Source organism: Geodermatophilus sabuli (genome assembly GCF_900215145.1).
Classification (GTDB): domain Bacteria; phylum Actinomycetota; class Actinomycetes; order Mycobacteriales; family Geodermatophilaceae; genus Geodermatophilus; species Geodermatophilus sabuli.
On record NZ_OBDO01000002.1, the window covers coordinates 1 to 111,917 of the forward strand.

The following is a 111,917-nucleotide window of genomic DNA, read 5'->3' on the forward strand; positions in this document are numbered from 1 at the left end:
CGACCACCACGCTGCTGCCCGAGGCCGGACACCAAAGTGCCCGGTCCGCTCACGCCCGCCCGCACGAGACCCTTGACCTCAAGGGCGAAAGCTAGAGCTCGCTGCGCAGCAGCCGCGCCGCCTCGGCCAGGGCCCGCATCTTGCCCTCGGCCGAGGCACGCGGCAGGTACTTGAGGCCGCAGTCGCTGGTGAGCACGAGCCGTGCCACGTCCACGTCGTCCAGCGCGCGGCGGACCCGGTCGGCGACGACCCCGGGGGTCTCCACCTCCGGGGTCGACAGGTCCAGGACACCGAGGGCGATGCCCTTGCCGCGTAGCGGCCGCAGCTGGGCCGGGTCGAGGTGGGACTGGGCGGTCTCCACCGACACGGTGTCGACCGGGGTGTCGGCCAGCTCGGGCAGGAAGGAGTAGCCCTCCGGGCGCTCGGACACCATCGCGGCGTAGCCGAAGCACAGGTGCAGGTGCACGGGGCCGGCTGCGCCCTCCACGGCCCGGGTGACCGCCTCCGCGCCGTACCGCCGCGCGACGTCGGGGCGGGCCTGCAGCCACGGCTCGTCGATCTGCACGATGTCGGCGCCCGCGGCGAACAGGTCGGCGATCTCCTCGCGGACGACGTCGGCGTAGGCCAGCGCGAGCGAGCGGTCGTCGCCGTAGTGGTCGTCCTGGGCCTGCTGGGCCATGGTGAACGGCCCCGGCAGCGTGATCTTCACGGTCCGGTCGGTGGCCGCGCGCAGGAACCGCACGTCACGGGCCTGGATGGGCTCGCGGCGGGTGATGTCGCCGACCACGCGGGGGACGGGGATCGGCTGACCGGAGCGGTTCAGCACGGTGCCCGGGTCGTCGACGTCCACGCCGTCCAGCGCGGTGGCGAAGTGGTTGGAGTAGGACTCCCGGCGCTGCTCGCCGTCGGTGAGGACGTCGAGCCCGGCGGCCTCCTGCGCCCGGACGGCGAGCAGGGTCGCGTCGTCCTGGGCCTCCTCGAGCTGGTCCGGCGCCACCCGCCACAGCTCCTTGGCGCGCACCCGCGGCGGGAACTGGTGGGCGAGCTTGTCGTGGTCGATGAGCCAGCCGGGCTGCGGGAGACTCCCCACGATCGAGGTGGGCAGCGGCGGCAGCGGTCCGGGCATGCCCCTGATCCTGCCGTGCGCGCGACCGGTGCGCGCGCGGCCCTCCTGTGCTCTGCTGGGCGTCGTGGCGGAGAACTACATCGCGGAACTGGACTTCGGCGGCCCCAAGATCGACGAGGACGCCTTCGTCGCGCCGACGGCGGTGGTCGTCGGCGCCGTGACCATGGGCCCCCGGTCGAGCATCTGGTACGGCGCGGTCGCCCGGGCCGACCACGAGGTCATCGAGATCGGTGAGGGATCCAACGTGCAGGACGGCTGCACGCTGCACTCCGACCCCGGCTTCCCGCTGGTCATCGGCCGCGGGGTCACCGTCGGCCACCGGGTGGTCCTGCACGGGGCCCGCGTGGACGACGACGTCCTGGTCGGCATGGGCAGCGTGGTGATGAACGGCGCCCACATCGGGTCGGGCTCCATCGTGGCCGCCGGTGCGGTCGTCACCCAGGGCACCCAGGTGCCGCCGGGCTCGCTGGTCGCCGGCATCCCCGCCAAGGTGATCCGCCAGGCGTCCGACGAGGACCTGGCGCACATCCGGGGCAACGCGGCCAGTTACACCGACCGCCTGACCTCGGCGCGCCGGGTCCGTCCGGTGGTGCGCGGCAAGCTCCCGCCCGCGGGCCTGGTGCCCGGCGACGACATGAGCTGAAGCGCCGGGGGTCAGGCGCCGAGCAGTTCCCGGACCAGGGCGCCCACGGCCTCGATCTCGATGAGGAACCCGTCGTGCCCGTACGGCGACGGGATCACCTGCAGGGGCACGCCGAGGCCGTCGGCCACCTGCTGCTGCAGGGCCAGGGGGTAGAGCCGGTCGGTGTCGACGCCGGCGACGACCGTCCGCGCGGTGACCCGCGACAGCGCGGCCTGGACCCCGCCGCGGCCGCGGCCGACGTCCCAGTGGTTCATGCTCTCGGTGAGCACCACGTAGCTGCCGGGGTCGAACCGGCGGGCCAGCTTGCTCGCGTGGTGGTCGAGGTAGGAGGCGACGGCGTACCGGCCGTCGTCCTGCACGGTCGTGCCGAACCGCTCGTCGAGCTCCAGCGCGCTGCGGTAGGTCAGGTGCGCGATCCGCCGGGCGACACCGAGCCCGGCGACCGGCCCGGGGTCGGGCAGGTAGTCGCCGCCGGCCCAGGCGGGGTCGGCGCGGACCGCGGCCTGCTGGGTGGTCTGCGTGCCGATCTGGTCGGCGGTCGCGGCGGCGCCGGAGGCCAGGAACAGCAGCGCGGCCACCCGCTCGGGGAAGGCGACGGCCCACTCCAGCGCCCGCATGCCGCCCATCGAGCCGCCGAGCACCGCCGCCCACCGGCCGATGCCCAGCGTGTCGGCGAGCGCCGCCTCGACCCGCACCTGGTCGTGCACGGTGACGGTGGGGAATCGGGACCCGTGGGGGACGCCGTCCGGGGCGGTCGACGACGGCCCCGTCGTCCCCTGGCAGCCGCCGAGCACGTTGGCGCAGACGACGAACAACCGGTCGGTGTCCAGCGGCGCACCGGGGCCGACCAGGCCCTCCCACCAGCCCGGCGTCGGGTGCCCGGGGCCGGCCGGGCCGACCACGTGGCTGTCGCCGGTCAGCGCGTGCTCGACGAGGACGGCGTTGCCGCCGTCGGGCGCCAGGGTGCCCCACGTCTCGTAGGCGACCCGGACCGCGGGCAGCGAGCTGCCGCGCTCCAGCTCCAGCGGACCGGTCAGGTCGAGGAAGCGCCGGCTGCCCACCGGGTCGCCCTCGCGCCAGCCGCCGGGGTGCGGCGGGGCCCAGGGGGCAGCGACCTGCCCGACCCGGACCCCGCCCACCATCAGGACGCCCCTCTCACTCGGCAGACTTCGCCGCGCGGAAGCCGGCCTCCAGGTCGGCCAGGATGTCGTCGATGCCCTCGAGCCCGACGGCCAGGCGCACCAGGCCCGGGGTGACGCCGGTGGTCAGCTGCTCCTCGGCGGTCAGCTGCGAGTGCGTCGTCGACGCGGGGTGGATGACCAGGCTGCGGACGTCGCCGATGTTGGCCACGTGGCTGTGCAGCTCCAGGGCGTCGACGAACCGCTTGCCGGCCTCGACGCCGCCGTGCAGCTCGAAGGTCAGGACGGCGCCGGCGCCGCGCGGCGCGTACTTCTCCTGGGCGGCGTGCCACGGGGACGACGCCAGGCCGGGGTAGTTGACCCGGTCGACGGCGTCGTGGCCCTCCAGGAACTCCGCGACCCGCTGGGCGTTGGCCACGTGCCGCTCCATGCGCAGCGACAGCGTCTCGATGCCCTGGACGACGAGGAACGCGTTGAACGGCGAGATCGCCGGGCCGAGGTCGCGCAGCAGCTGCACCCTGGCCTTGAGCGCGAAGGCCGGCGCACCGAGGTCGGCGTACACCACACCGTGGTAGGTCGGGTCGGGCGCGGTGAAGCCGGGGAACTTCCCGCCGGTCCAGTCGAAGTTGCCCGAGTCGACGATCAGGCCGGCGATCGCCGTGCCGTGACCGCCGAGGTACTTCGTGGCCGAGTGGACGACGATGTCGGCGCCGAACTCGATCGGGCGGATCAGGTACGGCGTGGCGATCGTGTTGTCGACGATCAGCGGGACGCCGTTGCGGTGTGCCACCTCCGACACCGCGCTGATGTCGAGGATGTCGCCCTTCGGGTTTCCGATGCTCTCGGCGTAGAACGCCTTGGTGTTCTCCCGCACCAGCGACTGCCAGTTCTCCGGGTCGTCGGGGTCCTCGACGAAGGAGACGGTGATGCCCAGCTTGGGCAGCGAGTGGTGCAGCAGGTTGTAGGTGCCGCCGTACAGCGACGCCGAGGCGACGACGTGGCTGCCGGACTCGGCGATGTTGAGGATGGCGAGGGTCTCCGCCGCCTGTCCGCTGGCGACGGCGAGCGCCGCGACGCCGCCCTCCAGCGAGGCCACGCGCTGCTCGAGCGCGTCCTGCGTCGGGTTCATGATCCGCGTGTAGATGTTGCCCATCTCGGCCAGCGCGAACAGGTCGGCGGCGTGCTGGGCGTCGCGGAACTGGTAGCTGGTGGTGGCGTAGATCGGCAGCGCGCGGGCGCCGGTCGTGGGGTCGGGGCTCGTGCCGGCGTGGATCTGCCGGGTCTCGAAGCTCCAGCTCTGGGGGTCGGTCATGCGCCGGTCTCCTCTCGTCGGGAGACCCCGCGGCGCACGGGGACCTCCGTCCTTGCCGGACGGCGGACGCCGCCCGGCCGGCTCTTCCCCTGGAGCACCTCGGACGGAGTCGAGGTTGCCGGGCAGCCAGCCAGGTGCTTTCCACTGCCTCTCGTGAGCCAGCCGCGATCTTAGGCACCGCGTCGTCCCAGGTGGAACAGGGGTCCCACGCCGTGGGCCGCGACACGCGGTCTCAGAGGTGGAGGTGCAGCCGCAGGGCGTCGTCCAGTGCGGTCATCAGCTCTGCGGGCAGCCGGCCCAGGGCCGGGCCGATGCGTTCGACCGCCACGGAGCGCACCTGCTCGGCCTGGGCCTTGGAGTCCACGCGCAACCCGGTCGACCCGGCCGGCAGCAGGGTCTGGAAGGGGAAGACCCGGGCCGTGTTGCTGCTGACGGGGACGACGGTCACGACCCCTCGCCCCGACCGTGCGGCAGCGGCGTTGGCGCGGTCGTTGCTCACGATGACGGCGGGCCGCCGCTCGTCCGCCTCGCTGCCGCGGACCGGTTCCAGATCGGTCAGGCGGATCTCACCGCGCAGCATCGCCGAGCCCGTCGGCGACGGTCGGCTCCCATGCAGCCCGGTCGCCGGAGTCCTCCCACTCCTCCCATGCGGCGGCGTAGTCCTGCTCCAGGTGCGGGTGGCGCAGGAGACGGATGGTCAGAGCACCTTGGACAGGAACGCCCGGGTGCGGACGTGCTGCGGGTCGCCGAGCACCTGCCGCGGGTCGCCGACCTCGACGACCACGCCGTCGTCCATGAAGACCAGCTTGTCCCCGACCTCGCGGGCGAAGCCCATCTCGTGGGTGACGACGACCATCGTCATGCCCGACTGGGCCAGCCCACGCATCACGTCGAGGACCTCCCCGACCAGCTCCGGGTCCAGGGCGGAGGTCGGCTCGTCGAAGAGCATGAGACTGGGCTCCATCGCCAGCGCCCGGGCGATCGCCACCCGCTGCTGCTGGCCGCCGGAGAGCTGGTTGGGGTAGTTGTGCACGCGCTCGGCGAGGCCCACCCGTTCCAGCAGCTCGATCCCCCGACGGCGGGCGTCCGCCTTGCGCACGCCCTTCACCTGGACCGGCGCCTCCATGACGTTCTCCAACGCCGTCATGTGCGGGAACAGGTTGAACCGCTGGAAGACCATGCCGATGTCCCGGCGCTGCGCGGAGACCTCCTTGTCGCGCAGCTCGTACAGCTTGCCGCCGCGCTCGCGGTAGCCGACGAGGTGGCCGTTCACCCACAACCGGCCGGCGGTGACCTGCTCCAGGTGGTTGATGCAGCGCAGGAAGGTCGACTTCCCCGACCCCGACGGGCCGATGACGCACACGACCTCACCCGACTGCACGTCCAGGTCGATGCCCTTGAGCACCTCGACCTGGCCGAAGGACTTGCGGACCCCCTCGGCCCGCACCATCGGCTGCGCCCCGTCGCTCACTTCGTGTTCCCGATCTCCCGGGCCTGGCGCGCGGCCCGCTGCGCCTTGGTCTCCCGCGTGCCGAAGCCGCGGCTGAACCGCCGTTCCAGGAAGTGCTGGCCGACCATCAGCAGGCTCGACAGTGCGAGGTACCAGAGGATCGAGGCGACGGCCATCGGGATGATCTGGAAGGTGCGGCTGCCGATCGCCCGCAGCTGGAAGTTGAGCTCCGTGGTCACCGGGACGGCGATGAGCAGCGAGGTGTCCTTGAGCATCGCGATCGTCTCGTTGCCGGTCGGCGGGATGATCACCCGCATCGCCTGCGGCAGCACGATCCGCCGCATCGCCTTCCCGCGGCTCATGCCCAGCGCGTTCGCCGCCTCGACCTGGCCGGGGTCGACCGACTGGATGCCGGCCCGCACGATCTCGGCCATGTAGGCGCCCTCGGACAGCACCAGGCCCAGCAGGCCCGCGGTGAAGCCGGCGAAGATCTGGTTGCCGTCGAGGCCGAGGAACCGCAAGTCGCCGGAGAGCCCGAGCCAGCCCATGAGCTGCTGGTCGAACGGGATGCCGAGCTCGTAGGTGCCGTACATCGCGCCCAGGTTGGCGCAGAAGAACAGCAGGACGATGCGCGGGATGGCCCGGAAGAACCAGATGTAGGTCCACGCGGTGCCGGAGACGACCGGGTTGGGCGAGAGCCGCATGACCGCCAGGACGATGCCGAGCACCACGCCCAGCACCATGGCGAGGACGGTCATGATCAACGTCGTCTGCGCGCCGCGGAGGACCGCGGGCGTGAACATGTTGTCGAGCATGAAGTCCCACTGGAACACCGGGTTGGTGACCAGCATGTGGACGAACATCGCCGCCAGCACGGCGATGACGGCGGTGGCGATCCACCGCCCCGGGTGCCGGACCGGCACCGCCTCGATGGGCTCGGGCGGTGCCGGCCGGGTCGTGTCAGGGGCCTCGGCGGCCATGGCGGGACGCTCCGGTCAGCCGACGGTGGGGTTCACCGTCGGGTCGTCGATGGCGCCGTCCTCGACGCCCCACCGCTCGAGCACCTCGGTGTACGTGCCGTCCTCGATCAGGGCACGGACGGCGTCGGCGAGGGCCTGGGCGAACTCCGCCTGGTCCTGCGGGACGACGTAGCCGTAGGGCGCCGAGTCGTAGATGTCGCCCAGCAGCTCCAGCTGGCCGTTGGTCTGCTGGACGGCGTAGGCCATGATCGGGGAGTCGGCCAGGCCGGCGACGGCGGCGCCGGACACGACCGCGGCGGTGGCCTGGTCCTGTCCGTCGTACTGGTTGATCGTGATCGGCTCCTCGCCGGCGGCCTCGCAGGCCTCCGACCGGGCGGTGATGTCCTCCACCTGGACGGTGGCCTTCTGCACGGCGATGGTCAGCCCGCAGGCGTTGTCGGGGTCGACACCCTCGGGGTTGCCGGCCTTGGTGGCCCACTGGGTGCCCGCCGAGTAGTAGCTGACCATGTTGGCCTGCTGGAGCCGCTCGGGGTTGATCGTGAACGAGGACACGCCCACCTCGTACCGGCCCGAGCCGACGCCGGCGATGATCGAGTCGAACGGGGCGGTCTGGAACTGCGCCTCCAGCCCCAGCTTCTGCGCCACCAGCGTGAACAGGTCGACGTCGAAGCCGACGATCGTCTCGCCGTCCTCGGCGACGAACTCGTTGGGCGCGTAGGTCGTGTCGCTGCCGACGGTGAGCGCGCCGTCCTCGGCGACGTCCGCGGGCACGAGCGCGGCGAGCGCGTCGTCGGCCTCGACGCTCGGCAACGGCTCGCTGCTCGCCGCGGCATCGCCGCCCCCACCACCGCTGCCCGCGTCGCCGCCGGAGTCGTCCCCGCATCCGGCGAGCACGAGGGTCAGGCCGGCGGCGGCCGCGACGGCGACCCGTCCACGCCGGGTCAGGGATCGGATGGCCACGGGGTGTCTCCCTCCACGGGCGCCTCGTCCGCCGAGGCGCGGGGTGCTGATCCTGCCCTGCGGGCCACGCTCGCGGCGCGGCGAGGTGCCTGGTGGTCGCCGTGCGGGGCGGACGTCACGGCTCCGCGGAGGTGGTGGCCGGTGCCTCCGACGCGGGCGCCCGGGTGGTGGTGGGCTCGCCGGGGCCGGTCTCCGCCGTCTCCTCCTCCTCGGTGGTCTCCTCCGGCGTCGTCTCCTCGGTCTGCGGTGGTGTCGTCGTCGGCTCGGTGCTGCGCGAGGTGGTGGTCGGCTCGGTGGTCTCCGCGGTCTCGGTCGGCTCCGTCGGGACGGCGGTCTCCGTCGGCTCGGTGGGCTCCTCGGGCACCTCCGCCGGCTGGGTGCTCCCGGCGGGCTCCTGGACCGTCCCCACCCCCGTCACCGGGGGGCGGACGTTGAGGTACAGCGTGCCGACGGCGAGGAAGAGGATCGTGAGGACGACGGTGGAGGTGCGGGCGCGGCCGAGGTGGTGCGGCACGGCCGCCCACAACAGGCGTGCCCGTGACGGCGGGGTGCTGCGCACCGACGGCCGCCCCGTGGGGATCTCCCGGGTCGGGTCGTCGTCGCCGTGTCGCGGGCTCATCGGGCGCCGTCCCCGGAGGCGGTGAGGTCGTCGGCGGCCACGTGCGAGGTGGGTGGCGGCAGGTTCAGCCCCGCCCGGCTGAACGTCTGGACGACGCGGGCGCGCAGGTAGCGGCCGACCTCGAACTGCTTGCCGGGCAGCGTCCGGGCCACCATGCGCACGTTGACCTGCTCCAGGTCCAGCGTCTCGACCCCCATGACGCTGGGCTCGTCGAGCAGGAGCGGGCGCATCGCCGGGTCGGCGAAGGCCTCCTTGCCCACCGTGTGCAGCAGGTCGTTGACCCGGCTGACGTCGACGGTGGTCGGGACCGGGATGTCGACCACGGCGCGGGCCCAGTCGCGGGACAGGTTGACGACCTTGACGATCTGCCCGTTGGGGAGCGTGACCACCTCGCCGTCGGGGGAGCGCAGCCGGGTGATCCGCAGCGTGACGTCCTCGACGGTGCCGGTCGCGGGATCGCCGCCGCCCACGACCTGGATGGAGACGACGTCGCCGAAGCCGTACTGCCGCTCGGTGATGATGAAGAACCCGGCGAGCACGTCACCGACGATCCGCTGGGCGCCGAAGCCCAGGCCGACGCCGAGCACGGTCGCCGGTGCCACCAGCCCGCCGATCGGGATGCCCGCGCGGTCGAGGACGAAGAAGGCGGCGATCGCGTAGATCAGCACCACGAGGGTCCAGGTGATCACCTGGGTCAGGGAGTGCCGGTGCTTGGCCGCCTCGGACCGCACCAGCACGTCGCCGCCGGTGGAGCGGGCGTCGATGCTGTCGGTGATCTTCGTGCCGACCCACGCGACCAGCCGGGCCAGCAGCACCGACCCCAGGATGATGAGGACGATCTCCAGCCCGCGGCCGGACAGCCAGTTCAGCACTGCGTCGAGTGGTTCCATCGCGACCCAGCCTCCCCCGGTCCTCCGCTGCCGTGTCAACCGACCCCTCGGGTCCGCCGGCGGGGCAACCCGTTTCCCGCAGGGACGGCGCGCGGGAGGCTGTGGGCATGGCCGTGGGGGTCGAGCCCGCGAGGGCGGCCTTCCGCGCAGGGCGCTGGCGGGAGGCCGGTGCCGCCCTGCTCGCCGCCGGCCTGGACGACCTCGGCGTGGACGACCTCGAGCGGCTCGCCGTCTGTGCGCACCTCACCGGTGCGGCCGGGACGAGCCTGGTGGCGTGGCGCCGTGCGCACGCCGAGTGCACGCGGCTCGGCGCCCACGCCCGCGCGGCGCGCTCGGCGTTCTGGCTGGCCTTCGCCCTGCTCAACCGGCGCGACCTGGCGCGGGGCGGCGGCTGGGTGGACCGGGGGCAGCGGCAGCTGGACGAGGCCGAGGAGGACTGCGTCGAGCGTGGCCACCTGTGCTACGCCGCCGGCCTGCGGGCGGTCTTCAGCGGGGACGTGCCGGCGGCGTACGACGCCTTCGACCGGGCCGGCGCGGTCGCCGAGCGCTTCGCCGACCCGGAGCTGGCCGCCCTCGCCCGCATCGGCCGAGGTCGGTGCCTGATCTACCTCGACCGGATCCGGGAGGGGGTGGCGCTGCTGGACGAGGCGATGGTGTCGGTGACGGGCGAGGAGGTCTCCGCCGTCGCCGTCGGGGACAGCTACTGCACGGTGATCGACGCCTGCCAGGAGCTGCGCGACGTGCACCGGGTCGACGTGTGGTCGGCGGACTTCAGCGAGTGGTGCGAGCGCAACCCCGACGTCCTGCTCTACCGCGGCCAGTGCCTGCTGCACCGGGCCGAGGTCCTGGAGTTCCACGGCGCCTGGCGCGAGGCGGCGGCCGAGGTGGAGCGGGCGCGGACGCACCTGGTCGACCCGATGGGGCGGCTCGTGCTCGGGGCGGCGAGCTACCTGCACGCCGAGCTGCTCCGGCTGACCGGGCGGCAGGGGCCTGCGGAGGCCGCCTACCGCGAGGCCGGCCGGTCCGGGCGCGACCCGCTGCCCGGGCTCGCCCTGCTGCGCGCCGACCAGGGCCGGTCGCCCGCGGGGCTCGCCGCCCTCCGCCGGTCGCTGGAGGAGACCGGCGACCCGCTGCAGCGCTCCCGCCTGCTGCCGGCCCTGGTCGAGCTGGCCCTGGCCGGAGGCGACCTCGGCGCGGCGCGGGCCGCCGCGGAGGAGCTCACCGGGACGGCGGCCCGCCTCGGCACCCCCGTGCTCGCGGCGGAGGCGGACACCGCGACGGGCTCCGTCCTGCTTGCCGACGGGGACCCCCGCCTCGCCCTGGCCAGCCTGCGGCGATCGGCCGTCCGGTGGCAGGACCTGGACGCCCCGCACCGGGAGGCCCGGACCCGGCTCCTGGTCGGCGCGGCCTGCCGGGCCCTCGGCGACGAGGAGGGGGCGGCGCTGGAGTTCGACGCCGCCCGGGCGGTGTTCACCGATCTCGGCGCGGTGCCCGACCTCGACCGGCTGGCCGCCGCCGCCGCGGAGCGGCGCACCGGGGGATGGGGGCTGACCGCGCGCGAGCGCGAGGTGCTCACCCTGGTCGCCCGAGGCCGTAGCAACCGGGCCATCGCGGCCGAACTCGTCATCAGCGAGCGCACCGCGGCGACCCACGTCGGCAGCATCCTCGCCAAGCTCGGCGTCCCCTCCCGGGCTGCGGCCACGGCGTGGGCCTACGAGCACGGCTGCGTCCGGCCCTGAGGTCCGCGCCCCTGCGTAGAACTGCTGATCCCACGCGCGCAGGTCCGGTGGTCGTGCCGATGTGCGGGCCGCCGCCCCTCCTTAGCGTCGGTCGCGTCGCCGACGCACGGCGCGGAAGGGGACGGACATGTGGTGGCACGCGGCGTACCGGTTCGGTTTCCACCCCTGGGAGGACGCCGAGCAGTGCCCGGAGTTCATCCGGGTGCTCGGGGAGCTGGTGACCAAGGAGGAGGCGGGGCGGGAGCCGCCCTTCGGCCGGGCGCTGGACATCGGCACCGGCAGCGGGATCTGGGCGCTGTTCCTGGCCGACCGGGGCTGGGAGGTCACCGGGGTCGACCTGGTGGACAGCCCCCTGCGACGGGCCCGTGCCCGCGCGGCCCGGGAGGGCGTCGAGGTGCGCTTCCTCCGCGGGGACGTCACCCGGCTGTCGCCCGCGGAGGTCGGGGACGGGTTCCGGCTGGTCGTGGACACCGGCACCTTCCACGACCTCGAGCCGGCGCAGCAGCGCGCCATGGGCCGCGGGATCGCCGCGGTCACCGCCCCGGACGCCGCGGTCGTCCTCACCGTGTGGCCGCGTCGCCGGCGCCCGCTGATCCGCGGCGCGCGCCGGGACGAGATCACCGCGGCCTTCCCCGGCTGGCGCGTCACCGACGTGCTGCCGAGCGGCTACCGGCCGCCCCGGGCCCTGGAGGTCTTCCTCCGGTCCGACGAGCACCTGTACCGGCTGCAGCGCGAGCCGTGAGCGTCGCTCAGCGCGGCTCGACGAACAGCGACTGCGCGGAGCGGCCGACGCGGCCGGTGGCGTCGTAGAGGTCGGCGAAGCACTGGCCGGCGCCGGACGGGCCGATGGTGGTGGCCGCGTCCACGCCCAGCCACTCGCCGGCGGGCGGGCGCACCAGGGACAGGCCGAGGTCGACGTTGGCGAACGTGGCCGTCGTCCAGTCGAGGACGGCGGAGATGCCGCTGGCCGCGTCGGTCATGACCAGCAGGTGCTGCAGCGGGGTCATCGGCTCGCCGTCCACCAGGGCGCACAGCGGGCGGGTCCAGGCGGCGGCGGGGCCGGGCGCGTTGAAGGAGCCCGAGGCGAACCGCCACTCCAGCGCCCGGTGGTAGGCCACCTCGGTGGTGAAGAAGTCCGCCGTCTCCGGCCGGCTCCGCTCCGGTCCGGGCAGCGGGACGGCCGGCTCGGGTGTGCCCTCGGAGTTCCGGGAACGCACCCGCCACGCGGTCAGCCGCATGAGCGGCCGGTCGTCGCCGGCCGTGAGCCGGGCCTCGACCAGCTCGACCCGGCGGCCCGGGCGCAGCACCCGCGCCGAGACCGCGACCGGGCCCACCGGCACCGGCCCGAGGATGTCGTAGGCCAGCCGGACGGTCTGCCCGTCGGCGATCCCGCTCACCGACTCCGCCTCGCGGGCCAGCAAGGCAGCGGGTGGCCCCGCGTGCTGCAGCCGCGGGTCCCAGGGGCCGATGGTCAGGGCGGTGGCGAGGTGACCCCCGTCGACCGGTTCGTACAGGGCGGTGGGTAGGTCCATGCCCGCAGTCTCTCCGCGGGCCCCTTGCCACCTCACCGCAGGGCCGCCTCCCGTGGCGGTCAGCCGCCGTGTCCCCGGGGCGGCTTCCGCGCCCCGGTCCGCTCCTCGCTCGCCGGCGCTCGCTGCGATGCTCCCGTGGCTGTCAGCCGCCGTGTCCCCGGGGCGGCTTCCGCGCCCCGGTCCGCTCCTCGCTCGCTGGCGCTCGCTGCGATGCTCCCGTGGCTGTCAGCCGCCGGAGCGCCTGGTCGCCCACACCGCGAACGCCGTCCATCCCGCCGCCACGACGGCCGCCACGACCCACAGCCAGCGCAGCGACCCGGCGGGGTTCGAGAGCACGAGCAGCACCGCCACGACGAGGACCGCCCCGGCCAGGGGTGGCGTGCGCAGCAGCTGGCCCAGGGTGTCCGGTCCCGGGTAGGTGACGAACACCACGACGGCGACCACCAGCAGGAAGCCGCTGAGGGCGGCGAGGAACAGCGCCGTGATGCCGTACCGCGCCGGCAGCACGAACGAGCCGAGGACGCCCACGGCCACCCCCACCGCCAGCCCGACCAGCAGTTTCCGGCGACGCGGGGACCAGGTCGGCCGCGACTCGGGCGGAGGGGACCACGGCGCCACGTGGCAGGTGTGCCCGCGTCGTCCCGGGGGCACACAGGCACCGGCGGTGCGTCGCGCCGTTGTCTCGCCCAGATCACGGCGGGCTTGCATCCGACCGGTCCGCTCCGGACGGTGGGGGAGTGGTACCGCTCCCGCGCACCCGGGAGAGGTGACGCACCCGACGTCGACCGAGAGGGAGGAGCGCCGGTCCGCCCGGCGCCGCACGCAGCCGTGACGAAGACACCCGAAGTCCACGATGCATCCACCGGTTCCGGGGCGCACCCGGCCGTCGCCCCGCCGCCACCCCTGCCGGCCGACCGGGGTGGCTCCCTCGACCGGGTGGTCTTCGGCGTCGCGGCCGTCGTCGCGCTGGCCTTCGTCGTGTGGGGGTTCGCCTCCCCCGAGGGGCTGGGGTCCGCGAGCGGCTCGGCGCTCGGGTGGGTCATGCACAACCTCGGCTGGCTGTTCGTGCTGCTCGCCTCGGCGTTCGTCCTGTTCGTCCTGTGGTTGGCCGCCAGCAGGTACGGGCGGATCCCGCTGGGCCGCGACGACGAGGCGCCGGAGTTCCGGACGGTCTCCTGGATCGCGATGATGTTCAGCGCCGGGATGGGCATCGGGCTGATGTTCTTCGGCGTCGGCGAGCCGTTGAGCCACTACGTCTCCCCGCCGCCGCGCAGCGTGACCGCCGAGACGCCCGAGGCCGTGGAGACGGCGATGGCGACCACGCTGTTCCACTGGTCGCTGCACCCGTGGGCCATCTACGCCGTCGTCGGCCTGGCCATCGCGTACGGCACCTTCCGTCGTGGCCGGCCGCAGCTGATCAGCGCCGCCTTCGCCCCGCTGTTCGGGAAGCGGCGCACCGAGGGCCCGGCCGGCAAGGTCATCGACGTCCTGGCGATCTTCGCGACGCTGTTCGGATCGGCCGCCTCGCTGGGGCTGGGCGCGCTGCAGATCGGCAGCGGGATGGAGATCCTCGGCTGGGCCGGGGACGTGGGCAACGGCCTGCTCGTCGGCATCATCGCCGTCCTGACCGCGGCGTTCGTCGCCTCCGCGGTGTCCGGCATCGCCAAGGGCATCCAGTGGCTGGCCAACATCAACATGGTGCTCGCGCTGGTCCTGGCCCTGTTCGTCTTCGTCGTCGGCCCGACGGTCTTCATCCTCGACCTCATCCCGACGACGGTCGGCAACTACTTCGCCGACCTCGGTGACATGGCCGCGCGCACCGAGGCCAGTGGTGGCGACGCGATGGCCGCCTGGCTGTCCGGCTGGACGGTCTTCTACTGGGCCTGGTGGATCAGCTGGACGCCGTTCGTCGGGCTGTTCATCGCCCGCATCAGCCGGGGCCGCACCATCCGGCAGTTCGTCAGCGGCGTCCTGCTGGTGCCGAGCGTGGTCAGCTTGATCTGGTTCGCGGTCTTCGGCGGGGCCGGCATCGTCACCCAGCGCGAGGGCGCCGACGTCGCCGGGCAGGGGACGCCGGAGGGGCAGCTGTTCGGCGTCCTCGAGACCTTCCCGCTGGCCACCGTGATGACCGTGCTGGTCATGGTGTTGGTGGCGATCTTCTTCGTCTCCGGCGCCGACGCCGCGTCGATCGTCATGGGGTCGCTGTCGGAGCGCGGCACGATCGAGCCCAGCCGGTCCACGGTGGTCTTCTGGGGCGTGGTCATGGGTGCGGTCGCCGCGATCATGCTGCTGGTCGGCGGCGACGAGGCCCTGACCGGCCTGCAGAACCTGACCATCATCGCCGCGCTCCCGTTCGCGCTGGTGATGGTCGGCCTGGCGGTGGCGCTGGCCAGGGACGTGCGCACCGACCCGATGATGCTGCGCCGCACGGTCGCCGCCGAGGCGGTCGAGCAGGCCGTCGTCGAGGGCATCACCCGGCACGGGGAGGACTTCGTGCTGGTCGTCGAGTCCGGCTCGAGCAGCGGCGGCACCTCCCCCGTGGCAGCTGCCCGGAAGCGGCAGCAGGACGGCACCAAGCAGGTGCGCGACGTCGGCTCGCCGGTGCCGGACCGCGACGACCGATGAGTCCGGCCGGTCGGCCCCGTCGTAGCTGCGACGGGGCCGACCGGGCCCCCGGACGACGGGATGGACGACGTGCGCATGATCTTCGTGAACCTGCCGGTGCGGGACCTGGCCGCCGCCAAGGCGTTCTACGGCGGCCTCGGGTTCTCCTTCAACGAGCAGTTCTCCGACGAGCGGACCGCCTCGGTGGTGGTCGACGAGAACATCGTCGTCATGCTGCTGACCCGCGACCGCTTCGCCGACTTCGTCACCGGCGAGGTCGGGGACCCGGCGCAGTCGACCACGGTGCTCAACGGCCTGTCGGCGAGCAGCCGCGAGGAGGTCGACGAGCTCGTGTCCCGGGCGCTGGCACACGGCGGGAAGCCGTGGCTGCCGGCCCAGGACCACGGGTTCATGTACGGCGCCAGCTTCACCGACCCCGACGGCCACGTCTGGGAGGTCATCTGGATGGACCCCGCGAACGTGCAGTGACCCCCGCCGACGCCCTGGCCGGGGTGTTCACTGCAGCCGCGCCCCGGCCGGAGCTGGCCGGCCGGCTGGCGGTCTTCGCGCCGCTGGTCGGCAGCTGGGACCTCCGCGTGACCGACGTCGCGGCCGACGGCACCGAGACGGAGCGGGACGGCGAGTGGCACTTCGGCTGGGCGCTGGACGGGCGGGCGCTGGCCGACGTCTGGATCAGCCCCTCCCGGGCCGCGCGGGCCGCCGGCGCCCCCGACGGCGAGTGGGGACTGAGCCTGCGGTTCTGGGACGAGGCACTCGGCCGCTACCGGTCCACCTGGCACGGCCCGGCCCGCGGTTGGGTCATCCCCTTCACCGCGACGCCGTCCCCGGACGGCCTGGTCCTCGCCGGCGAGCGGGACGGGACCGGGCTGCGCTGGGTCTTCTCGGAGGTGACGGCGGAGGCGTTCCGCTGGCGGGCGGAGGAGGACGACGGCACCGGCTTCCGGGTGCGGCAGCGTTTCGTCGCCGCGCGGCGCGCCTGACGGGCCGGCCCCCGAGCCCGTAGGTGGCACGGGGCGTTACGGGGACTACCTTGCTCGCCATGCCCCGTCCCGCCCTCGGATACGCCACCACCGTCGTCGCCGCGGGGTTCTTCGCCGTCAACGGCACCGTCTCCACGCTGGCGCTGCAGGCCGGCATCCCGGCCACCCGGCTGACCGCGCTGCGGTGCGCCGGTGCGGCCGTGGCGCTGCTCGTCGTCCTGGCGCTCGTCTCGCCCGGGCGGCTGCGGACCAGCCGGCGGGAGTTGCCCCTCCTCACCGTGCTCGGCGTGGTGGGGGTCGCCCTGACGCAGTTCCTCTACTACGTGGCGATCGGCCGCCTGCCGGTCGGGATCGCGCTGGTCTTCGAGATGACCGCGCCGGTCCTCATCGCCCTCTACGTCTGGCTGGTCCGCCGCGAGCGGGTGCGCAGCCGGCTGTGGGGGGCGCTGCTGCTGTCGCTGTCCGGCCTGGTCTTCGTGGCGGAGGTCTGGCAGGGCGGTGGCTCGCTGGACCCGCTCGGTGTGGCCGCCGCGCTGGCCGCCGCGGTGTGCCTGGCCACCTACTACCTCCTGGGCGAGCGGGGCGCGGCCACCCGCGACCCGGTCGGGCTGACGTGCTGGAGCTTCGTGGCCGCCGCGCTGTTCTGGTCGGTGGCCGCGCCGTGGTGGGAGTTCGACGCCGGGGTGCTCGGCGAGCGGGTGCCGGTGTCGATCGGCTCGCTGGAGCTGCCGCTGTGGGTGCTGGTGGCCTGGATCGTCGTCCTCGGGGCGGTGGTGCCGTTCTGGCTGTCCATCTCGGCGCTGCGGCACCTGCCGCCGACGACCGCCGGTCTCGTCGCGACCGTCGAGCCGGTGCTCGCCTCGGTGGTGGCCTGGCTCTGGGTGGAGCAGGTGCTGTCGGGCTGGCAGGTGCTGGGCGGGTTCGTCGTCCTCGTGGGGATCGTGCTGGCGCAGACGGCCCGGGCAGAGGCGCCGGCGCCCCTGCCCGAGACGCCGGCGCACGTCTGACCGTGGCCCTCCTGCAGGGGACCGTCGCGATCCTGCGCGCGGCGGGGACCAGGAGGGTCCTCGCTCAGGTGGCCCTGCGGTCTCAGGTGACCTCCCGGGCCTCGGTCAGGTAGCCGGCCAGCTCCTCCATGTAGGCGGCCTGGGCGACGTGGTCCATCCCGATGTACTTCCACGGGTACAGCTGCCCGGCCCGGACGGCGGGCAGCAGCGCGGCGGTGGGCTGGGCCGCGATCTCCTCCGGCGTCATGCTGAACCGCAGCGAGTAGAGGATGACGTCACTCGGGTGGTTCGGGACCTCCTCCCAGCCGACCGACTCCCAGAAGTAGCCGTCGCCGCCCGGGTCGACGAACTGCACGCCGAGCTCCTGGTAGAGCCGCAGCTGCGGGTCGTCGGGGGCCTTGTTCATCCACCAGCCGTCGGCGACCGTGGCGTACACCGGCAGCACGGTCACCCCGCCCCGGGCGGCCTCGGACAGGGTCTGCGAGGCGGCCTCGAAGTCCGCGCGGGCGGCGTCGACCACCTCGCTGTCGGCACCGAGGGACTCGGCGAGCTCGACGGTCCGCTCGATGACGTCGGCGGCCGAGCCGCGGTAGGCGATCGCGATGATCGGCGCGATCTCGGCGACCTGCTCCTGCTGCTCGACCGACTCGAAGCCGTAGAGCGGCTGGGTCTCGTCCAGCGTGCCCTCGGAGTCGGTCGGGTAGACGGAGGTGACGATGACGTCGGGATCGGCCGCGGCCAGCTGCTCGAGGTCGATCTGCCCGTAGCTCTCGCCGAGGATCGCCAGGTCGCCGAGGTCCTTGCCGTCGAAGGCGACGTCGTCCTCGGCCGAGGTCTGGCCGAAGGTGGCGACCGGCTCGATGCCGTAGTTCCACAGCGAGGCGACGACGTCGTTGAGGCCGGCGATCCGGGTCGGGACCTCGCCGAGCGCGACGGTGTTGCCCATGTCGTCGGTGAACTCCCAGCCGCTCTCCCCCGAGGCGGTGGCGCCGGCCGCGCCGGCGGGGTCGTCGTCGGAGCAGCCGGCGGCCGCGAGCAGCGCGGCGACGGTGAGGGAGGCGCCGATCAGGCGGCGCGGAATGCGGTGCAACGGGTCTCCTCGCAGGTCACCTCGGAGTGTTCCCCCGAGAGGCGGCTTAGGTTAGCCTCACCTGCGCTGCCGTCCGCAAGGGTCGGGGCACCGGGAGAGCGGAGACGTCGCATGACCCTCACCGTCGAGACAGCGGTCCAGACCGCGCCCGAGTGGGCCTTCTTCGACGTGGAGGTCGCCGCCGTCCGCCGGCTGGGGCCGAGCTTCGTGCGCCTCACCTTCACCGGCCCCGACCTGGCCGGCTTCGGCGTCGCCGGTGACGACCAGCGGATCAAGCTGGTGCTCGCCCAGGACCCGGCCGGGCTGCGCCGGCTGATGGACCGCGGGTCGGACTGGTACCCCGAGTACTGCGCGATGCCCGAGGAGCAGCGGCCGTGGATCCGCACCTACACGGTGCGCGCCGCTCGCCCCGAGCTCGCCGAGGTCGACGTCGACGTGGTCCTGCACGGCGTGGACGACGGGCACGCCGGCCCCGCCGCCCGCTGGGCCGCCTCGGCGGTGCCCGGCGACCGCATCGTGCTGCTCGGCCCCGACCGGCCCGGGCGCGGGCGGATGTGGGGCGTGGAGTGGGCGCCGCCCGCCGCCGCCACGACGCTGCTGCTCGCCGGCGACGAGACCGCCGTCCCCGCGGTGTGCTCGATCCTGGAGTCGTCCCTCGGTGAGGCGCGCCGCGTGATGGCCCTCCTGGAGGTGCCGGCCGCGGGGGACGCGATGAACCTCGCCCTGCCGGCCGGGGTGACCGTGCGCTGGCTGCCGCGGTCCGGCGCCGCCCGCGGGTCGCTGCTGGTACCGGCGGTGCACGCCGCGCTGTGCGAGCTGGGCGTGGCCGCGACACCGGCGGAGGCCCCGGAGGACGTCGACGTCGACTCCCAGCCGCTGTGGGAGGTGCCCGAGGGTGGGCGGGGCGACGACGGGGCCGCCTCGAGCTGCTACGCCTGGCTGGCCGGCGAGGCCGGGGTGGTCAAGCAGCTGCGCCGGCACCTGGTCGGCGACCTCGGCGTCCCGCGCGGCTCGGTGGCGTTCATGGGCTACTGGCGGCAGGGCATCGCCGGCTGATGGCCTCCCTGCAGGGTCCCGCCGCGAGCCTGCGAGTGGTGGGGGCAGGGAGGTCCTCTCTCAGCGCAGGCGGCGGACCGGTACGACCATCGGGGTCCCGGCGACCGGGTCGGGCACGATCCGCGCCTCCAGGTCGAAGACGTCGGCCAGCAGCTGCTCGGTGAGCACCTCGGCGGGCGTCCCCGAGGCGAGGAGGACGCCGTCCTTCATGGCTACCAGCCGCTGGGCGTACCGCGCGGCGAGGTTCAGGTCGTGCAGGACGACGACGACGGTGCGGCCCCGCTCGGTGTGCAGCCGGCCCACCAGCTCCAGGACGTCGATCTGGTGCGACAGGTCCAGGTACGTCGTCGGCTCGTCGAGCAGCAGCAGGTCGGTGCCCTGGGCCAGTGCCATCGAGATCCAGGCCCGCTGCCGCTGCCCGCCGGACAGCGCGTCGACGGGCCGCTCGGCCAGGTCGGACATGTCGGTCCAGGCCAGCGCCTCCGCGACGGCGGCCTCGTCGCCGCGCGACCACTGCTGCAGCCAGGACTGGTGCGGGTGACGGCCGCGGGCGACCAGGTCGGCCACGGTGAGCCCCTCCGGCGCGACCGGGGTCTGCGGCAACAACCCGAGCACCTTGGCGACCTCGCGGGTCGGCGTCCTGGCGATGGCGTGGCCGTCGAGCAGCACCTGCCCCTGGCGGGGCCGCAGCAGCCGGCCCAGCGCCCGGAGCAGGGTGGACTTGCCGCAGCCGTTCGGGCCCACGATCGCGGTGAACGAGCCGTCGGTGAGCTGCAGGTCCAGGTCGCGGACGACCACGCGGTCGTCGTAGCCAAGGCTGAGCGACTCGGCGGCGAGGCGGACCGGCCGGGCCTCGGTGCCTGTCGTGACCGGGTGGTGCGCGGTGGTCGTCACAGCGTGGATCGCCGCCTTCCGCGAACGAGGAGCCAGAGCAGGTAGGGGGCGCCGACCGCGGCGGTGAGGATCCCGACCGGCAGGGCCTGGGGCAGGACGGTGCGGGTCAGCAGGTCCGCGCCGATGACGAGCACGGCACCGAGCAGGCCGGAGGCGACCAGCGGCGGCCGGGAGCCACCGCTGAGGCGGACGGCGATCTGCGGGACCACCAGGGCGACGTAGGAGATCGGGCCGGCGGCGGCCACGGCGGCGGCGGTGAGCGCGACGGCGACGAGGACGACCACGGCCTGGGCCAGGGGGAGGCGCACGCCCAGCCCGCGGGCGGTGTCGTCGCCGAACTGCAGGACGCCCAGGGCGCGGCTGGCGGCCAGCGCGAGCGGGACCAGCACGGCGAGGGCGATCGCCAGCGGGACGGCCTGGTCCCAGGTCCGGGCGTTGAGCGAGCCGGTGATCCAGACGTAGGCCGACGCGGCGTCGAAGATCTCCGCGCGGGTGAGCAGCCAGTCGGTGAGGGCGGAGGCGACGGCCCACAGCGCGATGCCGACCAGGACCAGCCGGTACCCGTCGACGCCGCGGCGCCAGGCGAGCACGAAGAGCAGCACGCCGGTGAGCAGCGCGCCGAGGAGCGCGGCCAGGGGGACGCCGAGGCCGCCGAGGAGCGCCCCGCCGCCGGACGTCCCGCTCAGCACGATCGCCGCCACCGCCCCCACCGAGGCGCCCTGGGTGATGCCGAGGATGTCGGGGGAGGCGAGCGGGTTGCGCGCGAAGGTCTGGAACAGCGCCCCGGCGACGCCGAACGCCAGCCCGACCAGCGCGCCGACGACGATCCGCGGCGCCCGCAGCTCGAGCACGATGAACTCCTGGGTGTCCTCGCCGAGGCCGACGAGGGTCTTCAGGACCTCGCCCACGCTGATCGGGAAGTCGCCGCGGCCCAGGCTCAGCGCGCCCAGCAGGACGGCGGCGACGGCGCAGACCACCGGCACGAGCAGCTGGCGCCAGCGGACCCGGCCGGAGACCGGGCCGGCGCGGACGACCGTCTCGCGCGCCACGGCGACACGCTCCGGAGCCGTGGCGGTCACGCGTCCTCCTCGCCGGCGCTCGTCGGCCGCGTGCCCGGCGGTGCTGTGTCCCTGCGTGACCTCGCGAGCTCGGTCACGGGCCGGCCAACCGGCGGCGGCGGATGAGCGCGATGAAGAACGGCGCGCCGACCAGGGCGAGCACGATGCCGACCTGCAGCTCGCCGGGGCGCGCGAGGACCCGGCCGAGGACGTCGGCCAGCAGCAGGAACGCCGCCCCCAGCAGGCCGGACAGCGGGACGAGCCAGCGGTGCGCGGGACCGGTGAGCGCCCGGACGACGTGCGGGACGATCAGCCCCACGAAGGCGATCGGACCGCAGGCGGCGGTGGCCGCGCCGCAGAGCAGGGTGACCGCCCCCAGGCCGACCAGCCGGGCCAGCCAGACGCGCTGGCCGAGACCGCGGGCGACGTCCTCACCGAGGCCGAGCAGGTCCAGCGCCGGGGCGTTGAGCAGCGCGAGGACCAGCCCGGCGGCGATGAACGGCGCGACCTGCCACGCGATGTCCGTGCCACGGCCGGCCAGGGCGCCGACCACCCAGAACCGGTAGCTGTCGAGGCTGTTGGAGTCGCTGACCAGGATGGCGCGGACCAGCGCGTAGAGCAGCGCCGACAGCGCCGCGCCGGCCAGCGCGAGCGTCACGGGGGTGGCGCCACCGCGCCCGACCGAGCCGAGGGAGAAGACGAGGACGGTGCCCACCAGCGCGCCGGCGAAGCCGAACCAGATGTAGCCGGCCGGGGTGCTCAGGCCCAGCAGCCAGATGGCGAGGACGACGCCGAACGACGCGCCGGCGGTGACCCCGAGCAGCCCCGGGTCGCCCAGCGGGTTGCGGGTGTGGCCCTGGGTGAGCGCGCCGGCGACGCCGAGGGCGAGGCCGACCATGAGGCCGAGGACGGTGCGGGGGAGTCGCAGTTCCCGCACGATCACCGCCTCCTCGGCGCCCAGGGAGGAGTCGGTCAGGGCCTGCCACACCGTGCCGAGGCCGATGCTGCGGGTGCCCACCGCGATGCTGAGCGCCGTGGCGACGACCACCAGCGCCAGCAGCGCCAGGGCGCCGAGGAACCGGGGGCCGCGACCGCGCAGGAGGCCGCGGGTCCGGGGCGGCGCCACCGTCCCGGTCGCCCGGGGCGCGGCGTCGGTCGAGGACACGAGCGGCTCCAGGGACGAGGGGATCGGGGCGTCGGCCTGCTGCACAGGTCAGCCACGGGAACGGGTCAGCCAGTGCAGGTTAGCCTCACCTCAGCGACTCCGGCACCCGCGGTCACCGGCGCTGGCGGCGGCTGCCCCCGTGCCAGTCCTCCTGCACGCCCACCTCGCCCGGCCGGACGCCGAACGCCGGCAGCTGCGGCCGCTCCCGCAGGCTGCGCTTGAGCTCGGCGAACCCGGGGAAGGCGGCGAGCGCCACCACGTGGTCCCACAGCGCGACGGCCTCCTCGGGGCTGGGCACCCGGCTGATCACCGGGCCGAAGAAGGCGGCGCCGTCCGGGGGCCGGAAGTGCAGGACCGGCGTCCCGACGTCCGCACCGGCCAGGCGCAGGGCCTCGTCGGTCTCGGCCTGGATCCCGGCGTCCCACGACTCGTCGTCCAGGGCGTCGGCCAGCTCGACCGGCAGGCCGGCGGCGGTGAGGATCGGCTCGACGAACTCCGTCCGGCCCCGGTGCTCCCGGTCGGGGACCTGGTCGGCCTGGAAGATCCGCTCCCCCATGGCCGCGTAGAGGGGGTCGAGCACGTCGGCGCCGAGTTCGGCGCGGGCGCGGGCGGCGACCCGCAGCAGCCGCAGCCCCGCGGTGTGGCCCGCCTCGTACTCGGGCGGGAACCGGGCGTCGTAGTCGACGTGCCGGTTGAGCAGCCGCAGCGAGATCAGCCGCCACTCGACGGTGTACTCCCGCTGGGCGGCCACGGTCCGCACCCACTGGCTGGTCAGCCAGGCGAAGGGACAGACCGGGTCGAACCAGAAGTGCAGGTCGGCGTCCCGGGTCACCGGGGCAGGGCCTGCTCGATGGCGTGCCGGACCTCGGGTGAGTCGGGCTGGGTCTGCGGCCGGAAGCGGGCGAGGACCTCCCCGTCGGCCCCGACGAGCCACTTCTCGAAGTTCCACGCCACCTCGCCGGCCTGGCCGGTGGCGTCGGGGGCCTCGGTCAGCCGCTGGAAGAGCGGGTGCGCGCCCGGGCCGTTGACCTCCAGCTTCTCGGTCAGCGGGAAGGTGACGCCGTAGGTGGTGGAGCAGAAGCTCTCGATCTCCTCCGCGGTGCCCGGCTCCTGCCCCATGAACTGGTTGCAGGGGGCGCCGATCACGGTGAGGCCGCGTGCGCCGTAGTCCTGCTGCAGCGCCTCCAGCTGGCTGTACTGGGGGGTGAGGCCGCAGCGGCTGGCGACGTTGACGACGAGCGCCGCGCCACCACCGGCCAGCGCGCCCAGGGTGGTGGCCTCGCCCTGCAGGGTGGTCACCGGCAGGTCCAGCAGGTCGGTCATGTGCGCTCCTCGTCGAGGTGTCCAGCCGCGGTGGCCCCCGTGCGGGGGTCCTTCCATGGTGCGGGCAAGGGGGTCCTCCTTCAGTCCAGGCCGCTGAGGTCGTCGGGGACGTCGACGGCGTAGCGGCGCAGCACCTCGAGCGGGACGACCTCGAGGGCGCGGGCGTGGGTGGCGGCCAGGACGACGCCGGCCGCCGCGCCCGCCTCGTGGGCCTGCAGCCAGCGGGCGGCGACGACGCACCAGCGGTCGCCGGGGCGCAGCCCGGGGAAGCCGTACTCGGGCCGCGGCGTGCTGAGGTCGTTGCCCAGCTCCCGCTGCAGCGCGAGGAAGGGGGCCGACACCACGGTGCAGACGGTGTGGCTGCCGACGTCCTCCGGGCCGCTGCTGCAGACGCCGGTGCGGTAGAAGCCGGTCATCGGCTCGGTGCCGCACGGCTCGAGGGGCCCACCGAGGACGTTGCGTTCCTCGCTGCCGGGCTCGGGTCCGCTCATCGACGTCATCTTGGTGGGTGGACCCCGTCGGCGCAGCGCCCGGGGGATGGCAGGGTGCCGGTGTGACTGGGAACACCACGAGCGAGCCGACCGTCCTCTGGCGCCCGACCCCGGAGTCGATGCGCGCCACCCGGATCGCGGAGTTCGCCGGCTGGGTCGCGCGGAAGCGGGGCCTGGACCTCGGCGACCCGCCCGACTACGACGCGATCTGGCGCTGGTCGGTCGAGCACCTCGACCAGTTCTGGGCCGACGTGGCGGGCTGGACCGGCGTGCTGCCCGACGTCCCCGACGACCGGGTGCTCACCCGCCGCGCGATGCCCGGCGCGCAGTGGTTCCCCGACGCCACGCTCAACTACGCCGAGCAGGCGCTGCGCGCCGTCGCCGAGGGCGCCGTCCCCGCCGACTCCCCGGCGCTCATCGCCGTCGCCGAGGACCGCGAGCCGGAGGAGACCAGCTGGGCGCAGCTGCGCGCCCGCGTCGGCGCCTTCGCCGCCACGCTGCGCCGGCTCGGCGTCCAGCGCGGTGACCGGGTCGCCGGCTACCTGCCCAACGTCCCCGAGGCGGTCGTCGCCTTCCTCGGGACGGCGGCCATCGGCGCGGTCTGGTCCTCCTGCGCCCCCGACTTCGGCACCCGCGCGGTCCTCGACCGCTTCACGCAGATCGAGCCGACCGTGCTGGTCGCCGTCGACGGGTACCGGTTCAACGGCCGCGAGTACGACCGGCGTGACGTCGTCACCGAGCTGCGCGGCGCGCTGCCCAGCGTGCGGACGACGATCGCCGTCCCCCGGCTGTTCCCCGACGCGGTGCCGGCCGACGCGCTGCCCTGGACCGAGGCGGTGGCCGAGGAGCAGGAGCCCCGGTTCGAGCCGCTCCCGTTCGACCACCCGCTGTGGATCGTCTACTCGTCGGGCACCACCGGCCTGCCCAAGGGGATCGTGCACGGCCACGGCGGGGTGACCCTCGAGGAGCACAAGCAGCTGGCGCTGCACGGCGACGTCGGCCCCGGCGACCGCTTCTACTGGTACGCCTCCACCGCCTGGATCATGTGGAACATCGCCGCCTCGGCGCTGCTGTGCGGCGCGACCGTGGTGGTCCACGACGGTGCCCCCGCGTACCCGTCGGTCGACGCCCAGTTCGCCATCGCCGCGCAGACCCGGCTGACCTACCTGGGCACCAGCGCCGGGTACCTGACCGCGTGCGAGAAGGCCGGCATCCGGCCGGGGGACAGCCACGACCTGTCGGCGCTGCGGTTCCTCGGCTCCACCGGGTCCCCCCTGCCGGCGTCGACCTTCGAGTGGGTCTACGACGCGGTGGGGCCCGACGTCTTCCTCGGCTCGCTGTCCGGCGGCACCGACGTCGCGACGGGGTTCGTCGGCAGCGCGCCGCTGCTGCCGGTGGTCGCCGGCGAGCTGCAGCGGCCGATGCTCGGCGTCGCCGCCGCCTCCTGGGACGAGCAGGGGCAGCCGGTGGTCGGGGAGCTCGGCGAACTGGTGATCACCGAGCCGATGCCGTCGATGCCGCTGTACTTCTGGAACGACCCCGACGGCGCCCGCTACCGCGAGTCCTACTTCGAGCCGTGGCCGGGCGTCTGGCGGCACGGCGACTGGATGGAGGTCACCGAGCGCGGCACCTGCCTGATCACCGGCCGGTCGGACTCCACCCTCAACCGCGGCGGCGTCCGCATGGGGACGGCCGACATCTACGCCGCCGTGGAGTCCGTGCCGGAGGTGCTCGACTGCGTCGTCCTCGGTGTCGAGCAGCGGGACGGCGGCTACTGGATGCCGCTGTTCGTGAAGCTGGCCGAGGGTGCGGAGCTCACCGACGAGCTCACCACCCGGATCCGCGACGCCATCCGCCGCCAGGCCAGCCCGCGGCACGTCCCGGACGAGGTCATCGCCGTGCCCGCGGTGCCGCACACCCGCACCGGCAAGCGGCTGGAGGTGCCGCTCAAGCGGCTGTTCCAGGGGGTGGACCCGGCCAAGGCGCTCAACGTGGGGGCCGTCGACGACCCGGGCGCCGTCGAGCACTACCTCGCGCTGGCCCGGGAGCGCGGTCCCCGCTGACGAAGGACCCCTCTACCCCCCACCACTCGCAGGCTCGCGGCGGGACCCTGTAGAGGGGCCGTTCCAGTCGGTCACCGACTCGAGCAGGACGCCGGCGAGCCGGTCGGGGCAGGTGACGTAGGGGATGTGGGAGGAGTCGAGCTCGCGGTACCGCCAGCCCGGCGTCTCCCGGGCCTGCTGCGCGAAGCGGTCGAAGGCCGGCTGCGGGTACCGGGCGCAGCGCACGTAGGTCCGCGGGAGCTGCCGGGCCGCCTCGCTGAGCAGGTGGACCGGCCGGCTGAAGTGCCCGAGCGGGGTGGAGTGCAGGCGGGGCAGCACCCAGGCGAGGTCCGCGGGGTCGGTGACCTCCCAGAACCGGGGGAGGATCTCCGACCACGGGGGTGGCGCGGTGCGGGGCACCAGCCAGCCGTCGCCCTCCCGCTCCGCGAGCGCCTCGAAGCCCGACCGCCGCTCCGGCGTCAGGAGGTCGAGCAGGCACTGGCCGTCCTGCGGCACGAAGGCGTCGAGGTAGACCAGCTCGGCGATCCGCTCCGGTACCCGGTCGGCCACCCCGGTGACCACCATCCCCCCGGAGCTGGTGCCGACCAGGACGACCTCCTCGAGGTCCTCGCAGGTCAGCAGCGCGACGACGTCCTCCACGTGGGTGGCGAGGTCGGTCCCGTGGTCCAGCAGGTGCGCGCGCTCACCGAGCCCGGTGAGCGTCGGCGTGAGCGCCTCGTGGCCCGCGGCGCGCAACGCGGGTGCGACCCGCCGCCAGCACCAGCCGCCGAACCACGCCGGGTGCACGAGCACGAACGTCGCCACGGCCTCGCCTCCGTCCCGGGGCCGGCCGCGTCCGCGACGTCGACTCCCGGCCCGCGCGTGCCGACGACGGTAGGCCCGGCCGGTGGGGCGGAGCCAGCCCTCCGGTCCCTCGTGAGGGACCGGTCCGATCCCGAGGGGGTGCCCGCCGTCGTCGAGCACCCAGGCGAACGGCCGACCTGCGCCGCCCCCGGCCGGCGGCCAGGGTGGGGAGCACCCCCGACCGCAGGAGAACCCGTCCGATGTCCGCGACGCCTGACCCCCAGCCGCTGCAGCCGCCCGCCCTGCTGCCCCCGTGGCACACGCCGGAGCGCGAGGCGCTGCAGCTGCAGGCCCGCCGGGTCGCCATGGAGGAGGTGCTGCCGGTCGCCGACGAGCTCGACCCGCAGAAGGGGGAGATCCCGGCGTCGCTGCTGGCCCGGCTGGCCGAGCTGGGGTGGTTCGGCATCACCGTGCCGGCCGAGCACGGCGGCCTGGGCCTGGGCGTCTTCGAGTACTGCCTGGTCAGCGAGGAACTCGCGCGGGCGTGGATGTCGACGGCCAGCATCCTGGCCCGCTCCCAGGGCCTCGGGACGGCGGTGGCCGACGCCGGACGCCGGCACGAGCTGCTGCGGCGCAGCGCCCGCGGCGAGTGGATCGGCGCGATCGCGCTCTCCGAGCCCGACGCCGGCTCCGACCTGGCCGGTGTGGCCACCCGCGCGGTCCTCGACGGCGACGAGTGGGTGGTGACCGGCCGGAAGCGCTGGTGCGGCAACGCCCTGGCCGCCGACTTCATCCAGGTGCTGGTCCGGGAGCGCGACCCGGCGCCCGGCGAGTCCCGCTCGGTGGGCCTGGTGAACCTGCTGCTGGAGAAGGAGCGCGGCGTGTTCCCCGACGGGCTGACCGGCTCGCCGATCGACAAGGTCGGCTACCACGGCTTCCTCACCTGGGACCTCACGTTCGACGGCGTCCGCATCCCGCGGGGGAACGTCGTCGACGAGGCCGCCGCGAGCGACGAGGAGGGCGCTGCCGGCCGGCGGGCCGGCTTCGCCCAGGCGCAGCTGTTCCTCAACACCGCCCGCGTGCACACCGCCGCCCGCGCCGTCGGCCTGGCCCGCGCGGCACTGGAGGACTCCGTCCTCTACCTGCAGGAGCGCGAGCAGTTCGGCCACCCGATCGGCGACTTCCAGGCGCTGCGCTTCGCCGTCGCGGAGATGGCCGCGCAGGTCGAGCAGTCCCGGGCGTTCTACCGGCAGGTCGCCCACCTGCTCGACCTCGGCGTCCCGTGCGAGCGCGAGGCGGCGATGGTGAAGCTGGAGGCGACCGAGATGTCGGTCCGGGTGACCAACCAGGCCATGCAGCTGCACGGCGGCAACGGCTACACCACGGAGCGGCAGGTCGAGCGGCACTGGCGCGACGCCCGGCTCACCACGATCTTCGAGGGCACCAGCGAGATCCAGAAGCGGATCATCAGCGACCGTATCCTCCCCCGGTCACCTCTGGTCTGAACCCGGGCCGGTCCGTACACGGGGGAGTAGCTCGGATGTCCGGCCTGCCGCGCGCGCTCACCCCGTTGCGGCACCCGCGCTACCGCCTGCTGGCCGCCTCGCTCGCACTCTCGCTGCTCACCAACAGCACCTTCGCCGTCGCCGTCGTGTGGCAGGTCGTCGCCCTGGACGGTGGTCCGGCCGAGCTGTCCCTGGTCAGCGGGCTGGCCGCCGCGGGCATGCTGGCGAGCACCCTGCTGGGCGGTGCGCTCGCCGACCGCGTCCCGCAGCGGCACGTGCTGCTGGCCGTGGCGCTGGTGCAGACGGTCGGCACCGCCCTGGTCGCGGCACTCTCGCTGGCCGGGGTGCTGACGCTGTGGCAACTGGCCGTCGTCGCGCTCGCCGGTGGTCTGGCCAACGGCTGCTACTACCCGGCGTACTCCGCGCTGGTACCGGCGCTGCTCCCCGAGGACGAGCTGCTGCCGGCCAACGGGCTCGAGGGCACGATGCGGCCGGTGCTCTACCAGGCCACCGGTCCCGCGCTGGCCGGCGGGCTGATCGCCGGGACGTCGCCCGGGGTGGCCCTGGCCGTCACCGCGGGCGCGGCGCTGGGGGCAGCGCTGTGCGTCGCGGCGCTGCCGGCGACGCCGGTGCGGCGGGAGCCGGGCGCGGCGCCGGCGCACCCCGTGCGCGGCCTGGTCGCCGACGTGCGCGAGGGCTTCACCTACGTGGTCGCGACGCCGTGGCTGCGGGCCACGCTGCTGTTCGCCTCGCTCATGCTGCTGGTGATGATCGGCCCCTTCGAGGTGCTGGCGCCGTTCGCGATCAAGGACCGGGCCGGCGGCGGGCCGTTCCAGCACGCCCTCGTGCTGGCCGCGTTCGGCGTCGGCGGCGCGCTCGGCTCCATGACGGTCGCCTCCCTGCGGCTGCCGCGCCGCTACCTCACGGTCATGACCCTGCTCTGGGGTCTCGGCTGCGTCCCGCTGGTCGTCTTCGGCACCACGACGAGCCTCGGCGTGATGATCGCGGCGGGGCTGGTCACGGGCGGGACCGCGCAGGCGGGGATGGTCATCTGGGGCACCCTGCTGCAACGCCGGGTACCGCCGGCGCTGCTCGGCCGGGTCTCCAGCCTGGACTTCTTCGTCTCCACGGCGTTCATGCCGCTGTCCATGGCCCTGGCCGGCCCGGTCAGCGAGCTGATCGGCCTGCCGGCCACCTTCCTCGTCGCCGGGCTGGTCCCCGCGGTGCTGGCCGTGGTCGTGCTGCTGGCCGCACGGCTGCCGGCCGACGAGCTGGCCCACCCGCTGGCCCGCCGCTCGAACCCGCAGGTCAGCGAGCGGGCCTGAGGCGACGCGCGTCGGGGCACCGGCTGACGCCGGGTCCTCACCCCTTCTCGGCGCCGGCGGTCAGGCCGCCGGTGAGGAGCCTCTCGGTGGCGAGGAAGAGCACGACGATCGGCACCGTCAGGATCACCGATCCGGCCATGAGCACCGTCGTGGGGATCTCGATGCTGCCCGCGAGCTGGGAGAGGCCCAGGGAGACCGTCCACCGCGACCGGTCCTCCACCAGGAACAGCAGCGCGAACAGGAACTCGTTCCACGCGATCATGAAGACGAAGAGGGCGTTGGACAGGATCGCCGGCATGGCCAGCGGCAGGGTGATCTTGCGCATGATGGTGAACCTGTCGGCGCCGTCGACCGCGGCGGCCTCCTCGATGCTGGCCGGCACGGTCTGGAAGTAGTTGCGCAGCATGTAGATGGCGACCGCGACGGTCTGCGACACGTACACGAGCACGAGCGCAGGCAGGGCGCCGCGCAGCCCGACCCGCGTGAAGAAGATGAACAGCGGGACGGCGAGCAGGATGCTCGGGAACAGGTAGACGGCGAGGAACAGCACGCTGATCCTGCGGTGGCCGGGGAACCGCAACCGGGCGAGGGCGTACGAGCCCAGGACCGCGAAGGCGAGCGTCACCGCGACCGTGCCGAGCGCGACCAGGCCGCTGATGGCCATGAAGCGCAGGAACCCCTGCCCGCCGGACTCGGTGGGGGCGAGGACGTCGCGGTACGTGGCGACCGTCAGTTCCGACAGCGTCGGCCACAGGCGTGCCGGGGCCTGCAGCAGCGAGCTCAGGTCCCGGAGAGAGAGCAGCACCATGTAGTAGAAGGGGAACAGGGTGAACAGCAGCAGCCCTGCGATCACCACCCACCGCAGGACGCCGAGCACCCGGGTCTCGACGGTGGTCCGCGACCAGCGGCGTCCCGCCGGCGGGCCGCTGGGCCGGGTGCCGGCTTCGGCGGAGGACTCCGCCGCCACGGTCGCGATGCCCGCCATCAGGCCACCTCGTCCTTCGCCGCGAACCGGTAGTACACCGTGACCAGCACCATCAACACGGCGGAGAGGACGAGCGCCTGCGCGGACGCCGCGCCGATGTCCCCGCGGCTGATCAGGAACTCGAACACCCGCACGCTGATGACGTCGGTGCCCGCCCCTCCGCCGGTGAGCAGGTAGATGTCGTCGAAGTTGTTGAAGGTCCAGATGAAGCGGAGCAGCGCCAACACCGCGATCGTCGGCAGCAGCTGGGGCCAGACGATGTGGCGGAACACCTGCGTCGGCGTCGCGCCGTCGACCCGGGCGGCCTCCTCCAGGGTGGCCGGCGCGGCCTGCAGGCGTGCGGTGATGAAGAGGAAGGCGAACGGGAACGAGCGCCACATCTCGAAGAAGATGACGGTCAGCAGGGCGGTCGGGCGCTCGGACAGGAAGGCGATGGGCTCGTCCCAGCCGAGCAGGCGGGTCCCCACCTCGTTCACGATGCCGAACTGGGGGTTGAGCATCACGCCCCAGACGAAGGTGGCCGCCACCACCGGTGCGACGTAGGGCAGCAGCAGCGACGCCCGGATCAGCATGCGGCCGCGGAAGCCGTGGCGGAGGGCCAGCGCCGCGACCAGCCCGAGCCCGATCGACGCCGCGGTGCCGCCGCTGGCGTAGACGAGCGTGGTGACCAGCGAGTCCCAGAACCCGGGAGAGCCGAACACGTCGGCGAAGTTCTCGAACGTGGGGGTCCCGAACAGCCCGGACGTGCGGAGCCGGATGAGCTTCAGGTCCTGGAAGGCGAGCACCACCGTCCACAGGATCGGCAGCACCACCAGCACCAGGACGAGGACGACGGTCGGAGAGATCAGGGCCAGCCCGGTTCGCGACTCGCGTTCGCGCAGGGTCCCCCGACCCGGGGATCGTGCCTCCCGGTCACCGGCCTGCCGACTCTCGGACACCGCCGGGCGCACGTCAGTCCACCGACGAGGCGATCTCACGGAGTGCCTCGGCCGCCTGTCGGGCCGCTCCGCTCGGATCCACCTCGCCCTCGGTCATCGCGGCGATGGCCTGCGGGACGGGGAGCTCGCCGAGGGAGGCGCCGATCAGTGCGCCCTGCCCCTGAGGGATCCCCCAGGGGCCGATCCTGTCGGGGGCGGTCCGCAGGGCGTCGAGGACCTCGGCCGTGTAGAAGTCGGTCAACGGCGCCTTGGTGTCCACGCCCGAGGGCAGGGTGGCCCAGGCGTCGATGTACCGCGTCGGCTCCTCGGCCGTGCCCTGCCGGGTCGGCACCTTGCCCTCCGGCGAGAAGCCGATCCACTGCTCGTACCCGTCCTCCATCATGTAGTCGACGAAGTTGGCGGCGGTGGCCTGCGCGTCGACCGTGACGGCCCAGGAGACGATGTCGCCGAACTGCTCGGGCCCGTCGCCGTCGGGCCCCGAGATCCCGGTGACCACGCCGCTGTTCCGGGCGAGGAACGCAGGGTCGGCCGCGCACTCCGGGCACGTCGGCAGCGCATCGGCCCGCAGGCCGGCCATCTCGTCGAGGATGAACGAGGACCACACGACCATGGCCGACTGCCCGGCGAAGTAGGCGGCGCGCGTGGTGTCGACGTCCTGCGCCCCGCTCACTGAGTAGTCGCTGATCAGCTCGTCGTAGAACGCGAACGACCCCACGCACGCCTCGCTCTCGATCGTGACCTCACCTGTGTCGTCCACCAGCTGGCAGCCGTTGCCCAGGGCGAGGTGCTCGAAGGTCTGCTGGGTGAAGGCGTCGTTCGGCACGGTGGCCCCGACGAAGCCGGCCACCTCGGGGCTGTCCAGTTCCTGCGCGGCGGCGAGGATCTCGTCGTAGGTCTCCGGTGCGGCGAGGCCCGCGGCGTCGAAGAGGTCCTTGCGGTAGACGAGCAGCTGCGCCCACCCGTCGCTGGGGACGGCGACCTGCGCATCGCCGTCCCGGGTCAGCTCCAGCGCGTGCTCGGAGAAGGTGCCGGCGCCCAGGCCCTCCACCACGGAGGCGGTCATCTCGCGGTCGATGAGGTCGTTGGTCGCCAGCAGCTGGACGCCGGCCAGCGGCAGGGCGCCGATGACGTCGGGCAGCCGCCCCGCGGCGGCCGAGGAGATGAGGAGCTGGTTGAACTGGTTCGGGTCGACGGCGACGAGCTCGACCTCGACCCCGCTGCTCCCGGTGAAGGCCGCGGCGATCTCCTCCTGGACGGCGAGGCGGTCGGGGAGGTTCTCCAGGGTCCACACGGTCAGCGGGTCACCCTCCTCGCTGCCTCCGGTGTCGCCCCCGCCGCAGGCGGCGAGCAGGACCGTCGCCCCGACCGCCGCCACCGAGGCCCTGACCGGTCGCTCCACAACCCTCATCAGCTCCCCCCGGGATCGCCGGACCCGGACAGTAGCGGCTCGCCGTGTGACGCGCGCCACGAGGGATGCAGGGCCGGACGCGACTCCGCCGCGCCCGGCTGCGGGCCGGGCGGTCAGCTCCTGAGCACCCGCGACTCCCAGGGGCGCAGCACGGCCGGGTCGCCCTCCGGCAGGTTGCCCAGCACCAGTTCGGTGCCGGCCACCTCGGGCAGCAGTTCGCCCAGCCGGTACTCGTGCCCGCTCACGTTGCACACGACGAACAGCGTCTCGCCGTCCAGCGAGCGGGTGAAGGCGTACACCGACTCGTGTTCGGGCAGCACCATGGTGAAGTCGCCCAGCGCGACCACCGGCGACTCGTGCCGCAGCGCGATCAGCCGCTGGTGGTGGGCGAACACCGACGTCGGGTCGGCCCGCTGCGCGGCGGCGTTCCACCGCACGTGGTCGGGGTTCACCGCGATCCACGGCGTCCCGGAGGTGAAGCCGGCGTTCGGGGAGTCGTCCCACTGCACCGGCGTGCGCGCGTTGTCCCGGCCCATCCGCCGCATCGCGGCCAGCTCGGTGTCCGGGTCCGCACCGTGGGCGACGGCCTGCGCGAAGTGGTTGAGCGACTCGACGTCCCGGAAGTCGTCGAGGCTCTCGAACGGGGCGTTGGCCATCCCGAGCTCCTCGCCCTGGTAGACGTAGGGCGTCCCCCGGTGCAGGTGCAGCAGCGTGGCCAGGCAGGTCGCGGAGTCCCGCCGGCACTCCGGCGAGTCGTCGCCGAACCGGGAGACCGCCCGCGGCTGGTCGTGGTTGTCCCAGTAGAGGGAGTTCCAGCCGACGTCGGCCAGCCCCACCTGCCACCGCCCGAACGAGGCCTTGAGGTCGGTGAGCCGCAGCGGCCGCGGGGAGAACTTGCTGCCCTCGAAGTCCAGCCCGACGTGCTCGAACTGGAACACCATGTCCACCTCCTCTCGGGCCGGGTCGGTGAACAGCCGGGCCGCCTCGACGGTCACGCCGGGCATCTCACCGACGAGCAGCAACTGCTCCCGGCGGCCGGCGAAGACCGCGCGGTGCATCTCCTGCAGGAACTCGTGGATCCGCGGCCCGCACAGGTACGACGCCGAGCCGTCGCCGTAGGGCACCCCCGGCAGCGGCGGGCCGTCGTGCAGGGCGCCGTCCGGGCCGACGTCCTTGCTGATCATGTTGATGACGTCCATGCGGAAGCCGTCGACCCCGCGGTCGAGCCACCACCGCATCATCGCGTACACCGCGTCCCGGACCTCGGGGTTCTCCCAGTTGAGGTCCGGCTGCCGGCGGTCGAACAGGTGCAGGTAGTACTCGCCGCTGGCCTCGTCGAGCTCCCAGGTCGGGCCGGAGAAGAACGAGTGCCAGTTGGTCGGCTCCGCGCCCGGCGCGCCGGCGGCCATCCCCGGCCGCGGCGGCCGCCACCAGTACCAGTCGCGCTTGGGCGAGTCCTTCGACGACCTGCTCTCCAGGAACCAGGGGTGCGCGTCGCTGGTGTGGTTGACCACCAGGTCCATGACCAGCTTCATCCCGCGCTCGTGGAGGGCGGCGATCAGCGCGTCGAGCTGCGTCAGGCTGCCGAACAGGGGGTCGACCTCGGTGTAGTCGCTGATGTCGTAGCCGTTGTCCGCCTGGGGGGACGGGTAGACCGGGGAGAGCCACAGGACGTCGACGCCCAGGTCGGCCAGGTGGTCCAGCCGCTGGAGCACCCCGCCGAGGTCACCGATGCCGTCGCCGTCGGAGTCCATGAACGAGCGGGGGTAAACCTGGTAGACGACCGCACGGGTCCACCACGGGGACTGCTCGGGCATGCGCCCAGCCCAGCACGGGCCGCCCGGGCTCGCACCCGGTCAGTCCTGCACCGGCGGGGACGGTGGGGTGTGGTGCACCGCCTCCACGTTGTTGCCGTCGGGGTCGCGGAAGAACGCGCCGTAGTAGCCCGGGTGGTACTCCGGCCAGACCCGCGGCTCGTGCAGCACCTCGGCGCCGGCGTCCCGGGCCAGCGCGAACACCTCGTCGACGGCCGCGCGGGACGGCGCCCGCAGCGCCAGGTGCACGGGGCGCTCGGTGCCCTCGGCCAGCGGGCTGACCCACAGTTGCGGGTGCCCGTCCGGCCCGGCGAACCCGACGACCGGGCCGTCCGGCGTCTCGTAGCGCATCGCCTCGCGCAGGCCGACGGGGGCGAACACCCGCGTGTAGAAGGCGATGGCGGCCGCGACGTCGGCGGCCTGCAGTCCCAGGTGGTCGATCACGCCGCCGGACGGTAGCGGGGGTGCTGGCGACGGGGGCCTCCCCGGCGCGCGGCCCGGGAAATCGGGTGCGTCCTGTCGTACCCGTCGCCGACCATGAGCGGACCGGATCCCGACGAGGAGGCGCTCCCATGGCCCCGCTGCCGCGCGCGCTGTCGCCGCTGCGGCACCGCGACTACCGGCTGCTGGCCGCGTCGATGGCGCTGTCGCTGCTGGCCGCCGGGCTGTGGGCGGTCGCCGCGGTCTGGCAGGTGGTGGCCCTGGGCGGGGGCCCGGCCGCCCTCTCGCTGGTCACCGGCCTGTCCGCCGGCGGGATGCTGGCCAGCACCCTGTTCGGCGGGGTGCTCGCCGACCGGGTCCCGCAGTGGTACCTCCTGCTGGCGGTGGCGCTCGTCCAGGCGGCGGCCGTCGCCGTGGTCGCCGGCCTGTCGTTGCTGGGCCTGCTGACGCTGTGGCAGCTGGCCGCGGCCGGCCTTGCCGTGGGGCTGGCGACGGGGCTGTACTACCCGGCCTACTCCGCGCAGCTGCCGGCCCTCGTGCCCGAGGGGGATCTGCTCGCGGCCAACGGGCTCGAGGGCGCCGTCCGTCCCCTCCTGCAGAACGCGGCCGGGCCGGCGGCCGCCGGGTTCCTCGTCGCCGCGGTCTCCCCGGGCGCGGCCCTGGCCGCCACCGCGATCGCCTCCCTGCTCGCCGCCGCGCACGTCCTCGCCCTGCCGGTCACCCCCGTCCGGCGGGGGGACCCCGATGACGGCGCCCGGCCGGCCGGGGTGCTGGCCGACCTGCGCGAGGGCTTCGCATACATGCTGCGCACGCCCTGGCTGCTGGCCACCCTGCTGTTCGCGTCGCTGATGGTGCTGGCGCTCCTCGGGCCGCTGGAGGTCCTGGTCCCCTTCGCCATCCGGGACGCGGGCGGCGGTCCGACGCAGCACGCCTACGTGCTGGCCGCGTTCGGCATCGGCGGGGCGATCGGCTCCCTGGTCGTCGCGTCGCTGCGGCTGCCCCGGCGGTACCTGACCGTGATGGTCGCGCTGTGGGGGCTGGGGTGCGTGCCGATGGTCGTCTTCGGCCTCTCCTCGAGCCTCCCGCTGATGATCGCGGCCGGGGCCCTGGTCGGTGCGGCCTTCGAGGCCGGCACCGTCATCTGGGGCACGCTCCTGCAGCGGCGGGTGCCGCCGGCGCTGCTCGGCCGGGTCTCCAGCCTGGACTTCTTCGTCTCCCTCAGCCTCATGCCGTTGTCCATGGCGCTGGCCGGGCCGGTCAGCGAGCTCATCGGTTCGGCCGCGACGTTCCTGGTGGCCGGGCTGGCGCCGCCGCTCCTGGCGGCCGTGGCGGTGCTGGCGGCGCGGATGCCGGCCGACGAGGTCGCGCACCCGCTCGACGGGGGTGCCGCCCCCGCCGGGCAGTCGCCGGCGGACGACGTCCTCGACCGGGTGTGAGCGCCGGGGCCGGTCGGCGTCCCGGGGGGACCGCTGTTTGGATGGGGGTGACCCGTCGGGCACCGACCCGGCACCCGCACCCCGAGGAGATCCCGTGGCCGAGCTGACCCGCCCCGACGTCGAGCCGCCCACCGGCCCGGCGCCCGACGACCTGGTGGTCGAGGACCTCGTCGTCGGCGACGGTCCGGAGGCCAAGGCCGGCGACCTGGTGAGCGCGCACTACGTCGGGGTCACCCACGACGGCGGCGAGCAGTTCGACGCCTCCTGGGACCGCGGCGACCCCCTGGAGTTCCGGCTCGGCGTCGGCATGGTCATCCAGGGCTGGGACGAGGGCATGACCGGCATGAAGGTGGGTGGCCGGCGTCGGCTGACGATCCCGCCGCACAAGGCCTACGGCGACCGCGGCGCCGGCGGCGTCATCAGGCCCGGCGCGACGCTCGTCTTCGTCGTCGACCTCGTCGGCGTCCGCTGAGCGGAGTCGCTCGGTGGCGGGCCCGTTCCCGAGCGACTCCACCCCGCGCGACGGCCGAGGCGGCCCGGGCGGAATGACGGCGGGCGGGCCGCGGTTGGTCGCCGACGTGCGCATCGAGGTGTGGTCCGACGTCGTCTGTCCGTGGTGCTACATCGGCAAGCGCCGGCTGGAGACCGCGCTCGCGCGATTCCCCCACCGCGACCAGGTCGAGGTCGTCTGGCGCTCGTACCAGCTCGACCCCACCGCGTCCGAGGGCGAGACCCACGCGACGCTGCCCGCACTGGCCGCCAAGTACGGCCGCAGCGAGGAGGAGATGCGCGCGACGATGCGGCACGTCGAGGAGACCGCCGCCGCCGAGGGGCTCGACTACTCCCTCGCGGACGGCGTCAGCGGCAACACCCGGCTGGCCCACGAGCTCCTCCACCTCGCGGCCGAGCACGGCCTGCAGGGGCAGATGCAGGAGCGCCTGCTGCACGCCCACTTCGAGGAGCGGCGGTCGGTGTTCGACGTCGAAGCGCTCGTCCCGCTCGCCGCCGAGGTCGGCCTGGACGAGGCCGAGGTGCGCGCGGCGCTGGGCGACTCCCGTTACCGGCACGCGGTGAGCCAGGACGTCCGGACGGCCCAGGCCCTCGGCGCGACCGGCGTCCCCTTCTTCGTCGTCGACCGGAAGTACGGCGCGGCCGGCGCCCAGCCGGCGGAGCTGCTCCTGCAGGTGCTGGAGCGGGCGTGGGCCGACGCGCACCCGCTGGTGACGGTGCCGGCCGCCGACGGCTGCACCGACGACAGCTGCGCCGTCTAGTCCAGCAGGCCCGCCACCGCCCGCAGCCGCCGCTCGGCGTCCCCGGCCAGTTCCCGGACGACGTCGGCCGCCGGCCGCTCGGCGGTGACCAGGCCCACCGACTCCCCGGCGTAGAGCGGTGCGGCGTCCAGGTCGCCGGTCCGGCGGGCCTCCACGACCCGCGCGGCGTCCGGGTGCCCGGGCAGCTCCGCCTCCCGACCGTGCCAGGTGCGGCTGAAGTCGTTGACCAGGGCGCGCCCCGGCCACCGCTGCGGCCAGGCCAGGCCCTGGGCCACGTCGAAGGCCCGGGTGAGCACGGTGTCCTCGCCGCGGGCCGCGGTGACCCGGGCTCGCGCCGCGGGTGAGTTGAGCGCCTCGGGGCAGGCCAGCAGCGGCGTGCCGATCCAGACCCCGGCGGCCCCGGCGGCCAGGGCGGCGGCCACCCCGGCGCCGGTGGCGATCCCGCCGGCGGCCAGCACCGGCCGGTCGGTGAGGGCCAGCACCTCCTGGAGCAGGGGGAGGGTGGCGCGGTGCCCGGTGTGCCCGCCGGCCTCGGTGCCCTGGGCGACGAGCACGTCGACGCCGGCCTCGGCGGCCCGGGCGACGTCGTCGACGGTGTTGACCTGCGTGGCGACGGCGATCCCGGCGTCGTGCAGCGGGCGGACCGACGGCGCGGGGTCGCCGAAGGAGACCGAGACCAGCGCCGGCCGGGTGGCAATCGTCGCCTCGAGCAGCTCCGGGCGGGTCTCGAGCACCCACGCCATCAGGCCGATGCCGAACGGCAGGTCATCGGCGGCGGGGATCGCGGCCTGCTCGGCCACGAACTCCGGCGTCGTCGCGTTGCCCACGCCGATCATGCCCAGCCCACCGCCGAGGGAGACGGCGCGGGCCAGGGCCCCGCCGGCCACACCGGCCATCGGTGCGCCGACGACCGGTGCGGCGAGGTCGAACCAGCGGGTCAGCGGCGTCCGGATCACGCCGCCCATCCTGCCCGGGTGTCCGGCGGCGGTCGCCCCCTACTGGGTGGCGGGGCCGCCCTGCTCGGTGCCGGAGATGTTCCGCAGGAACTCGTGGCAGCGCCGGGCGCGCGCGGAGTCCTGCTCCATGACCTCGCGGAAGAAGTCCGCGATGTCCTTCAGCCCGGCGTTGTCCGCGTCACGCACGTACTGGCCGTAGTCGTGCCCGGCCTTGAGCGAGTGGTACTGCACCGAGATCAGGTCGTAGGTGACGTCCTCGAAGCCGGTCTCACCGGTGGCCATCACAGCCTCCTCGTCGCTGAACCGTGGGGACCACCACACTTCCCGCGCCGGGTGACGGGGAAACGGACCGATCCGTCTCAGTCGGACGCGGTGCCGACCCCGGGGGCCATCCCGCCGGTGACGTCCCCGCCGCCGGCGTCGTCCGCCGCGGTGCGCCCTGCGGCGAGCTCCTCGCCCTGCTCCCTCTCCTCCTCGGCCATCTCCTCCTCGCCGCTGACGGCGGCGTCGTCCTCGCCCGAGGCGAGGTCCTCGCCCTGGCCGTAGGCGCCGGGGTCGGCCTGCAGGGTGCGGGGGTCGTTGAGCGGGTCGGGGACGTCGGGGTCGGTGACCGTCATGAGCCGCTCGTGCCCGCTGGGGCCGCGCCCCAACCCCTCGTCAACGCGTAACCGATGTGTTACGTATGTGCCGTGGAGGCGATCGCGGCGCTCGCCGACCCGACCCGCCGGCAGCTGGTCGACCTGCTGTCCCACGGCGAGCTCGCCGCGGGGGAGCTGGCCGGGCGCTTCCCGGTGAGCCGGCCGGCGATCAGCCGGCACCTGCGGGTGCTGCGGGAGGCGGGGCTGGTCACCAGTCGCGGCGAGGGGCGCCGCCGGCTCTACGCGCTCGACCCGCGCCCGCTGCGGGAGCTCGACGAGTGGCTGGAGCCCTACCGCGACCTGTGGGCCCAGCGGCTCGACGCACTGGACACCGAGATCGCCCGCGGACGGCGGGCCAGGCAGGGCGGAGACCCGAGATGACCCAGCAGGACGCGCACGCCCGCCGAGGCGTCGTCAGCACCGAACCCGACGGCCGGCAGCGGCTGGAGTTCCGCCGGTCCTGGCCCGACCCCGTGGACGACGTCTGGGCGGCGCTCACCGAGCCCGACCGGCTGGCCCGCTGGATCGGCACCTACGACGGCGAGCGCGGCCCGGGCGGTACGGGCACCTTCGTCATGACCCACGAGGAGGGCGAGCACGAGGGCGAGGCGATGCGGATCGTCGAGTGCGACCCGCCCCGGCGGCTCGTGCTGGAGTGGACCACGTCGGAGCAGTGGCGGGTCGAGCTCGACCTCACCTCCGACGGCGGCACGACCACCCTCGTGTTCACCCAGGTCCTCGCGGCGGGGACCGGGGTCGGTGACGTCGCCGGGGGCTGGCACTGGTACCTCGACAAGCTCGAGGCGGAGCTGACCGGTACGGGCGGCCCTGGTGAGTGGGCGCCGTTCTGGGCCGAGGTGGGACCCCTGTACGGCCGCGGCGGGGCCGGCTGAGCGCCGCTCCCCGACCGGATGGGTCCGCCGTCACCAGGGTCTTCGGTCCCGGCGGGTAGACGTCCTATACGTGTCATCTCTCACGGTTACAGCGGGCGACCCCGTCGATAGTCTGAGCGCACTCCGGGATCCCCGGCGCGAGCGGCGCCGCGCGGTCCGGGTCCACCTGCGCCAGCAGCACTCCCCACGTCGGCGGCTCCCTGCCCCGCGTGCCCGACAGATGGAGACGCCTTGACTTCTGTGGCCACCCCCGGTCTCGACAACGCCCCGACCACCCACGCCCGGCTGCTCGCGTGGGTGCGGGAGATGGCCGAGCTGACCACCCCCGATCAGGTCGTCTGGGTGGACGGGACCGACGAGGAGTGGGAGCGCCTCACCCAGGAGCTGGTCGACGCGGGCACCTTCACCCGGTTGGAGAAGAAGCCCAACTCGTTCTGGTGCGCCTCCGACCCCAGCGACGTCGCGCGCGTCGAGGACCGCACCTACATCTGCTCGGTCGACGAGGCCGACGCGGGGCCGACCAACAACTGGATGGCCCCCGACGAGATGAAGTCGGTCATGACCGAGCTGTACCGCGGGTGCATGCGCGGCCGGACCATGTACGTCATCCCGTTCTGCATGGGCCCGGTCGAGGCCGAGAACCCCATGTTCGGCGTCGAGCTCACCGACTCGGAGTACGTCGTCGTCTCGATGCGGGTCATGGCCCGCATCGGCACGTACGTCCTCGAGGCCATGGGCACCGACCGCCCGTTCGTGCCGGCGATGCACTCCCTGGGCGCCCCGCTGGAGCCCGGCCAGGCCGACGTGCCGTGGCCGTGCAGCTCCACCAAGTACATCGTGCAGTTCCCCGAGGAGCGGACCATCTGGTCCTACGGCTCGGGCTACGGCGGCAACGCGCTGCTGGGCAAGAAGTGCTACTCGCTGCGGATCGCCTCGGTCATGGCCCGCGACGAGGGCTGGCTGGCCGAGCACATGCTGATCCTCAAGCTGACCAGCCCGCAGCAGAAGACGTACTACGTCGCCGCCGCCTTCCCGTCGGCCTGCGGCAAGACGAACCTGGCGATGCTGGAGCCGACCATCCCCGGCTGGACGGTGGAGACCCTCGGTGACGACATCGCCTGGATGCGCTTCGGTGCGGACGGCCGGCTGTACGCCGTCAACCCGGAGTTCGGCCTGTTCGGCGTCGCGCCGGGCACCGGCTGGGACACCAACCCCAACGCCATGCGCACCATCGAGCAGGGCAACTCGGTCTTCACCAACGTCGCGCTGACCGACGACGGCGACGTCTGGTGGGAGGGCATGACCGACGACGCCCCCGCCCACCTCACCGACTGGAAGGGCCGGGACTGGACGCCGGAGAGCGGCGAGCTGTCCAGCCACCCGAACAGCCGGTTCTGCACGCCGATCACCCAGTGCCCGATCCTGGCGCCGGAGTACTCCGAACCGCAGGGCGTGCCGATCTCGGCGATCCTCTTCGGTGGCCGCCGCAAGACGACGATCCCGCTGGTCACCGAAGCCCGCGACTGGAACCACGGCGTCTTCATGGGGGCCACGCTCTCCTCGGAGACCACCGCCGCGGCCACCGGCGCGGTCGGCGTCGTCCGCCGCGACCCCTTCGCCATGCTGCCGTTCATCGGGTACAACGCCGGCGACTACTTCCGGCACTGGGTCGAGACCGGCAAGGCGCACGACGCTGCCCAGCTGCCGAAGATCTTCTACGTGAACTGGTTCCGGCGCGACGCCGACGGCGGCTTCCTCTGGCCGGGCTTCGGCGAGAACAGCCGGGTCCTGAAGTGGGTCGTCGAGCGGCTCGAGGGCACCGCGGCCGCCGTCGAGACGCCGGTCGGGCACGTGCCCACCGCCGACTCGCTGGACGTCGACGGCCTCGACCTGAGCTACGAGCAGCTCCGCAAGGCCCTCGCCGTCGACGCGGACGAGTGGCGCGCCGAGATCCCCCAGATCACCGAGTGGTTCCAGAAGTTCGGCGACAAGCTGCCCAGCACCCTGTGGGACGAGCTCGCCATCCTGGAGCACCGGCTCTCCTGAAGGAGGCGCCCTGCCCCGGCTCACCCGAGCCGGTCATGAGGCCCCGCCCCGGTCAACGGCGACCGGGGCGGGGTCTTCCCCTCCCGGACGCCGGGCGCCCGACCGGCACCGGCGTGCGCCGACCGGCCAGGGCCCGCCCGGTCGGTTAGCGTGGCTGGGCGTACCCCCGCCCGATCGCCACCTGACACGACAGGTCCCCGTCCCGTGCCCAATCCCTACCTGCAGGTGCTGCGTACGCCGCACGCGCTGCCGATGGTGCTGGCCGCGTTCGTGGGGCGGCTGCCGTTGTCGATGGTGGGCCTGGGCTCGGTCCTGCTGATCGCGTCGGAGACCGGCTCCTACGGCCTGGGGGGTGTGGTCGCCGCCACCGGCGCGGTGACCACCGCCATCTCCGGCCCGCTCATCGGCCGCTGGGCCGACACCCACGGGCAGCGGCGCACGCTGCTGCCGGTCGTGGCGATCTTCGTCGTCGCGGGCTGCGTCTTCCTGCCGGCGGTCAAGCAGGACTGGCCGCTGTGGACCGTGTTCGTCTCCGCCGGGGTGGCCGGCGCGTGCATCCCCCCAGTCTCCTCGATGATCCGGGTCCGCTGGACGCACCTGCTGCGCGGCACGCACCGGCTGCCGACCGCGCTGGCGATGGAGTCGGTCCTCGACGAGTTCGTCTTCATCGTCGGCCCGGTCCTGGTCACCTTCCTGTCCACCACCGGGCACTCCACCTCAGGCGTGGTCACCGCCTTCACCCTCGCCGTCGTCGGCAGCCTGCTGTTCGCCGCGCAGGGCCAGACCGAGCCTCCACCCCACGGGCACGCGGCGCGCTCGGGGCCGACGGCGATCCGCAGCGCCGGCATCCGCGTGCTGTTCGTGGTGGGCGCGGCGGTCGGCGCCATCCTCGGCACCCTGGAGATCGCGCTGGTCGCCTTCGCCGACGAGGTGGACGCGATGTCGCTGTCCGGCGTCCTGATCGCCGCCCTCGCCGTCGGGTCGATGGCCAGCGGCATCGGGTGGGGCACGGTCCACTGGAAGCAGCCGCTGCGGCTGCGGCTGGCCGTGGCCCTCGTGCTGCTGACCGTGCTGAGCCTCCCGCTGCTGGTCATCCGCGACATCTGGCTGATGATCCCGTTCGTGGTGGTCGCCGGGGTCGCCGTCTCGCCCTCGCTGATCAGCTCGTTCACCCTCGCCGAGTTGCTCGTGCCCCGCTCGGCGACGACCGAGGCCTTCACCTGGATCGGCACCGCGCTGGCCCTCGGCGTGGCCGTGGGCACGTCGATCTCGGGGAAGGTCGTCGACACGGTCGGCGCCAACGCCGCCTTCCTCGTCGCGACCGTCGCGGCGGCGGTCGCGGCGATCACCGTCTGCGCCGCGCAGCGGGTGCTGCGCGTGCCGGCCGAGCACGCCGCCGAGCCCGCGATGGCCCGGTGAGCGGGAGCCGCAGAATGGCCCCATGAGCGACGAGCCGATCCGTGCCGGGCGCCCGAGCGGGGCCAGGACCATCGACGAGGTGCTCGCCGAGGCGCGCGCCCGCCTGCACCGGCTGGAGCCGGCGGAGGCCGCCGCCCACGTGGCCGGCGGCGCTGTCCTCGTCGACACCCGTCCGGCGTTCCAGCGGGACGCCGACGGGGAGGTGCCGGGTGCGCTCGTCGTCGAGCGCAACCACCTGGAGTGGCGCTTCGACCCGGCCAGCGACGCCAAGCTGCCGGAGGCCACCGGCTACGACGTCGAGGTCATCGTGCTGTGCAACGAGGGGTACTCCTCCAGCCTGGCCGCCGACTCGCTCCGCGTCCTCGGCCTCAGCCGGGCCACCGACGTCATCGGCGGCTACCAGGCCTGGCGGGCGGCCGGCCTGCCCACCACCCGGGGCTGAGGCGGGTCCGGCGCGTCGGGTGCCGTCCGGCCGCGGTCGTCCCCGGTGTCGAGCGGCGGGCCACCGCCCGGGCCGCACTAGGGTCCGGATGGTGACCCGCGCCCGACCGGCCGCCGGGGGTGGCCGCATCCTCGGCGTGCCCCCGGAACGCCTGGGCCGCTGGCTGGACGGCGTCGCCGACCGGCACGGCAGCTTCGACCGGGTGGCATCGGACGCCGACGGCGCCGTGCAGGTCACCTGCGCGGACACGACGACCGTCACGCTGCGGGCGCCGTTCGGCTGGCAGCCGGGGCCGGCCGTGCTCAGCTCCTTCACGGCAGCGGCGCGGCAGTCGCACCGGGCGGCCGTCCTGCTGGTCCGTCGCGGGCGGTGGGCGGTCGGGGTATTCGACGGCGCGGACCTCGTCGTCTCCAAGGTCGACGCCCGCCAGGTCCAGGGCCGCACCGCCGCCGGCGGCTGGAGCCAGCAGCGCTTCGCCCGACGCCGCGGCCACCAGACCGACGCCGTCGTGACGGCGGCCGCGGACACCGCCGCCCGGGTGCTCCTGCCGCACATCGCCGACGTGGTCGCGCTGTTCACCGGCGGCGACCGCGGGCTGGTCGACGACGTCCTGGCCGACCCCCGGCTCCGGACGCTGGCGGCGCTGCGGCGCGAGCCGCCGCTGGAGGTGGGGGAGCCCACCAAGGTCGTGCTGCTGGCCACGCCGGAGCAGTTCCGGGCGGTGCGGGTGCACATCGTGGAGCCCGACGATCGCCGCTGACCGGGCGGCCGGCCGCACCCGGGAAACCGCGTGACGGAACGGAAGCCGAGGCGTAGCGTCGCCCGACCGTGTCCTCAGCGAGCGCGACCGACCCCGTCCTCGTCGCTGAGCGCGCCCACCTGGCGCACGCGGCGGAGTGCCTGACCGGGATGCGGACGGCGGCGGACGCCCTCGTGGACGCCGGCGTCGACGCCTGGGCCGCCGAGCGGCTCGGCGCCGCCCGCGCGGAGCGCCTGCGCGCGCTGGCCGCGGACCCGGAGGTGCCGGCCTTCTTCGGCCGCACGGACTCCCGGACCGTCGACGGCTCGGCCGAGACGTTCCACATCGGCCGCCGGCACGTCCGCGACGCGGCCGGGACGCCGGTCGTCATCGACTGGCGGGCGCCGATGAGCCGGCCGTTCTACCGGGCCAGCGCCGCCGATCCGCAGGGCCTGGTGCGCCGGCGGCGGTTCGGCTTCTCCGGCGGAGAGCTCACCGGCTACGAGGACGAGCCGCTCCGCGGCGCCGCCGCGCCCGCCGCCCCGGACGGCGGCAGCCGGCTGCTGCGGGAGGAGATCGAGCGCCCCCGCAGCGGTCCCATGCGCGACATCGTGGCGACCATCCAGCCGGAGCAGGACGCGATCGTGCGGGCCCCGCTGGCCGAGTCGGTCTGCGTCCAGGGGGCGCCGGGCACCGGCAAGACCGCCGTCGGCCTGCACCGCGCCGCCTACCTGCTCTACACCCACGGGGGCCGGCTCGCCCGCACCGGCGTCCTGGTCGTCGGCCCGAACCGGGCGTTCCTCCGCTACATCGAGCAGGTGCTGCCCACCCTCGGCGAGATCGACGTCCAGCAGACCACGGTCGCCGAGCTCACCGCACGGGTGCCGGTGCGGGCCGTGGACCGCCCCGAGGCCGCCGTCGTGAAGGGCGACGCACGGATGGCCGAGGTGCTGCACCGGGCGCTGTGGGGGGCGATCGCCAAGCCCGCCGACGACCTGCAGGTGCCGATCGGGGGACGCCGGTACCGGGTGCCGGTCGAGCGGCTCAAGCGCGCCGTCGACGACCTGCGCCGCCGGGGCCGCGCCGGTGACGACCAGCAGCTGCTGCACTACGCCGCCGGGCGGGAGCGGCTCGCCCTGGGGCTGGCCGAGGACGCCCGCCGGCAGGCGGAGGAGGCCGGCGGCAGCCCGACCGACGCCGAGACCCGCCGGGCCGCCCGCAGCCCGGAGGCCCGGGCGTTCTGCGACGCCGTCTGGCCCGCCCGCGACGCCGCGGAACTGGTCAGCGCGCTGTACACCGACGCCGGCCTGCTCGCCCGGGCCGCCCGCGGCTTGCTCGACGACGAGGAGCAGGCCCTGCTGCGGTGGGAACCGGCGCCCCGGTCGCCGCGCACCGCACCGTGGACCCCGGCCGACGCGGTGCTCGTCGACGAGGTGGCCGGGCTGCTCGAGCGCACTCCCGGCTACGGGCACGTGGTGGTCGACGAGGCGCAGGACCTCTCCCCGATGGAGTGCCGGGCGGTGGCCCGTCGGCTGGCCGCCGGGTCGCTCACCGTGCTCGGGGACCTCGCCCAGGCGACCAGCCCGTGGTCGGCGTCGGACTGGGGACGGACGCTGGCCGGGCTGGGCCGTCCCGACACCGTCGTCCACGCGCTCACCCGCGGCTACCGGGTGCCCGGCGAGGTGCTCGAGTTCGCCAACCGCCTCCTCCCGGCCCTCGCCCCCGGCCTGGCCCCCGCGACCGCGGTCCGTCAGGGCGCGGGCGCCCTGGCCGTGCGCTCGGTGGACGCGTTCGCCGGGCCGCTTGCCGACGTCGTCCGGGAGCTGCGGGCCGCGCCGGGGTCGATCGGTGTGGTCGGCGCGGACGCCGCCGTCCCCGCGCTGGCCGGGGCGCTGACCGCCGCCGGCCTGCCCGCGGCGGTGCTGACCGAGGACGGGGACCCCGCCCGGGTGACCGTCGTCCCGGCCTCGCTGGCGAAGGGCCTGGAGTTCGACGCGGTCGTCGTGGTGGATCCGGCGGGCGTCGTCGCCGCGGAGCCGCGCGGGCTGCACCGGCTCTACGTCGTTCTCACCCGGGCGGTGAGCACGCTGGTGGTGCTGCACCGCGGCGATCTCCCGGAGCTGCTCGTGGAGTGAGCGCGCCTTCACGCTTTGGTGTCAGGGCCGGGCGCGTGCGGCGCGGGTGGTTGTGGACGACCACGTTCTCTGTTCCAGTGAGTTCCTCCACGGAAGGGGGCCCATGGACCTGCGCACGGACGCACGGGTCAGGACGCTGCTCAAGCTGGCTGCCACGGTCGTCGCGGCCGGAGCACTCGTCGCAGCACTCCTCTTCCCGTGGGTCGGCGGGCCCGCCGTGGCCGCGCAGCAGTCGACGGGCCTCCTCGGCGACCTGCCCACCGAGCTGACCGTCGACCCGCCCCCGCCCAACACCGTGCTGCTGGCGGCCAACGGCGAGCCGATCACGTACTTCTACGACGAGAACCGGGCTCCCGTCGCGCACGACCAGATCGCCGAGGTCATGAAGCACGCGATGGTCGCGATCGAGGACGCCCGCTTCTACGAGCACCACGGTCTCGACGTCCAGGGCACGGTGCGCGCGCTGGTCACCAACCTCGCCGCCGGCGGTGTGCAGGAGGGCGGGTCGACGCTCACCCAGCAGCTGGTCAAGCAGACGCTGCTGCAGACGGCGACCACCCCGGAGGAGCGCCAGGCGGCCACCGAGCAGACCGTGGGCCGCAAGCTGCGCGAGGCCCGCCTCGCCCTCGCGCTGGAGGACTCCTACTCCAAGGACGAGATCCTCACCCGCTACCTCAACATCGTGTACTTCGGGCAGAACGCCTACGGCGTGCAGCCGGCCGCCCGCGCGTTCTTCGGCATCGACGCCGCGGCGCTGGACCTGCCGCAGGCCGCGCTGCTGGCCGGCCTGGCGCAGAGCCCCACCGCCGACGACCCCTTCACCAACCCGGAGGCGGCGACCGAGCGGCGCAACGAGGTCCTCTCGCGGATGGCCGAGCAGGGCTACGTCACCGTCGAGCAGGCGACCGCCGCGCAGGCCGCGCCGCTGGGCCTGGCGCCCGCACCGGCCCCCCGCCGCGGCTGCGTCGAGGCGAGCGTGGGGCCGTTCGTCTGCGACTTCGTGCAGCGCCACCTGATCCAGGAGCTCGGCCTCACCCAGGAGGACCTCGAGGACAACGGCTACGTCATCCAGACGACGCTGGACGTCGAGCTGCAGCGCGCCGGTGACGCCGCCGTCCTGGACACCTTGTCGATGGGCGACTCGCTGGCCGGCATGTTCACCGCCGTCGAGCCCGGGACGGGCCACCTGCTGGCGATGAGCGTCAACCGGGTGTTCGGCTACGACACCGAGGACCCGGCCCAGGAGTCGTTCAACCTCAACGTCGCCCCGAGCAAGGGGTCGGGCTCGACGTACAAGGTGTTCACCGCTGCCGCCGCCCTGGCCCGCGGGTACTCCAGCTACTACACGCTGACGACGGGGGACCCCTACGTCTCCCGCGTCTACCGGGACGGCGCCGGGCGCTACGACGTGTCGAACGCCGGCCGCTACCGGTCCACGCTGGACCTGACGACCGCCCTCTACCAGTCGTCCAACACCTACTTCCTCGCCCTCGAGGACGCCCTCGGCAACGTCGAGGAGCCGGTGCGGATGGCCGAGCGCATGGGGCTGTTCCAGTTCAACGACCCCGCCCTGGCGCAGCGGATCATCGACGAGAACCGGGGGTCGTTCACCTTCGGCGCCGAGGCCACCAGCCCGCTCGCGCTGGCCAGCGCCTACTCGACGCTGGCGGCCAGCGGCACCCAGTGCGACGTCGTCCCGGTGACCGCCGTCCTCGACCAGCACGGCGAGCCGGCCACCGGCCCCGACGGGGAGCCGCTGGCGGTCGGGGACCGGTGCACGCCCGAGGCGGTCGCCCCCGGGGTGGCCAACACGCTCAACCAGATGCTGCGCAAGGACGTCGAGCCCGGGAACCCCGGCCAGACCGGCGCGCGCGCCTACCTGCCCGGTCACCAGATCGCCGGCAAGACCGGCACCGCACAGGACAACGACTCGATCGCCTTCGTCGGCTACACCCCCGACGTCGCCGCGAGCGTCATGGTGTTCAACCCGAAGCGGAAGCAGAACGTCGGCGGGTTCGGTGGCGGGAAGGCCGCCACCGTCTGGCGCGACGCCATGGCGCCGATCCTGGAGGCCCGCGGCAGCAGGGAGTTCCCCCCGGCCGACGAGGTGGTGCAGAACGGCAACACGCGCCCGGTGCCGGGGTGCTCCTCGGTGCGCGTCTGCCAGGCGAAGCTCATCGACGCCGGGTTCCGCCACACCACCGTCCGGGTCGACAGCGCGCGTCCCGCCGGCGCCCTCCTGGGCACCAGCCCGCCGCGCGGGGGGCGCGCCGTGCCGGACCAGGTCGTGTCGATCCTGGTGAGCAACGGCGCCGACTACGTCGAGCCCGCCCCCGCACCCCGACCCGCGCCCCGGCCGCCGCCACCGGACACGCCGGCGCCCCCACCGGAGGCGCCCGCACCGCCGCCGCCCGCGGGGGAACCGGCGCCGCCGCCCCCGCCACCCGCCCCGGCGGAACCGGCACCGGTGGAACCGGCACCGCCGCCGGCCGAGCCACCTCCCGGGCCCGCACCCGCCGCGCCCCCGCCGGCCTGACCGGAGCGGATCCGCTCGTGCAGCGCCTGGGTGAGCAGCCAGCCCCCGATGAGCACCAGGTGCAGCAGGAACAGCCACAGGCTGATCGCGACCACCGCACCGACGACCGTCAGGCCGCCGAACGGCGCTCCCAGGGCCAGCGGCAGGGACAGGAACAGCACGAAGCCCTGCAGGAAGCCCGACAGGCAGGCGGCGGTGAACAGCGCGCCGGTCACGAGGGCGGGCCAGCGCAGCCGGCCGGCCGCGACGACGCCGAAGCCCCACAGCAGGGGGACGGTCAGCGCGAACAGCACCGAGTAGTAGCCGACGGCGAAGCTGCCCAGCCAGTTGCCGCGGTCGGTGAGGTCGGCCATCGCGGCGGCGGCCCGCAGCAGCGGGTACAGCAGCACCGGGGTGACCACCACCAGCGGCAGCGCCAGCAGTCGGCCCCGCCAGCCGGTCAGGGTGTCCTGGCGGGGGGTGAAGCGCAGCAGGGCCCGCCGCAGGCCCTCGCCGTAGAGCGACAGGGGCAGCAACGCCAGGGCGACGTCGAGCACGCCCATCTCCACGCCGGCCCGGGCGAGGGCCCGCAGCGCCTCCGGGGCGCCCAGCTCGGGGGGCAGCAGGTCCCCGAGGCGGTCGCTGAGCTCCCGGACGGTGCCCGGGGAGCTCAGCAGCGCCGTGAGGCGGAACGCGACCAGCAGCAGCGGCACCACCGCGATGCCCGCGTAGAAGGTCAGGCCGGCCGCGATGAGGGAGAGGTCGCGCCCACGCAGCCGCTGCCCCGCGGCCCCCAGCAGCGACGACGTCTCACGGCGCAGCCGGGCCGCCGTCCAGCGCGCCGTCAGGACCGGTCCAGCAGGGATCGCGCCGCCGCGTAGCCGCCCAGGCCGCTGACCGCCCCGCCGCGGACCGTGCCACCGGAGGAGGCGGCGACCACCCGTGGGTGCGCCGTCGCCACGCCCCACGTGCCGACCTGCTCCGGCATCGCGGCCACCGGCCAGGCGAGGTCCCCGTGGAAGATGTGGCCGCCGGGCATCGCGAGGGAGGCCTCGACGTCCAGTGGGGACGCCGCCTGCAGGCAGAGCTCGCCGCCGGCGTCGTGGGCCAGGCAGTCCAGCAGCGGCTCGGCCAGGTGTGCGTCGAGCTGGGCGACGACCCGCCGCACCGCCTCGCGGCGGGTGCCCACCGGGTCGTCCCTGAACAGCGCCGCCGGCGTGTGGAGGCCGAACAGGGTGAGCGTCTGGTACCCGGCCACCCGCTCGGCCGGCCCGAGGACCGACGGGTCGGTGAGCGAGTGGCAGTACACCTCGAAGGGGATGACGTCGGGCAGCCGGCCGGCCGCCGCCTGCGCGTACGCGGCGTCGAGTTGGCCGGCGGCCTCGTCGACGTGGAAGGTGCCGGCGAAGGCGGTCGCGGGGTCGACGCCCGAACGCAGCCGCGGCAGCCGCGCGAGCACCATGTTGACCTTGAGCTGGGCGCCGTCGGCGCTGGGCCGGGGGGAGGCGCCGGTGAGCTCGTCGAGCACCGCGGGCGCCGCGCCGACGACCACGTGCCCGGCGTCCACCGCCCGCTCGGTGCCGTCGTCGTCGGTCCAGTGCACGGTGGCCCCGTCGGCGCGCGGTTCCAGCGCGGTCACCGTCGCCCGGGTGACCAGCTCGGCGCCGGCGCCGCGCGCGGCGGCGGCCATGGCGCCGGTGACCGCGCCCATCCCGCCGACCGGCACCCGCCAGCGCCCCGTGCCGTTGCCGACCACGTGGTAGATGAAGCAGCGGCCGGCCGGTGAGTCCGCGGTGTGCAGGTCGGCGAAGGTGCCGATGAGCCCGTCGGTGAGCGCGACGCCGCGGACGACGTCGGAGGCCAGCTCGTCGGCGACGACGTCGGCGAGCGGGCGGCTGGCGAGGTCCAGCCACAGCTGCGGATCCCGCAGCCGGCCGGCCAGCTCGCCGGGGGAGAGCAGCGGCTCGGTGAGGGTGGGGGCGAGGTCCTCGGCCAGAGTGGCCAGCCGGCCGTAGAAGCGGCGCCAGCCGGCCAGCTCCGCGTCGGACCCGGTCAGCGCCCGGAAGGAGGCCGCGGTGGCCGGCCCCTCGTCCCGCTCGACCAGCAGCCCCGGCCCGCCGGACACGGCGGTGTAGGAGGCCACCGCCCGGTCGGCGAGGGTCAGCTCCAGGCCGAGGTCGGCGACGATCCGGTCGGGCAGCAGGCTGACCAGGTACGAGTACGCCGACAGCCGGACGTCGACCCCGGGGAAGACCTGCTCGCTGACCGCCGCGCCGCCGACCCGCTCCCGCCGCTCGAGCACCAGCACCGACCAGCCGGCCCGGGCGAGGTAGGCCGCGGCCACCAGCCCGTTGTGCCCGCCACCGACGACGACGGCGTCGTACCGACCCTGGCCGCTCGGTGTCACAGTCCGCTCCTGCGGGGCGTCCGGCTCCTCGTTCGTCCCTCGCCGCGGTGCCCGCGCCCCTGTCCGCTCACCGGCGGACCGTAGCCGGTGCCGGCACGGTCAGCCCCCCTGGCCGGGGGCGTCCTCGCTCTCCTCGCAGTCCTGCCCCGGGGCCTGCTCGGCGGTGCCGCAGTCCTGCTCGTTCCGGTTGACGTCGGTGTTCCCGCCGCTCTCGGCGCTGCTGCACGCGGCCAGGGGCCCGGCGAGCGCCCCCGCGAGGAGGAGGGCGGCCAGGGGTCGTCTGAGCGTCATGTGCTGCTCGTGCTCGCGGGCGGCGTCCGCCAAACCCCAGCCGCACCACCGGCCCCAGCGGCCACGGTCGTGTGGCGTGTCGAGTCGAGAGTCCACCAAATCACATCCGGGTAATTGTCACGGCGGCGTCACGCCCCTTACGGTGAGTACGTCCGGCGGGGCGCTCCGTCACCAACCTGGGTGACACTCCGCGGACGCCGCCGAGCCGGCGCCCTCCTCCCCGGGGGTGCCAGGCCGGGGACCCACCGCAGCACTGGGGTGAAGCGCGCACGGCCACGTGGTCGGACGCGCCGGGCGCCTTCCCGCCCGAACCCGTCAGCTAACCCGGTAGGCGGCCGTGGAAGAAACGGAGTGCCGCCGCACCATGGCGTCCCCTCGCACCGCCCGCCGCGCCGTCCTCGTCCTGACCGTCGCCGGGGCTCTCGGCATCACCCTCCTGCCCTCCTCCGCCGTCGCGGAGGAGCCGGCCACCGCCCAGGAGGCGGCCGCGATCGTCGCCGCCCGCGGGCACGAGCTGGAGGTCGTCACCGAGGAGTTCAACGAGGCCCGCGAGGCGCTGGCCGCCCAGCAGGCCGACGCCCAGGCCGCGGCCGCGGCGGTGGCCGAGGCGCAGGGCGCGGTCACCGCGGCGCAGGAGCACGTGCGGGGCATCGCCCGCAGCGCGTTCACCGGCGACAGCATGGGCTCGCTGCAGGCGCTCATGACCAGCGGCTCGGCCGACGAGTTCGTCAACCGGGTGACGCTGCTGGAGACCGTGGCGGGGCACCAGAACGCGCTGCTGGCGCAGGCCGCGGCCGCCGGCGAGGTCGCCGCGCAGGCCAAGGCGGTGGCCGACGACGCCGCCGCCGAGGCGCAGGCCCAGTACGACGCCGTCGCCGCGCAGCAGGGCGACCTGCAGGCACAGATCAACGAGTACCAGGCCGACTACGCCCGGCTCAGCGCGAGCGAGCGGCGGGCCGCCCTGGACGCGGCCGCCGCCGCGCACGGCGCCGCCGGCGGCGGCGGCGAGCGGGCCAGCCGCGCGGAGCGGGCGGCCCCGGCGGCCCCGGCGTCCGCGCCGGTGGTGGCGAGCAGCGGGGCGATCCAGAGCGCGATCGACACGGCGATGGCCCAGCGCGGCAAGCCCTACGTCTGGGCGGCGTCCGGGCCGGGCTCCTACGACTGCTCGGGCCTGGTCCAGTACGCCTTCCGGGCGGCCGGGATCGGCCTGCCGCACTCCAGCCGGATGCAGTCGTCCATGGGGACCCAGGTGTCCCGGGCCGAGGCCCGCGCCGGTGACCTGGTCGCCTTCTACAGCCCGGTCAGCCACATCGGCATCTACCTCGGCAACGGCCAGATGGTGCACGCACCGACCTCCGGCGACGTCGTGAAGGTGGCCAGCGTCGACGCCATGGGCACCACCCCCCGGTTCAACCGCATCGCCGGCTGAGCGAGGACCCCGTCCTCCCCACCCCTCGCAGGCTCGGGGCGGGACCCGGGACGGGCCAGGGGCTCAGGGCCGCCGTCAGCGCGCCGCCCCTCCGCTGACCTGCTGCAGCAGGCCCCAGACGAACCGGGCCCGCACCCCGCCGGGCAGGGCGACCTCCCAGCGGGTGACGACGCCGGGGTCCACGCTGCGGGCGCCGGGCAGGCCCACGACGTCGTCCAGGACGTGCTCCCACACCAGCAGCCGCCTCGCGGTGGCCGGTGGGACCGGTGAGCCGGGTGCCCGGGCCAGGTGCTCGTGGAGCACCGTGCCGCCCGGCCCGGAGAGCACCTCCCAGTACAGGTGCGGCCACAGCGGCACCGGCCACCGGCGGACCTGCACGTCGAGGTCGCCGAACCGGCGGTCCTCGAGCTCGTCCGGTGGGCCGAGGACGGCGGTGCGCAGCGCCAGCCCCCGTGGCGCCCGCGGCGAGTGCTGCAGCGCCTGCCAGCGGGTGTGCGCGGCGTGCGCCTCCGCGCGGCTGGCCCCCAGCCGGGGCAGCGCCTCGGCGACGAGGTCGGGACGCAGGTCGGCCATGCGCCGCAGCAGCACGAGGCAGAACTCCCGCCGCGCCAGTCCCCGCACGGCCGTCGACCCTGCCAGCACCCGGCCCGGCCGGTCCCGCCGGCCTCCGCGGGGGCGGGGCGGACGTCGCACCGCGCATCGGGGAGGATGGCAGGCGATGAACGCCCGTGCCGTCGCCCTCGCCTTCCGTGCCGTCGCCCTCGCCGAGGCCTGCTCCTGGGTGGCCCTGCTGTTCGGCATGTTCGTGAAGTGGGTCCTCGGGTCCTCCGAGCGCGGCGTGCAGATCTTCGGGCCGATCCACGGCGGGGTCTTCGTGGCCTACGTGCTGGTCACCCTCCTGGCCGCCCGCGTGCTCCGCTGGAACGCGGTCACCACGCTGCTCGCCCTCGCGGCATCGGTCCCGCCGCTGGTCACCCTGTGGTTCGACCGCTGGGCCACCCGCACCGACCGCCTGCCGCTGCCCGAGCCCGTCCCGACCGCCTGACGACCGCGCCGGGAGCATCACAGCGAGGAGCAGACCGGAGACGGGCCAGGGACACGACCTGACCTCGCGGCTCGCTAGGTTCCGGTCATGCCGGAACCCGTGCTGCCCTCCACCGCCCGCACCCTCCTCGCCCGCGTCGCGAGGGTGCAGCGCGACGGCCGGGCGCCCAGCCTGGTGGCCGGCGTCGTCCGGGACGGCGGACTGGCCTGGTCGGTGGGGCGCGGCGACGTCTCCGAGCCGCACACCGACGTCCAGTACCGGCTGGGGTCGATCAGCAAGACGGTGACCGCCGTCGCGGTGCTGCGGCTGCGCGACGAGGGCCGGGTGCACCTGGACGACCCCCTGGAGCGGCACGTGCCGGGGACGCCGCTCGGCCAGCGCACCGTCGGTCAGCTGCTGTCCCACCTCGGTGGGGCCGCCGCGGAGAGCCCGGGCGGCTGGTGGGAGCGCACGCCGGGCGGGCCCCTGGAGGAGCTCGGGCTGGCCGACGAGCACGCCGTCCTCGGCGCCGCGCGCCGGTTCCACTACTCCAACCTGGGCTTCGGGCTGCTCGGCGAGCTCGTCGCGCGGCTGCGCGGTCGCGCGTGGGACGACGTCGTCCGTGACGAGGTGCTGGCCCCGCTCGGCATGACCCGCACGACGCCGCGACCGGTGGCCCCGGCCGCCGAGGGGCACGCGGTGCACCCGTGGGCCGACGTCGTCCTGCCCGAGCCGGAGCACCACGCCGGGGTGATGGCCGCTGCGGGACAGCTGTGGTCTCCGCTGGCCGACCTCGCGCGGTTCGCGGTCTTCCTGCTCGGCGACACCGGTGACGTGCTCGACCCGGCGACGCTGGAGGAGATGGCGATCCCGGCCGGGGTGGACTCCTCGGCGCCGGGCTGGTCGGCCTACGGGCTGGGCCTGCAGGTCATGCGGGTGGAGGGACGCACCCTGGTGGGACACGGCGGGTCGATGCCCGGCTTCCTCGCCGGCGTCTTCGTCGACCGCGACGAGGGGACCGGCGCGGTGTCCCTGGCCAACGCGACGAGCGGCCCCGAGCCGGTGGTGTTCGGCCTGCTGGCCGACCTGCGGGCCGCCGAGCCGCGGATCGTCGAGCCGTGGACCCCCGCGCCGTCCCCCGTGCCGCTGGAGGACCTCGGCGTCTGGTTCTGGGGCCCCTCGCCGTACCTGCTGCAGGCGCTGCACGGGGGGCTGCTCCACCTGGGTCCGCTGCCGGGCCGGGCCGGGCGGGCCAGCCGCTTCGCCCGCCGGGACGACGGCACGTGGGTCGGGCTGGACGGCTACTACGCCGGCGAACCCCTCACGATCGCCGCCGACCACCTCGACCTGGGCACCTTCGTGTTCACCCGCACGCCGTACGACCCGGCGGGCCCGGTGCCCGGCGGGGTCGACGAGGGCGGCTGGCGGCACTGACCTGCCTGGCCACCCTGGGGACGGCGGCGTCAGGGGAGGTCGAAGGCCTCCATCGTCGTCTTCACGACCGCGCCGTAGACGAGGTGCGGCACGAGGTCGCTGACCCAGTCGGTGGTGGACCAGGTGCGCGGGTCGGTGATGCCGAGGACGGTCATCGGCCCGTTGGCGGCCACCAGGACCCCGGCGGTGGTCAGCAGCGTGCCGACCAGCGGCTGCGACCGGAAGCCCGCCGCCCGGACCAGCCCGACGAGCACGCCCACGCCGATCCCGGCGACCAGCCCGGACAGCGGACCGAGCCCCTGCACCCGGTTCTGCCGCGTCTCGTCGTCCCCCGGGATGGGCACGTGGGCCTTCTCGGCGAGGATCTCCACGGTCTGCTCGGGGGTGGAGCTGCTCGCGCGGCCGCGGACGGCCATGTCGAGGTAGGTGACAGCGTTGAGGGCGGTGCTGCCCGCCGCTCCCGCCGCGGCTCCACGCAGCGCCCAGCCGAGCGGGCTGATGCCGCGCCGTCCCTTGCCGATCGTCCCCACGGGGGTGCGCTTGGCCATGGTCGCGCCCTACCCCGGCGGCGACCCGGCACACCGGTTCGGGCTGGTCAGCCCACCGGTCGGTGGAGGAACCCGGCGAGCAGGCGGGCGCAGCGCCCCACGGTCTCGGTGTGCTGCACCTCGTAGCCGTGGGTGCTCAGCGTCGGCAGCGAGAGCAGCGCGGCCCGGGCGGTCTGGCCGCTGCTGCGGGCCTGGGATGCGTCGGAGTCGAAGGACTCCCAGACGGCGGCGCGCGGCGCCAGGCCGAGCTCGTGGCCCAGTGCCAGGAGCCGGTCGCTGATGGCCTTGTCGTAGACGACGGCGTCGTCGGCGTAGGCCACGACCGGTCCGGAGTCGGCCGGCACCTGGTACTCCGCCTCCGCCGGGCCGATGTCCAGGGCCAGGGTGACCTCGCCCGGCAGCGTGCGGCTGGCGTGGGTGGCGCCGATGCCGCCCATCTCCTCGCCGACCGTGCAGACCAGGTAGACGTCGGCCGGTGGACGCCGGTCCTGCTCTCGCAGCAGCCGCGCGGCGGCGACCAGGGCGGTGAGAGCCGTGCGGTCGTCGAGGAAGTACGAGCCGATGAAGTCGCCGAACTCCACCAGGGTGCGGCGGCTGGCGTGCACGCAGACGCGGGTGCCCGGGTGCACGCCGGCCGCCTCGAGGTCCTCGACGCTGCGGCCGGTGAAGGCGTACACGTCGTCCCACTGCATGGCCTGGTCGCCGCCGTCGGGCTTGGTCTGCCAGACCCGCGGCGTCTCCTGTGTCGTGTGCTCGGACCCGAGCAGGAGGACGGCGGTGAAACGCTCCGCGTCCCCGAGCACGGTGAGCGGGCCGAGCCCGAAGTTGCCCGGGTACATGGTGCCGAGCTGGGACAGCCGCAGCGTGCCGTCGGGCTCCACCCGCTTGACGATCATGGCCAGCTCGTCCAGGTGCGCCATCACCCGGATGACCGGGGCGTCGCTCCCACCGGTGCCGCGCAGCAGCCCGACGAGGTTGCCGGCGGCGTCCACGGTGAGCTCGTCGACCAGGGGCTCGAGGGCCCGCCGGCAGACCTCCCGGCCCTCGTCCTCCTGTCCGCCGGGCCCGTAGGCGGCGAGCAGGTCCTGCAGCAGGGCACGGTCGGCAGGGGACACGGATCTCCTCGGAGTGCGGCGGCCTCCGGCACCTACCCCCGGTCCCCGCCCGGGTGGTCGTCGTGGCTCGCGCCGCCGTCCGGGCGGACGGTCAGCCGGCCGGGTCCGCGAGGCAACCCTCGACGGCGCCGCGCACCCCGGCGTGTACGCCGCGGAGCCAGCCGTCGACCGCCTGCAGCCACTCAGTCGCTGCCGGCGACCCGGTCGAGCAGGGGACCGATCCGGTGGTCGACCAGGCGGCGCAGCGCGAGCGCGGTGTCGGTGCGCTGGACCCCGGGGATGGCCAGCACGCGCTCGGTGATCCGCCACAGGTCGTCGGCGTCGGTGGCCACGACGCGCACCAGCAGGTCCGCGACGCCCGACAACGCCGTCACCTCGAGCACCTCGGGGATGTGGGCCAGCGCCTCCCCGACGTCGGCCAGGCTGCGCTGCACCACCTGCACCGTGACGTACGCCCCCAGCCGGTAGCCCAGCGCCTCGGGGTGCACCCGGGCGTCGAACGGGGCCAGCGCGCCGCTGCTCTCCAGGCGCGACAGTCGTGCCTGCACGGTGTTGCGAGCCAAGCCGAGCTGCTGCGAGAGCGCCATGACGGTGGCGCGGGGGTCCTCGGTGAGGGCGCGCAGCAATCGGGCGTCGGTGGCATCGAGGGCCGGCACGGTGCTCAGTCTGACATGCGGGGACGTCCCACTCCCGAGCATTCTGCGCACCAGGTGGGACAGCCCTTGCGCATCTCGGCGGAGCGGTGATCTTCTCGCGGAGCCGGGTTCCGTGCCACGATGTGTGAGTGGCCCCACACCCTGGCGCCACGAGACGTCCCACCACCGTGCAGCCGGCGACCCCGGCCGCCCGGTCGACGGAGGAGTGAGTGCGTGAGCGTGTCGAGCGCGACCACCGAGGTGGTCGACCCCGTCCCCGGGGCCGAGGCGCCCCACCTGCCCCAGCAGCCGGACCTGGTGCAGCTCCTGACGCCGGAGGGTGAGCGCGTCGAGCACCCCGAGTACTCCCTGGACCTCGCCCCCGACGAGCTGTGCGGGCTCTACCGCGACCTGGTCCTGGTCCGCCGGTGGGACGTCGAGGCGACCGCCCTGCAGCGGCAGGGCGAGCTGGGCATCTGGGCGTCGCTGCTCGGTCAGGAGGCCGCCCAGATCGGCGCCGGCCGTGCCCTGCAGCCCGGGGACATGGCCTTCCCCACGTACCGCGAGCACGGTGTCGCCTGGACCCGCGGCGTCGACCCGCTGGACGTCATCAGCCTCTTCCGCGGCGTGGACAACGGCGGCTGGGACCCGGTCGCCACCGGCTTCAACCTCTACACCGTCGTCATCGGCGCGCAGACCCTGCACGCCACCGGCTACGCGATGGGCCTGCAGCGTGACAGCGCGGAGACCGCCACGATCGCCTTCCTCGGCGACGGCGCGACCAGCCAGGGCGAGGTCAACGAGGCCATGATCTGGGCCGCCAGCTTCTCCGCCCCCGTCGTCTTCTTCTGCCAGAACAACCAGTACGCGATCAGCGTGCCGCTGGAACGCCAGTCGCGGGTCCCGCTCTACCAGCGCGCCGCCGGCTTCGGGTTCCCCGGCGTCCGGGTCGACGGCAACGACGTCCTCGCCGTCCTGGCGGTGACGCGGGCCGCCCTGCAGGCCGCGCGCGAGGGGCAGGGCCCGACGTTCATCGAGGCGTTCACCTACCGGATGGGTGCGCACACCACCTCCGACGACCCCACCCGCTACCGGCTGGCCAGCGAGCTGGAGGAGTGGAAGCTGCGCGACCCGATCGCCCGGCTCAAGGCCCACCTGTCCCGGAGTGGCGCGGCCGACGCCGCCTTCTTCGACTCCGTCGAGGCCGAGGCCGACGAGCTCGCGGTGCGGATCCGCCGCGGCACCGTCGAGATGCCCGACCCGCCCGGGACGGCGATGTTCGACCACGTCTACGCCGAGCAGACCCCGCACCTGGCCGCCCAGCAGGCCGAGTTCGAGGCGTACCAGGCGAGCTTCGAGGGGGGCGAGCACTGATGGCCGCCCAGACGCTCACCATCGGCAAGGCGCTCAACCTCGGCCTGCGCAAGGCGATGGAGGACGACGCCAAGGTCGTGCTCATGGGCGAGGACATCGGCCGTCTGGGCGGTGTCTTCCGCATCACCGACGGCCTGCAGAAGGACTTCGGCGAGGACCGCGTCGTCGACACCCCGCTGGCCGAGGCCGGCATCCTCGGCACCGCCGTCGGCCTGGCCATGCGGGGCTACCGGCCGGTCTGCGAGATCCAGTTCGACGGGTTCGTCTTCCCCGCCTACAACCAGATCGTCACCCAGGTGGCCAAGATCCACGCCCGTTCCCGCGGGAAGCTGGCCATGCCGATCGTCATCCGCATCCCCTTCGGCGGCGGCATCGGCGCGGTCGAGCACCACAGCGAGAGCCCCGAGGCCTACTTCGCGCACACCCCCGGGCTCAAGGTCGTCGCGGTCAGCAACCCGGTCGACGCCTACTTCGGCATCCAGCAGGCGATCGCCCACCCGGACCCGATCGTGTTCCTCGAGCCCAAGCGGCGGTACTGGGAGAAGGCTGAGGTCGATCCCGACACCACCCCCGAGCCGCTGTTCGCCTCCCGCGTCGTGCGCGGCGGCGACGACGTCACCGTGCTGGCCTACGGGCCGATGGTGAAGACGGCGCTGCAGGCCGCGGAGGCCGCCGCGGAGGAGGGCCGCTCGCTGGAGGTGGTCGACCTGCGCACGCTGAGCCCGCTCGACCTCGACCCGGTGTTCGACTCGGTGCGGCGCACCGGGCGCTGCGTCGTCGTCCACGAGGCGGCGGTGACGCTGGGCCTGGGGGCGGAGATCGCCGCGCGGGTCACCGAGACCTGCTTCCACTCGCTGGAGGCGCCGGTGCTGCGCGTGGGCGGCTACGACACCCCGTACCCGCCGTCGAAGCTGGAGGAGGAGTACCTCCCCGACCTCGACCGCGTGCTCGACGCCGTCGACCGCTCGATGGGGTTCTGAGGATGGCCGAGCTGCGCCAGTTCAAGCTCCCGGACGTCGGCGAGGGGCTGACCGAGGGCGAGATCCTGCAGTGGCTGGTCGCCGTCGGCGACACGGTCACGGTCAACCAGCCGCTGTGCGAGGTCGAGACGGCGAAGGCCGCCGTCGAACTGCCCTCGCCGTGGGCCGGCACCGTCACCGCGCTGCTGCACGACGCCGGTGAGACCGTCGACGTCGGGACGCCGATCATCACCATCGACGTCGGTGGGGACGCGGCCCCGACCGGCGACAGCGCCGCCGAGCCAGCCGCCGGGCTGATCGGCGGAGCGGCTCCCGGCGGGCGGACGGCGGTGCTCGTCGGCTACGGCCCGCGCACCACCGAGGCGCGCCGGCGGCCACGCCGGGCGGTCCACGCGGCTGCCACGCCCACCCCGCTGGCCGGGTCCGCCGACGACGACGGCTCCCGCGGCACGCCGCTGCTCACCACGGCGCCCGACGCGCGGACCAAGCCGGTGCGGCACGGCGGGCTGGAGGTCGGCCGCGCCGCCGAGGCGCACGCCGCGGCCGAGGAGGCGGCGACCGCGCTCGTCGCCGCGCCTGGCCGGGGCCGGCTGCGCCCGCTGGCCAAGCCCCCGGTCCGCAAGCTGGCCCGGGACCTCGGCGTGGACCTCACCGCGTTGACCGGCAGCGGCCCCGGCGGCGTCATCACCCGCGCCGACGTCGAGGCGGCGGCCGGCGGCCAGGCGGCCGGCGGCCCGGCGGTCGGCACGGCGGTGGCCGTCCCGGTGGCCGCCGTCGCGGCGGGGGAGACGCAGCGGATCCCCGTCAAGGGGGTCCGCAAGCACACCGCCGCGGCGATGGTGGCCAGCGCCTTCACCGCTCCGCACGTCACCGAGTTCCTCACCGTCGACGTCACGCGGATGATGAAGCTGCGCACCCGGCTGGCCGCCCGGCCGGAGTTCGCCGGACTCAAGGTCAGCCCGCTGCTGTTCGTGGCCAAGGCGCTGCTGCTGGCCGCGCGCCGGCACCCCATGGTGAACAGCTCCTGGGACGAGGCCGCGCAGGAGATCGTCGTCCACGGGCAGGTGAACCTCGGCATCGCCGCGGCCACGCCGCGCGGGCTCGTCGTCCCCAACGTCAAGGACGCCGGCCGGCTGTCCCTCCCGGAGCTGGCCGCCGCGCTCACCGGGCTCACCGAGACCGCCCGCGCCGGCCGCACCCCACCGGCGGACATGACCGGCGGCACGATCACGATCACCAACGTGGGCGTGTTCGGCGTCGACAGCGGCACGCCGATCCTCAACCCGGGGGAGTCGGCGATCCTGGCCTTCGGGGCGGTCCGCGAGATGCCGTGGGTGCACAAGGGCAGGGTCAAGCCCCGGCAGGTGACGCAGCTGGCGCTGTCCTTCGACCACCGGGTCATCGACGGGGAGCTCGGCAGCCGGTTCCTCGCCGACGTCGGTGCCCTGCTCGCCGACCCCGGCACGGCGCTGGCGTTCTGAGCGCATGACGGACCTGCAGCGGCTGCTGGACTTCGCCGAGCGCTCGGCCGTGCCCGGCGGGTTCGGCTTCCTCGGCGGGAACGGGCAGGTCATCGCCGAGCGGCCGCTGATGACCTTCATCACCGCGCGCAAGACACACGTCTTCGGGCTGGCCCAGTTGCTGGGCCGGCCCGGGGCAGGGGAACTGGTCCGTCACGGTGTCGAGGCGCTGACCGACGGCCCGCTGCGGGACGCCGCCCGCGGCGGCTGGTACGCGACGGCGGAGGACGACACGAAGTCCGCCTACGTGCACGCCTTCGTCGTCCTCGCCGGGGCGACGGCCACCGTGGTCGGCGCGCCAGGCGGCCGGGAGCTGCTCGACGACGCGCTCGACGTCTGGCAGACCCGCTTCTGGGACGACGACGCCGGCCTGGCGGTGGAGGAGTGGGACGCCGGCTGGACGCGGCTGTCGGACTACCGCGGGGCGAACGCCAACATGCACGGCGTCGAGGCGTCCCTGGCCGCCGCCGACGCGCTGGGCGACGGCGACCCGCGGGCGGCACGCCTGCGCACCCAGGCGCTCCGCAGCACCGAGCGGGTCGTGCACGGATGGGCACGGGAGCGCGCCTGGCGGTTGCCGGAGCACTTCACCCCCGACTGGACGCCGCTGCCGGAGTACAACCGCGACGAGCCGGCCGACCCCTTCCGCCCGTACGGCGTGACGATCGGGCACCAGTTCGAGTGGGCCAGGCTGGCGCTGCACCTGCGCGCGGTCACGCCGGAGCCGCCGGCCTGGCTGATCGACGACGGGGTGGCGCTGTTCGACGCGGCGGCGACGCGCGGCTGGGCCGCTGACGGCGCGGACGGCTTCCCGTACACGCTGGGCTGGGACGACCGCGTGGTCGTGGGCGCCCGCATGCACTGGGTGCTGTGCGAGGCGGTGGCCGCGGCGGAGGCGTTCGCCGGGGTGACCGGCGACCGGCGCTACGGCGACCTCGCGCGACGGTGGCGGGCCCACGGCGAGGAGCGGTTCGCCGACCCGGTCACCGGCAGCTGGCACCACGAGCTGACGCCGGACGGGCGGGTCGCCTCGGGCACCTGGGACGGGCAGCCCGACGCCTACCACCTCGTCCAGATGCTGCTGCTGTCCGAGGGCCGGCCGGTGCGGGGGAGCGTCGCGGCCACACTGCGCTGAGCCGCGACGGACGTGTCCCGTCCGGATCCTGCGGGTAGGGCGTCCACGACCAGTACCCGAGCAGAGGAGCTGACAGTGGCCAGCGTGCAGGAAGCCATCGACGTCGACGTGCCGATCCGCGTGGCCTACGACCAGTGGACGCAGTTCGAGAGTTTCCCGCAGTTCATGGGCGGGGTCGAGCGGATCACCCAGCTCGACGACACGCACACCCACTGGGTCACGAACATCGACGGCGTGAAGCGCGAGTTCGACGCCGAGATCACCGAGCAGCGCCCCGAGGAGCGGGTGGCCTGGACCAGCACCAGTGGCGAGGCCAAGCACGCGGGTGTGGTGACCTTCCACCGGCTCGACGACGCCAAGACCCGCGTGATGATCCAGATCGACTGGGAGCCGACCGGGATCGTCGAGAAGGCCGGCGCGGCCCTGGGCTTCGACGACCGGCAGGTGAAGGCCGACGCGAAGAAGTTCAAGGAGTTCATCGAGAGCCGCGGCACCGAGACCGGTGCCTGGCGCGGCGAGGTCTCCCGGCCCGACCAGCCGTGACCTGAACCCTGCACCACGTGACGGCGCCCGCCCCCTTCTGCAGGGAACGGGCGCCGTCGTCTGTGGGGTGGCGCTACTCCGCGTCCAGATCCTGGGCGACCAGGCCGGCGATCTGGTCGAGGACGGCGGGGTCGTCGGTGGTCACGACCACCGACGTGCCCTGCTTGGCGCCGAGCGTCATGATCATCAGCGGTGAGCCGGCGTCCACCGGGTTGCCGCCCTCGGTGGCCAGGGTGACCGGGACCCCGGCCTTGCCGACGGCCTCGGCGATGAGGGCGGCCGGGCGGGCGTGCAGCCCGACGCGGGATCCGACGGTGACGGTCTGACTGGGCATGGGGTCTCCTCGCTGCTGGGGCGGGTCAGGGACAGCGTGCCCGGTCAGGCGCGGGCCGGCTGGGTGACGGGGGTGGCGACGTGGGCGTGGGCCATGTCCACGGCGTCCTCGGGGACGTCCTCGGTCGTCGGCCGGCCGATGCTCTTGGCGATCGTGACGGCGAGCCCGCCGACGATCGTCCCCACGATCAGCGCGATCACGAACACCAGCACGTTGCTCATCGCGAAGAACACGAAGATGCCGCCGTGCGGAGCCCGCAGCTCCACGCCGCTCGCCGCGACGATCGCGCCCGTCGCGGCGCCGCCCAGCATCATCGAGGGGATGACCCGCAGCGGGTCGGCCGCCGCGAACGGGATGGCGCCCTCCGAGATGAACGACAAGCCCAGCAGCCAGGCCGCCTTGCCGTTGTCCCGCTCGGCCGGGGTGTAGAGCTTCGGCCGGATCGCCGTGCTCAGCGCCATCGCCAGCGGGGGCACCATGCCGGCGGCCATGACCGTGGCCATGATGACGAGCGACCCGCTGGTCTGCGAGGCCAGGCCCGCGGTGGCGAACAGGTAGGCCGACTTGTTCACCGGGCCACCCAGGTCGAAGCACATCATCAGGCCGAGGATGATCCCCAGCAGGATCGCGGAGGTGCCGCTGAGGCCGTTCAGCCAGTTGCCCAGGCCCTCGAGGGCGGCAGCCAGCGGGCGGCCGAGCACTGCGACCATGATCCCGCTGGAGATCAGGGTCGCGAGCAGCGGGATGATGACCACCGGCTGCAGGCCGCGAACGCCGGTGGGCAGCTTCCACCGGCTGATCCACAGGGCCACCAGGCCGGCGAGGATGCCGCCCACCAGGCCACCCAGGAAGCCGGCGCCGACGGTCAGGGACACCGCGCCGATGACGAAGCCGGGGGCGATGCCCGGGCGGTCGGCGATCGCGTAGGCGATGTACCCGGCCAGCGCCGGCACCAGGAAGCCGAACGCCGCCTGGCCGAGGACGGTGCAGATCGCGCCGAGGTAGCCCCAGAAGCCGTCGTTGAGTCCCTCGAGCGTCGGGCTGTCGGGCAGGTTGAGGAACGTGTTGTTGAGGACCCAGTTCAGCGCGTAGCTGTCGCCCGCGTCCGACGCCGGGTCGGGGTTGACGATCTGGTAGCCGCCGAAGAGGAAGCCCAGCGCGATGAGCAGGCCACCCGCGGCGACGAACGGGATCATGTAGCTGACGCCGGTCAGCAGCCAGCGGCGGATCTCCGCGCCGGTGCTCGGCCCGCCCGCGGACGACGCCGCGGCGGAGGCCTCACCCGCGGCACCGCCGCCGGGCACCCGACGGGCGTTCGGGTCGTCGGCCGCGGCCAGCGCCTCGCGGATCATGACGTCGGGCTCGTTGATGGCCCGCTTGGTGCCGGACTGGACGAGGGGCTTGCCGGCGAACCGCTCCCGGTCCTTCACGCCCACGTCCACGGCGAAGATGACCGCGTCGGCGGCGCGGACGACGTCGGGGCGCAGCGGCGTGGAGCCCGAGGAGCCCTGGGTCTCGACGTGGACGTCCACCCCGGCGGCCTCGGCCGCGGCGGTGAGCTTGTCGGCGGCCATGTAGGTGTGGGCGATGCCGGTCGGGCAGGCGCTGACCACCACGAGGCTGCGGCGTGCCGCGGCGGCCTCGGGCTGGGCGGGCGGGGCCGGGGTGGGCGCCGGGGCACCGGCCGGGGACCCGACGGGGGCGGCGGCCGGCTCGGGTGCCACGACCTCCTGCACCAGCCGGACGACGTCGGCGTCGGAGCCCGCGGCGCGCAGCGAGGCGACGAACTCCGGCCGCACCAGCGCGCGGGCCAGGGCGGTCAGCAGCGTCAGGTGGTCGGCGTCCCCGTGGGCGGGTGCGGCGATCAGGAAGACCAGGTCCGCCGGGCCGTCGGGGGCGCCGAAGTCGACCTTCGGCGAGAGGCGGGCGAAGGCCAGCGACGCATCGGTCACCGCCTCGGAGCGGCAGTGCGGGATCGCTATGCCGCCGGGCAGGCCGGTGGCCGCCTGGGCCTCGCGGGCCAGCGCGTCGTCGGCGAGGCCGTCGGCGCCGGTGGCCCGGCCGGAGGCGGCGACCAGCGCGGCCAGCCGGCGGACGACCGTGTGCTTGTCGGCGCCGAGGTCGGCGTCGAGCGTCACCAGGTCGGGGGTGATCAGGTCGGGCATGGCGTGCCTCTCCGGGAGGGCGTCAGCGGACGTCGCGGCCGGCGGCCGGGACGGTGGTGCGGGACGTGCCGGGCGGTGCGGGGGGAGGCACGGGGCCGCGGACGGCGGTGACCGCGACGGCGGCGGGGTCGACCTGGGCCGGGGTGGGGACGGCGGAGCCGGGCAGGGACGCGCTGGCGGCCCCGTAGGCGACGGCGGAGCGCAGCCGTTCGGCGGCCGGCGCGCCGGCGAGGTCGGCGAGCAGGTGGCCGGCGAGGCTGCAGTCCCCGGCGCCGACCGTGCTGCGCACGGTGGTCGGCGGCGGGGTCGCCGACCACACGCCCTCGGGGCCGGACAGCAGGGCGCCGTCGCCCCCCAGGGTCAGCAGGACCTCCGCGACGCCGCGCTCGTGCAGCGTCGCGACGGCGGCCAGGGCGGCGTCGGGATCGGCGGTCAGCTCCGCCTCGGTGGCCCCGGTCAGCTGGGCGAGCTCCTCGGCGTTGGGCTTGAGCAGGTCCGGCGCGGCGTCCGGGCCGGCTCCCAGCAGGGCCAGCAGCGGGGCCTCGGAGGTGTCGACGGCGATGCGCGCGCCGGTGTCGCGCAGGGCGCGGACCAGGTCGGCGTACCAGGCGACCGGCGTGCCCGGCGGCAGCGACCCGGACAGCACCACCCAGCGCGCGCCGGCGGCGTGCTGGTGCAGGACGGCAGCCAGCGCGGCGCGGGTGCCGGCGTCCAGCGCGGCGCCGGGCTCGTTGAGCTTCGTCGTCGTCCCGTCCGGCTCGGCCAGCGTGTAGTTGGTGCGCACCGGGCTGTCGACCGGCACCGACGCCAGCGGCAGGCCCAGCCGGTGCAGCGCGGCGACGATCGGGTCGTCGTCGCCCGCGGGGAGGACGGTCACCACGTCCGCCCCGGCCGCGGCGACCGCCCGCGCGACGTTGACGCCCTTGCCGCCCGGCTCGGTGGAGCTGGGCGCGAGCCGGACGACGCCGCCGCGCTCCAGCGGGCCGGGCAGCGCGAGGGTGCGGTCCAGGCTCGGGTTCGCGGTCAGGGTGACGATCCGGCCGGCCGGCGTGCTCACGCGACCACGACCTCGACGCCGGCGGCCTCCAGGCGGGCGACCGCGGCGGGGTCGGCGTCGGAGTCGGTCACCAGGACGTCGACGTCGGCCGGGGCGGCGAAGCGGACCAGGTGCTCGCGGCCCAGCTTGCTGCTGTCGGCCAGGACGACGACCTTCTGGCCGGCGCGGGTCATGGCGCGCTTGACCGACGCCTCGGCCTCGTCGGGCGTGGAGAAGCCGTGTTCCGGGGAGACCCCGTTGCTGCCGAGGAAGGCGACGTCGACCCGCAGGTCGGCCAGGGTGCTGACGGCCTGCTCACCGACCGCGCACTGGGTGATGCCGCGGACCCGACCGCCGATGACGTAGAGCGAGAGGCCGGGCAGGGTGCCCACGCGGGCAGCGATGGGGACGGAGTGCGTGGCGACGAACAGCCGTCGGTCGCCCGGCAGCAGTTCGGCCAGCGCGGCGGTGGAGCTGCCGCCGTCCAGGAGCAGGCTGCCGTCGACTCCCGGCAGCAGGTCGACGGCAGCGGCGGCGATCTTCCGCTTCTGCTCGCTGCGGGTGCCGTGCCGCTCGCCGAGGGCGGTCTCGACGTAGGTGAGCGCCCCGGCCGGCACGGCGCCGCCGTGCACGCGGCGGAGCATCCCGGTCCGCTCGAGGACGGCGAGGTCGCGGCGCACCGTCTCGGTGGTGACGCCGAACTCCTCGGCGAGCGCGGTCACCGCGACGCGGCCGCGGTCGGCGACCAGCCTGGCGATCGCCTGCTGGCGTTCTTCTGCGTACACGCTCCGCCCCCTCTCGATTGCCCGACTGTGTGGGTTTGTGGTTGTGATGCTGTTGTTCTACGTGTGATCCATTGACAAGTCAACACATTTCCGTGACGGTGGTCACCGGAGGACGACGGCGTCCGCCGCGCTCCTGTCCCCCTCATCTCCCAGGCAGGTACTCATGTCCACCACCGCTCCGGGCACCGCCCTCCCCACCACCGGCGGGCCGACCGTGCTCCCCGGCACGCCGGTCGTCCCCGGCGTCGCGTACGGCCCGGTCGTGCGCCCGTCCGGCGCGGTGCGCCTCCCTGCCGACGACGGGGCGGTCGTGCGCGAGGACGAGCGGGCGGGGGAGCGGTCGCGCTTCGCCGCCGCCGCCGGCGTGGTCGCCGACCGGCTGGCCGAGCGCGCGGCCGGCGCCACGGGGGTCAGCGCCGAGGTGCTCGCCGCCACCGCAGGTCTCGCCCGGGACCGTGGCCTGCTGTCGGCCGTCGAGCAGCGCATCGACGCCGGCGCCCCCGCCGCCGTCGCCACCGTGCAGGCCGCCCAGCAGTTCGTCGACCTGTTCACCGGGCTCGGCGGGCTCATGGCCGAGCGGGTCACCGACGTCCGGGACATCCGCGACCGGATCGTCGCCGAGCTGACCGGGCAGGGAGAGCCGGGCGTGCCCAGCCCGGCCGTCCCGTCGGTACTGCTCGCCGACGACCTGGCGCCCGCCGACACCGCGGGCCTCGACCCGGCCCGCGTGCTCGGCCTGGCCACCCGCCTGGGCGGCACGACCAGCCACACCGCGATCATCGCCCGCCAGCTCGGCCTGCCCTGCGTGGTCGCGGTGGGCGGCCTCGACGACGTCCCGGCCGGCGCGACCGTCCTGCTCGACGGCGAGCAGGGCACGGTGACCGTCGACCCCGACCCCGAGGACGCGCGCACCCGGGTCGAGGCCTCCCGGGCCGCGGCCGCGGCCCTCGCCGGCTACCGCGGTCCCGGGACCACCCGGGACGGCGTGGCGGTCAAGGTGCTCGCCAACGTGCAGGACGGCGCCGGGGCGCGGGCCGCCGTGGCCGCGCACGCCGAGGGGGTCGGCCTGCTCCGCACCGAGCTCGCCTTCCTCGGCCGCGCCGAGGAGCCCTCGGTCGAGGAGCAGGCCCGCGGGTACGCCGAGGTGCTCACCGCCTTCGCGGACCGGCGGGTCGTCGTCCGCACCCTGGACGCGGGGTCGGACAAGCCGCTGGCGTTCGCGACGGCCCCGGACGAGGCCAACCCGGCGCTCGGCGTCCGGGGCCTGCGCAACGCCCGCCGCGACCCGGGCCTGCTGGAACGGCAGCTCGACGCGATCGCCGAGGCCGCCCGGCGGACCGGCACGGAGCCCTGGGTGATGGCGCCGATGGTGGCGACGGTCCCGGAGGCGGCGGGCTTCGCCCGGCTGGTGCGCGAACGCGGACTCGTGCCCGGCGTGATGATCGAGGTGCCGTCGGCGGCGCTGCAGGCCGACCGGTTGCTCCAGCACGTGGACTTCCTGTCGATCGGCACCAACGACCTGTCGCAGTACACGCTCGCCGCCGACCGGCTGTCCGCCGACCTCGCCGACCTCACCGACCCGTGGCAGCCGGCCCTGCTGGAGCTGGTCCGGATCACCGCGGCCGCCGGTGCCCGGGCCGGCCGGCCGGTCGGTGTCTGCGGCGAGGCGGCGGCCGACCCGCTGCTGGCGTGCGTCCTCGTCGGTCTCGGCGTCACCTCGCTGTCGTGCGCCGCGTCGTCGATCGCCGGCGTGGGCGCGCGCCTGGCCACGGTGGACCTCGACGCCTGTCGGCGGGCCGCCGAGGGCGCCCTGGCGGCCGACGAGCCGCAGGCGGCCCGGGCGGCCGCGCGGTCGGTGCTCGCCGTCGACTGAGGCGCAACTCACCCCGCGGAGTGAGGATCCGTCGCCGTGTCAGGTGCATCACCCTCGCAATCGTCGGAATATCGCGGCCCTCGCCTGCTTTACTCCAGGTGAGAGACCCCGAGAACCGAGAGAAGGCATCAGGCGATGAGCACCGTGACCTCCAGCTGGCGGCAGCGTCGGCAGGCGGCGCGCACGCGCCGGGCGCTGGAGCGCGCCCTCGCGCGCAGCAGCAGCCCGTCCATGCGCGACGAGCTGCTGACGATGGCGAACGGCAGCGGCCTCTACCGCTGAGTCCGCCGCGACATCCGCACGACCCCGGCCTCCGTCCTGGAGACCGGGGTCGTCTGCCGTCCGGGGTGCGGTCCTCAGTGCATCCCGTGGACGACGCGTGCTCCCTGCCGCGGGTGATCATCGCGCGGTTGACCGGCAGGGTGACCACGAAGGCGACCGCCAGCGAGCCGGCCAGGGCCAGCCAGAAGAGGGCGCTGGTGACGCCGGCGTCCATGGCGCCGGGCACGGAGACCATGGCGGTGTTGTCGACGACCTCCATGACCGCCGCCGTGGGCGTGCTCGTCGGGTGCCCGGGCGGCGGGGTCGCGCTGGTCGTGCTGATGGTGGGCTCCGTGTTGGTCGTGCAGCCCGGGCGTGGTGGTGCCGGCGCCTCCCTCCTTGGGGGCGTTCCGCTCAATCGCCCGGACGCAGTTGCCGATCGACCGGCTGTGAGGACTCAGGGCCGCCGCGCCGCCGGGCACCGCCAGGGGGTGGGGGCCCGATGAACACCGTTCCCCCTGAGGAGGCCCGCGAGACCTCCGGGGCCACCACTGGGCTCGTCCTCGCCTTCGTGCGCGCCGAGGCCGGCGAGGCGGCGGTCGCGGAGGTGCTGCGGCGGTCGGGTGTGCCGTTCAGCGCCGGGGAGCTCTCCAGCGCCGCGCACTGGTCCAGCTACGACACCCGCATCCGGCTGTTCGCCGCCGCCACGGAGCTGCTGGGCGACCCACGGGCGATGTTCCGGATCGGGTGCGGTGCGGTGACCCACGGCGTCAACCCCGCGGTGATCCTGCTCATCCGCGCCATGGGCTCGCCCCGGCAGGTGTACCGGCAGCTGCCACGGGCGGTGGCCAAGTTCTCCACCACCTCCACGATGGAGGTCCTCGAGGCCGGGGCCACGACGGCGACGATCCGGTTCACGCTGCACCCCGGGTACGTGCACTCACGGCTGGACTGCGACTACGCCCGCGGCCTCATCACGATGATCCCGACGATCTTCGGCTGCGCCCCCGCCGAGGTGCGGCACGACGCGTGCGAGTCGGACGGCCACCCGGCGTGCCTGTACCACGTGACGTGGGAGCGCCGTCGCCGGTTCCGTCGGGACCACCGGTCGGTGGTGCCCGAGCTCGACGCCCTGCGCGAGCAGCTCAGGGTCCTGCAGTCCGCCGCCACGGACCTGGTGTCCAGTGGCGACGTCGACTCCGCCCTGGAGCGCATCGTGGCCCGCGCCGCCGAGGCGGTCCTGGCGCCCGGCCACGTGCTCGCCGCCCACGACCCGGCCGGGGGCCCGCCGCTGGTGCACAGCGCGGGACTGCCGGAGGCGGTGGTCGCCGGACTGGTCGACGTGCTGCTGTCCGGCGGCGATCCGGGGCCGAACGTCGTCGCGGTCGACGTGGTCTCCGCCCGGCGGACCCACGGCCGGCTCGCGTCGGTCTACCGGCCCGGCGACGGGCCACTCGGGCACGAGCGGCAGATGCTGGCCGCCTACGCCGGGCACGCCGCCGGCGCGCTGGACCTGCTCCTCGCCCTGGGGAGCGCCCGGCAGGAGGCATCCCGGGCCGGGGCGCTCCTCACCCTGGCCCACGAGCTGGCGCAGACCGAGGACGCCGCCGCCGTCTGCCGCGGTGTCGCCGGGGCGCTGCCCCGCATCGTGGGGTGCGACAGCGGCGCGATGCTGCTGTGGGAGCCGGGGAGCGGATCGCTGGTCCCCGCCGCGGCCGCCGGCTCCCCGGGGACCCGGCACGACACGCTGATGGCGACCACGCTCCAGGCCGAGGACACCCCGGAGCTGGTCGGCATGCTGACCGACCGCGAGCCGCGCTTCCTCGACCCTGCGACCGCCAGCCCCGGCCTGGGCCAGCTGCTGACCGCCCTGGGGGTCGCCCGCGCGGTCGCCGTCCCGGTGCTGTCCGGGCGGACCTTCCTCGGCGTCGCGACGGCCGGCTGGGCGGCCGACCGGGTCACCCCGCGGCTGGACGGCGACGTGCTGGCCCGCCTGCGCGGCGTCGGTGACCAGGCGTCGACGGCGCTGCAGAAGGCCCGGCTGCTGGAGACGGTCCGGCACCAGGCCACCCACGACGCGCTCACCGGCCTGCCCAACCGGGTGCTCTTCCTCGACCGGCTGGGCAGCGCCCTCGCCGCCGCCGGCCCCGGCCAGCACGTCGCCGTGCTCTTCTGCGACCTCGACCGGTTCAAGGCGGTCAACGACTCGTACGGGCACGCGGCCGGCGATGAACTGCTCCGCCAGGTCTCGGCCCGGCTGCGGGCGGCGGTGCGCCCGGGCGACACCGTCGGGCGGCTCTCCGGCGACGAGTTCGCCGTCATCCTCCCCGGACTCGCCCACCCCGAGGACGCCGACCGCGTCGTGGCCCGCGTGCACGGCTGCTTCGACGAGACGTTCCGGCTCGACGGCGCCCAGGTCGCGGTCGGCACCAGCGTCGGCGTCGCCGTCCACAGCGGGGAATGGGGCCGGGCCGACGCGCTGCTGCGCGACGCGGACGCGGCGATGTACCGGGTCAAGCACGCCGGCCGAACCCGTGCGGAGGACGCCGAGGGCTGAAGGACCCGTGTCCGGACGAGCCTGTGGTGGCAGGGCTGCGCATGATGTGCAGCCCTGCCACCTGTCGGGTGGAGCGGTGACTCAACCGACCGGGAAGCCGGAACCGCCCGTCCCGCTCCAGGAGCGGGTGTCCGTTGCCGTCACCGCCAGCAGCTCACCGGAGGACGCACTCGAAGTTGGCTGCCTCATCGGTGCTGCCCTCACCGGTGTACCGAGCCACCGCCGGGTACAGACACAGCGGCCGGGTCCGCACGACCTGGTCGTCCTCGCCCGACCCGGACGCCAGCAGCTGCTCGGGGGCTTCGCCCTTCTCCACCCAGTTCACGAGCGCCTCGAACGGGTCCACCGGCTGTGGGCCAGGCCCACCCGCACAGTGGTCGACGCCGGGAGCCATGAACAACCGGGCGAAGTCGGTCACGTCACCGCCCAACTCGTCCTGGACGCGTTCGTAGTAGTCGACCGTGCCCATGGGGAAGATCATGCGGTCATCCCAACCGTGCCACAGGAGCACCTTGTTGCCGGCGTCCCGGAACTCGGACAGATCCGGGTCATCCGTGCCGATGACGTCGTTGAACATCTCCTGCGACTGACGGAACACCTGCTCGAACCCCTCGTACGTCAGCGTCCGGTAGTCCCAGTCGGGATCGGCGAGAACGAAGTACTTGATGTACTCATCGCTGACCAGGAAGGGGTTCGTCCCGGCCAGCCGGTCCCATCCCGGGCCGCCCGGCTCCCAGACGCCTCCCCTGGAGCCGACACCCGCGGGGTCGTCACCGAGCGGCGCCCCCGGCTCGAGCCCGTACCACAGGAACGAGCCGTCGGCCGCCCGCGGGCCATCCCAGATCTTCTGGAGCGCCGCAGCCTCCGCCTCGGTGACGACACCACAGGGAGTCTCCTGACCGACCAGCGTCGCGGGGTCGAAGTCGCAACGCCGCGGATCCTCCAACAACCCGTCCTGGACACCGTCCAGCGCGTCGCAGTGCTCCACCGCTGCTTGCGTTGCGAGTTCCAGCTTGCAGGTCGGGATGGGGCCGCCGAGATCCTGGTGCATGACCACCTGAGGCCACATCTCGGCCACGAGGAAGCGGTCCCAGTTGATCGCCGGTGCCTCGGACAGGATGCCGTCGTACGCACCCGGCATCCGTTGAGCCAGCATCATCCCCTGCCGGCCGCCGGTGGAGCATCCTGTCCAGTACGAGTACTCCGGCTCGTCACGGTAGAAGGCCCGGACGAGATCCTGCGACTTCGTCGTGAGTTCCATGAGGGCGCGGGAGGCGAAGTCCTCGATGAGCTGCCAGTTCTGCTCGCCGTCGTCCGTCATGGCCCATGCGCCGCTGGTGCCCGTCTCCGGGTGTCCCGTGTCCGTCGACGCCGTCGCATACCCGGCGCGCAGCGCCGGACCCATCGAGTCGTAGGCGATGAACCCAGCGAAGTAGCCGTTGCCCACGGCCTGGAAGCGCCCGTTGTAGTTCTCCGTCGGGAGCCACACCTCGATGTTGATCTGCGGGTCCACCGTCAAGGCGACACGGCAGAACTCGGGTAGGTCCTCCTGGTCCTGACCCTCGCCCTCGGGGTCCACGAACGTGCCGGACGTGATCAGTTCCGCCGACATCCCGGTCACCTCTGGCATGTCACGATCGGCGAGGGACTCACACCGGTGCTCGGAGGTGTCGGCGCGGGCCGGCATGACTGATGCCCCTCCGCCGCCGGAGTCGGCACTCGCCGTGCCACTGCATGCGGTCAGGACGAGGGAGAGGGCGGCCACGACCGCCAGACCAACGCCGCCTCGTGTGCGGATGTGGGAGCGGGCCAAGCCGACGCCCTTCCAGCCAGAACGGTCCACTGCGGTCTCCTCCAGTCGGGGCCTTGCGGCCGGACGGCGAACAGCCTGATCAGAGCTGGGGAAGCGGAGGACAGGGCACCGTCACACCGTTGGGTGACCTGTATCACAACAGTAAGAGGGTCGACCCACCAGCGGCGGGGACATGCGACAGATGTGCATCGCTGGTGATCGGCTGGTGGAGAACGACATGCCGGGAAAGCTAGGAGGCGGACCTCGACGCGGCAACCAGCACGAGGCACCATTCCGTGATGCGGAATGAGGTCCCAGCGCCGCTGCCCGTCACGGCCGTCGATCGAGCACTCCGGTTGCTGATCATGCTCCGACAGCAGGGCGCTCTCAGCGTCACCGCGGCCGCGGAGTCACTCGACGTCGCGCCGTCCACTGCGCATCGCTTGCTGTCGGCCCTCTGCCACCGGGGCTTCGCTGTGCAGGATCGCGAGCGTCGCTATCGGCCGGGGCCGCAGATCGCGGACCCCGTCGCGGCGCCACTGTCACGTGCGGCGCTGACGAGGGTGGTCCGGCCGGCGCTCGAGCTCCTGAGGCAGAAGACGAACGAGACGACGCACCTGGCGGTCTTGTCCGGGGCGGATGTCCTGTTCATCGACGGGGTCGAGGGGGAGCACGCCCTCCGTGTGGGTATGCGGGTCGGACGGCGCATGCCCGCGTTCTGCTCCTCGACCGGGAAGGCGATGCTCGCGAGCTTGCCGCGGGTCGAGGTGGATCAGCTCCATCGCACTGGGCTCGCCCCGTGGCGGGGCACCACCCTGAGCCTCGCCGGTCTGCATCGTGGGCTCGAGACGGTGCGCAAGCAGGGTTACGCGCTCAACCAGGAGGAGAGCGAGCAGGGTGTCGTCGCGGTGGGTGCCTGCCTCCTGGACGGTGCGCAGCGCCCCCTGGCGGGCATGTCCGTGTCGATTCCCAGCTCTCGCTATGACAGGAGTGCCCTGCCGGGATACGTCGATGCACTGCACGACGCCACATCCGAGGCGCAGAAACGCCTGAGTGGGGCCGATCACAGTCGTTGACGGCGCCTCGGGGCGGGGTCGAGCCGCCCCTCAGATCTCCTACACTTCCCTTGATGGCGACGTGCCTTGTGTAGCAGTTGCGCGGACGGGTGCCCTTCCTGGCACCGTCGTGGCCGGCGGCGCATCGAGGTCCACCACCCGGCTGCAGCCCATGGCTCACACCCTGCTCGGCGTGGCCGTGGATCTCCGGATGGTGTCCTCGGACGATCGCGCAGGAGAACCGTGTCAGCCGCGGAGGCGGGCGCGCAGCGTGGCCTGCTCCTCCCGGCCGAAGCCGTGCTCGGTGAGCCACCCCAGTGGGCCGCCGTGCCGGTCGTCGAGCAGGGTGAGCAGCCGGTTCATCGTCTCCGCCCGGGGCGTGTGGCTGGCGACGTCGCGGCGGGTCATGTCCTCGGCGTAGGTGGGGGAGGCGGCCAGCTTGGCCACCAGCGCGTCGATCACCTCGGCGGTCAGGGCGTAGTCGGCCACGATCTCCTCGGCGGGCACGCCGGCGGCGGCGAGGCAGAACATCGCGACGACCCCGGTGCGGTCCTTGCCCGCCGCGCAGTGCACCACCGCGGCGCCGCCGGTGCCCGCGCTGATCGCCCGCAGGGCGCCGAGCACGTTCTCCGGCCGGTGGGTCAGGTACCCGAGGTAGGAGCGCACCGCCGGCGGCTCGCCCGCGTCGTGCTCGGCCACCTGGCGCGGGAGCAGGGACTCCGCCCAGTCCGCGGGGAGCTCGGGCACCTCGGCCTCCTCCACCGCGAAGACGTCGGTGTGGTGGCCACGCTCGGGCAGCAGGGTGAAGTGCCGGTGGGTGATGCCGGGCACCGCGCGCAGCGGGCCGCGCCCCTCCAGCAGCACCTCCGCGGTGGTGCGCAGGTCGACCACCTCGCGCAGCCGCACTTCGTCGACCAGCCGGCGGACGTCGGGCTCGGTCAGCGTCTGCAGGTTGTCGCTGCGCAGCACCCGTCCGGGCAGCGTCGTCCCGCCGTCGTGCGTGGGCAGGCCCCCGAGGTCGCGGGTGTTCGTCGTGCCGTCGAGCCGCAGCCAGCGGTCGGTGCGCGTGGAGGTCACCTCCCGACGGTACGACCCGCCGGGGACGCCGCGGCGACGTCGCCGGGGACGGCGAGCAACGCCCCGGTGACCGCCGTCAGCCGCTCGCGCAGGACCGCGCCGCGCCGGGCGAAGCCGCGCTGGGTGGCGGCGTACTCCGCGCGCCCCTCGGGTGTCTCGATGCGGACCGGGGCCCGCCCGTAGCCGCGCAGGTCGTAGGGGGAGGCACGCATGTCCAGCTCGCGCACGTCCCGGGCCAGCTCGAAGCAGTCCAGCAGCAGGTCGCCAGGGACGGCCGGGCCCAGCTTGGTGGCCCACTTGTAGAGGTCCATGGTCGCGTGCAGGCAGCCCGGCTGCTCCAGGTCCGGCTGGCTCGCGCGCGTCGGCCGCAGCTGGTTGAGCCCCGCGGCGGCCGGGGTGAAGAAGCGGTAGGCGTCGAAGTGCGTGCAGCGGATCGGGTGCGCCTCGACCACGGCGTCGGTGCCGGCCCGGCCCAGCCGCAGCGGCAGCGGGTGGCGGTGCTCGTCCTGCCGGTAGACCATCGCCCACTCGTGCAGCCCGAAGCAGCCGGCGAACGCCGGCCGCGAGGCGGTGGCGGCCAGCAACCGGTGCACGAAGCGCACGGTGTCCCCGCGGTCGGCGAGGAACGCGGCCTCGTCCAGGCCGGCGGTCCCGTCGTCGTCCGTCGCGTACCAGCGCCAGGCCGCGTGCGGAGCCGGACCGTCGTCCGACGGCGCCAGCGCGGTGCCGGCGCCGGGGTGCCAGCGGCGCAGCACCGACGGGCGGGTGCCGTAGTACTCGTAGAGGAAGTCCTCGACCGCGTGCCGCTGCCCGGCCGCCTTCCGGGCGCGGTGCCCGGCGGTCAGCGCATCGGCCCGTTCCGCGTGTGCCCGGGCCCCCTCCTGCCAGGCCTCAGCGCGCACCCGCCCAGCGTATGCGGCCCGGCTGCAGCGTCGTCAGCCCTGTCCAGAGGCTCGCCGCGAGCCTGCGAGCGGTGAGGGGGACGGGGTCCTTCCTCAGTGGGCGCTCCAGCCGCCGTCCATGACCAGCGAGCTGCCGGTGATCGAGGCGGCGACCGGGGAGCACAGGTAGGCGACCGCCTCGGCCACCTCCTCCGGCTCGATCAACCGCTTCACCGCAGCGGGCGCCAGCATGACCTGCTCCACGACCTCGTCCTCCGAGAGCCCGTGCGCCCGCGCCTGGTCGGCGATCTGCCCCTCCACCAGCGGCGTCCGCACGTAGGCCGGGTTCACGCAGTTCGAGGTGACCCCGTGCGGGGCGCCCTCCAGCGCGATGACCTTCGACAGCCCCTCCAGGCCGTGCTTGGCGGTGACGTACGCGCTCTTGTACGCCGAGGCCCGCAACCCGTGGATCGAGCTGACGTTCACGATCCGCCCCCAACCCCGGCCGTACATGTGCGGGAGCGCGCCGCGGACCAGCCGGAACGGCGCCTCGAGCATCAGTCGGAGGATCAGCGAGAACCGGTCGACGGGGAACTCGTGCAGCGGGGCGACGTGCTGCAGCCCGGCGTTGTTGACCAGGACGTCGACGTCCAGGTCGAGGGAGTCGATGCCGTCGAGGTCGGTCAGGTCCGCGGCGATCGCCGTCCCGTCGACGGTCGCGGCCACCTCCTTCGCCGCGTCGCCGTCCCGGTCCAGCACCACGACGGCCGCTCCCGCCGCCGCCAGCCGCTCCACACAGGCGCGCCCGATGCCCGACGCCCCTCCCGTGACCAGTGCCCGTCGTCCCGCCAGCGTGCCCGTCGCCTCCATGGCCGCCACCGTCGCACAGCCTCGGATGGTGGGCCACGCCACGGGGACCTAGCGTCGATACCGACCGTTCCGGAACTGCTCGAGTAGGAGACCCATGTCCGCGCCTGCGCAGTCCACCGCGCCCTCGGGCTCGAACTTCGCCCGCGTGGTCGGCGCCAGCATCATCGGCACGACCGTCGAGTGGTACGACTTCTTCCTCTACGGCTCGGCCGCCGCGCTCGTCTTCGGCCCCCTGTTCTTCCCGGAGCAGGACGCCTTCGTCGGCGTCCTGGCCGCGTTCGCCACCTACGCCGTCGGCTTCTTCGCCCGCCCGGTGGGCGCGCTCGTCTTCGGCCACTTCGGGGACCGGCTCGGCCGCAAGAAACTGCTGGTGATCTCGCTGATGATGATGGGCGGGGCCACCTTCTGCATCGGGCTGCTGCCCACCTACGGCTCCGTCGGCGTGCTGGCGCCGGTGCTGCTCATCGCGCTGCGGCTGGTCCAGGGCTTCGCCCTCGGCGGCGAGTGGGGCGGTGCGGTCCTCATCGTCTCCGAGCACGGCAAGCCGGAGAACCGCGGCTTCTGGGCCTCGTGGCCGCAGGCCGGCGCACCGGCGGGCAACCTGCTGGCCACCGGCGTCCTCGCCCTGCTGGCCACGTTCCAGTCCGACGAGGCGTTCGAGGCCTGGGGCTGGCGGATCCCGTTCCTGCTGTCCGCGGTGCTCATCCTGGTCGGCCTGTGGGTGCGGCTGACGGTGTCCGAGTCTCCGGTGTTCCTCGAGGCCCAGCGGGAGGCCGAGGCCAAGGCCGCGGCGAGCGGGGTGGCAGAGAAGGCGCCGATCGTCACGGTGCTCACCCGCTACAAGCGCGAGGTGCTCACCGCCATGGGGGCGCGGATCGCCGAGAACGTCTCCTTCTACCTGCTCACCGCCTTCAGCCTCACCTACCTGACCAACGTCGTGGGGCTGGACTCGTCGTTCGCGCTGAACGCGGTCCTGATCGCCTCGGCGGTGCACCTGGTGACCATCCCGCTGTGGGGCGCGCTGTCGGACCGGATCGGCCGCAAGCCGGTCTACCTCTTCGGTGCCCTGGGTGTCGGCCTGTGGGCGTTCGCCTTCTTCGGCCTGCTCGACACCGGCGACTTCTTCCTCTCCGTCCTCGCCATCACCGTCGGGCTGCTCTTCCACGGCGCCATGTACGGCCCGCAGGCGGCGTTCTTCTCCGAGCTGTTCGGCACCAAGGCCCGCTACACCGGTGTCTCGATCGGCGCCCAGCTCGCCTCCCTGGTGGCCGGCGCCCCGGCGCCGCTGATCGCCCTGGCGCTGCTGGGCAGCTTCGACGACCCGAACGAGTTCGCCGTCGCCCTCTACATCGTCGCCTGTGCCGTCGTCACGCTGCTCGCCGTTGCGACCTACGGGGAGACGGGCCGGCGCGACCTCGCCGCGGACAAGGCCGTCGTCGTCAAGGAGCGCCGCTCCACGTCGGTCTGAGCACCCACGGGCGGCCCATGACACGTGTCATGGGCCGTCCGTGGGCCGCGTCGCCGGAAGTCGTGAGAACCGGCACCTGTGTCGGGGCCGGGACGGCGGCAGCCTCGGAGGTGCGCCCGGGAGCACTGGCTGGATCCCCGACCGGCGGGCGCACCGAGGAGGCCCCGTGCACCCGACCACCGCCCCCGCCCCGCCGTCGCCGGTCCCGCCGACCGTGCCCGCCGTCGAGGTCGTGGACCTGCGCCGCCGTTACGGGTCGTTCGAGGCGGTCCGCGGCATCTCCTTCGAGGTCCACCCCGGCGAGGTGCTGGCGGTGCTCGGCGTCAACGGCGCCGGCAAGACCTCCGCGTTGGAGGTGCTCGAGGGCCTGGCCGCCCCCTCCGGCGGCTCCGTGCGGGTGTTCGGCCGTGACCCGCAGCACGAGCGGTCCGCCGTCCGCCGGCACCTCGGGGTGCTCCTGCAGGCCAGCGGGCTGCCCGGCGACCTCACCGTGGCGGAGACCGTGCGGCCCTGGGGGCGCACCCTCACCGATCCGCGGCCGGTCGGCGAGGCGCTGGAGATGGTCGACCTCGCCGGCCGGGCCGACGTCCGCGTCCGCAGCCTCTCCGGAGGCGAGCGCCGCCGGCTGGACCTGACGCTGGCGCTGCTCGGCCGCCCGGCCGTCCTGGTCCTCGACGAGCCCACCACCGGGCTGGACCCGGAGAGCCGGCGCAGCGTCTGGACGCTGGTCCGCGGCCTGGTGGACGACGGCGCCGCCGTCGTGCTCACCACGCACCACCTCGAGGAGGCGGAGCAGCTCGCCGACCGGATCGCGATCATGCGGGCCGGGCGGATCGTGCTCGCCGGCACCCGCGAGGAGATCGCCGCGACCCAGCCGGCCACGATCACCTTCACCCTGACCGCCGACGCCCCGGCGCTGCCGTCGCTGCCCGGGGTGCGGGCACACACCCGGCGTCCGGACGTCGAGCTGCACACCCGCGCCCTGCAGCCGGCGCTCACCGCGCTGCTCACCTGGGCCGCGGAGCACCGGGTCGTGCTGGCCGGCCTGCAGGCCCGCTCTGCCTCCCTCGAGCGGGCCTTCCTCGCGGTCGCCGATGCCGAGCCCGCCGCAGCCGAGCCCGCCGCAGCCGACCCCGCCGCCTGACTGTCGCCCGACCCAGCCGCCCGACCCCGCCGCCCGACCCCGCCGCCCGACCCGCAGCGGAGTCGCTCGAGGGCGGGAACCGCACCCCGATCGACTCCGCACCCCCGCTGAGGAGACCCACCATGACCGTGCTCGCCGCCCCCACAGCCTCCGGCGCCCGCCGCCGCGTGCTCGCGCTCGCCGGCGCCGAGACCCGGCTGCTGCTGCGCAACCGCACCGCCGTCGTCAACTCCGTGCTCATGCCGCTGCTGCTGGTCGCGGCGGTGCGGGCCATCGGCCTCGACACCGCCGGCGGCAACCAGCTCGTCGTCACCGGCCTCGGCATCACCCTGCTGTTCGTCACCTACTACAACCTGGTCACCACCTACGTCGCCCGCCGCGAGGACCTGGTGCTCCAGCGGATGCGCACCGGCGAGCTCACCGGGCCGGAGATCCTGCTCGGCACCGCCGTGCCGACCCTGCTGGTGACCCTCGCCCAGGTCGCGCTCGTCACCGCCGGCGTGACGGTGATCGGCGAGTGGTCCGCCCCGGTGGACGTCGTCCTGCCGCTGCTGGCCCTCGTCCTCGGCGCCGCGCTGATGGTGGTGCTCGCCGCGGCCAGCACCGCGTTCACCCGCACCGCCGAGAGCGCCCAGATCACCACGCTGCCCCTGGTGATGGGAGCCACCGTCGGCTCCGGCCTGTTCACGCCGCTGAGCGTCTTCCCCGAGGCGCTCGCCGGCGTCCTGCGGTTCCTGCCGCTCACGCCGGTCGTCGAGCTGGCCCAGCTCGGTCTCACGGGCCGCGCGTGGGACGGCCGGGCGGTCGACCTGGCCGGCGCCTGGTCGGCGGCGGTCCTCCCGCTGGCGGTCCTGGCCGCGTGGACCATCGTCGGCGGCCTCCTGGCCGGCCGGGTGTTCCGCTGGGCGCCGCGCAGGTGATCTGGGCCGATCCGGGCGGGCGCGGTCGGTACGGCAGCATGACCGCCGTGCCGACCGTCGCCCGCTGGTGGGAGAACCGCACGGCGCCGCAGCGCATCGAGCTGTACACCCGCTGGTCGTTCTACATCTGGCTGGCGATGGCCCCGCTGCTCGCCCTCGGGATCGCCGGCTCCGCGGCCCAGCGGGTCCAGCCGGCGACGACGGTGTTCGTCCTGGCCTCCGTCGCGGTGGCCGCCACCGCGGTGCTGCTGGCCCGCGCCGGCCTGGCCGCGCACGGGGAGGGCCGCGGGCTGCCGCGCCGCCCGGCGCTCGCCGCCGCGGCCGCCGCCGTGGCCGCCGCGGCCGCGGCCGTCCTCGCCTTCACGCCCGACGCCCCCGACACACCCGCCCTGCCCTGGGGCGTGGCCATGCCCCCGGCCATGGCGCTGGTCGCGGCCTCGACGGTGTGGCCGACCCGCACGCTGACGCGGGCCGGCTCCGGCATCGGCGGGGCGACCGGGATCGTCGTCCTGGCGATCGGCGCGCCCCTCGGTGTCGGCGCGGTCCTGGCCATCGTCGTCGGCGCCACCTCGACGTTCCTGACCCTGGCCTTCCGGTTCTCCGTGTGGGTGCTCGACGTCGTCCGCGAGATGGAGCGCAGCCGTGGGGCGCAGCTGCAGCTGGCCGTCGCCGAGGAGCGGCTGCGCTTCGCCCGCGACCTGCACGACGTCATGGGGCGCAACCTGTCGGCGATCGCGGTGAAGAGCCAGCTGGCCGCCGAGCTCGTGCGCCGCGGCCGCGACGGCGCCGCCGAGGAGTTGGCCGACATCAGCCGGGTCGCCGAGGAGTCGCTGCGGGAGGTGCGCGACGTCGTCCGCGGCTACCGGCGCACCGACCTGGCCGGCGAGCTGGCCGGCGCCCGGTCGGTGCTGCGCGCCGCCGGGGTCGGCTGCACGGTGAGCGGGGAGGACGGCGGTGCCGCGCTCCCGGAACCGGTGCAGGCGGCGCTGGGCTGGGTGGTGCGGGAGGCGGTGACCAACGTGTTGCGGCACAGCCGGGCGACCGAGTGCACGGTGGAGCTGCGGACGGCCGGCGGGGAGGCGGAGCTGACGGTGACCAACGACGGCGTGGCGGGGTCCGGCAGCGGCTGGGGCAGCGGGCTCACAGGCCTGGCCGAGCGGCTGGCCGTCGCCGGTGGCCGGCTGTCCACCCGGCGCGAGCGGGACCGGTTCGTGCTCACCGCATCCCTGCCGGTGGGGGTGCCGGCGTGATCCGGGTGCTGCTCGCTGACGACGAGAACCTGATCCGCTCCGCGCTGGCGGCGCTGCTGGCGCTGGAGGAGGACCTCGAGGTCGTCGCCCAGGCGGCCTCGGGGGAGGAGGCGCTGGCCATGGCGCGGGCGCACACCCCGGACGTCGCCGTCCTCGACCTGCAGATGCCCGACCGGGACGGGATCACGGTGGCCGCCGAGCTGGCGACGACGGTGCCCGGCTGCGCGGCCGTCATCGTGACCGGCCACGGCCGCGCCGGGCACCTCAAGCGCGCGCTGGAGGCGGGGGTGCGCGGCTTCCTGCCCAAGACGGTCAGCGCGCCGGTGCTCACCGACGTCGTCCGCACCGTGCACCGCGGCGGCCGCTACGTCGACCCGGAGCTGGCCGCCGAGGCGATCAGCGCGGGCGACAGCCCGCTCACGCCGCGCGAGGCCGACGTCCTGGAGCTCGCGGCCGGGGGCGCGCCGGTGGAGGAGATCGCCGCCCGCGCGCACCTGTCACCGGGGACGGTCCGCAACCACCTGTCGGCCGCGGCGGCGAAGCTGGGTGCGCCCAACCGGCACGCGGCCGTGCAGGCCGCGCGCCGGCACGGGTGGATCTAGAAGGACCCCCTCCTCCCCACCCTTCGCAAGCTCAGGGCGGGCCCCTGGACGGGGCCGGAGGGCGCGGAGGACGGGACCTTCTTCAGGACGCGGCGTTGCCCGGACGGGCGGTGCCCTCGTCGCGCTGGGCCTCGTCGTCGGTGGTCAGCGTCACGTCCTGCTCGCCGCCGTCGGGACGGTCCTCGCCCGGGACGCCGTCGATCAGGTTGCCGCTGCTCGGGCCGTCGGAGACGTCCTCGCCCTCGTGGTAGCCGGTCGGGTCGGGTGCGCTCATGCTGCTCCTCCAGGTGGTCGTGGTCGCCGGGGCTCAGACGCTGCCGCCGGACCCGCCGCGCTCGGCGCGCGCCGGGTCGCTGTCGGCCTTGGCCGGCAGGTCGTCGGGCTGGGCGGCGTCCCGCTCCACCGCCTCCTCACGGGTGAGGGGGACGTCGTCGAAACCGGTGCCGGTGCTGCTGTTGTCGCCGCTTCCCGACGCGGTCGGGATGTCCTGCTGGATCCGGTCGCTGCCCTGCGGGTCGGTCACGGGAACCTCCTGTGCGACGGCGGTGTCCCCGGGACCTTGCCCGCCACTGCTCCCGGGAAAACGGCCGGCGGCCGCCTCCCGCGAGGGAGACGGCCGCCGGCCGTCTTCTGGCGCCGTGCCGGGTCCACCCTGCGCTGGCGGAGGGTGGGAGGGACGGGGGGTCCTTCTTCAGAAGGCGGCCTCGTCGACCTCCATCAGGGCGTTGTCGGTCAGCTCGACGACGGCCCGCTCCGACGAGAGCCGGGGCAGCACCTGGGTGCAGAAGAACCGGGCGGCGGCGAGCTTCCCCTCGTAGAAGTGCCGGTCCGCGGTCCGGACCTCGCCGGCGAGGGCGGTGAGCGCCACCTCGGCCTGGCGCACCAGCAACCAGGCGGTGACCAGGTCGCCGGTGGCCAGCAGCAGCCGCGAGGTGTTCTGGCCGACCTTGTACAGGTTGGTGACGTCCTGCTGGGCGGCGGTGAGGTGACCGAACATCGCCGTGAGCATCTGCTGGACCTCACCGAGGGCGGTGCCCAGCAGCGCGCGCTCCTGCTTGAGCCGGCCGTTGCCGGCCTCGTCCTCGACCGTGGCCTGGATCTGCGCGGCCAGCCAGGTCAGCGCGACGCCGCCGTCCTTGACGATCTTGCGGAAGAAGAAGTCCTGCCCCTGGATCGCCGTGGTGCCCTCGTACAGGGTGTCGATCTTGGAGTCGCGGATGTACTGCTCGACCGGGTAGTCCTGCAGGAAGCCGGAGCCGCCGAGGGTCTGCAGCGACTCGGCGGTGAGCAGCTGCGTGGCCCGCTCCGAGCCGAAGCCCTTCACCACGGGGAGCAGCAGGTCGTTGAGCCGGGCGGCCAGTCGAGCCTCCTCGCTGTCGGCGGTGCCGGCGGCCTCGGCCTGGGTCACCTGGTCGCGGAAGCCGGCGGCGTACAGGTACAACGCGCGCATGCCCTCGGCGTAGGACTTCTGCAGCATCAGCGAGCGGCGGACGTCGGGGTGGTGGGTGATGGTCACCCGCGGGGCGTCCTTGCTGGTGGCGGTGAGGTCGGCGCCCTGGACGCGGTTCTTCGCGTAGTCCAGCGCCACCTGGTAGCCGGCCGAGAGGGTCGCGATCGCCTTGGTGCCGACGAACATCCGCGCGTACTCGATGACCTTGAACATCTGGGCGATGCCGTCGTGCACGTCGCCGACCAGCCAGCCCTTGGCCGGCACCGGCCCGTCGCCGAAGGTGACCTCACAGGTCGTGGAGACCTTGAGGCCCATCTTCTTCTCGACGTTGGTGACGTAGGCGCCGTTGCGCTCGCCCGGCTCACCGGTCTCCAGGTCCACGTGGAACTTGGGGACGACGAACAGCGACAGCCCCTTGGTGCCGGGCCCCGCGCCCTCGGGGCGGGCCAGCACCAGGTGGACGATGTTGTCGGACAGGTCGTGCTCGGCGGAGGTGATGAACCGCTTCACCCCGGTGATGTGCCAGGAGCCGTCGGGCTGCTGCACGGCCCTGGTGCGGCCGGCGCCGACGTCGGAGCCGGCGTCGGGCTCGGTGAGCACCATGGTGGCGCCCCAGCCCCGGTCGATCATCAGGCGGGCGAGCTTCCTCTGGTCCTCGGTGCCGAGGTCGAACAGCGTCTGGGCGAACGCCGGGCCGGAGCCGTACATGAACACCGCCGGGTTGGCGCCGAGCACCATCTCGAACGCGCCCCAGGTCAGGGCCGCGGGCGCGCCGAAGCCGCCGAGCTCCTCGGAGAGGTCCAGGCGGTACCACTCGCCGGCGTGCAGCGCCTCGACCGACTCCTTGAACGACTCGGGCAGCGTCACCGCGTGCGTGGCGGGGTCGAACACCGGCGGGTTGCGGTCGGCATCGGTGAAGGAGGCCGCGATCGGGCCCTCGGCGAGCCGGCGGATCTCGGCGAGCACCCCGCGGGCGGTCTCGGCGTCCATCTGCTCGAACGGGCCGGTGCCGAAGCGGTCCTTGGTGTCGAGGAACTCGAACAGGTTGAACTCGAGGTCGCGCAGGTTCGCGGTGTAGTGGCTCATGTGTGACGTGCTCCCGGGCCGGCGTCCCACGAGGGGGTACTCGCGGGTAACAAACGGTATTACCGGCCGGTAACCAGAGCAAGGACCCGTCGGAGGGATGTCGGGAGCGGTGGCGGTGAGCGCCCCGCGGTGGTGGTTGACCCCCGTGGTCGGGCGGCAGGACACTGGATGCCTCGTAGAGGGAGCCGACGATGGTGTGGAACCTCAGGGGCAGCTACGCAGAGACCTGCTCGTGTGAGCTGATGTGTCCGTGCAACCTCACGTTCGACCACGGCGCCACGTACGACTTCTGCCGGGCGACGCTGGCCTTCGACATCCGTGAGGGCGACGTGGACGGCACCGACGTCCGGGGCCGTCGGGTCGTGACGATCATCGACACCCCGAAGGTCATGACCGACGGCAACTGGCGCCTCGGGATGTTCGTCGACGACCAGGCCACCGACGACCAGTTCGACAAGCTGGTCAAGGTCTTCGGGGGTCAGCTCGGGGGCCCGATGGCCGCGCTCGCCCCGCTCGTGGGGGAGATCGTGGGCGTCGAGCGGGCCGCCATCGAGATCCGCGACGACGGTCTGCTGCACAGCGTGCGCGTCGGGGACGCGATCGACTTCGAGGTCCAGGACATCGTGCCGTTCGGGGTCGAGAACGGGCGGCCGGTCCAGTTCGACGGGATGTTCCACCCGGTCGGGTCGAACCTGACGATGGCGGAGGCCCGGCGCTCGCGGATCAACGCGTTCGGTATCGCGTACGAGGGCAGGACCGGCCTGTCCACCGCCGAGTTCACCTGGTCCGCCTGACCCGATGAGCGTCCGGGCGCAGGACCGCGTTCCGGGTGAGGGCCTCGCGCCGGCGTTCGCCGCCGTCCGGGTCCGCCTCGGCCTGGTCGTCGCGCTGTTCGCTCTCGCCGGTGTCGGCTGGTGGTGGACGGCTCGGCAGATGCGCGGCATGGACGAGGGACCGTGGAGCGGTCTCGGGACGCTGGGCTGGTTCCTCGGGGTCTGGGTCGTGATGATGGCCGCGATGATGTTCCCGTCGGTCGCACCGACGGTCGCGCTGTACTCCCGCATGACCCGGCAGCGCTCTCCGCTCTCGCCCGCCCTGTTCGTGGCGGGCTACCTGGTCACGTGGGCCGCCGCCGGGCTGGTCGCCTTCACGCTCCTGACCGCCGTGGACCGGCTCGCGGGCGACGTGCTCGCGTGGGATCGCGCCGGCAGGTGGGTCGCGGCCGGCACGCTCGCCGTCGCGGCGGTCTACGAGCTGACCCCGCTCAAGGACGTCTGCCTCGGCAAGTGCCGCAGTCCGCTCGGCTTCCTGCTCGGCTCCTGGCGGGACGGCCCCGGGGGTGCGCTGCGGATGGGGGCCCGGAACGGCGCCTGGTGCGTCGGCTGCTGTTGGGCGCTGATGGCGTCGCTGTTCGCGCTGGGCGTCATGAGCCTGGTGTGGATGGCCGTGGTCGCCGGCCTGATCGCGGTCGAGAAGACCCTGCCGTGGCGCCGGGTGGCGACCCTCGGGACGACGGCACTGCTGCTCGCGCTGGCCGTGCTGCTGGTTGCCGCCCCCGAGGCGATCCCGGCCCTCAGCGTCCCCGGCGCCGACGTGGTGGACGAGATGGACCAGATGCCGCCGATGGACGACTAGCGCGAGCGTCGTCAGCGGTTCCGACGGCGGGCGCGCAGCACCAGGCTGCTCAGCCAGCCCACCAGCGCGCCCAGGACGGCGGCGATGAGCAGGGCCACCACGAGCGGGGCGTTGACGTTGCCGAAGACCAGGCTGATGTCGACGTTCTGGGTGTTGAAGACGACGAACAGCACCAGGATGACGGTGACCGTCAGCAGCAGGGCGAGGGCGAGGGTGCGCCCGATGGTGCGGCCGGCGTGCCGCTGCGGCGTGGTCCGGCCGGTCGTGGCGGGCGCGGGGGAGCCGCCGGCAGTACCCGGTGTGCCGTAGCCGGTGCCGGAGGGGGTGCTCAGGGGGTCGACGGGCGATCCGGGAGACGTCACGGGTCGAGTCTGCTGCCGCCCGCCCCCGGGCGCACGGTCACCCGGCGTCCGGCTCGCTCTCCGCCGGTGGGTAGCTGGGGCCGGCCACCCCGGAGGCCGGGCCCTCGGTGCCGCCCTGGGACTCCGGGTCGGCCGGCGGGGCCATCTCCCCGCCGAGGGGCTGGACGTCGCGGTCGTCGGCGGGCTCGGGCATCGTCACGTCCCGACTGTGCGACACCGCCGTCCGGACGGCGAGCCGAGCGGGCCCCCACCGGGTCACCGGATCGCCGCAGCGGACAGCTCGGACGCGGGAGCCGGCGCGGCCCGGCCGGGAGCAGGCGGCAGACTGCCGCGGACGACCGCCCCGAGCCGAGGAGCTGCCCGTGCCACCGATCCCGCGCTCCTTCTCCGCCGAGGCGACGGCGCACGCCGCCCGCGGCGCCCGCCTCGACCTCGCCGCCGACCGGTACGAGGAGGTCGGCGCCGTCCTGGGCGAGATGTACGCCCTCATCGACCGGCTGGACGACGTCCCGCTGGGGGAGACCCCGCCGGCCACCGCCTTCGACGCCCGCTGGGAGGCCTGACCGTGCAGCCGTACGAGCTCACCCTGACCGCGGCGGCGGAGGAGATCGCCGCCGGCCGCCTGTCCCCGGTGGAGCTGACCGACTCCGCGCTCGGTCGGATCGAGGCCACCGAGCCGGCGATCAACGCGTTCGTGCACGTCTGCGCCGACCTGGCGCGGGAGCAGGCGCGGACCGCGGAGGCGGAGATCGCCGCGGGCCGGTACCGGGGGCCGCTGCACGGCATCCCGCTGGGCGTCAAGGACATCTACGACACCGCCGGCATCCCGTCGACGTCGAGCTCGAAGGTGCGCGAGGGGTACGTGCCCGACACCGACGCCGTCGCCGTCGAGCGGCTGCGCTCGGCCGGGATGGTCATGGTCGGCAAGACCCACACGCACGAGTTCGCCTACGGCGGGCGCACCCACACGACCCGGAACCCGTGGGACACCTCGCGCATCCCCGGCGGGTCCAGCGGGGGCTCCGGGGCGGCGGTGGCGGTCGGGTCCTGCCTGGTCGGCATGGGCACCGACACGGCCGGCTCGATCCGGATCCCGGCCACCCTGTGCGGCACCGTCGGCCTCAAGCCCACCCACGGCCGGACGTCGCGGCGCGGGGTGACGTCGCTGTCGTGGTCCCTGGACCACGTCGGCCCGCTGACCCGCAACGTGCGGGACGCCGCGCTGGTGCTGGACGTCATCGCCGGGCACGACCCGCTGGACCCCGCCTCGGTGGACGTGCCGGTCCCCGGCTACGCCGCCGGCACCACCGGGGACGTGCGCGGGCTGCGGATCGGCGTGCCCACGAACTTCTTCTTCGACCACGTGCACCCGGACGTCGAGGCGTCGGTGCGGGCGGCGGTCGACGTCCTGGTGGGTGTCGGCGCCCAGACGCGGGAGGTGACCATCCCGTACCCGGACCAGGTCCTGGCCGCGGAGTGGGGGATCGTGCTGCCCGAGGCCGCCGCCTACCACCAGGAGGCGCTGCGCACGAAGGGCGAGCTCTACCGGCCCGAGACGCGGATGCAGCTCGAGGTGGGCGAGCTGGTGCTGGCCACCGACTACATCAAGGCGCTGCGGGTGCGCACCCTCATCCAGCGGGCCTGGGCGCAACTGTTCGCCGACGTCGACGTCGTCGTCGCGCCGGTACAGCCCTTCGCCGCACCGGTGGTCGACCAGATGGACGTCACCTGGCCCGACGGCACCACCGAGTCGGTGGACCTGGCGATGGTGCGGCTCACCTCCCCGGCCAACCTCACCGGCCTGCCGAGCATCGCGCTGCCCACCGGGTTCGACGCCGCGGGCCTGCCCCTCGGCATGCAGCTGATGGGCCGGCCGTTCGACGAGGCCACGCTGCTCGACGCCGGCACCGCCTACGAGGCGGCCGCGGAGGCCGTCGGCCGCCTGGCTGAGGTCGTCTGACCCGACCGGTCCACACGGGCGGCGATGTCCTCGCCTATTCGTCGAGGGCGGGGCCGGCCTCGTGGTGGGGCCGGCCGCGGGTGCGCTCGCGCTGCTTCATCCGGGCCTCGTAGACGTGCCGGTCGCCGTCGGCCAGCTCCGCGCGGGCCCGCTCGTCGAAGTCCCGGAACACCGACCAGTAGTTCGCGTCGTAGTCCTCGACGATCTGGAAGGTCCAGCGGTCGGCGATGACGTTGCGGCCGACCAGGTCACGGTCGAGGTCGTCGGCCAGCTGCGTGTGGCCGGCCTCGCGGAACAGCTCGACGGCGTCCTGGAGCAGCAGGTCGGCCTTGCCCGAGTGCTGGTGGAAACCGTAGAGCTGCCCGCGGGCCTGCTCGATGGTCTCCAGGGCCTCGGACAGCTTGCCCAGGCCCTCCACCGTGGTGTCGTCGAGGTCGAGCCGGCTGCGGTCGGTGCTCACCACCCCATCGTGCGGTGCAGGCCGTCCGTCCGCAGGTCAGCGAGCGGGGAGGAGCGGGACTCCGCCCGGTGATCACGGCGTTGTTGCATGCGACACCGAGGGAGACGCCGGGCGGGCCCGCATCAACCCGCGATCGACGCGGGACGGCGCCGCGATGCGGTCCGGAGGGCCGCCGGGTGGTCAGCGGGCGGCGATCGCGGCGTCGATGAGCCGCTCGGCGAGCGCGCGGCCGTGCGCGGCCGGGCCGTCGGGGCCGAGCAGCCCGCCGGAGAGGTACATGCCGTCGATGATCAGGTGGACCTGCGCGGCGAGGTCGTCACCGGCACCGGGCACCACCTGGCCGGCGAGGCGCTCCAGGCGCGCGTGCAGCTCGAACTTGTAGTCGGCGGCGGCGCTGCGGGCGGGGTGCTGCGGGTCGTCGTACTCGCTGCTGACGTTCGTGAACGGGCAGCCGCGGAAGCCGGTGCGGGTGACGTCCCGCTCGACGACGTCGACCACCGACAGCAGCGCGGCCCGGGGGTCCCCCTCCCGGCGCACCAGCTCGGCGTCGATGAAGGCCAGCACGGTGGCCGCCTTGCGCGCCAGGTAGGCGCCGACGAGGTCGTCCTTGCTCTTGAAGAGCCGGTAGACCGTCATCTTGCCGAGCCCGGTCTCGCGGACCAGCTCGTCCATGCCCACGCTGCGGGAGCTGCGGGTGGCGAACAACCGCTCCGCGGTGTCCAGGACGATGGCCTGCCGCTCGGCCCGGCTCCGGCGGACGGGAACCGTGGCGTCGTCGACGGCGAGGGGGAGGGCGGCTGCGGTCACGTCGGGGATGCTGCCCCAGCCCGTGACGGATCAGTTCGCGGCACGCCGGGGTCCGGCGCCTGGTGGTTGCAGTGAGTGACGAGAGACGCCCGGGTTGGCCGGGACCCCGGTGGTCGGTGGGACGGTTGTGACGTTCCGTGACTTCGGGGTCCCCGGCCATCCTCCGCATCCCCCGGCGCTCGGGGGATCCGGGAGGGGGCGGTCAGGCCCGGCGCACCCGGCGGGGGTTGGCCAGCATCCGCGCCACGGGGACGGCCGAGGCCTGCTGGGCCTGCGACCCGTCCGCCTGACGCTCGGTCGGGTTCTCGTCGATTACTCGCATGTCGCGCTGCGTGTCCTCCATACCACCCAGCGTCCCCCGCGCGAGGGCCCGGGAAACAGACCTGAAACGGTGAGTTGAAGCGGAAACGCTGAGAGATGGGTCACTCTGCGTGCCCGTCGAGGTCGCTGCGGAGGGCCGCCAGGAGCGCGTCCCCGGCCTCGGCGCGGGACGGCGCGACGGTGGACATGCTGAACCGGTCGACCAGCCCCGCGAAGCGCTCGCGCACCCGTGCGCCGACGTCCGCCGGGCCGGCGACCACGGCGAACGCGTCCAGGACCTCGTCGTCGACCAGGTCGCGCATCGCCGTCCAGCGGTCCTCGCGGCGCCCGACGGACAGCGCGTGCAGCTCGTCGGCGAGGCCCTCCCAGCCGTGCAGCTCCAGCACCGGCCGGTAGGCGGGCGTGCTGCCGTAGAAGGCGATCTGGGCGCGGACCGCGTCGGAGGCCGCCGCCCGCTCGACGTCGGTCGCCCCGGTGACGACGAACCCGGGCAGGCTCACCGGTACGTCGGACCGCGACCGGCCGGACGCCGACAGCCCCTCGGCCAGCGCCGGCAGTGTGCGCTCGCGCAGGTACCGGGCGGTGGTGAAGGAGTGCGCGAAGAGGCCGTCGGCGATCTCGCCGGCCAGCCGGGTCATCGCCGGCCCCACGGCGGCCAGGTACACCGGCGGCCCACCCCACGCGTGCGGTTCGGGGCTGAACACCGGCGTCATGAGGGTGTGCGTGTAGTGCTCGCCCCGGAAGCGGAGCGGGGTGCCCTCCTGCCAGGCCGACCAGATGGCCCGCAGCGCGGCGACGTACTCGCGCATCCGCGGCACCGGGGCGCTCCACGGCATCGAGAACCGCCGCTCCACGTGCGCGCGCACCTGGGTCCCCAGGCCCAGGACGAACCGGCCGCGGGTGTGGCGCTGCAGGTCGTGGGCGGTGATGGCCACCGTCATCGGGGACCGGGCGAAGGCGACCGCGATCGCCGTCCCGACCTGCAGCCGGGTGGTCGCCCGGCCGGCGACCAGCAGCGGGAGGAACGGGTCGCGGTTGGTCTCCGACGTCCACACGCCGGCGTAGCCGCGCTGCTCCAGGTCGCGGGCGACCCCGGGTACCTCGTCGAGGTCGGCGGGCAGGGTGGCGTCGAGCAGCACGGCACCGCAGCCTGCCGCACCGGCCACCCCGCCCGCCAGCGTTCAGGGGGTGTCCGCGCCCCCGCCCTGAGTGTCCTCGCCCTCGGCGGGCTCCTCGGCGCGCGGCGTGCGGCCGCTGGTCGAGTCCTCGCCGGGCGGGTCGCCCTCGGCGCGTTCGGGGCTGCGCGGCGGGCGTTCCGGCTCGGTCATCGTCGTCCTCCTCGGTCGGGGCTCGGTGCGCTCCGCCCGGCCAGTGCCCGGCGAACCGGCTGCTCAACCCCGCAGCGTCGTCGCCGGCGGCAGCTCGCGACGCAGTCGGGCGACGGCCGCTGCGTCCGGCAGCGCGGCGCGGGCACCGGCCCCCGTGGTGGACAGCGCGGCCGCGGTCACCGCGACGGCGACGGCCTCGCTGGGTACCGCCCCGTCGGCCAGGGCGACGCCGAGCGCGCCGCAGAAGCAGTCGCCGGCCCCGGTGGTGTCGACCGCCCGCACCGGTGGCGGTGCCTGTAGCAGCGTCGGCCCGACGCCGGGCACCAGCAGCGCGCCGCGGGCCCCCAGGGTCACGACCACGGTGTCCGCCTCGAGCGCGCGCGCCAGGCCGGCGAGCTCGGCCGGGCTGCGGTCGGCCGGTGCGGCGCCGGCCAGCGTCACCAGCTCGTGCTCGTTCGGCACCAGCACGTCGACGCGGGCGAGCAGCTCGGGCGGGAGGGGTCGGGCCGGGGCGGGGGTGAGGACGACGGTGCCGCCGGCGGCGGCCGCGGCGGCCGTCACGGTGGCCAGCGGGATCTCCAGCTGCAGGAGGACCACCCCCGCGTCCCGCACTGGGTCGACGTCGACGTCCGCCGGCCGCAGTTGGGCATTGGCCCCGGGGACGACGACGATGAGGTTCTCCCCGCTGCCCTCCTCGACCGGGATCGTCGCGCTGCCGGTGGGGCTCCCCGCGATCTGCCGCACGTGCGCCACGTCGACCCCCGCCTCGGCCAGCGCCGCGAGCTGCCGCTCCCCGGCCGGGTCGGCGCCGACCCGGCCGACCATGACCACCCCGGTGCCCAGCCGGCCGGCCGCCGCCGCCTGGTTCGCGCCCTTGCCCCCCGGGGCCAGCACCGTGTCGCGGCCGATGGCGGTCTCCCCGCGCCCGGGTAGGCGCCCGACGCGCACCAGCACGTCCTCGTTGAGGCTGCCGACGACGGTCACTGACACGCGCACCTCCGGAGGGACGACCGGGGTCAGCTCTACCAGAGCCCGCTCACACCGGGGGTGACCGGCGGTGGCGCAGGGGGGCGACGTACCAGGAGACCGCGCCCACCAGGACGACGAACCCGCAGCCGATCACGGCCGGCCACCGGCCCAGCACGACGTCGAGCACCAGCAGGACCGCGCTGGCGATGCCGAGGAAGAGCAGGCCCAGCCCGATGAGCAGTGCGCGGTCGGCGAAGGCCACCAGCTCCGCCTTGCGTCGTTGACGGAACAGCGTGCGGTGGAACGACACGGGCGCGATCAGCACCAGGATCGCGGTCGCCGTGCTGAGCAGGGTGACCGTGTAGACGGTGGTGCCGAACAGCCCCTGCTCGTCGAAGCGGACCGTGAACGGCAGGGTCAGCAGGAAGGCGAACAGCACCTGGACGCCGGTGATCGCGACCCGCATCTCCTGCAGCAGCTCCGCGAGGTTTCGGTCGAGCACCTGCTCCGGCGTCTGGCCCCGGAGCTGCGCGGTCTCGGTCGCGTCCGTCCGGTCCACCGTCCGCATCGTCCGTTTCCGAGCCATCTGGCTGCGGTACCGCACGGACGAGCACCCGACACCCCCGGAGGCACGCGCATGGCGAACTGGGGCCACGATCCGCGCGAGGGCCGTTGAATGCCCGCATGAGCGGACTGCCCCGCAACGACCCCCGCCAGTACGACGAGCTCGCCGACCAGTGGTGGGACGTCTCGGGCGGGTTCGCCGCGCTGCACTGGCTGGCCGCCTCGCGCGCCGAGCACATCCCGCCGGCCGCGGCACCGGGCGCGGTGCTGGTCGACCTGGCGTGCGGTGGCGGTCTCATGGCGCCCCACGCGGCCCGGCTGGGCTACGCGCACGTCGGGGTCGACCTCGGTCGGCGCGGGCTGGAGTCCGCCCGCGAGCACGGGGTGCTGGCGGTGCAGGCGTCGGTGTACGCCGTCCCGCTCGCCGACGGGTGCGCGGACGTCGTCGTCGCCGGGGAGATCCTCGAGCACGTCGAGGACGACGTCGCCGTCCTGGCCGAGTGCGCCCGGCTGCTGCGGCCGGGGGGCACCCTGGTGATCGACGCCCTGGCGGCGACCCGCGTGGGGCGGTTCCTCATGGTGACCGTGGCCGAACGGCTCCCCGGAGGCCCGCCACCGGGACTGCACGACCCGGCACTGTTCGTGGACCGTCGCCGGTTGCTGGCCGAGGCCGACCGCCTGGGACTCGACCTGCGGCTGGTCGGCCTGCGCCCCTCGATGCGGGAGGCGATCGCCTGGCGGCTGGGCCGGCGCCGCTCGGTCCGGATGAAGCCGACCCGCTCCACCGCGGTGGTCTTCGCCGGGTACGGCCGCAAGCGATGATGCGGCGCGACGTGCAGGTCACCCGTACCGTTTCCGCATGATGCCGAGCCCGTGCACCAGCGGAGCAGCGGCCGGGAGCACCCTGCTGCGAGCCCCCGTGACCGCCGCCCCGCCCCCGTGGTCAGGCGACGGCGAGGTGGCCTGGTGAGCGCCGCCGTCGTCACCGGCGCCGGAGCCGCCCTGCCCACGACGATCGACCAGGACGCCGTCTGGGACGGCTTCTTCGCCGGGCACTACGCCGGGCTGCGCGCCGCGCGGCGCATCTTCAGCTCCTCCGGGGTGCGCCGCCGCCACGCGGTGGCCAACCCGCTGGACGAGGACCTCAGCACCTGGGGCACCGGCGCCCGGATGCAGCGCTACGTGCAGGAGGCGCTCCCGCTCGGCAAGCAGGCGGTGGCCGGGGCCCTCGACGCCGCCGGCCTGGCCCCGGGGGACGTCGGCCTGTTCGCGGTCGCCACCTGCACGGGCTACGCCACGCCCGGCCTGGACATCCGCCTGGCCAACGACCTGGGCATGCCGGCCGGCCTGCAGCGGCTGCTGGTCGGGCACATGGGCTGCTACGCCGCCATCCCCGGGCTGGCCGCTGTCGCCGACTTCGTGACGGCCCGGTCCAGGCCGGCCGTGCTGCTCTGCTGCGAGCTGACCAGCCTGCACGTGCAGCCGGCCCAGGCCGACCTCGAGCAGGTCGTCGCGCACGCGCTGTTCTCCGACGCCGCGGCCGCGGTCGTGGTGCAGCCCGGGGCCCGGCGCGGGCGCCGGGTGGCCGGCATCGTGGCGCGCACCGACGCCTCCACCGCCGACCACATGACCTGGGACGTCACCGACCTCGGGTTCCGCATGGGCCTGTCGCCGCGGGTGCCCGACGTGCTGTCCCGGCACGTCGGCGACGTCGTCGACGAGCTGCTCACCGGCGTCGGGCTGCGCTCGGAGGACGTCGCCGGATGGGCGGTGCACCCCGGCGGTCCGCGCATCCTGGACGTCGTCCGCGACGAGCTGGGCCTGGCCGAGACCCAGCTCGCGGCCTCCCGGCGAGTGCTGGCCGAGCACGGCAACTGCTCGTCGGCCACGGTGCTGCTCGTGCTCGACGAGCTCGGGGACGTCGACGGCCCGGTCGTCGCCATGGCGTTCGGCCCCGGCCTCACGCTGTACGCCGCCGTGCTCCTCCCCGCCTGACCGCACACTCGCGCCGCGTGACGGCGGCCGTCCCGCCTCCTAGGCTCTGTGAACTGGGTCACTCGCCAGGAGGGGGCTGCTGGTGGGGGAAGAGCGCACGGACGTGCGGGTCTTCCTCGTCGACGACCACGAGGTCGTGCGGCGGGGGGTGGCCGAGCTGCTCGAGGAGGACCCGGCGATCCGCGTGGTGGGCGAGGCCGGGTCGGTCGCCGAGGCCCTGGCCCGCGTGCCCGCGGTGCGGCCGGACGTCACCGTCGTCGACATGCGGCTGCCCGACGGCGACGGCGCCGAGGTCTGCCGGCAGCTGCGCGAGCGCGTGCCCGGCCTGCGCTGCCTGATGCTGACCAGCTACGCCGACGACGACGCGGTCGCCGCCGCGGTGGCCGCCGGCGCGGCCGGCTACCTGCTCAAGCAGGTGCGCGGCTCGGCGCTGGTGTCCGCGGTCCGGACCGTCGCCACCGGTGGGACGCTGTTCGACCAGGACGCCGGATCGGTGCTGGCCGCCCGCCGCCGCCCCGTCGAGCGCGACCGCCGGCTCGCGGTGCTGACCGAGCAGGAGCGCACGGTGCTGCGGCTGATCGGTGAGGGGCTGACCAACCGGCAGATCGGGGAGCGGATGGGTCTTGCGGAGAAGACGGTGAAGAACTACACCAGCCACCTGTTGGCCAAGCTGGGCCTGGAGCGCCGCACCCAGGCGGCCATCCTCGCCACCGAGCTGCGCGACCGCCCCGACGCGGGCGGTTGAGCCGACCGCCCAGCCCGGTCAGCGCTGGGTGGGGAGCGGCACCGTCCAGCGGATCTCCGTCCCCGCCGGGCCGGCCGACGTCGTCAGCCGGCCACCGTGCCGCTCGGCGCGGTCGGTGAGGTTGGTGAGCCCGCTGCGGACGGTCACCGCCGGCAACCCCGTGCCGTCGTCGGTGACCACGACTCGCACGTCGGACGTGACGCTGACCGTCACCGCCACGCGGCTGGCCCGGGCGTGCCGGACGACGTTGGTCACCAGCTCCCGGACGACGGCGACCACGTCGGGCACCAGCCCCGAGGGCAGCTCGTCCAGACCCTTGAAGCGGACGTCGGGTCGGACGCCCTGGCCCCCGGTGATCGACCGGACGACGTCGGCGATGCGGGTACGCACCGCGTCGGGCGAGTCGTCCTCGGGCTGGTGCAGCTCGAAGATGGCCGACCGGATGCGGGCGATCGTCCCGTCCAGCTCGTCGACCCGCTCCGCGAGCCGGGCGGCGGCCTCCGGGTGGTCGGCCGTCAGTGACCGGCTGATCCGGTCCAGCGCCAGGCCCGTGGCGAAGATCCGCTGGACGACGTGGTCGTGCAGGTCGCGGGCGATCCGGTCGCGATCGGCCTCCACCTGCAGCCGGCGTTCCCGCTGCTGGCTGCGGGCCAGCTGCAGGGCGACGGCGGCCTGGGCGGCGAAGGCCGAGGCGTGCTCCAGGGTGTCGGGCCGGAAGGGCTCGCCTCCGCTGCGCCGCATGGCCACCACGGTGCCCAGGGGCGGGCGGCCGCCGAGCGGGATGAACAGGGTCGGCCCGTAACCGGTGGCGAGCTCGCCCAGCACCGGCGCCTGCCGTCCCTCGGCGGCCGCCGCGCTCACGTCGGCGATGATCCGGGGCACGCCGGACCGGTGCGCCACCCCCAACTGGCTGTCGGCCAGGGGCAGCCGCACGCCCTCGACGTCCTCGCTGTCCAGGCCCACGGCGTCGACGACGGTGAGGACGTCGGCGTCGTCCGGGCTGGGCACGAGCACCCCGGCACTGTCGGCGGCGGCCAGGGCGGCGACCCGCTCGGCGATCGCGCGGAGCACGGTGTCCGGGTCGGCGCCGGAGAGCAGGGCGGTCACGATGTCCGTCCCGGCCTGCGCCCACGCCCGCCGGTGCTCGGCCCGCTCCACGCGCAGGGCGTTCTCGATGGCCAGGCCGGCGGTCGCGGCGAGCGCCTGCACCGCGCGCTCGTCGACGTCGGTGAACGACCCCTCGGGCCGCTTGACGGTCAGGAACAGGATGGCGAACACCGACCCGGCCGCCCGGATCGGCATGCCCAGGAAGCTGTGCATCGGAGGGTGGCCGGGCGGGAAGCCGACCGCCTCGGGGTGGGTGGTGAGGTCGTCGAGGCGCAGGGGGCCGGAGGCGCCGATCATCATCCCCAGCACGCCCTCGCCGGTGGGGAGGCGGCCGATGCGCTCCCGCACGGCGGCGTCCATGCCGACGACGACGAACCGCTCGATGTGGGTGCCGGTGCGGTCCAGCACGCCGAGCGCGCCGAAGGTCGCGTCCAGGTGCTCGACAGCCGCGCTGACGACCCCCCGCAGCGTCGCGTCGAGGTGGTCGCTGTGCGCCGCCGCCCGGACGCCGGCGGCGAGGACGGGGACGGGGATCGGCACACCGGGGTCCTCGGCGGCGGGCGGGGTCACGGCCCGGCCACCGGGGGCCCCGGGAGCGGTGGGAGGAGTGCGGGGATGGGGGCCTCCGGTCACGCCCCGCGGGCCAGGCGGCGCGGGTGCGGGCGGGGGACCGCCGGGCGCAGCAGCGTCTTGCCGTGCGCGCTGACGACGACGAGGTCGGCGCCGCGGGCCGCTCCGGTGAGCGCCTCGAACACCGGCCGCTCGAGCACCGTGGTGCGGGTGCGCCCGACCACGCCGGTCTCGGCGATGGCGCGCAGCACCAGCGCCTCCAGCCGCTCGAGGGCGGGTGCGGGGTCGCGGCGTCCCAGGGCGGCCAGCGGATCGGGGTCGGTCTCCTCCAGGACGCTGACCGCCACCACGGTGCCCTCCCGGCGGGCGGCCTCGCGCAGTGCCCACACCAGGGCGCCGTAGCTGCCGGGGGAGCCGTCGACGTCGACGACGAGCCACGGGTTCTGCCGGCGCGGCAGCCACGGCGTGAGCCGGGTGGGTCCGACCGCCGCCGGGTCGCCGGTCCCGTCCGGCCCCGTGCCGTCCGTCATGTCGCCCCCCTGTGCGCGCACCGCGCCGTCGACCGGCCGCCGGACGAGCCGGGGAGACCCGGGGTCCTTCGCGCGCGGCTCTCCACGAAGCCCGAGTGCATCGGCCATGCGGGGCATCGTGACGGCCCGTCCGCGGCTCCGGCAGGGCCCAAGGACCCGGTGTCCGCCCAGGTCGAGGAGTGACGACACCGTTCCGGTTCGGAACCGTGCGTGCCACTGCGTGGAGTGACCGTTTGGTGACATCGCCTCTCGGTCGGGTGGTGGTGGCCGCGTCGCCGCCGTCCGCGGCGCGGTTCACCGGGGGCCGGGCGCGGTGCCGGAGACCGCGGTGGCGTCCCGGTCGTCGTCGTGCAGGACCTGCGCCACCAGCCCACCGGCCGTGACGGCGGCCGCGGTCAGTGGGGCCTGCGCCCGGCTGGTCTCCACCAGCAGGACCCCGCCGGGAGCCAGCCACCGGCGCGCCCCAGCGGCCACCCGGCGCTGCAGCCCGACGCCGTCCGCGCCGCCGTCCAGGGCGGTGCGGGGCTCGTGCTCGCGTGCCTCCGGGGGCATCAGCGCGATCGCCGCCGTCGGGACGTAGGGGGCGTTGACCGCCAGCAGGTCCACCCGCCCCCGCAGCCCGGCCGGCAGGGCGTCGTAGAGGTCCCCCTGGTGGACCCGGCCGCCGACGGGGACGACGTTGCGCTCGGCGCAACGGACCGCCACCGGGTCGACGTCGGCGGCGTGCAGCTCCACCGGGCCGACGGCGGCGGCCACAGCCACGCCCACCGCACCCGTGCCGCAGCAGAGGTCGACCACGACCGGCCGGGACGCGTTCGCCAGGACGGTGGCCGCGTGGTCGACGAGGAGGCCGGTCCGGCGACGCGGCACGAAGACCCCGGGCGCGACGGCGATGCGCAGGCCGCAGAACTCCGCCCAGCCGAGCACCGTCTCCAGCGGCTCCCCGGCCACCCGCCGGGCGACCAGCCCCTCGAGGGCGGCCGGGTCCGGTGTCGCGGCGACGAGGGCGGCGGCCTCCTCGTCGGCGAAGACGCAGCCGGCGGCACGGAGGCGGGCCACGAGCTCAGGAGAGGGAACGGGGACCTCCGGCCGGGCACGGACGTCGGCCCGCCGGAGGGCGCCCGCGAGGGGCGAGGAGAGCGGGTGACGAGAATCGAACTCGCACTGTCAGCTTGGGAAGCTGATGTTCTGCCATTGAACTACACCCGCAGGACGCAGCCGAGCTTACCCGGACGGTGCCCGGGGAGGGGAGCAGGGTCCCCGGCGGGGGTGTCCGCCCGGCCACGCCTCCTGCTGCACCCGGAACGGCCGATGGCGAGGGCCAGCACCGCCGCCGTCCGAGGGGCGCGGGCTCCTGCGGTCAGACCGAGCGGATGACCACCGTCGTGCCGGCCGGGCTCGGGGTCGCGGTGATCTCGCCGACCGCGCTCATCAGCATCGAGCCGCGGCCCCGGTCCATGCTCGGTACCCGCTCGCGCCACCGGCCGTAGTCGCGGACGGCGATCTCCACCCGGCCTCGGGCCACGTCGACCGCGACGTCGATGAACGGCTCGGTCGGGTCCTGGGCGTGCTCGACGGCGTTCGTGGCGGCCTCGCAGGTGGCGAGCACGAGGTCGTAGGCGCGGTCCTCGTCCAGGCCGGCCTCCGCGAACAGCGCCCGCAGCCGGCGGCGCAGCGCCGGGATGGCCGAGCCGGCCGCGGGGAACCGCCAGTGGCCCGTGACCGGCCGGGACGCGGGAGCGCGGTCCGGCGACGGGGCGGACACGGGCGCGGACGCCGTCATCGGCAGCCGGGGCGCCGGTGTCACGGGGGGTGCGGGGAGCCCGGCGTGGCCGGCCCCGTCGCCCGACGGCGGCGGGGGGACGGCGCCGCGGGAGCCGGCGGCGCGGTCGAGCACCGCCCGCAACCGGGCGATCAGCTCGGCGGACTCGAACGGCTTGGGCAGGTAGTCGTCGACCCCGGCGTCGAACCCCTCGACGGCGGCCTCCTGGCCGGCCCGCGCGGTCAGCATGACCACCGGCACCGTCCGCGTCGCGGGGTCGGCCCGCAGCGCACGGAGCAGGCCGAACCCGTCCAGCCCCGGCATCATCACGTCGGTCAGCACCACGTCCGGGCGAGCCGAGGCGAGGACCGCCAGCGCCTCCAGGCCGTTGGTCGCCGTCCGGACGCTCCAGTGCGGGGACAGCAGCCGGGTGAGGTAGGCGCGCATGTCGGCGTTGTCGTCCACCACCAGCACGCAGGTGCCCGGCTCGGGTGCGGTGCCGGGCTCGGGCGCGGTCCGGGCGAGGTCGTCGTCCCAGGGGGTGACGGCCGCACCGCGGGCGGCCTCGGACGGCGCGGCGGTGGGTGCGGCGGTGACGGCGTCCGGGGAGCCGAAGGGCACGGTGACGGTGAAGGTGCTGCCGGCCCCGGGCTCGCTGGACACCCGGATGCCGCCGCCGTGCAGCGCGGCGAGCTCGCGGACCATGGCCAGCCCCAGTCCGGTGCCCTCGCGGCTGCGGGCGGGGGAGCCGGCGACCCGGTGGAAGCGTTCGAACAGGTGCGGCAGCTCCTCGGCGGGGATGCCCACGCCGGTGTCGGACACCTGCAGCGTGATCACGTCGCCGTCGGCCCGCAGGGTGACGGCGATGGCCCCGACGAAGGTGTACTTCACCGCGTTCGCGACGAGGTTGACGACGATCTTCTCCCACATCCGCGGGTCGACGAACGCCGGGCGACCCAGCGGGGGGCAGTCGACCGTCAGCTCCAGCCCGGCCCGCTCGGCCGCGGCGCGCAGCACCCCGGCCAGCTCCGTCGTGAGGGCGGGGAGGTCGGTCTCCACCCGGACGGCGGCGGTGCGGCCGGCCTCGATGCTGACGAACTCCAGCAGGTCGTTGACCAGGCCCTGCAGCCGCTGCCCGTTGCGCAGCGCGAGGGTGAGCTGGTCCCGCGCGGCCGGCGGCAGCGCGACCCCGGACAGCGCGTCGGCGATCGGGGCCAGCAGCAGGGTCAGGGGGGTGCGCAGCTCGTGGCTCACGTCGGCGAAGAACGCCGTCTTGGCCCGGTCGAGCTCGGCGAGGGCCTCCGCGCGGGCCCGCTCGGCGGCGTAGGCGCGCGCGTTGAGCACCGCGCCGGCGAACTGGGCGGCGAGCAGCTCGTGGAACGAGCGGTACTCCTCGTCCAGCGCCCGGTTGGGGTTGACGCCGACCACGAGCGCGCCCACCTGCTCGGCGCCCGGGCTCCCGGCCAGGGGGAGGACGACGGCCGCGGTGACCGGGTCGCCCCACGGCCCCCCGGGGACCGCCAGCCGCTCGACCTCGGGCGGCAGCAGCTCCGTGGCGGAGGCCGCCGTCTCGGGCAGCAGCCGCGGGTCGCAGCCCACGGTGGCTGCCCGCCGCAGTCCGGTGCCGTCGGGTCCGGCGAGGTAGACGGCCGCGAACGGGACGTCGAGGGGGTTGCCGGCCAGCGTGGCGGTCATCCCCTCCACCGTGGCCAACTCGTCGCCCAACCGGCCGGAGCCGGCGACGTCGTGCAGCAGCCGCTGGCGGCGCTCGGCCAGGACCTGGCGGGTGACCTCCGTGCAGACCGCGTGCATGCCGGCGACCTCGCCGTCGTCGCCGTAGGCCGGGGCGTGGGAGACCGTGAAGTAGGTCTCCTCGCGGTACCCGGCCCGCTCGAGCAGCAGCAGCAGCTGCGGGATCCACGACGGCTCGCGGGTGGTCATCGCCCGCTCGACGGGGCCCTCGAGGGCCGCCCAGCCCTCCGCGAGGGTGACCCGCAGGTCGTCCCCGATGGCGCCGGGGTGCTTGCCGCCGATCAGGTCGGCGTAGGCGTCGTTGTAGATCTGGGTGAACTGCGGACCCCAGGTGAGGATCATGGGGAAGCGCGAGGCCAGCACCGTGCGGACGGCGTGCCGGAGGCTGGCCGGCCAGCCGGAGACCGGCCCGAGCGGGGTGGTGGACCAGTCCAGCGCGGCCATCAGCCGACCGTTCTCGCCGCCGTCCCGGAACAGCTCGGCGTCCCCCGGGCCCGGTGGCAGGCCGGTGTGGGCGCTGGGGGGCACGCACACCTCCGACTCCGGTCCTCGACGGGCGCGCCGGCGCCGTGGCTCGTGCGCCGGTCGCCCGGTCAGAGGCCGGACGACCGGCCCGAACCGTACCCCGGTGTCATCGGCGCATCTCGGCGAGGAAGCCGGTCGCCTCCGACCGCAGCCGCTCGGCCATCTGGGACAACCCGGTGATGTCGCTGGCACCGGCGCCCATGGAGGCCGAGCCGTCGACCGCGGCGGCGATGCCGTCCACGAGACCGTTCATCTCGGTGACCGTCGTCCCCACCTTGTCCATGACGGCGGCGACCTCCTCGCAGGCCTCCCGGACCTGCTCGACCTGGGTGGTGACCCGCACGGTGGCCCGGGCGGTCTGGTCGGCGAGGTCCTTGACCTCGGTGGCGACGACGGCGAAGCCCTTGCCGGCCTCGCCGGCACGGGCGGCCTCGATGGTGGCGTTGAGGGCCAGCAGCCGGGTCTGTGCGGCGACGGCGTCGATGAGTGCGATGACGTCCTTGATCTCCGCGGAGGACCGGGTGAGCGAGCTCATCGTCTCCTGCGCCGTCCCCGTCTCCGCGCTCGCCGCCGACGCCGCGGCGGTCAGCCCGGACGCCGAAGCGCTCATCTCCGTCGACGCCGTCGCGACCTGCTCGGACATCGCCAGGACGACGGCCTCGAACTCGTCGGCCAGCCGCAGCCGGGCGGTCTGTGCCTCGGTGACCCGGCCGGCGGTCCGCTCCATGGCCGCCCGGGCGGTGTTGATCTCCGCGGCGCCCTTGCGGTAGGCCCCGGCCAGCCCGGTGAGCAGCACCGAGCGGGAGAAGCGGCCCTCCGCCGCTGCGGCGAGCGCCGCCGACGACTCGCGGACGAAGGCGTCGGAGACGTCGAGCACGCGGTTCGCGCTGTCGTGCAGGGTTTGCAGCTCCGGCACGGCCTCGATGCCCGGCGTCGGGCGGCTGCGGGCCTCGAGGTCGCCGCGCGCGGCGGCCAGGCACGTCTCGGTCAGCTGACGGACGAACGCCCGGTAGACCGCGAGCTCCTCGGCGTCGCTGCGCCGTCCGCCTTCGCCCCTCGTGCGGATGCCCACCTCAGCGCTCCTCGCGGTTGATGACCGACCAGATGAACTCGTCGTACGACGGCGCCTGCTCCGCGACCAGCTCGTCCAGCAGCCGGGACGACGCCTCGACCGCGGCCTTGGCCGTCGGGTACCGGCGCTCCTCGGCGAGCAGCCGCTGGTAGAGGGGGGCGACCTGGCGGATCGCGCCGGGGGCGGGGCTGCGCCGGTTCGAGTGGTAGCCGACGACCGAGCCGTCGGTGCCGTAGGACGGCGTGACGTGGGCCAGGACCCAGTAGTGCGCGCCGTCCGCGGCGAGGTTGTTGATGTAGGCGAACAGTTCCTGGCCCGCCGCGAGGGTCCGCCACAGCAGCGCGAAGACCGCGCGCGGCATGTCCGGGTGCCGGATGAGGTTGTGCGGCTGCCCCACGACCTGGTCCAGGTCGTAGTCGCTGACCCGCAGGAAGACGTCGTTGGCGTAGGTGATGACGCCCCGCAGGTCGGTCTTGGAGACGATCAGCTCGTCGCGGCCGAACGTGCGCTCCACGCCCGTGGGCCGGACGCCACGGCCGGCGCTCCGGGTGGCCGGGGGCCGCGCCTGCGTGTCGGGCAAGTGTCCTCCTGGGGGCGGGCTGGGGTGCTCCTGTGTCATCGGCAGCCGCGGCGCCGGGTGTAGCCGGGCGGGGACGCCACCGGTGTCGGTCACGGAGGCCTGGGGACCGCGCGGTTCCGGTTCGCCCGGGAGGGTGAGGGCGGGCCTCCCTAGACTCCGGCGCATGCTGCTGTCCGACCGCGACATCGCGGCCGCCATCGCCGAGGGGCGGCTCGGCATCGAGCCCTATGACGAGGGGCTGGTGCAGCCCTCGAGCATCGACGTCCGGCTGGACCGGTTCTTCCGTGTCTTCAACAACGCCCGGTACACCCACATCGACCCCGCGCAGCAGCAGGACGACCTGACCACGCTGGTCGAGCCCGACGGTGACGAGCCGTTCGTCCTGCACCCGGGGGAGTTCGTCCTCGGCTCGACGCTCGAGGTGGTGACCATCCCCGACGACCTCGCCGCCCGCCTGGAGGGCAAGAGCTCACTGGGCCGGCTCGGGCTGCTCACCCACTCCACGGCCGGCTTCGTCGACCCGGGGTTCAGCGGCCACATCACGCTGGAGCTGTCCAACGTGGCCAACCTGCCGATCACGCTGTGGCCGGGCATGAAGATCGGCCAGCTGTGCCTGTTCCGGCTGACCAGCCCGGCCGAGCACCCGTACGGCTCCGCGGTCTACGGCTCCCGCTACCAGGACCAGCGCGGCCCCACGCCGTCCCGGTCGTTCCGCAACTTCACCCGCGCCGAGACCCGCCGTCCGGCTCCGTGACGTGGACGGTGACCGGCGGCTCGGCCCCGGCCACCTCCACGACGTCGCCGTGGTGGGCGGCCGATGACCAGCCCGGCACCTCGTCGTCGACGAAACGCGGCCGGGAGACGAACCAGCCGGTGACCATGAGCACGGCCACCCCGGTGAGCACGACGACGAACATGCCGGTGTAGCCGCCGGTGCTGCCCCGCAGGACGCCGACCAGCAGCGGCCCGGCCCCGGCGAGCAGGTACCCCCACCCCTGGACGACGGTGGACAGTGCGGCCGTCGTCTCCGCGGTCCGGGCCCGCAGCCCGATCAGCGTGAGCACCATGGCGAAGGTGCCCATGCCGAGGGCGAGCAGGCTCATCCACAACCACGGCACGGTGCGCGGGGCGAGCCAGAGGCCCACCCAGCCGGCGACGTAGCAGACCCCGAAGCCGGCGAGCAGGGGCCGCTGCAGGTGCTGCCGGACCGTGAGCACCGGGATGATCGCGTTGAGCGGGATGACCACGATGGTGTTGATGCCGAGCAGCAGGCCGGCGGTCGCCGCGCTCAGGCCGGAGTCCCGCAGGTACTGCGCCGTCCACCCGAGGAGGACGTAGGCCTGCATCGACTGGGCCCCGAAGAAGACCGCCAGCGCCACGGCCATCGGGCTGCGCACGAGGGAGCGCATCCGCACCGCGGCGCGGGCGTCGCGGGCGGCGTCCCGGGACGCGCCCGGGCGGGCCGGCACGGCCAGCCAGGGCAGCGCGGCCAGCAGCGCGGGCACCGCCCAGCAGCCCAGCGCCCAGCGCCAGCCGTCGGCCCCGGCGGCGGCAGCGATCGGCGCCGCGGAGATGGAGGCGATCGCGCCGCCGCCGGCCATCGACATGCTGTAGGCGCCGACCAGCAGCCCCGTCCGGCTCGGGAAGTAGCGCTTGACCAGGCTGGGCAGCAGCACGTTGCCCAGCGCGCCGCCGACCATCGCCAGCACCGTGCCGACGAGGAACAGCCAGAAGGTGCCGGCCAGAGCCCGTACCACCAGGCCGGCGGCCATCGCGATCAGCGCGCCGGCCAGCACGTGCCCGTCGCGGAAGCGGGCGGCCAGCGGTGGTCCGGCGAAGCCGATGGCGGCGAAGCACAGCACCGGCATGGTGGTGATCAGCCCGGCCATCCCGCTGGAGATGCCCAGGCCCCGCTCGATCTCCTCCAGCACCGGCCCGATGCTGTTGACCGCGGTGCGCAGGTTGAAGCCGGTCAGGACGATCGCCGTCCCGATGAGCAGCAGCCCGCGGCGGTGCCCCGCGGCGGTCGGGGTGGCGGGGGGAGCCGGCGCGGTGCTGCGTGTCACCGGACGATGGTCCCCCTCCGACCGGGACGAGGTTCCGCCGGGTGGTTAGCCCATGCAACCATCGGCCTCCCCGTGCCCGGCCGCCCGGACCCGCCGAGGAGGATCGGCGCGCATGTCGAGTGCTGCATGGGCCAACCTCATCCAGACCGTGGCCCTGGTCGTCGGGGCCGCCGCGCTTCTGTTCGCAGCCAAGCAGGTACGGCTGGCGCGCCACGGGGGCGGCGGGGCGAACGTCCTCCAGCTGTGGACCTTCCTGCAGAGCGAGACGGCGCGAGCCGACGGGCGGACCCTGTACGCGGCAGTCGCGCGGACCGGCTCGTCCGACCCCGACGCCGGCAACTGGACTCCGGCGGAGGTCGACGCGGCGCGCCACGTCTGCTCGACCTGGTCCGCCGCCGGACTGCTCGCCCGGCGGGACCTCGTGCCCGCGGACGTCCTGCTCGAGGGGTGGGGCGCCAACATTGCGCGCACCTGGTCGGTGACGGCGGATTTCGTGGCGTGGGAGCGGGCCCGCCGCCAGGACCCGGGGCTGTGGCATGGCTTCGAGTGGCTGGCGGCCCGGGCGGGGGAGCGGTGACGCCTGCGGCGTGGTCGCGGGGACGGCGCGGTCGGCGGCCCGCCATCCCGGCCCCCGGGAGACGACGACGGCGCGGGCTCCCCGAGGGGAACGCGCGCCGTCGTGTCTGGAGCGGTGCAGGTCAGCTCTGCGGGCCGTGCTCCGTGCTGGCCGAGTCCAGGCCCGCCACGTCGTCGGCCTTCGTGCCGACGTCCGCGCCCGACTCGGTGCCCGGGGCGCCGACCGGGGCGAGCGAGCGCAGCAGGATCTGGCTGACGTCGAGGACCTCGACGTGCTCCCCGGCCTCGCCGTTCTGCTTCTTGGTGGTCAGCGCGTCACTGAGCATCGTGATGCAGAACGGGCACGCGGTGGAGATGACGTCCGGGTCGAGGTCGAGGGCCTCCTCGGTGCGCTCCATGTTGATCCGCTTGCCGATCTTCTCCTCCATCCACATGCGGGCGCCGCCGGCGCCGCAGCAGAAGCCGCGGTCCTTGCAGCGGTGCATCTCCTGGGTGGACAGACCCTGGACGGAGTCGAGGATCTCCCGCGGCGGCGTGTAGACCTTGTTGTGCCGGCCGAGGAAGCACGGGTCGTGGTAGGTGACCTTGCGGTCGACCGGGGTGACCGGGGTCAGCCGGCCCCCCTCCACCAGCTGGTTGAGCAGCTGCGTGTGGTGCACGACCTCGTAGTCGCCGCCGACCTGCGGGTACTCGCGGCCGAGTGAGTTGAAGCAGTGCGGGCAGGTGGTGACGATCTTGCGCATCCCGGGGACGCGCCCCTCGAAGACGCCGTTGAGCGTCTCCACGTTCTCCATGGCCAGCTGCTGGAAGACGAACTCGTTGCCCATGCGGCGGGCCGGGTCGCCGGAGCAGGTCTCCCCGGAGCCGAGGACGGCGAACTCCACGCCGGCGGTGTGCAGCAGCTCGGCGACGGCCTTGGTGACCTTCTTCGCGCGGTCGTCGATGGCGCCGGCGCAGCCGACCCAGAACAGGTACTCGACGTCGTAGTCCAGCGGGCCGTCGGCCATCCGGACCTCGAAGTCCATCTCCTTGATCCAGTCCTCGCGGGTGCTGGCCTGGACGCCCCACGGGTTGCCCCGGTTCTCCAGGTTGCGCAGCATCACGCCGGCCTCGGAGGGGAAGTTGGACTCGATGAGCACCTGGTAGCGGCGCATGTCGTCGATGTGGTCGACGTGCTCGATGTCGACCGGGCACTGCTCGACGCAGGCGCCGCAGTTGGTGCAGCTCCACAGGACGTCGGGGTCGATGACCCCGCCCTCCTCGAGCGTGCCCACCAGCGGGCGGTGCGCCTGGGCGTCGTTGGTGCCCTCGATGCGCGCGTAGCCCGACGCCCAGACCTGCTCGTCGCTGGGCTTCAGGACGTCGTAGTCGGGGGCGGTCTCGGACGCGGTCCGCTCGCCGAGCAGGTACGGGGCCTTCGCGTACAGGTGGTCGCGGAGGTCCATGATCACCATCTTGGGGCTGAGCGGCTTGCCCGTGTTCCACGCCGGGCACTGGCTCTGGCACCGCCCGCACTCGGTGCAGGTGGTGAAGTCCAGCATCCCCTTCCAGGTGAAGTCCTCGATCTTGCCGCGACCGAAGACGGCGTCCTCGTCGGGGTCCTCGAAGTCGATCGGCACGCCCCCGGAGGTCATCGGCTGCAGCGGGCCCAGCGCGACGCCGCCGTCGTCCTCACGCTTGAAGTAGATGTTGAAGAAGGCGCTGAACCGGTGCCAGGCGACGCCCATGTTCAGGATCCGGCTGATGACGACCAGCCAGACCAGCGAGACGACGATCTTGACGAACGCGACGAGCGAGAGCAGGTCTGGGCTGTCGGGCAACAGGTTCGCCACGGCGCCGGAGACCGGGTGCGACCAGGCGGGTGCGTCGGTCAGGCCGGAGGAGACCTTCAGCGCGCGGATCAGCAGGATGCAGACGCCGACGGTCAGGACGACGGCCTCGACGAAGTAGCCGCGGCCCTCGTTCGTGCCGGCGAAGCGGCTCGTGCGGCCCTGCCGGCGCGGGTGGTCCCGCTGGCGCCGGATGATCAGGTAGATGATCCCGAGGATCGTCCCGGCGCCGATGACGTCGGCGAAGAGGTTCCACAGGCCCCACTCGCCGATCAGCGGCAGGTGGAAGGCCGGGTTCCAGACCTCACCGAAGGCTTCGACCAGGGTGAGGAACAGGCCGTAGAACCCGACGAAGACGAACCAGTGGGCCACACCGATCGTCGACCACTTGAGCATCCGGGTGTGGCCGAGGGACTCGACCAGCAGCGTCTTCAGCCGGGTCTTCGCCGGGCCGAAGCGGGTGCCGTCGGGCTGACCGGTCCGGATGATCCGGACCATCGCGCGCACCGCCCGGTAGGCCATCACGGACGCCACGACCAGGAACAGCACGCTGATCGTCCCCAGGACGATCTGCAACGGGCCCGTCATGTTCTTCCTCCCGCACACGCCTGACGGCGTCGGTTGATCCCCCGCCCGCCGGCGACGGACCGCCGCGGGCGCCACGCCCGCACGCGTCGCACGATAGCCGCCGGACGCGGACGCTACTCGTCGGTAACCCCCGGTGCGGGCCGCCCGCCCCCCTCCGTGGCGCCCGTGGCCGCACGATCAGCTGGGTGGGTCACAACGTGTCCTGGCTCGCCGTCCGCGACGAGCCAGGACGCCCTGACCTGAGCCAGGAGTGCCGACTGTCTGTGGACTCCGGCGACGGGTCCACAGGGTGCACTCCGAGGTGCATCCGGGAGGCTCGATGCTGCCGCGATGCACCCCGCCCTCGAGACGCTCGCCGACCGCCGTTTCGGCGTGTTCACCGCTGCCGAGGCGCGCCGCGCCGGGTATCGCCCGGACGAGATCCGCAGCGCGCTCGGTTCCGGCCGGTGGCACCGCCTGCGCCGGGGTGTGTACGTGGACGCCGGGCGGTGGGCAACGGTTCGCGACGACGTCCGATCGAGGCACCTGGTGGAGAGCGTCGCGGTGGTCCTGTCGCTCGGGTCGGGTCCAGTGCTCAGTCACAGCTCAGCGGCGCGCGTCCACCGCATGCTCGTCCCGGCAGCGGCAGGGGAGGACGTCCGACTCACCGACGAGGCCCAGTGGCGTGAGGGGCGCGGCTACCGCGTGGCGCGGGCGTCCCTCCCGGCCGACGACGTCCTTCGGTTGGCGGCCTTCTCCGTGACGACGCCGGCGCGCACCCTCGTCGACTGCGCTCGGGAGTGGGCGCTGGTCGATGCGGTCGTGGCGATCGACGAGGCGCTGCAGAGCCGGCGTGTCAACCGTGCGCTCTTGGTGGCGGGCGTCCTGGGTGCGCGGCACCGGCCAGGTGTCGGCGCCGCCGCGCGCGCCGTCCACCTGGCGGACGGGCGCAGTGAGTCCCCG

Annotated in this window: 110 protein-coding genes, 1 tRNA gene, 2 pseudogenes and 2 riboswitches (1 of these 115 running past the window's edge); of the genes and pseudogenes, 49 read left to right on the forward strand and 64 right to left on the reverse strand. The window is 74.6% G+C overall.

The genetic code is table 11. From position 1 onward, the window contains the following. Positions 1–91 precede the first annotated feature (91 nt). Positions 92–1,126, reverse strand: coding sequence for a uroporphyrinogen decarboxylase family protein (locus tag CRP39_RS05530; protein ID WP_097205210.1), 1,035 nt, complete (start codon positions 1,124–1,126; stop codon positions 92–94). On the opposite strand from CRP39_RS05530, the gene CRP39_RS05535 reads away from it, so the two are divergent. Beyond that, a complete protein-coding gene (locus CRP39_RS05535) occupies positions 1,125–1,769 on the forward strand; it encodes a gamma carbonic anhydrase family protein (protein WP_097205836.1) in 645 nt (214 codons plus the stop codon). The genes CRP39_RS05530 and CRP39_RS05535 overlap by 2 nt on opposite strands. 11 nt (positions 1,770–1,780) lie before the next feature. Here CRP39_RS05535 and metX read toward each other — a convergent pair whose 3' ends face one another. From metX to CRP39_RS05575, 8 genes are all read right to left on the reverse strand, one after another. Next, positions 1,781–2,911 (reverse strand): homoserine O-acetyltransferase MetX, encoded by a 1,131-nt coding sequence (gene metX, locus CRP39_RS05540; protein ID WP_097205211.1) that lies wholly within the window; start codon positions 2,909–2,911, stop codon positions 1,781–1,783. 13 nt (positions 2,912–2,924) lie between these two features. Further along, on the reverse strand, positions 2,925–4,220 hold the full coding sequence (locus CRP39_RS05545) for a bifunctional o-acetylhomoserine/o-acetylserine sulfhydrylase (protein WP_097205213.1): 1,296 nt from the start codon (positions 4,218–4,220) through the stop codon (positions 2,925–2,927). Positions 4,221–4,263: 43 nt separating this feature from the next. Then, positions 4,264–4,379: riboswitch (SAM riboswitch) on the reverse strand. Between the two features lie 73 nt (positions 4,380–4,452). Continuing rightward, positions 4,453–4,800: a type II toxin-antitoxin system PemK/MazF family toxin gene (locus CRP39_RS05550; RefSeq protein ID WP_097205215.1), complete on the reverse strand. Its 348-nt coding sequence runs from the start codon at positions 4,798–4,800 to the stop codon at positions 4,453–4,455. Positions 4,801–4,917: 117 nt separating this feature from the next. Further along, positions 4,918–5,691 carry an amino acid ABC transporter ATP-binding protein gene (locus tag CRP39_RS05555; RefSeq protein WP_425432547.1) on the reverse strand — a complete coding sequence of 258 codons (774 nt, stop codon included), beginning with the start codon at positions 5,689–5,691 and terminating at the stop codon, positions 4,918–4,920. Beyond that, positions 5,688–6,650: an amino acid ABC transporter permease gene (locus tag CRP39_RS05560; RefSeq protein ID WP_097205216.1), complete on the reverse strand. Its 963-nt coding sequence runs from the start codon at positions 6,648–6,650 to the stop codon at positions 5,688–5,690. The genes CRP39_RS05555 and CRP39_RS05560 overlap by 4 nt, the downstream gene beginning before the upstream one ends. Positions 6,651–6,665: 15 nt before the next feature. After that, on the reverse strand, positions 6,666–7,610 hold the full coding sequence (locus CRP39_RS05565) for an ABC transporter substrate-binding protein (RefSeq protein WP_216359625.1): 945 nt from the start codon (positions 7,608–7,610) through the stop codon (positions 6,666–6,668). A 115-nt stretch (positions 7,611–7,725) separates the two neighbouring features. Next, a complete protein-coding gene (locus CRP39_RS26670; protein ID WP_097205218.1) occupies positions 7,726–8,229 on the reverse strand; it encodes an Rv3103c transmembrane domain-containing protein in 504 nt (167 codons plus the stop codon). Then, positions 8,226–9,119 (reverse strand): mechanosensitive ion channel family protein, encoded by an 894-nt coding sequence (locus tag CRP39_RS05575; protein ID WP_097205219.1) that lies wholly within the window; start codon positions 9,117–9,119, stop codon positions 8,226–8,228. Before CRP39_RS05575 ends, CRP39_RS26670 begins: the two co-directional genes overlap by 4 nt. Positions 9,120–9,226: 107 nt before the next feature. Between CRP39_RS05575 and CRP39_RS27405 the strand changes: the two genes are divergently transcribed. Together CRP39_RS27405 and CRP39_RS05585 are read left to right on the forward strand one after the other, a co-directional pair. Next, positions 9,227–10,858 (forward strand): helix-turn-helix transcriptional regulator, encoded by a 1,632-nt coding sequence (locus CRP39_RS27405; protein ID WP_097205221.1) that lies wholly within the window; start codon positions 9,227–9,229, stop codon positions 10,856–10,858. A 127-nt stretch (positions 10,859–10,985) separates the two neighbouring features. Next, positions 10,986–11,600, forward strand: a complete 615-nt coding sequence (locus CRP39_RS05585; protein ID WP_097205222.1) for a class I SAM-dependent methyltransferase — start codon at positions 10,986–10,988, stop codon at positions 11,598–11,600. A 7-nt stretch (positions 11,601–11,607) separates the two neighbouring features. Here the strand turns inward: CRP39_RS05585 and CRP39_RS05590 are convergent, their stop codons facing one another. Both CRP39_RS05590 and CRP39_RS05595 read right to left on the reverse strand, forming a co-directional pair. Further along, positions 11,608–12,390 carry a thioesterase family protein gene (locus tag CRP39_RS05590; RefSeq protein ID WP_097205224.1) on the reverse strand — a complete coding sequence of 261 codons (783 nt, stop codon included), beginning with the start codon at positions 12,388–12,390 and terminating at the stop codon, positions 11,608–11,610. Between the two features lie 225 nt (positions 12,391–12,615). Continuing rightward, positions 12,616–13,008, reverse strand: coding sequence for a hypothetical protein (locus CRP39_RS05595; protein WP_097205225.1), 393 nt, complete (start codon positions 13,006–13,008; stop codon positions 12,616–12,618). A 210-nt stretch (positions 13,009–13,218) separates the two neighbouring features. Here CRP39_RS05595 and CRP39_RS05600 point away from each other — a divergent pair, with 210 nt between their 5' ends. From CRP39_RS05600 to CRP39_RS05615, 4 genes are read left to right on the forward strand one after another with little or no spacing between them, the layout of a single operon-like run. Further along, on the forward strand, positions 13,219–15,015 hold the full coding sequence (locus CRP39_RS05600; RefSeq protein ID WP_097205226.1) for a BCCT family transporter: 1,797 nt from the start codon (positions 13,219–13,221) through the stop codon (positions 15,013–15,015). Positions 15,016–15,075: 60 nt separating this feature from the next. After that, complete coding sequence (locus CRP39_RS05605) at positions 15,076–15,483, forward strand: VOC family protein (RefSeq protein ID WP_221201239.1); 408 nt, start codon at positions 15,076–15,078, stop codon at positions 15,481–15,483. Then, positions 15,480–15,995, forward strand: coding sequence for a hypothetical protein (locus CRP39_RS05610; RefSeq protein WP_097205228.1), 516 nt, complete (start codon positions 15,480–15,482; stop codon positions 15,993–15,995). The genes CRP39_RS05605 and CRP39_RS05610 overlap by 4 nt, the downstream gene beginning before the upstream one ends. A gap of 59 nt (positions 15,996–16,054) precedes the next feature. After that, positions 16,055–17,002 carry an EamA family transporter gene (locus CRP39_RS05615; protein WP_097205229.1) on the forward strand — a complete coding sequence of 316 codons (948 nt, stop codon included), beginning with the start codon at positions 16,055–16,057 and terminating at the stop codon, positions 17,000–17,002. Between the two features lie 82 nt (positions 17,003–17,084). On the opposite strand, the gene CRP39_RS05620 is transcribed toward CRP39_RS05615, so the two are convergent. Beyond that, a complete protein-coding gene (locus CRP39_RS05620) occupies positions 17,085–18,092 on the reverse strand; it encodes an ABC transporter substrate-binding protein (protein WP_097205231.1) in 1,008 nt (335 codons plus the stop codon). A 111-nt stretch (positions 18,093–18,203) separates the two neighbouring features. Between CRP39_RS05620 and CRP39_RS05625 the strand changes: the two genes are divergently transcribed. Continuing rightward, positions 18,204–19,148, forward strand: a complete 945-nt coding sequence (locus tag CRP39_RS05625; protein WP_097205232.1) for a siderophore-interacting protein — start codon at positions 18,204–18,206, stop codon at positions 19,146–19,148. A gap of 60 nt (positions 19,149–19,208) precedes the next feature. On the opposite strand, the gene CRP39_RS05630 is transcribed toward CRP39_RS05625, so the two are convergent. The 6 genes from CRP39_RS05630 to CRP39_RS05655 form a co-directional block, all read right to left on the reverse strand. Further along, positions 19,209–20,042 (reverse strand): ABC transporter ATP-binding protein, encoded by an 834-nt coding sequence (locus CRP39_RS05630; protein WP_097205234.1) that lies wholly within the window; start codon positions 20,040–20,042, stop codon positions 19,209–19,211. After that, positions 20,039–21,121: a FecCD family ABC transporter permease gene (locus tag CRP39_RS05635; RefSeq protein WP_097205236.1), complete on the reverse strand. Its 1,083-nt coding sequence runs from the start codon at positions 21,119–21,121 to the stop codon at positions 20,039–20,041. The genes CRP39_RS05630 and CRP39_RS05635 overlap by 4 nt, the downstream gene beginning before the upstream one ends. Positions 21,122–21,194: 73 nt before the next feature. After that, positions 21,195–22,265, reverse strand: coding sequence for a FecCD family ABC transporter permease (locus CRP39_RS05640; RefSeq protein WP_245853624.1), 1,071 nt, complete (start codon positions 22,263–22,265; stop codon positions 21,195–21,197). 112 nt (positions 22,266–22,377) lie between these two features. Then, complete coding sequence (locus tag CRP39_RS05645) at positions 22,378–23,097, reverse strand: mycothiol-dependent nitroreductase Rv2466c family protein (protein WP_097205237.1); 720 nt, start codon at positions 23,095–23,097, stop codon at positions 22,378–22,380. Beyond that, complete coding sequence (locus CRP39_RS05650) at positions 23,094–23,588, reverse strand: glutathione peroxidase (RefSeq protein ID WP_097205239.1); 495 nt, start codon at positions 23,586–23,588, stop codon at positions 23,094–23,096. Before CRP39_RS05650 ends, CRP39_RS05645 begins: the two co-directional genes overlap by 4 nt. An 80-nt stretch (positions 23,589–23,668) precedes the next feature. Beyond that, the gene (locus CRP39_RS05655; RefSeq protein WP_097205241.1) at positions 23,669–24,079 is read right to left on the reverse strand and encodes a DUF2237 family protein; all 411 of its coding nucleotides are present in this window, start codon (positions 24,077–24,079) and stop codon (positions 23,669–23,671) included. A gap of 62 nt (positions 24,080–24,141) precedes the next feature. Between CRP39_RS05655 and CRP39_RS05660 the strand changes: the two genes are divergently transcribed. After that, positions 24,142–26,142 (forward strand): acetoacetate--CoA ligase, encoded by a 2,001-nt coding sequence (locus CRP39_RS05660; RefSeq protein ID WP_097205242.1) that lies wholly within the window; start codon positions 24,142–24,144, stop codon positions 26,140–26,142. 12 nt (positions 26,143–26,154) lie between these two features. On the opposite strand, the gene CRP39_RS27155 is transcribed toward CRP39_RS05660, so the two are convergent. Then, positions 26,155–26,946, reverse strand: a complete 792-nt coding sequence (locus CRP39_RS27155) for an alpha/beta fold hydrolase (protein WP_097205244.1) — start codon at positions 26,944–26,946, stop codon at positions 26,155–26,157. Between the two features lie 239 nt (positions 26,947–27,185). Here CRP39_RS27155 and CRP39_RS05670 point away from each other — a divergent pair, with 239 nt between their 5' ends. Then, a complete protein-coding gene (locus CRP39_RS05670) occupies positions 27,186–28,430 on the forward strand; it encodes an acyl-CoA dehydrogenase family protein (RefSeq protein WP_097205245.1) in 1,245 nt (414 codons plus the stop codon). 35 nt (positions 28,431–28,465) lie between these two features. Continuing rightward, positions 28,466–29,755 (forward strand): MFS transporter, encoded by a 1,290-nt coding sequence (locus CRP39_RS05675; RefSeq protein ID WP_097205247.1) that lies wholly within the window; start codon positions 28,466–28,468, stop codon positions 29,753–29,755. A 37-nt stretch (positions 29,756–29,792) separates the two neighbouring features. Here CRP39_RS05675 and CRP39_RS05680 read toward each other — a convergent pair whose 3' ends face one another. From CRP39_RS05680 to CRP39_RS05700, 5 genes are all read right to left on the reverse strand, one after another. After that, positions 29,793–30,740, reverse strand: coding sequence for a carbohydrate ABC transporter permease (locus CRP39_RS05680; RefSeq protein WP_097205249.1), 948 nt, complete (start codon positions 30,738–30,740; stop codon positions 29,793–29,795). Next, positions 30,740–31,678 carry a carbohydrate ABC transporter permease gene (locus CRP39_RS27975; protein WP_216359626.1) on the reverse strand — a complete coding sequence of 313 codons (939 nt, stop codon included), beginning with the start codon at positions 31,676–31,678 and terminating at the stop codon, positions 30,740–30,742. Before CRP39_RS27975 ends, CRP39_RS05680 begins: the two co-directional genes overlap by 1 nt. Positions 31,679–31,691: 13 nt before the next feature. Then, positions 31,692–33,086, reverse strand: coding sequence for an ABC transporter substrate-binding protein (locus CRP39_RS05690; RefSeq protein WP_097205252.1), 1,395 nt, complete (start codon positions 33,084–33,086; stop codon positions 31,692–31,694). 113 nt (positions 33,087–33,199) lie between these two features. Further along, positions 33,200–34,903, reverse strand: coding sequence for a glycoside hydrolase family 13 protein (locus tag CRP39_RS05695; RefSeq protein WP_097205253.1), 1,704 nt, complete (start codon positions 34,901–34,903; stop codon positions 33,200–33,202). A 39-nt stretch (positions 34,904–34,942) separates the two neighbouring features. Further along, complete coding sequence (locus CRP39_RS05700) at positions 34,943–35,344, reverse strand: VOC family protein (protein ID WP_097205255.1); 402 nt, start codon at positions 35,342–35,344, stop codon at positions 34,943–34,945. 128 nt (positions 35,345–35,472) lie between these two features. On the opposite strand from CRP39_RS05700, the gene CRP39_RS05705 reads away from it, so the two are divergent. The 3 genes from CRP39_RS05705 (at position 35,473) to CRP39_RS05715 (ending at position 38,048) form a co-directional block, all read left to right on the forward strand. Then, a complete protein-coding gene (locus CRP39_RS05705; RefSeq protein ID WP_097205256.1) occupies positions 35,473–36,777 on the forward strand; it encodes an MFS transporter in 1,305 nt (434 codons plus the stop codon). Between the two features lie 94 nt (positions 36,778–36,871). Continuing rightward, on the forward strand, positions 36,872–37,249 hold the full coding sequence (locus CRP39_RS05710; protein WP_097205258.1) for an FKBP-type peptidyl-prolyl cis-trans isomerase: 378 nt from the start codon (positions 36,872–36,874) through the stop codon (positions 37,247–37,249). A gap of 73 nt (positions 37,250–37,322) precedes the next feature. Continuing rightward, positions 37,323–38,048 (forward strand): DsbA family oxidoreductase, encoded by a 726-nt coding sequence (locus tag CRP39_RS05715; RefSeq protein ID WP_221201238.1) that lies wholly within the window; start codon positions 37,323–37,325, stop codon positions 38,046–38,048. Here CRP39_RS05715 and CRP39_RS05720 read toward each other — a convergent pair. From CRP39_RS05720 to CRP39_RS05730, 3 genes are all read right to left on the reverse strand, one after another. Then, positions 38,045–39,004, reverse strand: coding sequence for an NAD(P)H-dependent flavin oxidoreductase (locus CRP39_RS05720; protein ID WP_216359627.1), 960 nt, complete (start codon positions 39,002–39,004; stop codon positions 38,045–38,047). The two genes, CRP39_RS05715 and CRP39_RS05720, sit on opposite strands and share 4 nt — an antisense overlap. A 39-nt stretch (positions 39,005–39,043) precedes the next feature. Further along, entirely contained in the window at positions 39,044–39,286 is a 243-nt protein-coding gene (locus CRP39_RS05725; RefSeq protein ID WP_097205260.1) for an acyl carrier protein, read from the reverse strand. A 77-nt stretch (positions 39,287–39,363) separates the two neighbouring features. Next, positions 39,364–39,621: a hypothetical protein gene (locus CRP39_RS05730; protein WP_097205262.1), complete on the reverse strand. Its 258-nt coding sequence runs from the start codon at positions 39,619–39,621 to the stop codon at positions 39,364–39,366. 72 nt (positions 39,622–39,693) lie between these two features. On the opposite strand from CRP39_RS05730, the gene CRP39_RS05735 reads away from it, so the two are divergent. The 8 genes from CRP39_RS05735 (at position 39,694) to CRP39_RS05770 (ending at position 49,852) form a co-directional block, all read left to right on the forward strand. Continuing rightward, a complete protein-coding gene (locus CRP39_RS05735) occupies positions 39,694–40,023 on the forward strand; it encodes an ArsR/SmtB family transcription factor (protein WP_216359628.1) in 330 nt (109 codons plus the stop codon). Then, on the forward strand, positions 40,020–40,535 hold the full coding sequence (locus CRP39_RS05740) for an SRPBCC family protein (RefSeq protein WP_097205265.1): 516 nt from the start codon (positions 40,020–40,022) through the stop codon (positions 40,533–40,535). Before CRP39_RS05735 ends, CRP39_RS05740 begins: the two co-directional genes overlap by 4 nt. 240 nt (positions 40,536–40,775) lie before the next feature. Beyond that, entirely contained in the window at positions 40,776–42,581 is a 1,806-nt protein-coding gene (locus tag CRP39_RS05745; RefSeq protein ID WP_245853673.1) for a phosphoenolpyruvate carboxykinase (GTP), read from the forward strand. Positions 42,582–42,785: 204 nt separating this feature from the next. Then, the gene (locus CRP39_RS05750; protein WP_097205268.1) at positions 42,786–44,000 is read left to right on the forward strand and encodes an MFS transporter; all 1,215 of its coding nucleotides are present in this window, start codon (positions 42,786–42,788) and stop codon (positions 43,998–44,000) included. A gap of 22 nt (positions 44,001–44,022) precedes the next feature. Next, entirely contained in the window at positions 44,023–44,442 is a 420-nt protein-coding gene (locus CRP39_RS05755; RefSeq protein WP_097205270.1) for a rhodanese-like domain-containing protein, read from the forward strand. Positions 44,443–44,533: 91 nt separating this feature from the next. Then, positions 44,534–45,202, forward strand: coding sequence for an acVLRF1 family peptidyl-tRNA hydrolase (locus CRP39_RS05760; RefSeq protein WP_245853626.1), 669 nt, complete (start codon positions 44,534–44,536; stop codon positions 45,200–45,202). Between the two features lie 68 nt (positions 45,203–45,270). Further along, the gene (locus CRP39_RS05765; RefSeq protein ID WP_172442308.1) at positions 45,271–47,316 is read left to right on the forward strand and encodes a HelD family protein; all 2,046 of its coding nucleotides are present in this window, start codon (positions 45,271–45,273) and stop codon (positions 47,314–47,316) included. Positions 47,317–47,419: 103 nt separating this feature from the next. Continuing rightward, complete coding sequence (locus tag CRP39_RS05770) at positions 47,420–49,852, forward strand: transglycosylase domain-containing protein (RefSeq protein ID WP_097205274.1); 2,433 nt, start codon at positions 47,420–47,422, stop codon at positions 49,850–49,852. A 23-nt stretch (positions 49,853–49,875) separates the two neighbouring features. On the opposite strand, the pseudogene CRP39_RS05775 reads toward CRP39_RS05770, so the two are convergent. From CRP39_RS05775 to CRP39_RS05785, 3 genes and pseudogenes are all read right to left on the reverse strand, one after another. Further along, positions 49,876–50,697: pseudogene (locus tag CRP39_RS05775) on the reverse strand (YhjD/YihY/BrkB family envelope integrity protein); the annotation flags it as partial. Further along, entirely contained in the window at positions 50,676–52,238 is a 1,563-nt protein-coding gene (locus CRP39_RS05780) for a phytoene desaturase family protein (RefSeq protein WP_097205275.1), read from the reverse strand. The gene CRP39_RS05780 and the pseudogene CRP39_RS05775, both read right to left, overlap by 22 nt. A 99-nt stretch (positions 52,239–52,337) precedes the next feature. Beyond that, on the reverse strand, positions 52,338–52,529 hold the full coding sequence (locus tag CRP39_RS05785; protein ID WP_143426576.1) for a hypothetical protein: 192 nt from the start codon (positions 52,527–52,529) through the stop codon (positions 52,338–52,340). A 233-nt stretch (positions 52,530–52,762) separates the two neighbouring features. Next, positions 52,763–52,858, forward strand: a riboswitch (cyclic di-AMP (ydaO/yuaA leader). A gap of 35 nt (positions 52,859–52,893) precedes the next feature. Between CRP39_RS05785 and CRP39_RS05790 the strand changes: the two genes are divergently transcribed. Beyond that, a complete protein-coding gene (locus CRP39_RS05790; protein WP_097205278.1) occupies positions 52,894–53,958 on the forward strand; it encodes a C40 family peptidase in 1,065 nt (354 codons plus the stop codon). A 75-nt stretch (positions 53,959–54,033) separates the two neighbouring features. Here the strand turns inward: CRP39_RS05790 and CRP39_RS05795 are convergent, their stop codons facing one another. Next, entirely contained in the window at positions 54,034–54,579 is a 546-nt protein-coding gene (locus tag CRP39_RS05795; RefSeq protein WP_216359629.1) for a hypothetical protein, read from the reverse strand. Between the two features lie 97 nt (positions 54,580–54,676). On the opposite strand from CRP39_RS05795, the gene CRP39_RS05800 reads away from it, so the two are divergent. After that, positions 54,677–55,003, forward strand: coding sequence for a DUF3817 domain-containing protein (locus tag CRP39_RS05800; protein ID WP_097205280.1), 327 nt, complete (start codon positions 54,677–54,679; stop codon positions 55,001–55,003). Between the two features lie 87 nt (positions 55,004–55,090). Next, entirely contained in the window at positions 55,091–56,416 is a 1,326-nt protein-coding gene (locus CRP39_RS05805) for a serine hydrolase domain-containing protein (protein WP_097205282.1), read from the forward strand. A gap of 29 nt (positions 56,417–56,445) precedes the next feature. Here CRP39_RS05805 and CRP39_RS05810 read toward each other — a convergent pair whose 3' ends face one another. The 3 genes from CRP39_RS05810 to CRP39_RS05820 form a co-directional block, all read right to left on the reverse strand. Then, complete coding sequence (locus tag CRP39_RS05810) at positions 56,446–56,964, reverse strand: hypothetical protein (RefSeq protein WP_097205283.1); 519 nt, start codon at positions 56,962–56,964, stop codon at positions 56,446–56,448. Positions 56,965–57,011: 47 nt separating this feature from the next. Beyond that, on the reverse strand, positions 57,012–58,079 hold the full coding sequence (locus CRP39_RS05815; RefSeq protein WP_097205285.1) for a zinc-binding metallopeptidase family protein: 1,068 nt from the start codon (positions 58,077–58,079) through the stop codon (positions 57,012–57,014). 182 nt (positions 58,080–58,261) lie between these two features. Next, the gene (locus CRP39_RS05820; protein WP_216359630.1) at positions 58,262–58,735 is read right to left on the reverse strand and encodes an Lrp/AsnC family transcriptional regulator; all 474 of its coding nucleotides are present in this window, start codon (positions 58,733–58,735) and stop codon (positions 58,262–58,264) included. A gap of 213 nt (positions 58,736–58,948) precedes the next feature. Here CRP39_RS05820 and pdhA point away from each other — a divergent pair, with 213 nt between their 5' ends. From pdhA to CRP39_RS05845, 5 genes are all read left to right on the forward strand, one after another. Next, positions 58,949–60,088 (forward strand): pyruvate dehydrogenase (acetyl-transferring) E1 component subunit alpha, encoded by a 1,140-nt coding sequence (gene pdhA, locus CRP39_RS05825; RefSeq protein ID WP_245853628.1) that lies wholly within the window; start codon positions 58,949–58,951, stop codon positions 60,086–60,088. Next, on the forward strand, positions 60,088–61,068 hold the full coding sequence (locus CRP39_RS05830; RefSeq protein ID WP_097205288.1) for an alpha-ketoacid dehydrogenase subunit beta: 981 nt from the start codon (positions 60,088–60,090) through the stop codon (positions 61,066–61,068). Before pdhA ends, CRP39_RS05830 begins: the two co-directional genes overlap by 1 nt. A gap of 2 nt (positions 61,069–61,070) precedes the next feature. Continuing rightward, positions 61,071–62,549 (forward strand): dihydrolipoamide acetyltransferase family protein, encoded by a 1,479-nt coding sequence (locus tag CRP39_RS05835; protein WP_097205290.1) that lies wholly within the window; start codon positions 61,071–61,073, stop codon positions 62,547–62,549. Positions 62,550–62,553: 4 nt separating this feature from the next. Continuing rightward, positions 62,554–63,723, forward strand: coding sequence for an AGE family epimerase/isomerase (locus tag CRP39_RS05840; RefSeq protein ID WP_097205292.1), 1,170 nt, complete (start codon positions 62,554–62,556; stop codon positions 63,721–63,723). 75 nt (positions 63,724–63,798) lie between these two features. Further along, a complete protein-coding gene (locus CRP39_RS05845; protein WP_097205293.1) occupies positions 63,799–64,266 on the forward strand; it encodes an SRPBCC family protein in 468 nt (155 codons plus the stop codon). A gap of 73 nt (positions 64,267–64,339) precedes the next feature. Here CRP39_RS05845 and CRP39_RS05850 read toward each other — a convergent pair whose 3' ends face one another. From CRP39_RS05850 to CRP39_RS05865, 4 genes are read right to left on the reverse strand one after another with little or no spacing between them, the layout of a single operon-like run. Continuing rightward, a complete protein-coding gene (locus CRP39_RS05850; RefSeq protein WP_097205295.1) occupies positions 64,340–64,600 on the reverse strand; it encodes an HPr family phosphocarrier protein in 261 nt (86 codons plus the stop codon). Between the two features lie 44 nt (positions 64,601–64,644). After that, positions 64,645–66,765 (reverse strand): PTS fructose transporter subunit IIABC, encoded by a 2,121-nt coding sequence (locus tag CRP39_RS05855; protein WP_097205296.1) that lies wholly within the window; start codon positions 66,763–66,765, stop codon positions 64,645–64,647. 22 nt (positions 66,766–66,787) lie between these two features. After that, positions 66,788–67,822, reverse strand: a complete 1,035-nt coding sequence (locus tag CRP39_RS05860; RefSeq protein ID WP_172442309.1) for a 1-phosphofructokinase family hexose kinase — start codon at positions 67,820–67,822, stop codon at positions 66,788–66,790. Next, positions 67,819–68,586 carry a DeoR/GlpR family DNA-binding transcription regulator gene (locus CRP39_RS05865; protein WP_097205298.1) on the reverse strand — a complete coding sequence of 256 codons (768 nt, stop codon included), beginning with the start codon at positions 68,584–68,586 and terminating at the stop codon, positions 67,819–67,821. Before CRP39_RS05865 ends, CRP39_RS05860 begins: the two co-directional genes overlap by 4 nt. 163 nt (positions 68,587–68,749) lie before the next feature. Here CRP39_RS05865 and CRP39_RS05870 point away from each other — a divergent pair, with 163 nt between their 5' ends. Together CRP39_RS05870 and CRP39_RS26680 are read left to right on the forward strand one after the other, a co-directional pair. After that, the gene (locus CRP39_RS05870; RefSeq protein WP_097205300.1) at positions 68,750–70,459 is read left to right on the forward strand and encodes a phosphoenolpyruvate--protein phosphotransferase; all 1,710 of its coding nucleotides are present in this window, start codon (positions 68,750–68,752) and stop codon (positions 70,457–70,459) included. A gap of 135 nt (positions 70,460–70,594) precedes the next feature. Continuing rightward, complete coding sequence (locus tag CRP39_RS26680; protein ID WP_172442310.1) at positions 70,595–70,741, forward strand: hypothetical protein; 147 nt, start codon at positions 70,595–70,597, stop codon at positions 70,739–70,741. Positions 70,742–70,907: 166 nt separating this feature from the next. Here the strand turns inward: CRP39_RS26680 and CRP39_RS28225 are convergent. Beyond that, positions 70,908–71,000: pseudogene (locus CRP39_RS28225) on the reverse strand (DUF4396 domain-containing protein); the annotation flags it as partial. A gap of 222 nt (positions 71,001–71,222) precedes the next feature. Between CRP39_RS28225 and CRP39_RS05885 the strand changes: the two are divergent. Continuing rightward, on the forward strand, positions 71,223–73,277 hold the full coding sequence (locus CRP39_RS05885; protein ID WP_097205303.1) for a sensor domain-containing diguanylate cyclase: 2,055 nt from the start codon (positions 71,223–71,225) through the stop codon (positions 73,275–73,277). Positions 73,278–73,431: 154 nt separating this feature from the next. Here CRP39_RS05885 and CRP39_RS05890 read toward each other — a convergent pair whose 3' ends face one another. Beyond that, entirely contained in the window at positions 73,432–74,889 is a 1,458-nt protein-coding gene (locus tag CRP39_RS05890) for a tannase/feruloyl esterase family alpha/beta hydrolase (protein ID WP_172442311.1), read from the reverse strand. A gap of 479 nt (positions 74,890–75,368) precedes the next feature. Here CRP39_RS05890 and CRP39_RS05895 point away from each other — a divergent pair, with 479 nt between their 5' ends. Beyond that, positions 75,369–76,145, forward strand: coding sequence for an IclR family transcriptional regulator (locus CRP39_RS05895; RefSeq protein WP_143426578.1), 777 nt, complete (start codon positions 75,369–75,371; stop codon positions 76,143–76,145). Positions 76,146–76,370: 225 nt separating this feature from the next. On the opposite strand, the gene CRP39_RS05900 is transcribed toward CRP39_RS05895, so the two are convergent. The 3 genes from CRP39_RS05900 to CRP39_RS05910 form a co-directional block, all read right to left on the reverse strand. Then, positions 76,371–77,201: a tyrosine-protein phosphatase gene (locus CRP39_RS05900; protein ID WP_097205308.1), complete on the reverse strand. Its 831-nt coding sequence runs from the start codon at positions 77,199–77,201 to the stop codon at positions 76,371–76,373. Beyond that, positions 77,198–78,103, reverse strand: coding sequence for a 3-methyladenine DNA glycosylase (locus tag CRP39_RS05905; RefSeq protein ID WP_097205309.1), 906 nt, complete (start codon positions 78,101–78,103; stop codon positions 77,198–77,200). The genes CRP39_RS05900 and CRP39_RS05905 overlap by 4 nt, the downstream gene beginning before the upstream one ends. 93 nt (positions 78,104–78,196) lie before the next feature. Then, the gene (locus CRP39_RS05910) at positions 78,197–78,952 is read right to left on the reverse strand and encodes a 3-hydroxybutyrate dehydrogenase (protein ID WP_097205311.1); all 756 of its coding nucleotides are present in this window, start codon (positions 78,950–78,952) and stop codon (positions 78,197–78,199) included. Positions 78,953–79,046: 94 nt separating this feature from the next. Here CRP39_RS05910 and CRP39_RS05915 point away from each other — a divergent pair, with 94 nt between their 5' ends. The 5 genes from CRP39_RS05915 to CRP39_RS05935 all read left to right on the forward strand — a co-directional run bounded on the left by CRP39_RS05915 (position 79,047) and on the right by CRP39_RS05935 (position 84,336). Next, the gene (locus tag CRP39_RS05915; protein ID WP_097205313.1) at positions 79,047–80,420 is read left to right on the forward strand and encodes an MFS transporter; all 1,374 of its coding nucleotides are present in this window, start codon (positions 79,047–79,049) and stop codon (positions 80,418–80,420) included. Positions 80,421–80,586: 166 nt separating this feature from the next. Beyond that, positions 80,587–81,564, forward strand: a complete 978-nt coding sequence (locus CRP39_RS05920) for an ABC transporter ATP-binding protein (protein ID WP_097205315.1) — start codon at positions 80,587–80,589, stop codon at positions 81,562–81,564. A 122-nt stretch (positions 81,565–81,686) separates the two neighbouring features. Continuing rightward, entirely contained in the window at positions 81,687–82,484 is a 798-nt protein-coding gene (locus CRP39_RS05925) for an ABC transporter permease (RefSeq protein WP_097205316.1), read from the forward strand. 47 nt (positions 82,485–82,531) lie between these two features. Next, positions 82,532–83,734 (forward strand): sensor histidine kinase, encoded by a 1,203-nt coding sequence (locus CRP39_RS05930; protein ID WP_172442312.1) that lies wholly within the window; start codon positions 82,532–82,534, stop codon positions 83,732–83,734. Then, complete coding sequence (locus tag CRP39_RS05935) at positions 83,731–84,336, forward strand: response regulator transcription factor (protein WP_097205319.1); 606 nt, start codon at positions 83,731–83,733, stop codon at positions 84,334–84,336. Before CRP39_RS05930 ends, CRP39_RS05935 begins: the two co-directional genes overlap by 4 nt. 82 nt (positions 84,337–84,418) lie before the next feature. Here the strand turns inward: CRP39_RS05935 and CRP39_RS05940 are convergent, their stop codons facing one another. From CRP39_RS05940 to CRP39_RS05950, 3 genes are all read right to left on the reverse strand, one after another. After that, positions 84,419–84,610 carry a hypothetical protein gene (locus CRP39_RS05940; protein WP_097205321.1) on the reverse strand — a complete coding sequence of 64 codons (192 nt, stop codon included), beginning with the start codon at positions 84,608–84,610 and terminating at the stop codon, positions 84,419–84,421. A gap of 33 nt (positions 84,611–84,643) precedes the next feature. Next, complete coding sequence (locus CRP39_RS05945; protein ID WP_097205322.1) at positions 84,644–84,859, reverse strand: hypothetical protein; 216 nt, start codon at positions 84,857–84,859, stop codon at positions 84,644–84,646. A gap of 168 nt (positions 84,860–85,027) precedes the next feature. Continuing rightward, complete coding sequence (locus tag CRP39_RS05950) at positions 85,028–86,872, reverse strand: acyl-CoA dehydrogenase (RefSeq protein WP_097205324.1); 1,845 nt, start codon at positions 86,870–86,872, stop codon at positions 85,028–85,030. Positions 86,873–87,063: 191 nt separating this feature from the next. Between CRP39_RS05950 and CRP39_RS05955 the strand changes: the two genes are divergently transcribed. Continuing rightward, positions 87,064–87,666 carry a DUF1326 domain-containing protein gene (locus CRP39_RS05955; RefSeq protein WP_097205326.1) on the forward strand — a complete coding sequence of 201 codons (603 nt, stop codon included), beginning with the start codon at positions 87,064–87,066 and terminating at the stop codon, positions 87,664–87,666. A gap of 4 nt (positions 87,667–87,670) precedes the next feature. Continuing rightward, entirely contained in the window at positions 87,671–88,507 is an 837-nt protein-coding gene (locus CRP39_RS05960; RefSeq protein ID WP_097205327.1) for a DUF2182 domain-containing protein, read from the forward strand. 11 nt (positions 88,508–88,518) lie between these two features. On the opposite strand, the gene CRP39_RS05965 is transcribed toward CRP39_RS05960, so the two are convergent. Further along, positions 88,519–88,869, reverse strand: a complete 351-nt coding sequence (locus tag CRP39_RS05965; protein WP_097205329.1) for a LapA family protein — start codon at positions 88,867–88,869, stop codon at positions 88,519–88,521. Between the two features lie 37 nt (positions 88,870–88,906). Further along, positions 88,907–89,068 (reverse strand): hypothetical protein, encoded by a 162-nt coding sequence (locus tag CRP39_RS26685; RefSeq protein WP_172442313.1) that lies wholly within the window; start codon positions 89,066–89,068, stop codon positions 88,907–88,909. A gap of 163 nt (positions 89,069–89,231) precedes the next feature. Between CRP39_RS26685 and CRP39_RS05975 the strand changes: the two genes are divergently transcribed. Beyond that, the gene (locus CRP39_RS05975; RefSeq protein WP_097205332.1) at positions 89,232–89,432 is read left to right on the forward strand and encodes a hypothetical protein; all 201 of its coding nucleotides are present in this window, start codon (positions 89,232–89,234) and stop codon (positions 89,430–89,432) included. 2 nt (positions 89,433–89,434) lie between these two features. Continuing rightward, complete coding sequence (locus CRP39_RS05980; RefSeq protein ID WP_097205333.1) at positions 89,435–90,829, forward strand: amidase; 1,395 nt, start codon at positions 89,435–89,437, stop codon at positions 90,827–90,829. Between the two features lie 34 nt (positions 90,830–90,863). Here the strand turns inward: CRP39_RS05980 and CRP39_RS05985 are convergent, their stop codons facing one another. The 7 genes from CRP39_RS05985 to CRP39_RS06005 form a co-directional block, all read right to left on the reverse strand. Further along, complete coding sequence (locus tag CRP39_RS05985) at positions 90,864–91,289, reverse strand: hypothetical protein (protein WP_097205335.1); 426 nt, start codon at positions 91,287–91,289, stop codon at positions 90,864–90,866. A gap of 180 nt (positions 91,290–91,469) precedes the next feature. Next, positions 91,470–92,096: a TetR/AcrR family transcriptional regulator gene (locus CRP39_RS05990; protein WP_097205336.1), complete on the reverse strand. Its 627-nt coding sequence runs from the start codon at positions 92,094–92,096 to the stop codon at positions 91,470–91,472. A 202-nt stretch (positions 92,097–92,298) separates the two neighbouring features. After that, the gene (locus CRP39_RS26690) at positions 92,299–92,439 is read right to left on the reverse strand and encodes a hypothetical protein (RefSeq protein WP_172442314.1); all 141 of its coding nucleotides are present in this window, start codon (positions 92,437–92,439) and stop codon (positions 92,299–92,301) included. Positions 92,440–92,518: 79 nt separating this feature from the next. Next, positions 92,519–93,556 carry a TIGR03617 family F420-dependent LLM class oxidoreductase gene (locus CRP39_RS05995; RefSeq protein ID WP_097205845.1) on the reverse strand — a complete coding sequence of 346 codons (1,038 nt, stop codon included), beginning with the start codon at positions 93,554–93,556 and terminating at the stop codon, positions 92,519–92,521. A gap of 42 nt (positions 93,557–93,598) precedes the next feature. After that, positions 93,599–93,745 carry a hypothetical protein gene (locus CRP39_RS26695; RefSeq protein ID WP_172442315.1) on the reverse strand — a complete coding sequence of 49 codons (147 nt, stop codon included), beginning with the start codon at positions 93,743–93,745 and terminating at the stop codon, positions 93,599–93,601. A 63-nt stretch (positions 93,746–93,808) separates the two neighbouring features. After that, the gene (locus CRP39_RS06000) at positions 93,809–94,735 is read right to left on the reverse strand and encodes a ribokinase (protein ID WP_097205337.1); all 927 of its coding nucleotides are present in this window, start codon (positions 94,733–94,735) and stop codon (positions 93,809–93,811) included. A 46-nt stretch (positions 94,736–94,781) separates the two neighbouring features. Continuing rightward, positions 94,782–95,282: a DUF6328 family protein gene (locus tag CRP39_RS06005; RefSeq protein WP_097205339.1), complete on the reverse strand. Its 501-nt coding sequence runs from the start codon at positions 95,280–95,282 to the stop codon at positions 94,782–94,784. 116 nt (positions 95,283–95,398) lie between these two features. Between CRP39_RS06005 and CRP39_RS06010 the strand changes: the two genes are divergently transcribed. The 3 genes from CRP39_RS06010 (at position 95,399) to CRP39_RS06020 (ending at position 98,018) form a co-directional block, all read left to right on the forward strand. Next, entirely contained in the window at positions 95,399–96,100 is a 702-nt protein-coding gene (locus CRP39_RS06010; protein ID WP_097205340.1) for a methyltransferase domain-containing protein, read from the forward strand. A 144-nt stretch (positions 96,101–96,244) separates the two neighbouring features. Continuing rightward, positions 96,245–97,273: a type III polyketide synthase gene (locus CRP39_RS06015; protein ID WP_097205342.1), complete on the forward strand. Its 1,029-nt coding sequence runs from the start codon at positions 96,245–96,247 to the stop codon at positions 97,271–97,273. Positions 97,274–97,355: 82 nt separating this feature from the next. Then, complete coding sequence (locus CRP39_RS06020; RefSeq protein WP_097205343.1) at positions 97,356–98,018, forward strand: response regulator; 663 nt, start codon at positions 97,356–97,358, stop codon at positions 98,016–98,018. Between the two features lie 18 nt (positions 98,019–98,036). Here CRP39_RS06020 and CRP39_RS06025 read toward each other — a convergent pair whose 3' ends face one another. The 7 genes from CRP39_RS06025 to CRP39_RS06055 form a co-directional block, all read right to left on the reverse strand. Beyond that, positions 98,037–99,695 carry a GAF domain-containing sensor histidine kinase gene (locus tag CRP39_RS06025; protein WP_245853674.1) on the reverse strand — a complete coding sequence of 553 codons (1,659 nt, stop codon included), beginning with the start codon at positions 99,693–99,695 and terminating at the stop codon, positions 98,037–98,039. Positions 99,696–99,754: 59 nt separating this feature from the next. After that, the gene (locus CRP39_RS06030) at positions 99,755–100,225 is read right to left on the reverse strand and encodes a universal stress protein (RefSeq protein WP_101811050.1); all 471 of its coding nucleotides are present in this window, start codon (positions 100,223–100,225) and stop codon (positions 99,755–99,757) included. Positions 100,226–100,519: 294 nt separating this feature from the next. Further along, positions 100,520–101,284 carry a putative protein N(5)-glutamine methyltransferase gene (locus tag CRP39_RS06035; protein WP_097205348.1) on the reverse strand — a complete coding sequence of 255 codons (765 nt, stop codon included), beginning with the start codon at positions 101,282–101,284 and terminating at the stop codon, positions 100,520–100,522. A gap of 79 nt (positions 101,285–101,363) precedes the next feature. Continuing rightward, positions 101,364–101,434, reverse strand: a tRNA-Gly gene (locus tag CRP39_RS06040). Between the two features lie 151 nt (positions 101,435–101,585). After that, positions 101,586–104,267, reverse strand: a complete 2,682-nt coding sequence (locus CRP39_RS06045; protein WP_245853632.1) for an ATP-binding protein — start codon at positions 104,265–104,267, stop codon at positions 101,586–101,588. Positions 104,268–104,370: 103 nt separating this feature from the next. Then, positions 104,371–105,336 (reverse strand): methyl-accepting chemotaxis protein, encoded by a 966-nt coding sequence (locus CRP39_RS27160; protein ID WP_216359631.1) that lies wholly within the window; start codon positions 105,334–105,336, stop codon positions 104,371–104,373. 1 nt (position 105,337) lies between these two features. Continuing rightward, complete coding sequence (locus CRP39_RS06055) at positions 105,338–105,916, reverse strand: PAS domain-containing protein (protein ID WP_216359632.1); 579 nt, start codon at positions 105,914–105,916, stop codon at positions 105,338–105,340. Between the two features lie 163 nt (positions 105,917–106,079). On the opposite strand from CRP39_RS06055, the gene dcd reads away from it, so the two are divergent. After that, on the forward strand, positions 106,080–106,670 hold the full coding sequence (dcd, locus tag CRP39_RS06060) for a dCTP deaminase (RefSeq protein ID WP_097205349.1): 591 nt from the start codon (positions 106,080–106,082) through the stop codon (positions 106,668–106,670). Here dcd and CRP39_RS06065 read toward each other — a convergent pair. Beyond that, complete coding sequence (locus CRP39_RS06065) at positions 106,636–107,982, reverse strand: MFS transporter (RefSeq protein ID WP_097205351.1); 1,347 nt, start codon at positions 107,980–107,982, stop codon at positions 106,636–106,638. The genes dcd and CRP39_RS06065 overlap by 35 nt on opposite strands. Positions 107,983–108,094: 112 nt before the next feature. Between CRP39_RS06065 and CRP39_RS06070 the strand changes: the two genes are divergently transcribed. Next, positions 108,095–108,559: a DUF4760 domain-containing protein gene (locus CRP39_RS06070; protein ID WP_097205352.1), complete on the forward strand. Its 465-nt coding sequence runs from the start codon at positions 108,095–108,097 to the stop codon at positions 108,557–108,559. 121 nt (positions 108,560–108,680) lie between these two features. Here the strand turns inward: CRP39_RS06070 and CRP39_RS06075 are convergent, their stop codons facing one another. Then, positions 108,681–110,975 carry a (Fe-S)-binding protein gene (locus CRP39_RS06075; protein WP_097205353.1) on the reverse strand — a complete coding sequence of 765 codons (2,295 nt, stop codon included), beginning with the start codon at positions 110,973–110,975 and terminating at the stop codon, positions 108,681–108,683. Positions 110,976–111,305: 330 nt separating this feature from the next. On the opposite strand from CRP39_RS06075, the gene CRP39_RS06080 reads away from it, so the two are divergent. Continuing rightward, positions 111,306–111,917, forward strand: the 5' portion of a protein-coding gene (locus CRP39_RS06080) for a type IV toxin-antitoxin system AbiEi family antitoxin domain-containing protein (RefSeq protein ID WP_097205355.1). The gene runs 396 nt beyond the window's last position; only the first 612 of its 1,008 coding nucleotides appear in the window; its start codon is at positions 111,306–111,308; its stop codon lies off the right edge, out of view.

What these genes read in the sequence shown, in the direction of transcription:
- CRP39_RS05535 (WP_097205836.1), top strand. Translation starts at nt 1,125, where the DNA reads ATGCCCCTGATCCTGCCGTGCGCGCGACCGGTGCGCGCGCGGCCCTCC.
- CRP39_RS05530 (WP_097205210.1), bottom strand. Translation starts at nt 1,126, where the DNA reads ATGCCCGGACCGCTGCCGCCGCTGCCCACCTCGATCGTGGGGAGTCTC.
- metX (WP_097205211.1), bottom strand. Translation starts at nt 2,911, where the DNA reads ATGGTGGGCGGGGTCCGGGTCGGGCAGGTCGCTGCCCCCTGGGCCCCG.
- CRP39_RS05545 (WP_097205213.1), bottom strand. Translation starts at nt 4,220, where the DNA reads ATGACCGACCCCCAGAGCTGGAGCTTCGAGACCCGGCAGATCCACGCC.
- CRP39_RS05550 (WP_097205215.1), bottom strand. Translation starts at nt 4,800, where the DNA reads ATGCTGCGCGGTGAGATCCGCCTGACCGATCTGGAACCGGTCCGCGGC.
- CRP39_RS05560 (WP_097205216.1), bottom strand. Translation starts at nt 6,650, where the DNA reads ATGGCCGCCGAGGCCCCTGACACGACCCGGCCGGCACCGCCCGAGCCC.
- CRP39_RS26670 (WP_097205218.1), bottom strand. Translation starts at nt 8,229, where the DNA reads ATGAGCCCGCGACACGGCGACGACGACCCGACCCGGGAGATCCCCACG.
- CRP39_RS05575 (WP_097205219.1), bottom strand. Translation starts at nt 9,119, where the DNA reads ATGGAACCACTCGACGCAGTGCTGAACTGGCTGTCCGGCCGCGGGCTG.
- CRP39_RS27405 (WP_097205221.1), top strand. Translation starts at nt 9,227, where the DNA reads ATGGCCGTGGGGGTCGAGCCCGCGAGGGCGGCCTTCCGCGCAGGGCGC.
- CRP39_RS05585 (WP_097205222.1), top strand. Translation starts at nt 10,986, where the DNA reads ATGTGGTGGCACGCGGCGTACCGGTTCGGTTTCCACCCCTGGGAGGAC.
- CRP39_RS05590 (WP_097205224.1), bottom strand. Translation starts at nt 12,390, where the DNA reads ATGGACCTACCCACCGCCCTGTACGAACCGGTCGACGGGGGTCACCTC.
- CRP39_RS05605 (WP_221201239.1), top strand. Translation starts at nt 15,076, where the DNA reads ATGGACGACGTGCGCATGATCTTCGTGAACCTGCCGGTGCGGGACCTG.
- CRP39_RS05615 (WP_097205229.1), top strand. Translation starts at nt 16,055, where the DNA reads ATGCCCCGTCCCGCCCTCGGATACGCCACCACCGTCGTCGCCGCGGGG.
- CRP39_RS05625 (WP_097205232.1), top strand. Translation starts at nt 18,204, where the DNA reads ATGACCCTCACCGTCGAGACAGCGGTCCAGACCGCGCCCGAGTGGGCC.
- CRP39_RS05650 (WP_097205239.1), bottom strand. Translation starts at nt 23,588, where the DNA reads ATGACCGACCTGCTGGACCTGCCGGTGACCACCCTGCAGGGCGAGGCC.
- CRP39_RS05655 (WP_097205241.1), bottom strand. Translation starts at nt 24,079, where the DNA reads ATGAGCGGACCCGAGCCCGGCAGCGAGGAACGCAACGTCCTCGGTGGG.
- CRP39_RS05670 (WP_097205245.1), top strand. Translation starts at nt 27,186, where the DNA reads ATGTCCGCGACGCCTGACCCCCAGCCGCTGCAGCCGCCCGCCCTGCTG.
- CRP39_RS05675 (WP_097205247.1), top strand. Translation starts at nt 28,466, where the DNA reads ATGTCCGGCCTGCCGCGCGCGCTCACCCCGTTGCGGCACCCGCGCTAC.
- CRP39_RS05680 (WP_097205249.1), bottom strand. Translation starts at nt 30,740, where the DNA reads ATGGCGGGCATCGCGACCGTGGCGGCGGAGTCCTCCGCCGAAGCCGGC.
- CRP39_RS05690 (WP_097205252.1), bottom strand. Translation starts at nt 33,086, where the DNA reads ATGAGGGTTGTGGAGCGACCGGTCAGGGCCTCGGTGGCGGCGGTCGGG.
- CRP39_RS05695 (WP_097205253.1), bottom strand. Translation starts at nt 34,903, where the DNA reads ATGCCCGAGCAGTCCCCGTGGTGGACCCGTGCGGTCGTCTACCAGGTT.
- CRP39_RS05705 (WP_097205256.1), top strand. Translation starts at nt 35,473, where the DNA reads ATGGCCCCGCTGCCGCGCGCGCTGTCGCCGCTGCGGCACCGCGACTAC.
- CRP39_RS05715 (WP_221201238.1), top strand. Translation starts at nt 37,323, where the DNA reads ATGACGGCGGGCGGGCCGCGGTTGGTCGCCGACGTGCGCATCGAGGTG.
- CRP39_RS05725 (WP_097205260.1), bottom strand. Translation starts at nt 39,286, where the DNA reads ATGGCCACCGGTGAGACCGGCTTCGAGGACGTCACCTACGACCTGATC.
- CRP39_RS05730 (WP_097205262.1), bottom strand. Translation starts at nt 39,621, where the DNA reads ATGACGGTCACCGACCCCGACGTCCCCGACCCGCTCAACGACCCCCGC.
- CRP39_RS05740 (WP_097205265.1), top strand. Translation starts at nt 40,020, where the DNA reads ATGACCCAGCAGGACGCGCACGCCCGCCGAGGCGTCGTCAGCACCGAA.
- CRP39_RS05755 (WP_097205270.1), top strand. Translation starts at nt 44,023, where the DNA reads ATGAGCGACGAGCCGATCCGTGCCGGGCGCCCGAGCGGGGCCAGGACC.
- CRP39_RS05770 (WP_097205274.1), top strand. Translation starts at nt 47,420, where the DNA reads ATGGACCTGCGCACGGACGCACGGGTCAGGACGCTGCTCAAGCTGGCT.
- CRP39_RS05785 (WP_143426576.1), bottom strand. Translation starts at nt 52,529, where the DNA reads ATGACGCTCAGACGACCCCTGGCCGCCCTCCTCCTCGCGGGGGCGCTC.
- CRP39_RS05790 (WP_097205278.1), top strand. Translation starts at nt 52,894, where the DNA reads ATGGCGTCCCCTCGCACCGCCCGCCGCGCCGTCCTCGTCCTGACCGTC.
- CRP39_RS05800 (WP_097205280.1), top strand. Translation starts at nt 54,677, where the DNA reads ATGAACGCCCGTGCCGTCGCCCTCGCCTTCCGTGCCGTCGCCCTCGCC.
- CRP39_RS05805 (WP_097205282.1), top strand. Translation starts at nt 55,091, where the DNA reads ATGCCGGAACCCGTGCTGCCCTCCACCGCCCGCACCCTCCTCGCCCGC.
- CRP39_RS05810 (WP_097205283.1), bottom strand. Translation starts at nt 56,964, where the DNA reads ATGGCCAAGCGCACCCCCGTGGGGACGATCGGCAAGGGACGGCGCGGC.
- CRP39_RS05830 (WP_097205288.1), top strand. Translation starts at nt 60,088, where the DNA reads ATGGCCGCCCAGACGCTCACCATCGGCAAGGCGCTCAACCTCGGCCTG.
- CRP39_RS05835 (WP_097205290.1), top strand. Translation starts at nt 61,071, where the DNA reads ATGGCCGAGCTGCGCCAGTTCAAGCTCCCGGACGTCGGCGAGGGGCTG.
- CRP39_RS05840 (WP_097205292.1), top strand. Translation starts at nt 62,554, where the DNA reads ATGACGGACCTGCAGCGGCTGCTGGACTTCGCCGAGCGCTCGGCCGTG.
- CRP39_RS05850 (WP_097205295.1), bottom strand. Translation starts at nt 64,600, where the DNA reads ATGCCCAGTCAGACCGTCACCGTCGGATCCCGCGTCGGGCTGCACGCC.
- CRP39_RS05855 (WP_097205296.1), bottom strand. Translation starts at nt 66,765, where the DNA reads ATGCCCGACCTGATCACCCCCGACCTGGTGACGCTCGACGCCGACCTC.
- CRP39_RS05870 (WP_097205300.1), top strand. Translation starts at nt 68,750, where the DNA reads ATGTCCACCACCGCTCCGGGCACCGCCCTCCCCACCACCGGCGGGCCG.
- CRP39_RS26680 (WP_172442310.1), top strand. Translation starts at nt 70,595, where the DNA reads ATGAGCACCGTGACCTCCAGCTGGCGGCAGCGTCGGCAGGCGGCGCGC.
- CRP39_RS05885 (WP_097205303.1), top strand. Translation starts at nt 71,223, where the DNA reads ATGAACACCGTTCCCCCTGAGGAGGCCCGCGAGACCTCCGGGGCCACC.
- CRP39_RS05890 (WP_172442311.1), bottom strand. Translation starts at nt 74,889, where the DNA reads ATGTCGGCGGAACTGATCACGTCCGGCACGTTCGTGGACCCCGAGGGC.
- CRP39_RS05895 (WP_143426578.1), top strand. Translation starts at nt 75,369, where the DNA reads ATGCGGAATGAGGTCCCAGCGCCGCTGCCCGTCACGGCCGTCGATCGA.
- CRP39_RS05910 (WP_097205311.1), bottom strand. Translation starts at nt 78,952, where the DNA reads ATGGAGGCGACGGGCACGCTGGCGGGACGACGGGCACTGGTCACGGGA.
- CRP39_RS05915 (WP_097205313.1), top strand. Translation starts at nt 79,047, where the DNA reads ATGTCCGCGCCTGCGCAGTCCACCGCGCCCTCGGGCTCGAACTTCGCC.
- CRP39_RS05925 (WP_097205316.1), top strand. Translation starts at nt 81,687, where the DNA reads ATGACCGTGCTCGCCGCCCCCACAGCCTCCGGCGCCCGCCGCCGCGTG.
- CRP39_RS05940 (WP_097205321.1), bottom strand. Translation starts at nt 84,610, where the DNA reads ATGAGCGCACCCGACCCGACCGGCTACCACGAGGGCGAGGACGTCTCC.
- CRP39_RS05950 (WP_097205324.1), bottom strand. Translation starts at nt 86,872, where the DNA reads ATGAGCCACTACACCGCGAACCTGCGCGACCTCGAGTTCAACCTGTTC.
- CRP39_RS05955 (WP_097205326.1), top strand. Translation starts at nt 87,064, where the DNA reads ATGGTGTGGAACCTCAGGGGCAGCTACGCAGAGACCTGCTCGTGTGAG.
- CRP39_RS05960 (WP_097205327.1), top strand. Translation starts at nt 87,671, where the DNA reads ATGAGCGTCCGGGCGCAGGACCGCGTTCCGGGTGAGGGCCTCGCGCCG.
- CRP39_RS26690 (WP_172442314.1), bottom strand. Translation starts at nt 92,439, where the DNA reads ATGGAGGACACGCAGCGCGACATGCGAGTAATCGACGAGAACCCGACC.
- CRP39_RS26695 (WP_172442315.1), bottom strand. Translation starts at nt 93,745, where the DNA reads ATGACCGAGCCGGAACGCCCGCCGCGCAGCCCCGAACGCGCCGAGGGC.
- CRP39_RS06005 (WP_097205339.1), bottom strand. Translation starts at nt 95,282, where the DNA reads ATGCGGACGGTGGACCGGACGGACGCGACCGAGACCGCGCAGCTCCGG.
- CRP39_RS06010 (WP_097205340.1), top strand. Translation starts at nt 95,399, where the DNA reads ATGAGCGGACTGCCCCGCAACGACCCCCGCCAGTACGACGAGCTCGCC.
- CRP39_RS06030 (WP_101811050.1), bottom strand. Translation starts at nt 100,225, where the DNA reads ATGACGGACGGCACGGGGCCGGACGGGACCGGCGACCCGGCGGCGGTC.
- dcd (WP_097205349.1), top strand. Translation starts at nt 106,080, where the DNA reads ATGCTGCTGTCCGACCGCGACATCGCGGCCGCCATCGCCGAGGGGCGG.
- CRP39_RS06070 (WP_097205352.1), top strand. Translation starts at nt 108,095, where the DNA reads ATGTCGAGTGCTGCATGGGCCAACCTCATCCAGACCGTGGCCCTGGTC.
- CRP39_RS06075 (WP_097205353.1), bottom strand. Translation starts at nt 110,975, where the DNA reads ATGACGGGCCCGTTGCAGATCGTCCTGGGGACGATCAGCGTGCTGTTC.